Raw genomic sequence first — 114,104 nt, 5'->3', positions numbered from 1 at the left:
GTGGGCCGGGTGTCCGCGTTCTCGCAGCGGCTGCGCAGGGCCTGGCAGGTGGAACGGCTGCCGAAACTACTGCTGCCGCAGGCCGGTCCTTACCCCCTGCGCATCGGCCGCGACCCGCTGAACGGGCTGCGGCTCAGCCATGACACGGTCTCGCGGCTGCATGCCGAACTGAGCACGCAAGGCGGGCTGTGGGTGCTGCGCGACCTCGGCTCGACCAATGGCACGACCGTCAACGGACGGCGGGTGACCACGACGGTCGTGGTGCGGGACGGGGACATGGTGAGCTTCGGTCAGATGAGTTTCCGGCTCGCCTCCCACTGACGCGGACGCCCGCGACGGCCGCGCGGCTATCCGCGTCGATGCCGGCGTGGACGCCCGGGTGGACGCGGCTCGTCAGTCCCGGCGGCTGAGCAGCGCGACGGGACGCTCCGCGAACAGCACCGCCAGATCCAGCGGAGCGCCGCCCTCGAACTCCCGCCCGGGCGAGGCGAGCAGATCCGCCCACCGGCCCGCCGGCAGCACCAGTTCCGTCCCCTGCCAGCCGCCCGCCTTCGCCAGCCGCAGCGGCAGCCGGGTGACGGCCGTGACCACCTCGCCCGAGCGGCAGAAGGACAGACAGTGCTCGGCGGCCGGTCCCGTCGCGTGCAGCGGGGCGTACGTCCCCGACTCGCCGAACACCTCAGGCCGGTCCCGGCGCAGCCGCAGCGCCGCCGTCGTGACCACCGTCTTCTCGTCGGGCGGCCCCGTCCTGAACGGCCGCCGGTTGTCCGGGTCCACCAGCGCGAAGTACGCACGCTCCGTGCCCTGATAGAGGTCGGGCACCCCCGGCATGGTCAGCTGCACCAGCGCCGCGCCCAGCGCACTGGCCCGTACGAACGGGGCGAGGGCGCGGTTGAAGCCCGCGACCGTCCGGCGCGCGGGTCCGGCGGGGCCCGCCTCGACGAAGTCGGTCAGCGCCCGCTCGTACAGCGGATCGGGCTCCGTCCAGCTGGTGTGCAGCCCCGCTTCCCGTACGGACTTCAGCAGCGCGGGCAGCATCCGCGCGCCCTCGGGAAGCGCCCCCTCGCCCCCCTCGCCCGCGGGCGTGAACCCCACCGCCGTCTGCCAGGCCTGCCACGCCACCTGCGGGTCCGGCGCCGGCGCGCCCGCCACTCGCTCCAGCAGCTCGTCCCAGCGCTCGGGGCACTCGGACAGCACGGCGATGCCGGCCCGCACATCCGCGCTGCGCTTGGTGTCGTGCGTGGTCAGTACGGTGCCGGTGGCCGGCCAGTCGCGCGCCAGCCGGGCGCAGTACGCGTGGAACCGCTCCGGGCTCACCGCGGGCCGCCCGGGATCACCGCCCACCTCGTTCGCGGAGATCAGCGGCACATAGCGGTAGAAGGCGGTGTCCTCCACGGACTTGGCCCGCAGCGCGGAGGCGGTCTGCGCGAAGCGCGCGCAGAACGCGGTGTGGTCGGGGCCCGTACCGAGCCTGCCGAGCGCCAGCTCGCGCACCACGTCGACGGCCGCCGCCTCCTGCTCCACCACGAAGGCGGCCTTCGCCTGCCGGACCGCCTCCTCGGAGACCGCCGCCTCCGCCGCCTCGGGGCTCGGCCCGCCCGCCGTTGTGTACGGGCGGTAGACGGGAACCCGTACCAGCAGCTCACGGATCGCCGTACGCAGCGCCCAGGGCGCGTGATCGCGCAGGGCGGGATCGGCGGCGCAGACGCGCTCTGCCGTGCGGCTCAGGAAGGCGGTCTCGGCGGCCAGTTCATGGATGACCACCTTGTACGCGGCCCGGCGCACCGTCCCCTCCCAGTAGCCGCCGCGGTCGCCGGCGGGCCCCGCGACGTCGCGGTACCGCTCCTCCAGCGCCCCGGCGCCCGCCGGGTCCGTGAACAGCCCGTCGATATGGCGCAGGGCGTCATAGCCGGTGGTGCCCGCGACCGGCCAGCCGGCGGGCAGCGGTTCGTCGTCGGTGAGGATCTTCTCCACGACCGTCCAGCAGCCTCCGCCCGTGGCCTCGTTCAGCCGGCGCAGATACTCCTCCGGGTCGGCGAGCCCGTCCGGGTGGTCGATGCGCAGTCCCTCGACGACTCCGTCCCGTACCAGCTCAAGGATCTTGGCGTGGGTGGCGGCGAAGACCTCCGGGTCCTCCACCCGCACCCCGATCAGCTCGGAGATGGTGAAGAAGCGCCGGTAGTTGAGTTCGGTACGGGCCAGCCGCCACCAGGCGAGCCGGTAGTGCTGGGCGTCGAGCAGCTCGGGCAGCCCAAGCCCCTCGGTGCCTGCCGAGAGGGGGAACCGCTGGTCGCCGTGGTGCAGCAGGCCGTCCTCGGCGCGCAGCGCACCCAGCTCGTCCCCGAGGGGCCCCGGCAGTACGGGCAGCAGCAGCTTGCCGTCGCCCGCGTCCCAGTCGATGTCGAACCAGCGGGCGTACGGCGAGTCCCGCCCCTCGCGCAGCACCTCCCAGAGGGCTTTGTTGTGCCGGGGCTCGGCGGCCATGTGGTTGGGCACGATGTCCAGGACGAGCCCGAGACCGTGCTCACGGGCCTTACGGGCCAGCCGCCGCAGACCCTCCTCACCCCCCAGCTCGGCCCGCACGGACGCGTGGTCGACGACGTCATAGCCGTGTCGCGAGCCCGGTACGGCCTCCAGCACCGGCGACAGATGCAGATGCGAGACCCCGAGCGCGGCGAGATACGGCACCGCCCTCTCGGCGGCCGAGAAGGGGAAGTCCGGCTGGAGCTGGAGCCGGTAGGTCGCGGTGGGCGTCATACGGTCGTACGTACCCCGCTTGGCGCCATGTGTGTCATCGGCTCCTGCGTACGCGCACCCGACGGCGCCGCCGTCACGGCCGGTACACGTACGGCGTGGTCGTACTCAGAGCGGCGAACCCCAGGCGCTGAAGGATCGGCCGGCTCCGGTCCTGGGCGTCGACCTGCAGATAGCGGTAGCCGCGGGCGGCGGCGATCCCGGCCCGGTAGGCGATCAGGGCCCGGTAGATGCCCTTGCCGCGCCACGCCTCCACGGTGCCGCCGCCCCACAGGCCGGCGAACTGCCGGCCCGGCGGCAGCTCCATCCGCGCGGCGGACACCGGCACCTCGCCGGCCATCGCCACGACAGCAGAGAGGGTGTCAGGGGCCTCGGCGAGCCGGTCCCGCAGCCGCTGCCTGAACGAGGCGTCGGCCCTGCCGAACGCCTGTTCGTGGACGTCCGCCAGGAGATCCATACCGGCCGCGTCGGTCACGGGGCGCAGCCGTACGCCCTCGGGCAGCTCGATCTCCGTCGACAGGTCCCCGGTCTCCGCGACCATGAGCGTCTCCGTGGGTTCAGGGGTGAACCCGGCCGCCCGCAGCCGCCCCGCGAGGTCGCCGGGCCGGTCATGAGCGTAGAGCTTCCATTCGAACTCACGCCCGAGTGAGGTGAAATGCTCGACCTGGGCCCTGATCGCCGCGTCCGCGGTGTCCTCGTCCAGGCCCGACCACAGGACGCCGTTCCAGTCGTGCTCGGCGCCGGTCTGCCGTACGACATCCCCGACCCGTTCGACCCGGGCCCCGGGGCCGTCGGGAGGTGAGTCCTGGCGCATCCGCCGGTCGAACAGGGTCAGTACCGCGTCGTGATCCATCCGGCCACCGCACCATCCGGCGGGGCGGCGCGGCAAGCGGATATTGGGCGCCGCGCCGCCGGTAGGCAGCCGCCGGGGTCAGCATGAGGGCTACGCCGGACGCATCAGTACCGTCATACTGCGGCCGATCATCGTGATCCGTTCGCCCCCGTCGACCTTCTCTCCCTGGCCCGGAGCCACTCCTTCCGGGCGGGCCGTGTCCACCATGATCTGCCACTGCCGGCCGTGGTTCACGGGGACCACGAAATCCAGCTCGTCGGCGCTCGCGTTGAACATCAGCAGGAACGAGTCGTCCGAGATCCGCTCACCGCGCGGCCCCGGCTCGGAGATGGCGTGGCCGTTCAGGAAGACCGTCATGGCCTGGGCGTGTGCGGCCTGCCAGTCCCGCTGTGTCATCTCCTCGCCCTCGGGGGTGAACCACGAGATGTCCGAGAGGTCGTCGTGCGTCCCTTCCACCGGACGTCCGTGGAAGAAGCGCCGGCGCCTGAGCACCGGATGGTCGCGGCGCAGCCAGACCATGGCCTGGGTGAAGTCCAGCAGGGTGGTGTCGGTCTCCGCGCCCGGCTCGGGCCAGCGGACCCAGGAGACCTCGTTGTCCTGGCAGTACGCGTTGTTGTTGCCGCCCTGCGTGCGGCCGAACTCGTCGCCGTGGCTGAGCATCGGCACACCCTGGGAGAGCATCAGCGTCGCGATGAAGTTCCGCATCTGACGATTCCGCAGTTCCTGGATCTCCGGATCGTCGGTTTCGCCCTCCGCCCCGCAGTTCCAGGACCGGTTGTGGCTCTCGCCGTCCCGGTTGCCCTCGCAGTTGGCCTCATTGTGCTTGTCGTTGTAGGCGACCAGATCGTGCAGGGTGAAGCCGTCATGACAGGTGGTGAAGTTGATGGAGGCCAGCGGCCGGCGCCCGTCGTCCTGGTACAGATCGGACGAGCCGGTCAGCCGGGACGCGAACTCCGCCAGCGTTCTGGGCTCACCCCGCCAGAGGTCCCGTACGGTGTCGCGGTACTTCCCGTTCCACTCGGTCCACAGCGGCGGGAAGTTCCCCACCTGGTAGCCGCCCTCGCCCACGTCCCAGGGCTCGGCGATCAGCTTCACCTGGCTGACCACCGGATCCTGCTGCACCAGATCGAAGAAGGACGACAGCCGGTCCACCTCGTGGAACTGGCGGGCCAGCGTCGCCGCGAGGTCGAAGCGGAAGCCGTCGACATGCATCTCGGTCACCCAGTACCGCAGCGAGTCCATGATCAGCTGGAGTACGTGCGGGCTGCGCATCAGCAGCGAGTTCCCGGTCCCCGTCGTATCCGTGTAGTAGCGCGGATTCTCGCCGAGCCGGTAGTACTGCGCGTTGTCGAGGCCCCGGAAGGAGAGCGTCGGGCCGAGATGGTTGCCCTCCGCCGTGTGGTTGTAGACGACATCGAGGATCACCTCGATCCCCGCCCGGTGCAGCGCCCGTACGGCCTGCTTGAACTCCAGGACCTGTTCGCCCCGGTCGCCCCACGACGCGTAGGTGTTGTGCGGCGCGAAGAATCCGATGGTGTTGTAACCCCAGTAATTACTGAGGCCCGCGTCCACCAGCCGGTGGTCGTTGACGAACTGGTGCACCGGCATCAGTTCCAGCGCGGTGACGCCCAGTTCCGTCAGGTGTTCGATCACCGCCGGATGGGCGAGTCCCGCGTAGGTGCCGCGCAGCTCCTCGGGCAGCTCCGGATGGAGCATGGTCAGGCCCTTCACATGGGCCTCGTAGAGCACCGTACGGTGATAGTCCGTACGCGGCAGCCGGTCGTCGCCCCAGTCGAAGTACGGATTGACGACCACCGCGGACATCGTGTGGGGCGCTGAGTCCATGTCGTTGCGCGAGTCGGGCTTGCCGAAGTGGTAGCCGTACACCGACTCGCCCCAGTCGATACTGCCGCTGACCGCACGCGCGTACGGATCGAGGAGCAGTTTGGCGGAGTTGCAGCGCTGCCCCCGCTCCGGTTCGTACGGGCCGTGGACCCGGAAGCCGTAGCGCTGACCGGGCATGATGCCCGGCAGATAGGCGTGCCGTACGAAGGCGTCGGTTTCGCGCAGTTCCACCGCCGTTTCTGAACCGTCGTCGTGCAGCAGGCACAACTCGATCCGGTTGGCGGCCTCTGAGTAGACCGCGAAGTTGGTACCGGCGCCGTCGTACGTGGCGCCGAGGGGATACGCCTGTCCCGGCCAGACCTGCATAGATATGACTCTTCCATTTCTGATCCGGGTGCTGCGGGGCTCTTGAGCCAGATCTTCCCCGAAAGTGCCGCCTCCACCTAGGAACCCGGTGGGTTCTTGCCTCTTCTTGCCGGGGCCGGCGCCGGCGGGTCAACTTCGCGTTCCGCGCTGTCGCCCCGGCGCCGGCCCCGGCCGGCGGGCCCCGCGCGTGGCGTGGCGCCCCGTCACCGACCGGGCGTAATCACTATGAATCAGCTCACTCCGGCCGAACTCGCCGCAGAGAACCGGCCTTCCGAATAGGGGAGTTGCGCAAGGAGCCTGTGCATCGGGCTGCACCGCGTCCGGTCGGCGGAGTACCCTTCCTTGATCGTTGAAGGGGGAGGGAAGGCGGTGCGCGGGTGAGCTCGGGAGGGTTGGAGCTACCCCCCGGTGACGCAGGTCACGAGGGGAACTCCGGCGACATCCCGCCCGGAGCGGTCTCCCTCGCGCGACCGATGGAGATCGGGGCGGAACTGGACTGGGGCGCGGACGCCTGGACTGAAGTCCGCACGCGCGCGCAACGGGCCGGGCGGGCCTACATCTGGCTGAATCTGGTGGAACAGCGGCTGCGCGCCGTGGTCGCCGCGGTCCTGCGACCCATCTACGAACCCGTGCACGGCGAGGAGTGGGTGGTCGCCGCGGCCGGACCCGCCGGGCAGGAGTGGGTGCAGCGCGCCGTCGCCGTCCGGGAGGTCTCGCGCCGCAAGGGCTACCTCCTCGACCCGGCCGACGACAATGTCCTGAGCTTTCTCACCCTCCCGCAGCTGCGCGAGCTGATGGTCCAGCACTGGCCGTGCTTCGAGCCCTATTTCGACGACCGCCGCGATGTGGAACTGGCGCTGGACGAGCTGGAGGTCGCGCGGAACGTCGTGTCCCGCAACCGCGCGCTCTCCGAGACGGTCCTCGCCCAGGCGGAGCGGGCCTCGGCCCGGCTGCTGGAGATCCTGGGCGGCGGCAGCGGCGTGCCGTCCGCGGCGCGGCTCCGGGTCGACGCCGTCGAGGACCTGGTCGGCGACCGGTACGCGGACGTGGTCTCCGTCCACCCCGACCGGGTCAGGCTGCAACGGCAGATCCCGGCGGAGGATCTCTTCGGCGGCGCCCGGCGTGTCGACGCCATCGGCATCGGTCTGAACCTGCTGGTGCAGAACTTCTCCGGCCGGCGGCTGATCCGGCTCGCCGAATCGGGCTGCCGGATACGCCTGGTCTTCCTCAACCCGGCGAGCAGCGCGGTCAAGCGGCGTGAACGTGAGCTGGCGCTCAAGAAGGGCGAACTGAGCCGTTCGGTGGAGATGAACATCCTCCATATGCGGCGGGTCCGCTCCAGACTGCGCGACCCGGGCGCGTTCGAGATCCATGTCTTCGACGAGACGCCGCGCTTCACCGCCTATCTCGTCGACGGTGACGGCCCCGACGGTCTCGCCGTCGTCCAGTCCTATCTGCGCCGGGCGCGTGGCATGGAGGCGCCGGTGCTGGTGCTGCGGGGCGGCGGGCGTGAGGTGGTGCGCTCGGGCCAGGAGACGGAGCACGGCCTCTTCCAGACCTACCGCGAGGAGTTCGAGTCGGTCTGGACGGACTCCCGGCCGGTCTCCTGAAGGGGCTCTGTCCGGCCCCGGGCCGCACTGTCAGTGGTGCGTGGCAGGGTGACTGTCCAACGGGGAAAGCACCACCGCAGCATGAGGGAGGGCCACGATGACTTGGTATGGAGAGCCGCTGGTCGGTTTCGACCTGGAGACGACCGGCACGGAGCCGCTGGAAGCGCGGATCGTGACGGCGGCGGTCGTCGAGGTCCAGGGCGGCGAGGTGATACGGCAGCGGAGCTGGCTCGCCGACCCGGGCATCCGTATCCCCGCCCAGGCGTCCGCCGTCCACGGCATCAGCAGCGAGCGGGCGGCGGCGGAGGGGCGCCCGGCGCCCGACGTGGCCGCCGAGATCGCCCACGTCCTGTCGGAGTACTGGGCCCGCGGCGTGCCCGTCGTGGCGTACAACGCGCCGTTCGATCTGACGCTGCTCTCCGCGGAGCTGCGCCGGCACGGCCTGCCGCCGCTCGGTCCGATCGGGCCGGTGATCGACCCGTACACGATCGACCGCGCCGTCGACCGCTACCGCCGTGGCAAGCGCACGCTGGAGGCGGTCTGTGAGGAGTACGGCGTGGTGCTCGGCACCGCCCACGACGCGGGGGCCGACGCGCTGGGGGCGGTCCGGGTGGCCACCGCGATAGCGAACCGCCATGGATCGGTCGCCGCACTGACCCCGGCCCAGCTGCATGAGCGTCAGATCCGGTGGTACGCCGACTGGGCGACGGACTTCCAGCAGTTCCTGCGGAAGAAGGGCAACGCGGACGCGGTGGTCGACCCGGTGTGGCCGCTGCGCGAGCCGGTGGCGTCGACGCGCTGAGCCGACGCCCTCAGGACACGCCGCCAGCAGGACACGCCGTCAGAACGGGTACCAGCGGACCTCGGGGTCGTCGTCGCGCAGGGAGGCGACCCGGCGGCGGAATTCGGCGTGGGCCTTGGGGTTGGCCGGGGCGTGCTGGGCCACCCAGGCGCAGCTGGCCGTCTCGCGGGCACCGCGCAGGACCGGACAGCCGGGCCACTCCCGGACATCCCAGCCGTAGGCCGAGGTGAAGGCGGAGTACGCCTCGGCGGGCAGGCCGTACCGGTCCCGGGACAGGGCCATGACCACCAGGTCGTGTTCGCGCAGGTCCATGGAGAAGGTCTCCAGGTCGACCAGGACGGGACCGTCCGGGCCGACATGGACATTGCGGGGCAGCGCGTCACCGTGGATCGGGCCCGGCGGCAGGTGCGGTGTGAGCGCCGCCGCGGCCTCGGCGAAGCCGTCCCGGCGCTCGCGCAGATAGTCGGCGTCGTCCGGGTCGATCGCATCGCCCGCGATCCGTAGCCAGCGCTCGACTCCGCCGAGCAGTTCGCGCCTGGGGAGTGCGAAGGAGGGCGCGGGCAGTGCGTGGACCTGCCGCAGCAGGGACGCCAGATCCGCGGGCCCGGCCGGCCGTACGGCATCCGGCAGCCGGTGCCAGAGGGTCACCGGATGGCCGTCCACCGACCGGGCCCCGGGCTCCGCCGCCCGTACGGCCGGAATGCCGCACTCCGCGAGCCAGGACGCGAGGGAGACCTCACGCCGCGCCCGGTCCAGCAGTTCGCTGTGCTCCGTGGCGTCCCGGCCGACCTTGACGACCAGCCCGCCCGTCCCGAACACCGCGTTCTCACCCAGCGCCAACAACTCCGCGTCCCGCGGCAGTCCCGTCGCGGCCAGAATCTCCCGCGCCCGCGCCTCGTCCATCGAGTGCTCACTTACTCCTGGTCGTTGTACGAATCCGCCAAAGTCTCGCATCCACGCGGGTTCGCTTGACGAACCGAGGGCACGTCAGCACGATAACGAGGGCCGCCGGGGCGGCCGGACCCCCCACAAGCCGCCCGAAGGAGTCCCCTCCGTGATATCGGTGACCGCGACGGCGCGGTCCGGAAGAGACCGGCCCGGCGAAGAGCCGGACCGAGACGAGCGGGCCGGAAAAGGACGAGCCGGAAAAGGGCGGCGCGGACCAGGGCGGCGCGGCAGGCCCGTGGATCACGGCGCCTGGTTCCTCGTACTGCCCGCGCTGATCCCGATCCTGGTACTGAGCGTCGGACCACTGCTCTACGGCATCGTGCTCGCCTTCACCGACGCCCAGTCCGGCCGCACCGCGCCCACCGAGTGGGTCGGGACGCTGAACTTCCAGGACCTGGTCCACGACACCCTCTTCTGGGACTCGTTCAGGATCGGTCTGCTGTGGGCGGTCGGTGTGACGGCGCCGCAGTTCGTGCTCGCGCTCGGTCTCGCCCTGCTGCTCAGCCAGAACCTCCGCTTCCGCTGGCTGGCCCGCGCCCTCGCGATCATCCCCTGGGCCATGCCCGAGGTGGTCGTCGGCATCATGTGGCGGCTCGTCTACAACGCCGACGCCGGCATCCTCAACGAGACCATCCGCGATCTGGGGCTGGGCGAAGGACGGGACTGGCTGACCGGACTGGCCACCGCGCTGCCCGCGGTGATCGTGGTCGGAATCTGGGCCGGGATGCCGCAGACCACGGTCGCGCTGCTGGCCGGCCTGCAGAACACCCCGGACGAACTGCACGAGGCGGCCGCGCTGGACGGCGCGGGCGCCTGGCGCCGCTTCCGTACCGTCACCTGGCCCGCCATCCGGCCGGTCGCGCTGGCCATCACCGCGCTCAACTTCATCTGGAATTTCAATTCCTTCGCCCTGGTGTATGTACTGACCAACGGCGGACCCGGCGGCCGCACCCGGCTGCCGATGCTCTTCGCGTACGAGGAGGCGTTCGGCTACGGCCAGTTCGGCTACGCCGCCGCCATGGGCTGTGTCATGGTCGCGGTGATCTCGGTGCTGCTCGCGCTCCATCTCGTCGGCCGGCTCAGGGAGGGGGAGGAGACATGAGCCTGCGCACCAGGCGGTCCGCGCGCGCCGGGCAGTACCTCGCGCTCCTGTGCTATCTCGTCTTTCTCGCCCTCCCGTTCCTCTGGTTGATCTCCACGGCCTTCAAGCCGGCCAGGGAGCTGGGCAGCCTCCACCCCACCTGGATCCCGGACCACCCGACCCTCGACAACTTCCGGCAGGCCTTCGAAGAACAGCCGCTGCTGCGGGCCGCGGGCAACAGCCTGACCGCCGCCCTCGCGGCCGCCCTGATCGCCGTCGTCATCGCGACCCCGATGGCCTATGTGATGGCCCGCCGGCGGAGCAAGCTCTCGGCCGCGGCGACGAGCTGGGTCGTGGTCAGCCAGGCGTTCCCCTTCGTGCTGGTGATCATCCCGCTCTTCCTGGTCCTCAAGAACCTCCACCTCATCAACTCGCTGACCGGGCTGATCCTGGTCTATGTCGTATGGGCGCTGCCCTTCGCGCTCTGGATGCTGGTCGGCTATGTCAGGGCCGTACCGGCCGAGCTGGAGGAGGCCGCCGCCGTGGACGGCGCCGGCCGGCTCCGTACGCTCGTCTCGGTCACCGCCCCGCTGCTGGCGCCCGGCATCGTCGCCACGGCGCTCTTCGCCTTCATCACCGCGTGGAACGAGTTCTTCTTCGCGCTCGTCCTGCTCAAGACTCCGGAGAAACAGACCTTGCCGGTCGTCCTCACTCATTTCCTGGGCGCGGAGGGTGTCGCCGATCTCGGGCCGCTCGCCGCCGCCGCGTTCCTCGCGACGCTCCCCTCACTCGTCATCTTCGCGCTCATCCAGCGCCGCATCACGGGCGGAATGCTGGCCGGGGCGGTGAAGAGCTGATGCGCAAGCTCATGCTCGTGGTGGCCGCGGTCGCCCTGCTGCTCAGCGGCTGCTCCGGCGGCGGCGATTCCCACGACGGCCGGATCACGCTGCGCTTCCAGTCGCTGGCCTGGCAGGACGACTCCGTCCAGGCCAACAAGCAACTGGTGAAGGAGTGGAACGAGGCCCATCCCGACATCCGGGTCGAGTACGTCCAGGGCAGCTGGGACAGCGTCCACGACCAGCTGCTCACCTCCTTCGAGGGCGGTGAGGCGCCCGACATCATCCATGACGCCTCCGACGACCTCGCCGACTTCGCGTACGGCGGCTATCTCGCCGAGCTGAGCGGACTGCTGCCGGACCGGCTGAAGCGGGACATCCCGGAGCGCAGCTGGGGGACCGCCACCTTCGGCGACGGCGTCTACGGTGTGCCGTTCCTTCAGGAGCCGCGGGTCCTGATCGCCAACAAGAAGATCCTCGACGCCTCCGGGGTCCGTGTCCCGACCGTCGAAAACCCCTGGAGCTGGCCGGAGTTCCGGCAGGTCAGCGAGGAACTGACCGCGCGGATGGGCGAGGGGAAGTACGGCGTCGCCTGGCCGCTCAAGGAGCCGGTCTCCGCCACGCTCAATCTGGGGCTGTCCGCCGGCGGGCAGCTCTTCCACCGCGGCGCCGACGGCAAGGTGACGATCCGGTTCAGCGACGCCGACGCGGTGGTCCCCGGCACCATCCGCGATCAGGTCAACAGCGACAGGAGCGCGTCGGGCGCCACCCTCGGCATGGGCGGTTCCGATGCGCTGCCGGGCTTTTTCGGCGGCAAGTACGCGATGGTCCCGCTGGGCTTCTCGTACCGTCAGCAGATCATCCAGCAGGCGCCGGAGGACTTCGAATGGACCGTGCTGCCGGCGCCCGCCGGTGACGCGGAGGGCCTGGCCCAGGGGGTGAGCCCGCAGACCCTCTCCATCGCCGAGGACAGTCCGTACAAGCAGGAGGCCGCGCGGTTCATCGACTTCCTCCTCCAGCCGCCCAACATGGTGCGGCTGGCCAAGGGCGACTGGATGCTGCCCACGGGTACGGAGGCGCTCAAGGACCCGTCCCTGCACACCGCGGAATACGGCTGGGCGACGGGCGCCGCGCTCGCGCGGGAACTGCGGCCGGCCCCCGCCCAGTCGGTGCGCGGCTATCCCGAGTGGAAGGACAAGGTGGCGACCCCGGCGCTGCAGGAGTACTACAGCGGTGCGATCGACCGCGCCGAGCTGGAGAAACGCCTGGTCACGGACGGCAATCTGGTCCTGGCCCGCTATCAGCGCTGAGGCACACCGGCCGATATTCAATTGTACGAGACGTCTCGTCTTGTTTACGGTGCGCCCATGACCGCATCGAAGCGTGCCCATATCGCCATGTTCTCCATCGCCGCCCACGGGCATGTGAATCCGAGCCTCGACGTCATCCGTGAGCTGGTGGCCCGGGGGCATCGCGTCACGTACGCGATCCCCGGCCTGTTCGCGGAGAAGGTCGCCGCGACGGGCGCCGAGCCGGTGGTCTATACCTCTATCCTGCCGACCCCCGACGACGATCCCGACGACTGGGGCACGGAGCTGATCGACAACGTGGAGCCGTTCCTGACGGATGCCCGCCAGGCGCTCCCGCAGCTGGTGGCGGCCTACGAGGGCGATGAGCCCGACCTCGTCCTGTATGACATCACGTCCTATCCGGCCCGCGTCCTCGCCCACCGCTGGGGTGTTCCGATCGTCCAGCTCTCGCCCAACCTCGTGGCCTGGGAGGGGTACGAGGAGGAGATCGGCAGGCCGATGTTCGAGCCCCTGAAGCGGACCCCGCGGGGCAGGGCCTACTACGACACCTTCGTCGGCTGGATCGCCGAGAACGGCATGACCATGGACGTCGACCACTTCTCGGGCCGGCCCGACCGCTGCCTCGTCCTGATCCCCAAGGCGCTGCAGCCGAACGCCGAGCGGGTGGACGAGTCGGTGTACACCTTCGTCGGCGCCTGCCAGGGCGACCGCGCGGACCAGGGCGGGTGGCAGCGGCCCGCCGCGGCGGAAAAGGTGCTGCTGGTCTCGCTCGGTTCCTCGTTCACCAAGCAGCCCGGCTTCTACCGGGAGTGCGTCAAGGCGTTCGGGGACCTGCCCGGCTGGCATGTCGTGCTCCAGATCGGCGCGAACGTCGAGGCGTCGGAGCTGGGCGAGATTCCGGCCAACATCGAGGTGCGCGGCTGGGTACCGCAGCTCGCGATCCTCCAGCAGGCCGACGCCTTCATCACCCACGCGGGGGCCGGCGGCAGTCAGGAGGGCCTCGCGACGGCCACCCCGATGGTCGCGGTCCCGCAGGCCGTGGACCAGTTCGGCAACGCCGACATGCTGGTCTCCCTGGGCGTCGCCCGCCGGCTCGACACGGAGCAGGCGACCGCCGAGGCGCTGCGCGAGGCGGTCCTCGCCGTGGCCTCGGACCCCGAAGTGGCCCGCAGGCTGGGGGAGATCGGGCGCGAGATGGCGACGGAGGGCGGTACGCGGCGAGCGGCCGACCTGATTGAGACGGAGCTGCCGGGGGGCGCCGCCCGAGCGCGTGGCTGACCGGGAGCGGCGTCCGACTTGTTCCGCGCCGACCGGATCCTTATGGCAGAAGCCTGGTGAGTTTGTGATGGATGTATGAAGCACTTGATATGTGCGCGTCAATCAGCGAGGGTTTTGAGCCAGTCCGCCGGAGATCCTCCGGCCGGCGGGCCATCCCCCCACAGATGACGACCAGGAGATCCCTCTTCATGGCAACTCGCAAGCGTGTGAGCCGGATCAAGCTCACTGCCGCCATCACCGCCGTGGCCGCCGCGGCCGGAATCACCGCGTTCACCTCCCCCACAGCGGGCGCGGCACCGGCGCAGGGTGTGGTGTACGGAGCCGACGCCAAGGGCGCGGTCGCCGGCAGCTACATCGTGATGCTGGACCAGAAGGCCTTCAAGAAGACCGACAAGCAGGACCTGGCCAAGGAGTACGGAGGCCAGCTGAAGCGCAACTACAGCACGGCCATCAACGGCTTCTCGGCCAGCGGCCTCACCGCGACGGAGGCCAAGCGCCTGGCGGCCGACCCGGCCGTCGCCAAGGTCGTCCAGAACAAGACGTTCACCGTCGACGCCACCCAGGCCAACCCGCCGTCCTGGGGCCTCGACCGGGTCGACCAGACCGCGACCGCCGGTGACGGCGCCTACACCTACCCGGACAGCGCCGGCGAGGGTGTGACGGCGTACGTCATCGACACCGGGGTCCGCATCACCCACCAGGACTTCGAGGGCCGCGCCAGCTACGGCTACGACGCCATCGACGGCGACAACTCGGCCGACGACGGCTACGGCCACGGCACGCATGTCGCCGGCACCATCGCCGGCGCCGCGCACGGTGTCGCCAAGAAGGCGAAGATCGTCTCCGTCCGGGTGCTGGACGACAGCGGCTCGGGCACCACCGAGCAGGTCGTCGCCGGTATCGACTGGGTCGCCGCGAACCACGTGGGCCCGTCCGTCGCCAACATGAGCCTCGGCGGCGGCGCCGACCCCGCCCTCGACGAGGCCGTCCGCAGCGCCATCGCCACCGGCGTCACCTTCGGGGTCGCGGCCGGCAACGACAGCAGCGACGCGAGCCTCAGCTCCCCGGCCCGCGTCGGGGAGGCCATTACGGTCGCCTCGTCCACCGTGGACGACCAGGAGTCGAGCTTCTCCAACTACGGCTCGATCGTGGACATCTACGCGCCGGGCTCCAACATCACCTCCGCCTGGAACGACAGCGACACCGGCACCAACATCATCTCGGGCACCTCGATGGCGACGCCCCATGTCATCGGCGCGGCCGCCGTCTACCTCGCCGGTCACCCGGCCGCCACGCCGGACGAGGTCGCCGCGGCCCTGGTCGGCGGCGCCACCTCGGACGTGATCTCCAACGCGACCGCGGGCACCCCGAACAAGCTGCTGAAGATCGTCGAGTAGTCAGCAGCGGACAGTCAGGCGAAACCGGCGGCCGTCGCGCTCTCCCCCACGGGGCGCGGCGGCCGCCTCGCGCGTGTCCTCCCGTACCCCGCACCGAGCAGGCCCTCCGTCCTATCGTGGGTCCATGACCACGACGTACGCGGCCCTGTTGCGCGGAATCAATGTGAGCGGCCACAAACGGATCCCGATGGCAGACCTCCGTGAGCTGCTCTCCGAGCTGGGCCACGACGAGGTCCGTACCTATCTGCAGAGCGGCAACGCCGTGTTCACCAGTGGGTCGGACGACGAGAGCGCCCTCGCCGCCGCGCTGGAGCGCGCCATCGACCAGCGCTTCGGGTTCACCGTCGACTGTCTGGTACGCGACGCCGCGTATCTGCGGGAGGTGGCCGAAGCCTGTCCGTTCCCCGCGGCGACCCTGGAGGGCAAGCAGCTCCATGTCACGTTCTTCTCCGAGCACGTGGACCCCGGGCGTCTCGCCTCGCTCGACCAGGACACCTATCTCCCCGAGGAGTTCCGGCTGGGCGACCGCGCGCTGTATCTGTACGTACCCAACGGCCTCGGCCGTTCCAAGCTCGCCGAAGCACTGGCGAAACCCGCCCTGTTCAAGGGCGTCACCGCCACCAGCCGCAACTGGAACACCGTCCGCAAGCTGGTGGAGCTGACCCGTGGCTGACCGTACGCACCCGGTCTCCGCGGTCTCCGCCGCCATCGAGGCCGAACTGCGCCTCCTCGACCCGGCGGTCCGCTCCTCCACGGCCCTCCTCGCGGAGCTGTTTCACCCCGAGTTCAGGGAGTTCGGCTCCTCCGGCCGGAAATGGGACCGCGATTCGATCATCGGCGCGCTCACGGCGGAGGACGCTCCCGCGCCCCGGCCCATCACGACCTCCGAGATGAGAGGCGTCCAGCTCGCGTCCGACGTCGTGCATCTGACCTTCGACACCGAGCTCAACGGCCGCCGAGCCCACCGCAGTTCACTGTGGCGGCTGACCGACGACGGCTGGCTGCTCTACTTCCACCAGGGCACACCGTTCAGTCCCGGGGAGGAACCGGGCTGACCCCCGGCCACCGTCCACGCGCACCGCGGCGCGTCACACCGTGGCGAGCGCCTCCAGGCCGCTCATGTCCTCGGCGGACAGCCGGATCTCCGCGGCGGCCAGATTCTGGTCCAGATGGGCGGGCGAGCCGGTGCCGGGGGTGGGACACAGCACCGGGGAGCGGTGCAGCAGCCAGGCCAGGGCGATCTGCCCGCCGGTCGCTCCATGGCGGGCGGCGACGGAGCCGAGCGCCGTCGCGGCGTCGCCGGCCAGCGCGCCGTTGGCCAGCGGGAACCACGGCAGGAACGCGAGACCGTGTGCCTCGCACAGGTCCAGCACCGCCGCCGACGCGCGGTCCAGGAGATTGAAGCGGTTCTGCACCGAGGCGATCCCGGTCAGGGAGAGCGCCCGCTCCAGTTGGCCGGCGGTGACGGTGTCCAGACCGATATGGCGGATCTTGCCCTCCCGCCGCAGCTCGTCCAGGGCGCCCAGCTGCTCGTCCATCGGCACCCCGGGATCCAGCCGGTGCAGCTGGTACAGGTCGATCGTGTCCGTACGCAGCCGGCGCAGACTCGCCTCGCACATCGCCCGCAGCTGCTCGGGGCGGCCCGCGATGTGCCAGGCGCTGTCGCTCGTACGCACCACGCCCCCCTTGGTCGCCACGACCAGGCCCGCCGGATACGGGTGCAGGGCCTCGGCGACCAGCTCCTCCGCCAGCCACGGACCGTAGTTGTCCGCCGTGTCGATGAGCGTCACTCCGCGCTCGACGGCCCGCCGGAGCACGGCGACGGCCTCCGCGCGCTCGCCACGCGGCCCCCAGTAGCCGGGCCCGGTCAGCTGCGCGGTACCGAATCCGAGACGTCGTATCCGAAGGTCTCCGCCCAGCGGAAAGGTGTTCTGGCCCATCCCGGGACCGTACCCGAGCCCGCTCAGGCGAGCCGGGCCAGTGCCGTGCGGTCTTCCGCGGCCGACGCGCGGTCGTAGCGCCGCAGCAGGAGCCGCGCCAGCTCCGGCGCCGCGCCCAGCACCCCGGCCAGCACATCGGCGCCGGCCTCCCTGGCCCCGGCCGCGATGCGGTCGGGGAGGAAGCCGGGGGCGATGACGTACGGCGCGACGGCGATCCGCCGTACGCCCTCTGCCCGCAGCTCGCGCACCGCGTCCTCGGTGCGCGGAAGGGATGCGGAGGCGAACGCAGGCCGCACGGCGCACCAGCCGGCGCACCGCCACTCCCGCGCGATTTCAGCGATCACTGCGATCGCCTCCGGGTCGGAGGTGCCCGCCGAGGCCAGTACGACCCCGGTCGAGGGCTTGTCGGCCGGCGTGAGCCCGGCCTCGTACAGCCGCCGCTCCAGCGCGTCGCTGAGCAGCGGCGACGGGCCCAGCACCTCGGCCTGCCGGATCCGCAGCAGCGGATGGCGGGAGGACGCCTCGTGCAGGACCGCCGGGATGTCGGCCTTGGCGTGGAAGGCGCGCGTCAGCAGCAGCGGCTGGGCCACCACGTCCCGTACGCCCTCCCGCGCCAGCCGGTCCAGCAGCCGCGGCACGGACGGGGCGTTGAAGTCCAGGAAGCCGGTCTCCACGCGCAGCCCCGGCCGCAGCGACCGCACGCGCCCGGTGAGGGCGTGCACGGTCGCCGCGTGCCGGGGATCACGGCTGCCGTGGGCGATGACGAGCAGTACGGGGGATTGGTGCACGGTGCATCAGCTCTTCACGAGAAGACCGCGGTTGCGCAGGACCCATCGCTCCAGCGGGCTGAAGATCAGCAGGTCGATGGCGATACCGACGATCAGGATCAGGAAGATGGCGAGGAACACCATCGGCATACTGCTGGCCGTACGGCCGTTCTCCAGCAGCTGGCCGAGCCCCACGCCGAGATCCGGCGAGGACGCGATGATCTCCGCGGCCATCAGCGAGCGCCACGAGAACGCCCAGCCCTGCTTCAGCCCCGCCAGATATCCGGGCAGCGCGGCCGGCATGACGATGTGCCAGGTGCCCCGCAGCCCGGTGGCGCCCAGGGTGCGCCCGGCCCGCAGGAACAGCGGCGGCACCTGGTCGACACCGGAGACAAGACCGTTGGCGATCGAGGGGACCGCGCCGAGCAGGATGACGGCGTACATCATCGAGTCGTTGAGACCCAGCCAGATCACGGCCGGCGGCACCCAGGCCACCGACGGCAGCGACTGGAGCCCCGACAGGATCGGGCCGATCGCGGCCCGGACGAATTTCACCCGGGCGACCAGCAGCCCCAGCGGGGTGCCGATCACCAGCGCCAGCAGGAAGCCCAGCAGACCGCGCGAGACGCTGGTCCAGATGTAGCCGAGCAGGGTGCCCTGCGCCCAGGCGTCGGACAACTCGCCCCACACCGCGGACGGCGACGGCAGCCGGTAGTCGTCGGTGACCTTCGCCCAGACGAGGATCTGCCACACCACCAGCACCAGCAGCACGGCGAGGACGGGCGGCAGGACCTTCTGGACCAGGGTCTGCCGCAGCGGCGTACGACCGGTCTGTACGGTGTCCAGCGCGTCGAGACCGGCCTCGAGACCGGCCAGGTCGTGCCGCCCTGCCACGTCCTTCGGCGCCGTGTCCTCCGGCGTCGTCGTCTCAGTGCTGGCCATGGCGGCGGATCTCCCCACGCAGTTCTTCGGTGATCTCCACAGACAGTTCCGCGACGGCGCTGTCCTCGATACGGCGCGGCTGCGGGATGTCCACGCGCCACTCACGGGCCACCCGGCCGGGCCGCGACGACAGCAGGACGACGCGCTCGGCGAGCCGTACCGCCTCCCGCACGTTGTGCGTGACGAACAGCACCGACAGGTTCGTCTCGCGCCAGATCCGGGTCAGCTCGTCGTGCAGCACATCCCGGGTGATGGCGTCGAGCGCCGCGAACGGCTCGTCCATCAGCAGCAGCCTGCTGTCCTGGGCGAGCGCGCGGGCCAGTGCGACCCGCTGGCGCATACCGCCCGACAGCTCGTGCACCCGCTTGCCGAACGCGCCGTCCAGCCGGACGAGCCCGAGCAGCCGCTCGGCCTCACCGCGCCGCTCCTGCTTGGGCACCCCGCGCAGCCGCAGTGCCAGTTCGATGTTCTTGCCCGCGGTCAGCCACGGGAACAGCGCGTGCTCCTGGAACATCAGGGACGGCCGTCCGCCGGGTGTCTCGATGGACCCGGCGGACGGGCGGTCGAGCCCCGCGACCAGATTGAGCAGCGTCGACTTGCCGCAGCCCGAGGCGCCCAGGAGGGTGACGAACTCGCCCGGGGCGACATCGAGTGTGATGTCGTCCAGCACGAGCTGCTGCCCGGCGGGCGTCGCGAAGGACTTCGAGACGTGCGCGATACGGGCGGCGTGGTCCACCGCCGGGGTGCTCTCGGCGGCCTTGGCGAGTGTCGAAGCCATGGTCGTCACCTCCTGGGACGGGGTGGATGCGGTGGTTACTTGACGCCGAGACCGGCGTCGGCGACCTCGGGCTGACCGGCGGCCTTGAGCACCTCGTTGAGGGGCTTCAGGTCGTAGATGCCGGCCAGATCGGGCTTCTCCAGCAGACCGGCCTTGACCGCGTGGTCGGCCTCCGCCTGGAGCGTGGCGGCCAGCGGGTCATTGGTGATCTGGATGGACGCCCACGCCGGGTCGAGGACCTCGGGCGGCAGCGCCTTGCCGGAGAGCGTCTTCAGCGCCTCGTTGGCGGACGCCTTCGCCTGGTCCTGGTTGGCGTTGATCCACTCGTTGGTCTTCACCGAGCCGCGCAGTACGGCCGCGACCACGTCCGGGTGCTCCTCGAGGAACTTCTGCGACACGATGATGTTCGTGATCACGAACTTCTTGTCCGGCCACAGGTCGGACTCGTTGAGCAGCTCCTTGGCGCCCTCGGCGACCAGCTTGGACGCGGTCGGCTCCGGCACCCAGGCGCCGTCGATGGAGCCGGACTTGTAGGCGTCCGGGGTGATCTTGTTGTCCGTACGGACGACGGAGACATCGCCCTTGCCGGACTGCGCGTCGACCTTCCAGCCCTTCTCGGAGACCCAGTTGAGGAACGCCACGTCCTGCGTGTTGCCCAGCTGCGGGGTGGCGATCTTCTTGCCCTTGACATCGTCCAGGGTCTTGATCTTCTTCGGGTTGACGACGAGCTTCACCCCGCCCGAGGCGGAGCCGCCGATGATGCGCAGGCTGGTGCCCTTGGTCTGGGTGTAGCCGTTGATGGCGGGGGAGGGGCCGATGAAGCCGATGTCGATACTGCCCGCGTTCAGGGCCTCGATCTCGGAGGGGCCCGCGTTGAAGGTCGACGGCGCCACCTTCGTACCGCCCAGCTCCTTCTGGAACAGGCCCTCCTGGATGCCCACCAGCGCGGTGGCGTGGGTGAGGTTCGGGAAGTAGCCGATCTTCACGGTGGAGGCCGAGAGGGCCTTGCCCGTGGCGGCGGGGGCGGCCTTGTCCTCCTCCTTGTCGGAGGCGGAGCCGTAACCGCAGGAGCTCAGCACGACGGCGAGCAGTGGAAGCGAGACCGCCGCGGTGAGGCGGTGGCGCGAAGTGGTGCGAATGGCAGGCACGGGAGGTTTTCCCCTCGTTGGCCCGGTCCCTACGCCCTTCGGGAGTACGGGGGCGCGGCCGGGAAGTCGGCAGGTCTTCGGCGGTGCGGGTACGGCGGGTGGGGGGTGCGGGCGCGCGAGCGGTGCGCGTACGTCATCGCGCACATCGCGCCACCCCGCCCGTTCCCGCGCCGAGTGCGCCGCTGCCGACGCGGCCGCCCTCCTTCGCGAAGGTCGCGTAGATGTCTATGGCCATCAGAAGTCCCAGCCCTCTTCGTTGTCGGCCGCCGGCGTCACGGGGGCCTCGGCGGCGAAGGCCTCGCCCGCCATGCCGGCGCTCAGCGTCGTGCCGTCCGCGGGGTCGATCAGCAGGAAGGAGCCCGTACGGCGGGAGTCCGCGTACGGGTCGAGCGCGAGCGGCTCCGCGGTACGGACCGTGACCCGGCCGATGTCGTTGGCGACGAGCTGCCCGGGGGCCGGGTGCTGGGACAGATCGTCCAGGGTCAGCCGGGACGGGATGTCCTTCACGATCGCCTTGACCGTACGGGTGGTGTGCTTGAGCAGCACCCGCTGGCCCACGGTGAGCGGCTGGTCGGCGACATGGCAGACGGTCGCCTCGACATCTTGGGTCGTGGCGGGGACGTCCGCGCTGGGGGCGATCAGATCGCCGCGCGAGACGTCGATGTCGTCGGTGAGCCGGACGGTCACGGACTGCGGGGCCCAGGCGATGTCCACGCTCTCGCCGAGCGCGTCGATCCCCTCGATGGTGCTCGTACGGCCCGAGGGCAGGACGGTCACCGGGTCGCCGACGCGCAGCACCCCTGAGGCGATCTGCCCCGCGTAGCCGCGGTAGTCGGGATGCTCGGCGGTCTGCGGGCGGATCACGTACTGCACCGGGAAACGGGCCGGGCAGTGCGCCAGGTCATGGCTGACCGGCACGGTCTCCAGATGCTCCAGCACGGTCGGGCCGCCGTACCAGTCCATGTGCGCGGACGGCTCCACGACATTGTCGCCGGCCAGCGCCGAGATCGGGATCGCGGTGATCTCGGGGACGCCGAGGGAGGCCGCGTACGCCGTGAACTCCTCGGCGATGGCGGCGAATACGGGCTCCGCGTACGCGACCAGGTCCATCTTGTTGACGGCGAGGACCACGTGCGGGACACGCAGCAGGGCGGCCACCGCGGCATGCCGGCGGGTCTGCTCGACCACGCCGTTACGGGCGTCCACGAGGACCACGGCCAGCTCGGCGGTGGACGCGCCGGTCACCATGTTCCGGGTGTACTGCACATGCCCGGGGGTGTCCGCGAGGATGAACCGCCGCCGGGGCGTGGCGAAGTACCGGTAGGCGACGTCGATCGTGATGCCCTGCTCGCGCTCGGCCCGCAGGCCGTCGGTGAGCAGCGCCAGGTCGGGCGCCTCCTGGCCGCGGCTGCGGGAGGCGTGCGCGACGGCCTCCAGCTGGTCGGTCAGCACCGACTTGGAGTCGTGCAGCAGCCGGCCCACCAGGGTGGACTTGCCGTCGTCGACGGAGCCCGCGGTGGCGAAGCGCAGCAGTGTGGTGGCCGACAGCCGCTCGGTGGTGCTCGTCATGGCTAGAAGTACCCTTCGCGCTTGCGGTCTTCCATCGCTGCCTCGGACATCTTGTCGTCGGCGCGGGTCGCGCCGCGCTCGGTGAGCCGGGAGGCGGCGATCTCGGCGATCACCGCGTCGAGCGTGGTGGCGTCGGAGTCGACGGCACCCGTGCAGGACATGTCGCCGACCGTGCGGTAGCGCACGAGGCGCTTCTCGACGCTCTCGCCGTCCTTGGCGCCACCCCAGTCACCGGCGGTCAGCCACATCCCGCCGCGCCGGAAGACCTCGCGCTCGTGGGCGAAGTAGATCTGCGGAAGCTCGATCTCCTCCCGGGCGATGTACTGCCAGACGTCCAGCTCGGTCCAGTTGGAGAGCGGGAAGACGCGGACATGCTCGCCGGGGGCGTGCCGGCCGTTGTAGAGCTGCCACAGCTCGGGCCGCTGACGGCGCGGATCCCACTGCGAGAACTCGTCACGCAGCGAGAACACCCGCTCCTTGGCGCGGGCCTTCTCCTCGTCGCGCCGGCCGCCGCCGAAGACCGCGTCGAACCGCTCGGCCTGGATCTTCTCGGTGAGCGGCACGGTCTGCAGCGGATTACGGGTGCCGTCGGGGCGCTCGCGCAGCTTTCCCGCGTCGATGTACTCCTGTACGGACGCGACATGCAGCCGCAGTCCGTGCCGGTCCACCGTGCGGTCGCGGTACTCCAGCACCTCGGGGAAGTTGTGCCCGGTGTCCACGTGCAGCAGCGAGAACGGCACCGGCGCGGGCGCGAACGCCTTCAGCGCCAGATGCAGCATGACGATCGAGTCCTTGCCGCCGGAGAAGAGGATCACCGGCCGCTCGAACTCGCCCGCCACCTCGCGGAAGATGTGCACCGCCTCGGACTCCAGGGCGTCCAGGTGGCTCAGGGCGTACGGGGCGTCCGTGCCCTCGCTGACGGTCGCGACGGTGGTCACGCGAGACCCCTCTCGGTGAGCAGCGCGTGGAGCGCGGCGGCGGACTCCTGCACGGACTGGGTGTGCGACTCGATCCGCAGGTCCGGCGATTCCGGGGCCTCGTAGGGGTCGTCGACCCCGGTGAGCCCGGAGATCTCGCCGGCCGCCTGCTTGGCGTACAGCCCCTTCACATCGCGCACGGAGCACACCTCGACCGGCGTGGCCACATGCACCTCCAGATAGCCGGTGCCCGCGGTCTGATGACGCTTGCGCACCGCCTCACGGCTGTCCGCGTACGGCGCGATCACCGGGACCAGCGCCTTGACGCCGTTCGCCGCCAGCAGCTGGGCGACGAAGCCGATGCGCTGCACATTGGTGTGCCGGTCCTCGCGGCTGAAGCCGAGGCCCGCCGAGAGGAACTCCCTGATCTCGTCGCCGTCGAGCACCTCGACGCGGTGGCCCCCGGCGCGGAGCCGGCCCGCCAGTTCGTACGCGACAGTGGTTTTGCCCGCGCTCGGCAGACCGGTGAGCCAGATCGTCGCGCCCTGCTCCGTCACGCTCAACCGCTCCTCCTGAAGCTCCTGACCGGCCGTCATCCGTGCAGCCCGCATTCGGTCTTGGACCGGCCCGCCCAGCGGCCGGCGCGCGCGTCCTCGCCCGCCAGGACCCTGCGGGTGCAGGGGGCGCAGCCCACCGAGGCGTAACCGTCCGTCAGCAGCGGGTTGGTGAGGACGCCGTGCTCGGTGACGTACGCGTCGACGTCGTCCTGGGTCCAGCGGGCGATCGGGGAGACCTTGATCTTGCGGCGCTTCTCGTCCCAGCCGACGACCGGGGTGCCGGCCCGGGTCGGGGACTCGTCGCGGCGCAGTCCGGTGGCCCAGGCGTCGTAGCCGGTCAGGCCCTCTTCGAGGGGCTTGACCTTGCGCAGGGCGCAGCACAGGTCGGGATCGCGGTCATGCAGCTTCGGGCCGTGCTCGGCGTCCTGTTCCGCGACGGTCCTGCGCGGGGTGAGGGTGATGACGTTGACGTCCATGACGGCGTCCACGGCGTCGCGGGTGCCGATCGTCTCGGGGAAGTGATAGCCGGTGTCGAGGAAGACCACATCGACGCCGGGCCTGACCCGGGAGGCGAGATGCGCGACCACCGCGTCCTCCATCGAGGACGTCACGCAGAAGCGTTCGCCGAAGGTGTCCACGGCCCAGCTGAGGATCTCCAGGGCCGAGGCGTCTTCGAGGTCGCGGCCCGCCCGCTCGGCGAGGCCCTTCGGATCGTCCGTCTCCGCCTGTGTCGTCATATCTCTTCGCCTCCGTCGCTCCGCTGAAGTCCACGGGAGAGCAGCCCGAGGAACTTCAGCTGGAAGGCGCGGTTGCATGCCGCGCATTCCCAGGCGCCATGACCCTGCTCGTTGGGACGCAGATCCTCGTCGCCGCAGTAGGGGCAGTAGAAGGGGGCGGCGCGCTCACTCATGCGTCCTCCTCCGTCGCAGGCTGGTGGGCATCGTTCACGACAGCGCCTCCGCGTCGGCCCGCGCCGCCCAGGTGGCGAAGCGCTCGCCCTCCTCGCGCTCCTTCTGGAAGCGGCCGAGCACCCGCTCGACATAGTCGGGCAGCTCGTCGGAGGTGACCTTCAGACCGCGGACCTTGCGGCCGAAGCCGGGCTCCAGGCCCAGCGCGCCGCCCAGGTGCACCTGGAAGCCCTCGACCTGGTTGCCGTCCTTGTCGAGCATCAACTGGCCCTTGAGACCGATGTCCGCCGTCTGGATACGGGCGCAGGCGTTGGGGCAGCCGTTGATGTTGATGGTGATCGGCTCGTCGAACTCCGGGATCCGGCGCTCCAGTTCGTCGATCAGCGTGGCGCCGCGCTTCTTGGTCTCCACGATCGCCAGCTTGCAGAACTCGATGCCGGTGCAGGCCATGGTGCCGCGGCGGAACGGCGAGGGACTGACCCGCAGGTCCAGCGCTTCGAGGCCGGCCACCAGGGAGTCGATCCGGTCCTCGGTCACATCGAGGACGATCATCTTCTGCTCGACGGTGGTACGCAGCCGGCCGGAGCCGTGCGCCGCGGCCAGCTCGGCGATCCTCGTCAGCGTGGCGCCGTCCACCCGGCCGACGCGCGGTGCGAACCCCACGTAGAAGCGGCCGTCCCGCTGGCGGTGCACCCCGACGTGGTCGCGCCACGTGTGCACCGGCTGCGCCGGAGCGGGGCCGTCGACCAGCGGGCGCTTGAGGTACTCCTCCTCCAGGATCCGGCGGAACTTCTCCGTACCCCAGTCGGCGACGAGGAACTTCAGCCGGGCGCGGGTGCGCAGCCGGCGGTAGCCGTAGTCGCGGAAGATCGAGATGACCCCGGTGTAGACGTCGGCGACCTCCTCCAGCGGTACCCAGGCGCCGAGCCGCTGGCCGATCTTGGGGTTGGTGGAGAGCCCGCCGCCCACCCACAGGTCGAAGCCGGGGCCGTGCTCCGGGTGGACCACGCCGACGAACGCGATGTCGTTGATCTCGTGTGCCACGTCCAGCAGCGGCGATCCGGAGACCGCCGACTTGAACTTGCGCGGCAGATTGGAGAAGTCGGGGTTGCCGATGATCCGGCGGTGGATCTCCTCGATCGCGGGGGTGCCGTCGATGATCTCGTCCTCGGCGATTCCGGCGACCGGGGAGCCGAGGATCACCCGGGGGGTGTCACCGCAGGCCTCGGTCGTGGAGAGTCCCACCGCTTCGAGGCGGTTCCAGATCTCCGGTACGTCCTCGATCCGGATCCAGTGGAACTGCACGTTCTGCCGGTCGGTGAGGTCGGCGGTGCCCCGCGCGAACTCCTGCGAGATCTCCCCGATGACCCGCAGCTGCTCGGTGGTCAGCCGGCCGCCGTCGATCCGTACCCGCAGCATGAAGTACTCGTCGTCCAGCTCCTCCGGCTCCAGGATCGCGGTCTTGCCGCCGTCGATCCCGGGCTTGCGCTGGGTGTACAGACCCCACCAGCGCATCCGGCCGCGCAGATCGTTGGGGTCGATCGAGTCGAAACCGGCCTTGGAGTAGATGGTCTCGATGCGTGTCCGCACGTTGAGACCGTCGTCGTCCTTCTTGAACTGCTCATTGCCGTTGAGCGGAGTGAAGTGACCCACGGCCCACTGACCCTCGCCGCGGTGACGGCTCACCTTGCGGCGGGGTGTGGGTGCGGACGGCTTTTCCGGGGTGGCGGCCATGGCGGGTACGTCCTTCGAGGCTGCAGGAGGGCGGCTTTGAGCCGCACACTCGCGCGCGGAGGCGCGGAAGTGCGCGGCGGTGCGCAGCAGGGGCGGCTAAAAGGGATCGCGGGCGGTGCTCGGGCTCTCAGCTCGCGCGACAGATGGCGCTGGACACGCGGCCGAGGTCGACGTGCCGCCGACTCACCAAGGCAATTCCAGCTCGAGACATGACGGAAGCGTGTCACGGGGGTCTCGGGGCAGTCCACCACTATCCACGATGTGGACCGGACTGTCCCGTTCTGTGGGATGATGTGGCGCCCGTCACGGTCCGCGACGGGTGGCCGGTTTCCGTTCAGGCACCCGGCCAGGGGCCGGGAGCCGCTGTCTCGGGCTCCTCCTCGACCTTCGTGTCGAACAGCGTGAAGCCGCGGCGCAGATAGTTGTCCATCGCGTGCGGGCCGTCCTTGGAGCAGGTGTGCAGCCAGACCCGCTTGGTCGGCGCCAGCCCCGGCCACCGCTCGGCCAGGTCCCAGGCGCGCGCCACCCCGTACGACAGCAGATGGCCGCCTATCCGCCGGCCGCGGAAGGCCGGGATCAGCCCGAAGTACGCGATCTCGACCGTGCCGGCGTCCTGCGCCGCCAGCTCGATATAGCCGGCCGGGGTTCCCCTCTCGTACGCGGCCCAGGTCTCCACGCCGGGCCGCGCCAGGGCGTCCTGCCACTGCGCGTACGTCAGGGAGAGCCGGTCGGTCCACCGGACGTCCCCGCCGACGGCCGTGTACAGGAACCGGCTGAACTCCGGCGAGGGCACCTCGGCCCGTACGATCCGCACCTCGCCGGAGGGCTCTGCGGCAGGCCGCAGATCGGCGGGCGAGGTCTGTTCCAGGGACCAGGTGGTCACAGTGATGCTCATATGCGCCAGAAAACCACGCGCCGGGGCCCGGAGCCGAACGTGCCCCTGACCGGCGCTCTACGAGCCCGGCGGGCGGCGCGCGCTCAGCACCGCGGGGGCCGTCGAGTGCGGCAGCAGATCCGCCCGCTCGTCCGGCCGGACCACCCGGACGTCGATCTCGTCGCCGAAGCGGTAGGGACGGTGCGCCAGCACGCCCGACAGATGGCGCCGCACCCGCGACATCTCGGCCCGTACGGTCCCGGCGCGGCCGGGGTCGCCGAAGACGTCGGCGGCCAGCTGCGCCGCGCTCCGGCCGTCCCGGTGCACGGCCAGGACGTACAGCAGCTCGGCATGGCGCGGGGTCAGCTCCTGGGTCCAGCTGCCCGCGGACCCGGACACGGCGACCGACCAGCGCCGGGGGCGGCTCAGATCCAGCACCACCCGGCTCGGCGTCTCCGTCGGCGGCCGCTCCTCGTCCACCTGTATCAGCCAGCCGCCGGGCAGCGGCTCGACCGTGCACATGCCCAGTGAGGGCTGCCAGACCCGGCCGGCCCCGAACGACTTCGGCAGCGGCAGCCGGTCCACCGGCGGCATGCCCGTGACCCCCGCCGTCCAGCCGTTCGTGTCGACCGCCAGCGCACGCCCGCCGAGCCGGCACAGGAGCGGCGCCGCCACCGAGCGGAGCCGCTCCACGGCCCGCCCGTGCCGCTCGCGCATCTCGCTCTCGGCGAGCCGGGCGACCGAGCTGACCAGCGCCAGGGTCGTCGGATGGAAGCCGGTGGCCGGGCCGCTCACATCCACCACACCCAGCAGCCGCCCGTCCCGCGGATCGTGCACCGGAGCCGCCGCACAGGTCCAGGCGTGCAGGGAACGCGCGAAGTGCTCGGCCGAGTGGACCCGCACCGGCCGGCGCACGGCCAGGGCCGTACCGACGGCATTGGTTCCCGTGGCGTGCTCGGCCCAGGCCGCGCCTTCTTCGAGACGGATCCCGTTCGCCTGGCGCAGCACGGTGAGGCAGCCTTCCCGCCACAGCACGCGCCCCTCGTCGTCGGTGACCACGATGATCTGCCGGGAGGCGTCGGCGACAGCGCCGAGCGACCCGGTGAGCGTGCGCATCGCCTCACCCAGCGCGGGGGCCCGCCGGCGGTGCTCCAGCTCGTCCCGGTCCAGCAGTTCCCCGCCGGTGGACCGGTCGGGATCCAGCCCCATCCGGAACATCCGCTGCCAGGACGCCCCGATCACCGGCCGGGGAGCCACCGGCGGCCGCTCGCCGGCGAGGGCGGCGTCCCGTACCTGGTGCAGCAGCCGAGTGGCCTGCGCGCCGTCCATGGCCATGAGCCTCGTCAGGTCAAGCCCTCTGTCCTGCGGCCGTACGTCCTTCAGTGGTATGCCCTTCAGCGGTATGTCTTTCATCTGGGTCCTTCGGATATCCACTGCAACTGCTTGCAACTCTGGCAAACCACGGGCAGGCGTATGAAAGTGACAATAAGTCAGGGGTGGTGCCGTGTCGGCGCAGCACCACCCCTGGCTCCCGTGCGTGTTCCGTCAGCCGAGCGTGTCCGGCCGGCCGACGGGCCGTCAGCCGACGGGCCGCGCCCGGTCCACGACCGACGCCAGATCGAGCGTGTGCGGCAGCGTGCCGAAGGCCGCACCCCAGTCCCCGCCGAGCCGTGACGCGCAGAACGCGTCCGACACCTCCGGCGGCGCCCACCGCACCAGCAGTGAGCCCTGGAGCACCAGCGCCATCCGCTCCACCAGCCGGCGGGCCCGCGCCTCGATCCCGTCCAGATCGGCCAGCTCGGTCAGCAGATCCTTGATCGCGCCGTCCAGCCGGTGATCGGCGCCGCGCGCCGTGCCCACCTCCTGGAGGAAGCCGTTCAGCGCCTCCGGCTCCCGCTGGAGCGCCCGCAGCACATCCAGCGCCTGCACATTCCCCGAGCCCTCCCAGATCGAGTTGAGCGGCGACTCACGCAGCAGCCGCGGCATGCCGGACTCCTCCACGTAGCCGTTGCCGCCCAGACATTCCAGGGCCTCGGCGGCGACCGGCGTACACCGCTTGGTCACCCAGTACTTGGCGGCCGGGACCGCGAGCCGCAGAAAGGCCCGCTCCCGCTCCGCGCCGTCGCCGCCGCCCTGGACGGTGTCGTACGCCGACGCCAGCCGCAGCGCGAGCGTCGTCGCCGCCTCCGACTCCAGCGCCAGATCCGCCAGCACGTTCCGCATCAGCGGCTTGTCGATCAGCTCGCCGCCGAACGCGCTGCGATACGTGGCGTGGTGGACCGCCTGCGCCACGGACTGCCGCATCAGCGCGGCCGAGCCCACCACACAGTCGAGCCGGGTCGCCGCCACCATCTCGATGATGGTGCGCACCCCACGGCCCTCCTCACCGACCCGGCGGGCCCAGGTGGAGTCGAACTCCACCTCGCTCGACGCGTTGGAGCGGTTGCCCAGCTTCTCCTTGAGGCGCTGGAGACGGAACACATTGCGCGTCCCGTCCGCCAGGACCCGGGGCACGAGGAAACAGGTGAGTCCGCCGGGCGCCTGCGCCAGCACCAGAAAGCCGTCGCACATCGGCGCGGAACAGAACCACTTGTGCCCGGTGAGCAGATACTCGCCCGCGGCGTCCAGCGGCCGCGCGCTCGTCGTATTGGCGCGCACATCGCTGCCGCCCTGCTTCTCCGTCATGCCCATCCCGAAGAGCGCGCCGGCCTTCTCGGCGGCGGGCCGCAGCCCCGGCTCGTACCGGTGGGAGGTCAGCCTCGGCTCCCACTCGGCGGCGAGCGCCGGATCGGTGCGCAGCGCGGGCACCGCGGCATGTGTCATGGACAGCGGACAGCCGTTTCCGGCCTCCGCCTGCGTCCACACCAGAAAGCCGGCCGCGCGGCGCAGATGTCCGCCGGGCCTGCCCCAGGCGTCGGTCAGTCCCGCGGAGACCGCCGTCCCGAGCAGTTGATGCCAGGCGGGATGGAAGTCGACTTCGTCGATCCGGTTGCCGTAGCGGTCGTGGGTGCGCAGCGCCGGTGGGTTCTCGTTGGCCTGCGCACCCCACTCCTGGGCTTCGGCGGATCCGGCGGTGCGGCCGAGCGCCGACAGCTCCGTGCGGGTCTCGTCGAGAAGGCCGGGCGCGCTGTGCCGCTCGACGCCCTCCGTGAGGACCCGGTCGGCGCTGAAGACGTCGTACCCCACCAGGGGCGGGACCTGGTTGGTCACTGTGTGGGTGGTGGCTGCCATGCCGCTACGGTAAGGAGGTGCAGGCAGCAAATGAAACACCCGAGCGGCCAGCGGGTCGACTCCACCGGGCCCGAGTCCTCTACCGCGACGTCTCCAAGCGGAAGATGGCCTGGTTGCTGCTGAAGGACACCGTCAACTCGTGCATCGAGTACCGCATCCTCGGCCTCGCGGCCGAGGCGGCGTTCTTCACGCTGCTCTCGCTGCCGCCCCTGCTGCTCGGCCTGATCGGTCTGCTCGGGTACGTGGACGACTGGACGAGCACCACCACGGTCGCGTCCATCGAGAAGAACATCCTCGCGGCGGCCGGCACGGTGCTCTCGCCCCGCGGTGTCGACGAGATCGCCAAACCCCTGCTGGCGGACATCACCCACGGCGGGCGGCCGGATGTCATCTCCCTCGGCTTCGCCATCGCGCTCTGGTCGGGCTCCCGGGCGGTGAATGTCTTTGTCGACACCATCACCGTGATGTACGGGCTCGACGGCCGCCGCGGCATCGTGGCGACGCGGCTGCTCGCCTTCCTGCTCTACATCGTGGCGCTGCTGATCGGCGCGGTGGTGCTGCCGCTGGCGGTCGTCGGGCCCGACCGCGTCGTGGAGTTGATCCCCTGGGGCACGGAGGTCGTCTCCGTCCTCTACTGGCCGGTGGTGATCCTGCTCTCGATCGCCTTCCTCACCACGCTCTACCACGTGTCCGTACCGGCGCGGTCCCGGTGGATCGAGGACGTACCCGGCGCGCTGGTCGCCCTCGGTATGTGGGTGCTGGGCAGCTTCCTGCTCCGGATCTATCTCACCAGCACGGTCGAGGGCCCCACCATCTACGGCTCCCTCGCCGCGCCCATCGCCGTACTGCTCTGGATCGGTATCTCCGCGTTCGCGGTGCTGGTGGGCGCGGCCGTCAACGCCGCGATCGACCGGGTCTGGCCGTCCGTCGCCACGGCCGCGGCCCGGGCCGCCCAGGAACGTCTGCGCTCCGCCCAGGCGGCGGAGCTGATGGCCCGCGCGGTCGCCTCGGCGGACGCACAGGACGACGACGTGACCGATCCCGACATGCCCTCGGAATTCCCGGAGCGATGGTCCACGTTCCTGCCGCCCGACGATGTGAGGTCCCGGGTGAGGCGCCGGCTGCGCCGGGGCCGCGACAAGGGCGAGAGCAAGAAGGCCCAGGACAGCAAGGTCCAGGACAGCAAGGTCCAGGACAGCAAGGCCCAGGGCGACGGCCAGGACCGGGGCGACGACAAGGACCCGGGAACGTAGCCGGGAGCCGTACGGGCGGGAGGGGTCTAGCCTCGTCCCCATGTACGAGGAACGGGCGTCGCGGCTCGACGGCGCGGTGGTCTGGACGCGGACCGTGACGGCCGACGAAGGATCCACTCCCTATCCCGTGCTGCCCGACGGCTGTATGGACCTGCTGTGGACCGGCGGCAGGCTGCTGGTCGCGGGACCTGACACCCATGCGTACGCCCCCGAGGGCATCACCGGGCTGCACTGCGCCGGAGTGCGCTTCGCACCCGGGTCCGCGCCCGCGCTCCTCGGCGTTCCGGCGCACGAGCTGCGCGACCGGCGGGTGGAGCTGGCCGATCTCTGGTCCCCGGCCGAGGTGCGCGCACTCACCGGCCGGCTCGCGGCCGCTGCCGACCCCGTGGCCGCGCTGGAAGCCGTGGCGCTGCGGCGGGCCGCCGCGGCCGGTCCGCCCGACCCGCTGCCGCGGGCCGTCGTCGACGGGCTGAACGCGGGCCGTACGGTCGCAGCGACGGCGGACGCGGTCGGCCTCGGCGCCCGGCAGCTGTACCGGCGCTCCCTGGACGCCTTCGGCTACGGGCCCAAGACCCTCGCCCGGGTGCTGCGGCTCCAGCGCGCCCTGACGCTCGTACGGGCCGGGACGCCGTACGCCGAGGCGGCGCTCGCCGCGGGCTGCGCCGACCAGGCGCATCTCGCGCGGGAGACACGCGATCTGGCCGGGCTCACGCTCGGCGCCTACACGGCGTTGGCGAACAGCGAGACCGCACAGCCGTCCGGGTCGAGGACCACCGCGTAACGCTGCCCCCAGAACGCGTCCCAGGGCTTGAGATGCCCCCGGTAACCGGCCCCGGCCAGCGCCTCGTACGTGGCGTCCACCTCGGCGGGGCTGTCGCAGAGGAAGGCGAGCCCGATCCGCTCGCCGCCCGAGGGCCGGGTCCAGCCGGGGTCGTAGGAGCGGACGGTCTCCTCGGTGTCCCACAGGATGCGCAGGCCGCTGGGCAGGGACGCCTCCGCGTGGGGCGCGGCGTCGGCGTCGGCGGGCAGATCCAGGCCCAGCCGGCGGTAGAAGGCGAGAGAGGCGGCCATGTCGGAGACGACCAGGCCGATCGCGTCGAGTCGTGGAGTCATGTGCCCACCGTAGGAGCGGCGGCCCGCGCGGGTCTTGAACGAATCGGACGTCATGGGGTCGTAAGAGCCCAGGGCGGCACACCGGGTCGCCCGCCCGAGGAGACTGGCGCTGTGCACACCATCCTGGTCGTCGACGACGATCCGACCGTCGCCGAGGTCGTCACCGGCTATCTGGAACGGGCCGGCTTCGCCGTGGACCGCGCGGCCGACGGGCCCGAGGCCCTGCGGCTCGCCGCCGGCTCCCCGCCCGCCCTGGTGGTACTCGATCTGATGCTGCCCGGTATGGACGGCCTGGAGGTGTTCCGGAGACTGCGGGACAGCGGCCCGGTGCCGGTGATCATGCTGACCGCGCGCGGAGACGAGTGACGGGCGGCTGCCGCTTCGAGGTCACCCTCCCGGCGGCGGCCACGGGTTAGGGGGTGTCCGGCAGTCTGCCCGGCGGAACGGACACGGTGGAACGGACACGGCGGGCCGCGCGTGTGCGCGGCCCGCCGGTTGTCCAAGAGAGGATCAAGCAGATGAAGCGTGTTGGAGCTTAGATGATGGTGGCGCCGTAGACGCTGAGGGGCTCAGTGACCGGCTGGAAGAACGTGGTGCCACCGGAGGAGCAGTTGCCGCTGCCGCCCGAGGTCAGACCGATCGCGGTGTTGCCGGAGAAGAGCGCGCCACCGCTGTCGCCGGGCTCGGCGCAGACGTTGGTCTGGATCATGCCGTAGACGACCTGGCCGCCACCGTAGTTGACGGTCGCGTTGAGGCCGGTGACCGTACCGGAGTGGACGCCCGTGGTGGAGCCACTGCGCGTCACGCCCAGGCCGACGGACGCGTTGGCGGCACCGGTGATCTCACGGTACGTGCCGTTGTACAGGTAGACCCGGCCGTCGGCCGCGCCCTGGTTGGAGTGGCGGATGATGCCGTAGTCGTTGGTCGGGAAGCTCGTACCGGCCGTGGTGCCGATGTTCCAGCTGCTGCCGATGTTGGTGCAGTGTCCGGCGGTCAGGGCGTAGTTCGTGGCGCCGACCCTGACGTTGAAGCCGAGGGAACAGCGGCTGCCGCCGGTGGTGATGGCCTCGCCGCCCGCGATGAGCTTGCTGAACTTGCCGGTGGTGTGCTGGATCCTGATGCCCGCGGCGGTGTCGGCCACGGAGTTCTTGATCTTGTTGATCTCAGCAGCGGAGACGGTGCTGTCGACGGTGACGACGACCTTGCCGGAGGCCTTGTCGGTGTACCAGGCGGTACCGGCGACGTCCGCACCGCGGACGGCGGAGCTGGCGTCGGCGAGCTGGGCCGCGGAGGCCACGGGGGCCGGCGCGGGGGCCGCGATGGCAGACGGGGCCGCAAGCGCGACGGCGGTCACCAGGCCGGAGGCGACGGCGAGAAGCCGAGCTCGACTGGGCACCGCGCTGAGGGGGGAAAGGCGCTTGAAGGTCACAACATCCTCCATAGGGGGGAACTCGCGGCCCGTTGGGTAAGCGTGCCGCTGCCGTGCGATCGTCCACCGCCATTCGGTTTTGGCCGTGGACCTGTCAACCGCACGTCTGAATCGTTGACTCCGTTTGGTTCCGCGACAAGGCCGACTTCTGGACCGGCGGCGCAGATCCGCCGTCGCCGTGCGAAGTCCTTCCGCAGGTCGGCGTGTTACCGGCGCCCGATGGAGCCGCCGGTGGCCGGTCAGTGAATTGCTGCAAAGCCCGCGCCGACGGCAAAGTGACCGGTCGGCGAACGCCGACACCCCTGCGGAGCACGGCGATTGGGCGGCGAAGTCATTCGGCCACCCGGCGGGGCGTCACAAACACACATGGTTCACCGTGGGTACTGGATGTATGACGCAGCGAATCCGCGCGGCCGGTCCGCGACGGCCGGACGCCCCGTATCTCTGGTCGCCCGCCGCCCGTTTGTGCGAAGTACCACCGAATTGCCCTCGTGTTGATCATGGCTGAATCTGATCGGTCCGTGGGGGTGGCGGCGGCAAGCGGTTCACGGATTCGACCGACAGGACGGTCTTGCGGAGCCCTGTGACGTGTGCTGCCGGTGGTGCGACCGTGGCGCGGCCGACGGGCCGGCCGACGCACACCGGGGAGCTCGCGTGTCTACAGGGCGCTGTACACCGCGTCGATCAGCGTCATTTTCCGTGGATCGTCCGCGATGTGAGGGCCCATCCGATTCATGACGTATCCCAGGCTCACACCCGCCTCCGGGTCGGCGAGTCCGCAGGAGCCGCCGAAGCCGTCGTGCCCGAACGCCCTCGGGTTGGGGCCGTACGAGCCGTTCGGCCCGCTCAGCCACAGCCCGAGGCCGACCTCCGTCTCGTGAGCGAAGCCCGCGCCCAGCACCAGGTCCCGGCAGCTGCCCTGCCCCTCGCGGACCCGCTCGGCGGCCTCCGGGGAGAGCACGCGGCGGTCACCGGAGCGTCCCTGGGCGGCGAAGATCCCGTACAGCGCGGCGACCGCGCGGGCCGTGCCATGACCGTTCGCGGCCGGGATCTCGGCCGCGCGCCACGCCGCGGTGTTGGCATGGGCGGCGCCGGCCGCGGGGTTGCCCAGGGCCGCCAGGGCGACCGGACCCAGCTGCCCGAAGACGGTGGCCTGTTCACCGGTGAGCGCGGCCTGCGGATGCACCAGCTCGGCGGCGCGGCCCGCCTCCCGCGCCGGCAGCCCGATGGTGAAGTCGATCCCGAGCGGCCCGGTCACCTCCTGCCGCAGGAAGGCCCCCGGCAGCAGGCCCGTGAGACGCCGGACCACCTCGCCCACCAGGAAGCCGTACGTCAGCGCGTGATAGCCGGACCGGGTGCCCGGCTCCCACCAGGGCTCCGTCGCCGCCAGCCGGGAGGTGGTCAACTCCCAGTCGTAGAGCTGCTCGATGGTGTGCGGCTCGCGCAGCCCCGCCAGTCCCGCGCGGTGCGAGAGCAGATGCCGTACGAGCACGGACTCCTTGCCGGCCGCGGCGAACTCCGGCCAGTACGTGGCGACCGGCGCGTCCGGGTCGAGCACTCCGCGGTCGATCAGCAGATGCGCGCACAGGGACGTCGGCCCCTTGGTCGTCGACCACACATTGACCAGGGTCTCCCGCTCCCAGGGCCGTTCCCGCGCGCCGTCGGCCCAGCCGCCCCACAGGTCGACCACGGTCTCCCCGTCGGCCAGCACGGTGACGGCGGCGCCCAGTTCGTCGCGCTCGTGGAAGTTCCGCTCGAACGCGGCACGCACCGCGGCGAACCGTTCGTCGCAGTGCCCCTCTATCCGTACTGATCCCTCCGGCATGTGACCCCTCCGTCGCTCCGGGCGGGCCGGTCGCCCGCTGAGATTCGGCCGTCAGGAACATACCGACTGGTCGGACCAGAGGGAACGCCCCGGGCGGCCGCTTCGGGCGGCGGCATCAAGTTGCCGGGCCCGTACGGGGGTAGGAGGGTGAGTCAAGAACGTCAGCGGCCCGTCGAGAGGAGTGATCAGAATGCCCCGAGGCTCCAGCCCCAAGCGCGAGCGTCAGTACGAGCACATCAAGGACAGCGCGCGTCAGCGCGGGGAAAGCACCGAGCGCGCCGAGGAGATCGCCGCACGGACGGTGAACAAGGAACGGGCCCGCTCCGGCGAGTCCCGTACCGCGAGCAAGGTCTCGACCGACGACATGTCGTCCGCCAAGCGCGGCGGACAGCGCTCGCACAGCGGCTCCGAGGGCCCTACGTACGACCAGCTGTACGCTGAGGCGCAGCGGCGCAACATCCACGGGCGCTCGTCCATGAACAAGGCCGAGCTGCGACGCGAACTGGGCCGCTGACCACGGAGCCGTCATGAGCAGCGAAGTCCAGATCCTTGTCGCCGTGGCCGCCCTCCTCGTGGCACTCACCCTCGGGGTCGCGATCACCCTGGCCGTCCGGCTGGTGCGGGCCCGGCGCACCCTGCGCGCGGCGGGCGTGCCCGTCCGGAACCGCTGGGTGTTCTGGGGAGCCATGGTCTATCTCGTACTCCCCACGGACCTGATGCCGGATCCGGTGTTCCTCGACGACATCGGCGTGCTGCTGCTGGCGCTGCGCTCCCTGCGCTCGGCCGGGGCGAAGGTGCCGTACGCCCCCCGGCTCGGGCGGGTGGAGGACGCTCCCCGCTGAGAGCCGGTCGGATGACAGGCTCGGAGCCGGGCGCCCGCGCCCGTACGCGGTCAAGGGATGATCGCACCGCATCCTTTCATCCCAGCACGTGAGGTATCAGTGACTCAGCACGCGTTCCCGGACGGCAACGGAAGCGGCCACGGCGGCCATCGCGACTGGTGGCGGGAGTCCGTCGTCTACCAGGTCTACGTCCCCAGCTTCGCGGACGCCGACGGTGACGGCATGGGCGATCTCCGGGGGATCGCCGACCGGCTCGGCCATGTCGCGGAACTCGGCGCGGACGCCGTCTGGCTCACGCCGTTCTACCGCTCCCCGCTGGCCGACGGCGGCTACGACGTCGCCGACTACCGGGACGTCGACCCACGCCACGGCACCCTGGACGACTTCCGCGCGCTCCTCGGCCGGGCCAGGGCGCTCGGCCTGCGCACCATCGTCGACATCGTGCCCAACCACTGCTCCGACCAGCACCCGTGGTTCGTCGAGGCCCTGGCGGCCGCCCCCGGCTCGGCCGCGCGCGACCGGTTCGTCTTCCGGGACGGCAGTGGCCCCGACGGCGGTGAGCCGCCCGCCGACTGGCAGTCCAAGTTCGGTGGCGCCGCCTGGACGCGTGTCCCCGACGGCCAGTGGTACATGCATATATTCGCCGCCGAACAGCCCGACCTGAACTGGGAGAACCCCGAGGTCGTCGCCGATTTCGAGCGCACCCTGCGGTTCTGGCTGGACCTGGGGGTCGACGGCTTCCGTATCGATGTCGCCCACGGACTGCGCAAGGACCTCACGCCGCCGCTGCGCGACACCCGGGGCGGCGACACCGCGCCTCTCAACTCCCCGCCCAGCGGCGAGAACCACCCCTTCTGGGACCGTGACGAGGTGCATGAGATCTACCGCTCCTGGCGGAAGATCACCGACTCCTACGCGCCGCCCCGGATCATGGTCGCGGAGGCGGGGGTCAGCGCCGGCAGGCTCCCGCTCTACACCCGGCCCGACGAGCTCCACCAGGCCTTCAACTTCTTCCATCTGCGCTGTCCCTGGGACGCCGGCTCCTTCCGGAGTGTCATCGACGCCTCCCTCGCCGGCGCGGCACCCACCGGGGCGCTGCCGACCTGGGTGCTGTCCAATCACGACGTCGTACGCCACCGCTCCCGCTACGGGCTGCCCGAGGGCACCGACCTCCGCGCCTGGCTGCTGACCGACGGCCGCGAACCCGCCGTCGACGAAGCCCGGGGACGCCGCCGTGCCCGCGCCGCCGCGCTGCTGACCCTGGCGCTGCCCGGCACGACGTACCTCTACCAGGGCGAGGAACTGGGCCTGCCGGAGGTGGCCGACCTGCCCGCGGACGCGCTGCGCGACCCGATGTGGGAGCGGACCGGACACGGGGTGAAGGGCCGGGACGGCTGCCGGGTGCCGCTGCCGTGGACCAGGACCGGATCCTCGTACGGCTTCGGTCCCGGCGGCAGCTGGCTGCCGCAGCCCGACGGCTGGGGCGAGTGGTCGGTCGAGGCGCAGACCGGCCGGCCGGACTCCTTCCTGGAGCTGTACCGTACGGCGCTGACCCTGCGCCGCCGCTACGTCGGCGACGAGAGTTTCGCCTGGCTGCCGTCGGCCCCGGGCGAGCTGGCCTTCCGCAAGGGCGCGGGGCTGGTGTGCCGGGTCAACCTCTCCGACGAGCCGCTGCCGCTGCCCGCCGGGGCGGAACCGCTGCTGGCCAGCGGCGAATTGGTCAGGGCCGAACCGGCCGGGGTGCTGCTGCCGCCGGACACGGCCGTCTGGCTGGACACCGACGACACCGGCGGCAGCAGAGACACCAGGGACGCCAGGGACGCCTGACCGGAGCGCGCCGCAGGAGCGGCGGCCGGTACGAGACGACACATGCCCGTCAGCCGAGTGCTGACGGGCATGCGTGGTACAGCGGGGTTACGGCTGCGGGTACGCCTGAACCTGCTTGGGGTTCTGGCCGTACGCGTTCGGGTTCTGGTCGCCCTCGCTGGCGAGGAAGACGATCAGGATGATCGCTCCGACGAGGGGGATCGCGCCTATCAGGATCCACCAACCGGTCTTGCCGGTGTCGTGCAGCCGGCGCACGAATACGGCGAGGCTGGGAATGAGCACGGCGAGGATGTAGAGCAGGATGAGGATGCTGCTCAGCCCGACCACAGCGTCGATGATCCCCACGACGATGGCGATGGCGGAATTGATGAGGAAGAACATCCAGTATTCCTGGCGACGCGCCCGCCCGCTGAATCCCGCGTAGTTCTTCAGAACATCGACGTACCAGTTCACTGCGTCCCCCAAGGCCCGCGAAAGATGACCTGCCCTCATGGATCAAGCCAGGAGGCAGAACATATGTGGCTTGAACTGCACGGGTCAAATCCAAACCGTGACAGTGGCCACAAAGATAGGGGACGTGGGGTGTCATGAGCCAGGCCGTGAGGAACCGGGCGAAAGTACGCGGACGCCCGGCGGACGCCATCACGGGGGCAGCCAGGGGGAGTTCAGACGTCGTGACCGGGTGCGGCGGGGACGCCGGCCGCCCCCGGGGCGCGCTTGCCGCGGCCGGTCAGCCGCCCGTCACCGGGAGGGTCTGCTCGGCCCAGATGGTCTTGCCGCCCGTGCCCTGACGGGTGCCCCAGCTCTGGGTGAGCTGGGCCACCAGGAGGAGGCCGCGGCCGCCTTCGTCGAAGACGCGCGCCCGGCGCAGATGCGGGGCGGTGTTACTGCCGTCGGAGACTTCGCAGATGAGGCTGCGGTCGTGGATCAGGCGCAGCTGAACAGGTGCCTCCGCGTGCCGGATGGCGTTCGTGACCAGCTCACTGACCACCAGTTCCGTGGTGAAGATGGCGTCTTCCAGCCCCCAGGCGGTCAGCTGGGCGGAGGCGATCTTGCGTGCCTCGCCCACGACGGTGGGATCGCAGTCCAGCTGCCAGGTGGCCACCTGGCTCGCGTCGAGCGCCCGGGTGCGGGCGAGGAGCAGGGCGACGTCGTCGGCGGGGTGGGTGGGGAGCAGTGTCTTGAGCACCGTGTCGCAGGTGTCCTCAAGGGGAGCGGACGGATGAGACAGGGCCGTGCGCAGCGCGTCCAGCGTCTGGTCGAGGTCCCGCTCGCGCGACTGGATGAGTCCGTTGGTGTAGAGGGCGAGCAGGCTGCCCTCCGGCAGCTCCACCTCGGCGGTCTCGAAGGGCAGGTTGCCCAGGCCGAGTGGCGGTCCTGCGGGCAGGTCGAGGAATTCGACGGTCCCGTCGGGGCTGACCATCGCGGGCTGGGGGTGCCCGGCGCGGGCCAGCGAACAGCGGCGGGAGACCGGGTCGTAGACCGCGTACAGGCAGGTGGCGCCCACGTCGCCGGTAATCTCCGCCACCATGCCCGCGCTCTGACCGCTGCCCGCTTCCGCCGACAGATGGTTGACGAGGTCGTCGAGGTGGGTGAGCAGCTCATCGGGGGGAAGGTCGACATCGGCCAGGGTGCGCACCGCCGTACGCAGGCGTCCCATCGTGGCCGACGCCTGGACTCCGTGTCCGACCACATCGCCCACGACCAGGGCGACCCGTGCGCTGGACAGCGGGATCACATCGAACCAGTCGCCTCCCACCCCCACCCCGGAGTCGGCGGGGAGGTAGCGGACGGCGACCTCGACCGCCGTGTGCTCCGGGAGCGCCCGGGGCAGCAGGCTGCGCTGCAGGGTCAGCGCGGTCTCGCGTTCGCGGGTGTAGCGGCGGGCGTTGTCGATACAGACGGCCGCCCTGGCCGTGATCTCCTCGGCGAGGAGCAGGTCGTCCCGTTCGAAGGACTCTTGGCGCCGGTGGCGGGAGAAGGCGGCCACGCCGAGGGTGGTGCCGCGGGCGCGCAACGGGACGGCCATGGTCGAGTGGATGCCGAACTCACGGAGCTTGGCGGCCCGTTCGGGATCCCCCTGCGCCCACCGGACGGTGGCGGGGTCCGTCATATTGCTGATCAGTCCCTGCCCGGTGGCCAGGCACTCGGCCGTGGGCGAGTGCTCCGGGTAGGCGCCCGTCTCGCCGATCTCGACCACGGCTTCGGGGCACCCCTCGAAGATCGACCGGCAGGCGACGCGTCGCAGCATGACGCGGCCGCCCGGCGCCCCGGCGGCCGGCTCCTTGTCGTTGCCGACGGTGGGGAGCAGATCCACGCTGACGAGGTCGGCGAGATCAGGCACCGCCACATCCGCCAGCTCCTGCGCCGTGCGGACGATGTCCAGGGTGGTGCCGATACGGACGCTGGCCTCGTTGAGCAGGAGCAGCCGCCGCTGGGCCGTCTGCTGCGTGGTCATGTCGTGCGCCGCCAGGATCACGCCTCGTGTCCTGCCGCCCCGGTCCCGCAGCGGGGCGAGCGAGATCGACCAGGCGAGCTCGCGCTGACGGCCGGCCAGACGCATGGAGAATTCGAGGTGCTGCGGCTCGCCGGTCTCCAGCACCAGCCGCATGTGCCGCTCGGCGTTGTCGCCCTCGGGCCCCGGCACCATCTCCGGCACCCGCAGCCCGCGCATCTCGTCCTCCGGGAGACCCAGTACGCGTTCCATGTCGTCGTTCATACGGCGCAGCCGCAGACGCGTGTCGTAGACCGCCATCGCACACGGGGACTGGACGAAGGACTGCTCGATCAGCTTCTCGGCCTCGGGGTCCTGCGCCGGGGCCCGGGGAGAGACGAGAAACCACTCGGTGGTTCCGTCGTCCGTGGTGCGCCGATGGGCCAGCAGAGGCACGTCCAGACGGACGCCGTCGCGGCGCAGCAGCGTCGCCTTCCCGTGCCACCTGTTCAGATTGTCCAGGTGGAGAGGGGGCTCCGGGCTCGTCCCGTCGGCCAGCAGCTCGGCGGCGGGCCGTCCCACGATCTCCGAGGGCCGGTGGCCGAGCAGCTCGCGGGCCCCTTCGCTCCACGCGGTCACGATGCCCCGCGAGTCGAGGGTGGCCGTCGCGGCGGACGCCTCGTCGACATGGTCGTTCGACCGGACGGGCGGGTTGTTCCGCGCGGAGCCCGGTCGTCTCATCGTCGCTCATCTCGCTCTGCCTGGACCTGGCCGCCGGAGACGAGGCCGCCCCGGCGGCGCCAGTAAATACCGACCTCTCAAGTATGTCATTAGCGACACGTAAGGATATGTCTGGAAAACGCGACAAGCGCTCGGCGGCGCAGGTCTTTTGGCGAATCATAGGAAAGTTCCATCGGTTCGTACCGAACCTCTGGACAGCCCCCACGCCGCGCTCTAATGTCTCGGCCCACCGGATGAATGTTTCGTCGCGGTAACACCGCATTCGCTCGGCGCTCGCTCGAACGCCGTTCATCTCACGAGTCTTTCCACGTCTCTCCCCCCACGGCCGGGCCACCGCCCGTCCCGAGGCGCTGCGCGATCGTCCGTCGTGGCGGTCGCAGCTCACGCACTGTGCAGCACCCCCGTCGAAGCACGGGGACTCCGGCCGGGTCACCGACACGGCCGTGACCGCAGCGGAAGGGAAGCGACATGAAGATCCGTACGTTCATCGCCACAGCCTCACTGCTGGCCTCCGGGGGCCTGATGGCTTTCTCCGGCTCCGCCCAGGCGGCTCTCTACACCACCTGTGTCGGTGACGGCGGGGCCGTGACCGTCAACAACGACCTGGTCGTACCAGCCGGGAAGTCGTGCAACCTGACGGGCACGAAGGTCAAGGGGACGGTGACGGTCGAGGCCGGAGCCGACCTCGTGGCCGCGGGCGCCACCTTCAACGGCGCGGTCAACGTCGAGGGGAACGCCTATCTGGACCTCACCGACACCACGGTGAAGGGCGCGCTGACCACCCGGGCCGCCTTCGGCGCGCATCTGGAGAACAGCAGCGTGAAGGGCGGCGTCACCGCCACCCAGGGGTTCGTCTACGCGGTCGACTCCGCGTTCAGCGGGAGCGTCAGAGCCGAGTCCGGTGAGCTGTACGTCTCGGGAAGCACCCTCGGCGGCTCGCTGACCGGCGTCGGGAACCAGTACACCGATGTGTACGACAGCACCGTCAAGGGGGCGCTCACCGTGAGCGGGAACACCCTCGGCGGGGTCCTCTGCGCCAGTGAGGTGTACGGCTCCGCGGAGTACCGGGGCAACTCCGACACGCTTCAGCTCGGCGGCGAGGGCCTGCTCGGATCCTGCGCAGGCGCCACCTACTTCGGCGGCGACGTCTCGGTGACCGACAACACCGCGAACGCCGTCCTGGACAACGCGATCGTCCGCGGCGGGCTCACCGCCACCGGGAACACCCCGGTACTCGTGGTGGGTGACCTGGCGCGCATCCGTGGCGCGGTCACCGGAGAGACCGCCGCCGCCGGCGCGTCGGCCGCCCGCTCGGCCAAGAAGGCAGCGCCGCAGGACCGCGGGAACGACCTCGCGGGGAAGGCCGCGCAGCGCGCCGCCGAGGCACGGGCCGACGCCCACGAGGCGGGCACGTCCCGCCTCTGACGCCGGACTGAACCGGCCCGCGACGGCGGCCGGTTCCCCCCTCCGCCGTTCGTCGCACCCTCCTCCACCCCCTCCTCCACCGTCCCCCGACGGCACCATCGCGGCGCGCGCCGCCCGGGCAGTCCCAGCCGTGCGCCCCGGCCTTCCCCCTCTTCGCCTCATTCCCCAGGAGTGACCGTGAGCCATCTCCGCAAATCCTTCGACCGCAGGGATTTCCTGCGCGCCACCGTGGGCACCACCGTGGCGCTCGCCGCCGCCTCCGTCACCGGAGCCGCGGCGACCTCCGCCGCCGCCGCGCCGAGCGGTCTGTCCATTCCCAAGGACCGCATCGGCATCCAGCTCTACAGCATCCGCGACAAGGTCAGCTCGCTCGGCTTCGCCGTCGTCCTCGCCGAACTGGCCAGGATCGGCTACCGCGAGATCGAGTTCGCCGGCTACACCCAGTCCACCTCCATCCTCGGCCGGCAGATCACCGTCCAGGAGATCCGGCGACTGCTCGACGACCACGGGCTGCGCGCGGTCGGCAGCCATGTCGGCATCGGCAACCTGCGCACCAACCTCCAGGCCGAGCTGGACGCCGCGGAGATCCTCGGCATGCCCCATCTGGGCACCGCCAACGCGCCGTCGAACAGCAACACCGTCGCGGGCTATCTGGCCGCCGCCGAGGAGTTCAACACCTGGGGCGCCGCGGCGACCGCGCGCGGCCTCAAGCTCTACCAGCACAACCACGCGGGCGAGTTCGCGTTCGCCACCGACCAGCCCTCGGTCCGGCTGTACGACGTCTTCCTCAAGAACACCGATCCCCGCCATGTCTACCTGGAGCTGGACATCTACTGGGCGTACGTGGGCCAGTACCGCTGGCCCGGATTCGACCCGGCCGCCTATGTGCGCAACCAGCCCTACCGCTACCCGCTGTTCCACATGAAGGACGGCGACGCCAACGCGTCGAACGCCAACGGCTTCGACATCGTCGAGTTCGGTGCCGGGGACCTGCCGTACGAGAAGTTCATCCGCGACATCGGTCCCCGCGCCGCGCACATCGGCATCTGGGAGCAGGACACCGCTCCCAACACCCTGCCCAACCCGCCGGGTTCGCTCGGCGCGGCGGAGCGCAGCTTCGTGGCGCTCAAGGGACTCCTCGGCTGAGCGAGCCCCACCAGGCTGAGTGAGCCCCACCAGGCCCCGCCCCTCGGAGGCCCCGCGGGCAGGTTCCCCCCGATGTCCGGCACCGGCCGCCGGTGCCGGACACCGGGGCCCGCCCCGCCCCCTCCGCGCCCGCTCCTGACCGCCAGCGACCGAGGAGACGCATCACCGTGAACCGCACCCTGAGACGCCTGATCGCAGGTGTCCTGCTCGCGGCACTGCCCGCGCTGGGAGGCGTGGCCGTCGCGCCCGCCGCCCAGGCGCACGAAGACCACGAACACGCCCTGGACTGGTCGAACTACGAGAAGGTCACCCTGACGAAGGACACCGGCGAGCCGATCGACCTCGCCGTGCTGCCCGACAGCCGGGTGCTGCACACCGCCCGCAACGGCGACGTACGGCTCACCGACCCCGGCACCGGCGTCACCAAGGTCGTCAACCACGTCGATGTGTACCAGAACTCCGAAATGGGGTTGCAGACGGTCACACTGGACCCGGACTTCGCCACCAACCAGTGGGTCTACCTCTACTACTCACCGCCGCTCAACACCCCGGCCGGCTCCGCCCCGCTCCAGCTTCCCGCCGGGCAGGACGACTCGTACTGGAAGCAGTGGGAGGGGTACGACACCCTCACCCGTTTCAAGTGGACCGGCGACAAGCTCGACCTCTCCACCGCTCAGGAGATCATCCGGGTCGACGTCAACCGCGGCCAGTGCTGCCATGTCGCCGGGGACGTGGACTTCGACGCGGAGGGCAGGCTCTACCTCGCCACCGGGGGCAACACCCCGGCGTCGGGCCCGAACGTCAGCGGCTACACACCGATCAACGACGCGGCAGGCTACAACCCCGGCCTCGACGAGCGCCGCGGCTCCGGCAGCACCAACGACCTGCGGGGCAAGATTCTGCGGATCGACGTCCAGGAGGACGGCAGTTACACCGTCCCGGACGGAAACCTCTTCGCCCCGGGCACGGCCAAGACCCGTCCCGAGATCTTCGTGATGGGCCTGCGCAACCCCTTCCGGCTGGCGGTGGACCGGGCGACCGGCGCCGTGATGTGGGGCGACTACGGCCCCGACGCCGGAACCGCCGACCCGAACCGCGGGCCGATGGGGTACGTCGAATGGCAGACCACCACCAAGGCCATGAACAGCGGCTGGCCGTTCTGCACGGGTGACAACAGCAAGCCCTACCGGGACTTCGACTTCGCCACCCTCACCCCGGGCCCCGCCTTCGACTGCGCCGCGCCGGTCAACGACTCCCGCTGGAACACCGGCCTGTCCGCGCTGCCCGCCGCCACCGCGGCCACGCTCTGGTACGGGGACCGGGACACCGACCAGCCGTGGCCCGAACTGACCGCGTTCCGCGGTCCCGGCGGCCCGGGCGGCCAGGCCCCGATGGGCGGACCGGTCTACCACTACGACGCGGACAACCCGTCCCCGGGCAAGTTCCCCGAGTACTGGGACGGCAAGGCGTTCATGGCGGAGTTCTCCCAGGACTACGTCGCCGCCCTCACCCTCGAAGGACCCAACGGCCCCGTCAGCAAACTGGAGAACGTCCTCCCCAACAGCGAGCGGTCCCAGAACGGCATACCGCCCTGGGACAACCCGATGGACCTGGAGTTCGGCCCCGACGGCGCGCTCTACGTCCTGGACTACGGCGACGGCTTCTTCCGCCAGAACCCCGACGCGGGGCTCTACCGGATCGACTACGCCGAGGGCAACAAGGCGCCCACCGCTGTGGTCAAGGCCGACCCGACCTCGGGCCAGGCCCCGCTCACGGTCTCCTTCAGCGCCACCGGCTCCAGCGACCCGGAGGACGGCGCCCTCACCTATCAGTGGGACCTCGACGGTGACGGCACCTTCGACGCCACCGGCCCCACGGCCACCCGTACCTATCCGGAGAACGGTCAGTTCCAGGCCCGGCTGAAGGTCTCCGATCCCCAGGGCAAGTCGGGGCTGGCGAGCCGTCAGATCACCGTGGGCAACACGGCGCCGACCATACGGATCACCTCGCCGCCCGACGGCGGGTTCTTCCAGTGGGGCGACGCCGTTCCGTACGGGATCGCCGTCGAGGATCCGGAGGACGGCTCCACGATCGACTGCGCCAAGGTCGCCTGGACCTTCGGCCTCGGGCACAACCAGCACGGCCACCCGGTCAACAGCGGCACCGGCTGCTCCGGCGCCGTACTGACCCCGACCGACGCGGGACACGGAGACACCGAGAACGTCTTCGGAGTCCTCGGCATCACCTACACCGACAAGGGCGCGAACGGTGTCCCGCCGGCGACCGGTGACGCCCAAGTGGTGCTCAACCCGGCCCTGATGCAGGCCGAGCACTACGACGTCGCGGAGGGAGTCACGATCGCGGACGACACCACCGCGTCCGGACAGCGCAAGCTGACCTCCTTCGACGCGGGCGACTGGATCGCCTACGACCCGGTGTCGTTCGCCGGCATCACCGGAGTGCGGACCCGCGCCACCGGCGCCGGCACCCTGGCCCTGCGCTGGAACTCCACCGACGCGGAGCCGTTCGCCACCGTGCCCGTTCCGGCGGGGGAGGGCTGGCAGACCGTCACCACCGCGCTGCCGTCGCCTCCTTCGGGCACCGGCCGGGTGTACGTCACCACCTCGGGCGGCGTCGAACTGGACTCCCTGACGTTCCAGGGCGCGGGCGTGGCGGACAAGACCGCGCCCAAGGTGACCGCCACCCTCAACCCGCCCCGGCCGAACGGGGACGACGGCTGGTACACCAGCACCGTGTCGCTGGCCGTCGCGGCCACCGACAACGGGACGGTCGCCGGCCGCCAGTACTCGGTCGACGGCGGCACGACCTGGCTGTCGGCGAACTCCGCCGTCACCCTGTCGACGGAGGGCGCCACCACCGTCCGCTACCGGGCGACCGACAACGGCGGCAATGTCTCCGAGGTGGGCACGCTCACCGTACGGATCGACCGCACCGGACCCACGGTGACGGTCACCGGCCTGGACGCCGACGGCGCGTACGGGGACTCCCAGCGTCCGACGCCGGTCGTCACGGCCGCCGACACGGTCTCCGGCCGGGCCACCGCGACCGTCGCGCTGGACGGGACGGCGATCACCTCGGGGCGGGCGCTGGAGCTGTGGCGGCTGCCGCTGGGAGGCCATGACCTCACGGTCACGGCCCGGGACGCGGCCGGCAACACCACCACGAAGACCGTGCGCTTCACCACGCGTACGTCCTTCGAGGACCTCGGCACACTGATCACACGGCTGCGGGCCGACGGCCTGATCACGGCGCAGGGCGAGCAGCGGCTGACCGTCCGGCTCGACCAGGCACGCGCGCACGCCTCGGCGGGCCGCACCAGCCAGGCCGCGGCCGTCCTGGAGTCGTTCGCCGGCTCCGCGGGCGACACCGCGCTGGTACCGGACGGGGCGGCGGGCGCCGCCCTGGCCCGGGACGCGCGGGCGCTGAAGGGAGGCCGGGCCGGCTGACCCCGGACGAACGGAACTGCCCCGCTCTCACCGGCGGGGCAGTCCTGTTCCCGGATCCCGGCGCTCATATGAAGCCGAGTTGCGTCGTCCAGCGCGCAACTTTTGGCGTTCTGTGGAAAAGTTGCCGGAAGTTACCGGCGGCCGCGCGGGCAAGGGCCCACGGGGCGGTGCCGTGCCGCGCTCCGGCTCCCCGCGGTGACGGCCGAAGGTGCCCCAGAGGAAGTGAGTCTGTGAACATCCAGTACCACGTACTGAGCCTGCTGCGGGACAACGGCCCACTGTCCCGCGCCCAGCTCTCGGACCGGCTGGAGGTGCCGCGCCCGCGGCTGCTCGCCGAACTCGACCGGATGATCGCCGCCGGACGGGTCCGGGAGGCGGGTCCGGCCGCCTCGCGCGGCGGCCGGCGCTCCACCCTCGTGGAGCTCGACCCCGGGGTCCGGTTCGCCGCCGTCGACCTGGGCGCCAGCTCCATCGACATCGAGATCACCGACGGCGGGCTCGTGCCCGTGGCCTCCTGCTCGGAGGCCGCCGACATCCGCTCGGGGCCGGTCGCCGTACTGGGCCGGGTCAGCGAACTCCTGCACGCGATGGCCGCCGAGGGCCACTGCGAGCGGCTCGACGCCATCGGCATCGGCCTCCCGGGGCCGGTCAGCTTCCGCGAGGGCGTGCCCGTCTCGCCGCCGATCATGGTGGGCTGGAACCGCTACCCGGTACGCGACACCCTCGCCCGCGAGCACGGCTGCCCCGTGGTGGTCGACAACGACGTCAATGTGATGTCCCTCGGGGAGCAGCACAGCGGGGTCGCGAGGACCGTCGATCATCTGCTCTTCGTGAAGATCGGCACCGGTATCGGCTCCGGCATGCAGCACCACGGCCGGATCTACCGCGGCGCGGAGGGATGCGCCGGCGACATCGGGCATGTCCAGGTCGAGGCCGAGGCCGACGGGCCGATCTGTTCCTGCGGGAACACCGGCTGCCTGGAGGCGTACTTCGGCGGGGTGGCGCTGGCCAGGGACGCCACGGAAGCCGCACGGTCCGGCCAGTCACCCGCCCTCGCCGAACGGCTCGAAGCCCGCGGAACACTGACCGCCCTGGACGTCGCCGAGTGCGCCGTCGGCGGCGACAACGCGAGCGTCAACCTCGTCAGAGCCGGCGGCCACCGGGTCGGGCAGGTCCTCGCCACGCTCGTCAGTTTCATGAACCCGTCGATGATCGTGATCGGCGGCGGACTGTCGGGACTCGGCTATCCCCTGCTCGCCGAGATCCGCAGCGTCGTATACAAACGCTCACTCCCACTCGCCACCGGAAATCTGCCGATCGTCATGTCCGAACTCGGCTCCCGCGCGGGAGTCGTGGGCGCGGCACTCCTGGCCAGCGAACTCGCCTACGGCGAGGAGACCTGACCGGGACCGCTTGAGGCCCTGGAAGAACGACTCGGCCAGAGCATTGACAGTCGTAGCTCGATCCGACGCGTCCCATGCTGCGGCGGATGCCGTGCCATCGGCAGGCGGCGGCCCGCACCCCCGAGCTACAAGGAGGCCCTGTCCTCATGCGCGTACCGCGATGGCCCGGGCGGCGCCGGGGACCAGCCGGCTGGCGGCGGTGCATACCTTGACCCGGCGGATCTTGCCCCGGCCGTGCGGTTCCGGAGTGGGATCTGCTTCCAGGGAAGGGACTTCATCTGCTTGCGGAGCTCTTCTGGTCGCTCTTGACGATCACGATGTAGTGGGCGCCCCGTGCGGTGAGGTACTGAGCGTGCTCACGTTGTGTGCGCATCGTGCTATTTCTGGTCGGCGGCGCAGAGTTCCTGGTCCATCAGGGTGCGTTGTGCTTGCTCGGTGGAGAGGTCGGCCGCGCCGTCGCCGGTTGTCTCCAGTACGACGATGTGCCGGCCGTCGGCGCTGATGCCGTCGCGGGTGGTGTAGCCGGGGAGATCGCCTCCGTGACCGTAATAGGCGCCGCCGCAGGACAGCGAGATCCTCGTCAGGCCCAGTCCGTAGCTCGCGCCAGGCCCCAGGACGTCCAGGGCCGGGGCCCGTACGGTCGTCTTCATCTCGGCCAGCTGCGCCGGGCGCAACAGCTTGCCGCCCAGGAGCGCGGAGTAGAACCTGGCCAGGTCGGCGGTTGTGCTGATCATGCCGCCGGCAGCGTCGGCGGCGGAGGGATTGAGGTCGGTGACATCGATGGTGGGGCCGGTTTCGTAGAAGTTGGAGTAGCCGTGCAGGTGGTCGCCAGGGATGTGGGGGTCGGTGGTCGGGGCGAGGGTGCGGCGCAGGTGGAGGGGCCGGAGGATGCGTCGGGTTACCTCTTGCTGCCAGCTGTGTCCGGTGGCCTTCTCGATGATCATGCCCGCGAGGATGTAGTTGGTGTTGGAGTACTCCCAGGTAGCGCCTGATGCGAAGTCCGGCTCGTGGCGCATCGCTATCGCGACGAGTTGCTCCGGTGTCCAGGTGGTGTAGCGGTCGGCCTGGTATCCGTCCACACTGCTGACCTCGGGGAAGTCGTTGACGTAGTCGAACAGTCCGCTGGTGTGCTGCAGCAGCTGTCGTACGGTGATCTTGGTGCCGTCGTTGCCGTTTCCGGAGACCACTGCGGGCAGCCAGTGGTCGACGGTGTCGTCCAGTGACAGGCGGCCCTCGCCGACGAGTTGCAGTATCACGGTGGCGACGTAGGTCTTGGTGGCGCTGCCGATCCGGAAACCGTCGTTGGGGTTCACGGCGCGTCCGGTGGTTTTGTTGGCTTTACCGGCGGTGGCGTAGCGGGTTCCGTGCGGGCCCGTCGACTGGGCCAGGACTCCGACCGACCCGGTCCGCAGGATGGTGTTCACGTTGTCCTGCAGCCTGTTGTGACTCGGCTTCGAGGCGATCGTGGTTCGGTTCGAGGCATCTCCCCGTGCCTGCTGCGTGGTGCCGGCAGCGTGCGCCGTAAGTCCTACGCCGGTCAGTGTGGCCGCGAGTGTCGCTGCGGCAATGCGGGAGATGGTCCTGGTGCTGGGCATCATGGGTGGCACGCTCCTTGAGGAGTGGGGTATTTCGGGGTTTGGAACCGCTGCTGCGGTGTGTTGATCACGTTAGGAGCAAGGGATCGCGGCAGGCCATGAGGCTTACGGGTCGATGCTGTGGGGTGCTACCCCCCGGGTGTGCGTGCGGCAGTCCCCACGACCGGGCTCGGACCTCGGCAGGAGGCTCGGCGTGCGGAGGGGCAGGCGTTCCGCCGTGTCCAATGTGCCGATCGCCTGCTTGCTCCGCTCTGTGCGGTCGGGGCGAGCGCGGCGATGTGAACACAAGCCGCCTGTGGCTGGGCGGAGACGGCGGCGCTCTACGCGGTCGTACTCAGTGATGTGCCCTTGACCTGGCCGCTGGGGTACAGGATGAGCGTGGCGACGGCGCCGAGCGCGAACACGGCGGCTGCCCACCCGTAGGCGGTGGCGTAGCCGTGGACGCCGGCTTCGGCGGGGACCTGCGGCGTGTGCCGTGGGTGATCGGTCAGGTAGGTGGTGACGGCGGTGGTTGCCATGGTGCTGAACAGGGCGGTCCCGACCGAGCCGCCGATTTGCTGCATGACGTTGACCGCTGCGGATGCCACTCCGGCATCGCGCTCGTTGACTCCGTAGGTGGGCAGGCTGATGGCGGGGGCGATGGCCGGACCGGTGCCGAGTCCGGCCAGCAGCAGGGGAGGCAGGACGTTGGCGGCGTAGGTGCTGTGGAGCCCGAGGGCGGTCATCCAGATCAGGCTCGGGCGTTGAGCCTTCACGAACGGAGCACCTGGCACGGGGCACTGGGTCGTCGGGTCCAAAAATGGCTCGCGGTGCGTCGTGAAGCGGGGCTATCGTGTGGCTCGTTCGGAGCGGGGCGGCAACGCGCCCGCGCCGAGACGTTGTTGGACCGTTGAGGAAGCGGGAGGTGAGGACATTGATGACTGTCGTGGTGCTGGGCGCTGCCCGGACTCAGAAGTTCATCGTTCCCACCCCTGTGGTCTCCGGCTGACGTTTCTCCGTATTTCCGCGCCTGTGTGCGTGTGCCGGGGCCGCCCTTGTGAAGGGTTCCCCCTTGTCTTTCTCTTCCGCCTCTTCTGAGGTTTCGTCCGCGTCGCATCCGCTCGTCCCGTACGGCTGGGACGAAGGCTGGGACGCGGAGTTCGCTCCGTACGCCGCGCGGGGACTGCTGCCCGGCCGTGTCGTGCGGGTGGACCGCGGGCAGTGCGATGTCGTTACCGCCGGCGGGGTCGTGCGCGCCGATACGGCGTTCGTGACGCCGCACGATCCGCTGCGGGTGATCTGCACCGGCGACTGGGCGGCCGTCGACCCCGGCGGCGATCCGCGGTTCGTCCGGGAGTATCTGCCGCGGCGTACCGCCTTCGTACGGTCCACCTCCTCCACCCGGTCCGAGGGGCAGATCCTCGCGGCCAATGCCGACCACGCGCTCATCGCGGTCTCGCTCGCCGTCGAACTCGACCTGGGCCGGATCGAGCGCTTTCTCGCTCTCGGCTGGGAGAGCGGCGCCCTGCCGCTCATCGTGCTCACCAAGAGCGATCTGGTGGGCGACCCCGCCGTACTCGCCCATCTCGTCGAGGACGTCAGGACCACCGCGCCCGGCGTGCAGGTGCTGGCCGTCAGCGCGGCGACGGGGGAGGGGATCGAGGTGCTCTCCGCTGTTCTGTCGGGCGGTACGAGCGTGCTGCTCGGCGTCTCCGGTGCGGGGAAGTCGACCCTCGCCAACGCGCTGCTCGGGGATGACGTGATGGAGGTGCAGGCCATCCGTGATGTCGACGGCAAGGGGCGGCACACCACCACGACCCGCAATCTCCTCGCCATGCCGGGCGGTGGCGTGCTCATCGACACCCCCGGGCTGCGGGGCGTCGGGCTGTGGGACGCGGAGGTGGGTGTCGGGCAGGTGTTCTCGGAGATCGCGGGGCTTGCCGAGGGGTGCCGCTTCCACGACTGCGCCCATGTGGCGGAGCCGGGCTGCGCCGTGCTCGCCGCGGTGGAGGACGGCGCGCTTCCCGTGCGCCGGCTGGAGAGCTACCGCAAACTGCTGCGGGAGAACCAGCGCATCGTCGCCAAGACCGACGCCCGGCTGCGGGGCGAGATCCGGCGTGACTGGAAGCGCAAGGGCGCGGAGGGCCGTGCGGCCATGGAGGCCAAGCGGGGCCGGATCCGGTAGCGGCCCCGGAAGGCGACGTCCGAAACCCGCGAGTGCGGCCGGCCCGGCGGCCGCACACTGGGTCGTGTGATGGATGAGGAGACCCGGTACGAAGCGGTCACCAGCCGCGACGCGCGGTTCGACGGCGCGTTCTTCTTCGCTGTCGAGACCACCGGCATCTACTGCCGGCCGAGCTGTCCCGCGGTGACCCCGAAGCGGAAGAACGTACGGTTCTACCCGACCGCGGCCGCCGCCCAGGGCAACGGCTTCCGCGCCTGCCGACGGTGCAGGCCGGACGCCGTCCCCGGGTCGGCCGAGTGGAACGTACGCGCCGATGTCGTCGGCCGCGCGATGCGGATGATCGGCGACGGGATCGTGGACCGGGAGGGGGTGCCGGGGCTGGCCGTACGGCTCGGCTACAGCACCCGCCAGGTGCAGCGCCAGCTCAACGCCGAGCTGGGCGCCGGGCCCGTCGCCCTCGCCCGTGCCCAGCGGGCGCACACGGCCCGGGTGCTGCTCCAGACCACCGGGCTGCCGGTCACGGAGATCGCGTTCGCGGCGGGGTTCGCGAGCGTGCGCCAGTTCAACGACACGATCCGCCAGATCTACGCCCGTACGCCGAGCGAGCTGCGGAGCGAGCCGGGCAGCGGGGTGAGCGTGCCGGCCACGGCGTCCGCCACGGACCCGGCGTCCGCCGCCGGGGCGCCGGCCCTCGCCGGGATCCCGCTGCGCCTCGCCTACCGCGGACCGTACGCGGCCGGCGATGTCTTCGACCTCCTCGCCAGGGAAGCGGTCCCGCGGGTCGAGGAGGTGACCGGCGGATCCGGCGACCGCACCTACCGGCGTACGCTGCGGTTGCCGCACGGCCCCGGCGTCGTCGCGGTCGACGAGGCACGTCCGGCCGGCGTCGCCCCGGCCCGGAGCGGCTGGCTGGAGGCGCGGATCCATCTCACCGATCTGCGCGACCTCACCACCGCCGTACAGCGGCTGCGCCGCCTCTTCGACCTCGACGCCGACCCGTACGCCGTCGACGAACGGCTGGGCGCCGATCCACGGCTCGCCCCGCTCGTCGCGGCCCGCCCGGGACTGCGGTCGCCGGGCGCCGCGGATCCTGAGGAGTACGCGCTGCGGGCGCTCGTCGGGTACGAGGCGGCCGGCCGGCTCGTCGAGCGGTACGGGGAGCCGGTGACGTACCCGGGCGGCGGGCTCACGCGGCTGTTCCCCGCGCCGGCGGCGCTGCGTGCCGATCCGGTCGCGGGCCCGCTCGCGGCCGCGCTCGCCGACGGCGCCGTACGGCTCGATCCCGGAGCCGACCGGGACGAGGCCGGACACGCGCTCCTGGCCGTGCCCGGCATCACGCCCGGGACCGCCGCGCTGATCCGGATGCGGGCGCTCGGCGATCCCGATGTGGCGCCGGAGGATGCGGGGGACGAGGAGGCGTGGCGGCCCTGGCGGTCGTACGCGACGAACCACCTGCGGGCGGAGCGAGCCGCTGCCGGACGAGTCTCCGCCGGACGCGTCACCGCCGTGTGAAGCCGTCGCCGCGTGAAGCCCCGACGTAACCGCCGCGGTACCGCGCCCGTACCGCCGCCGCACCGCGCCCGTACCGCCGTCGGACCGTGCGCCGGCCGGGCCGTACGCTCAGCTCCAGATCGCCGCTCCCAGCCAGGTGCCGACCACCAGCAGGCACGCGAACAGCTCCACCAGCAGCGAGCAGCCCGCCGTGCGCATGACCGTACGGGTCGAGGCCCAGCCGGCCCGGTGGCCGCCGAGCCGTTCCCGCTCGGCGCCGTAGATCCCCCCGACGAATCCCACGATCCCGCCCACCACCGGAAGCACGAAGAACCCCACGATCCCGGACACCCCGCCCACCAGCAGGGTGCGTCGCGTGGCCCCGGTCCTGCTCGTGCGGCGGGACGGCAGCAGCGGTCTGAGCGCCTGGTTCAGCAGCAGCAGGACCGTCGCGCCGATCAGTACGCCCCAGGCCAGGTGGGTGGTGTCCGACAGCGCCCACCACAGCACGCCGGCCCAGACGATCGCCTGACCCGGCACCCCCGGGACCAGCACGCCGAACAGACCGAGCAGGAGGACAAGGCCCACCAGCACGAGCTGCCACACGTCCATCTGCCCAGCGTGCAGGATTCGGCTCATTCCCGCAGGTCGCGAGCCACCCAGCCCCTTTCGTAGGCATGCCAGCCGAGCTGCAGCCGGGTCGTCACCCCGCTCAGCTCCATCAGCCCCTTCACCCGCCGCTGTACGGTCCGCAGCCCCAGGTCCAGCTGTTTGGCGACGCTCGCGTCGGTCATCCCGGCGAGCAGCAGCGACAGGACCTCCAGGTCGGTGGGGTCAGGGCCGGGCAGCCGCTCCTCCGCGACCGCGCCGCTCGTACCGAGCCGCAGCGGCAGCCCCTCCCGCCACACCGCCTCGAAGAGCCCCATCAGTGACTCCAGCAGCCCGCTGGCGTGCACGACGAGCACCGCGGGCTCGGCCCCGATGCCCGTCAGCGGCACCATCGCCAGAGCGCGGTCCGCGACCACCAGCTTCGTCGGCACCCGCTCGATCACGCGGACATGCTCGCCCCGGCCGAGCGCCGTGGACAGCTCGACGATCCCGGCGGGCAGCGAGAGCACCTCGCGCTCTATCACCACCCGGTAGGTGACTCCGCGCGCCGCCGCGCGTTCCTCCGCCTCGTTGTCGACGCCCGTGACCGCGACGGGCTTCCCGGTGACCAGGGCGCAGACCTCCTCGGTCGCGCCCAGCTGGAGCTGGTGGAAGCGGTGGGCGACCGCGCTCGCGCCCGTCACCACCTCGACCAGGTCGTGCACGGCCGGCTCGGCGGCCTCCGCGCGGTACTCCTCGGCGAGCAGCACCGCAGCCAGCTCGGCCTGTTCCAGTTCATGACGGTGCTGGGTGAGCAGCGCGCCCAGCGCGACGGCGGGCGGAGCGGCGACCCACCGCCCGGTACGGGACGAGGACTGCGCGGCCAGGCCCTGCCGCTCCAGCCGGCGCAGGGCCCGTTCGGTGTCCGACTCCGGAATCGCCAGCCGGTGGGCCAGATCCGCGACCTCCGCGGCGCCGATCGCCACCAGCGCGCGATACGCGGACTCCTGTCTCGCGTCGAGACCTATCGCTCCCAGCACCCCTGAACCCCTCCCTGGACGCCTTGCGCGCCCTCCCCGGACGCACAGATTCCGCCGCGGCCCGTGGCGGAAACAAGCCACGGCGTAAACCCGCCGCTTACATCATCCCTGCACAACCCGTCCCTCTGCCAAGGTGGCGCCATCACAGCAGCGACACACCCCGGTCATATGCCCCCTGAGTATCCAGGGCCTGGTGGTGCCCGGGAGAGTGGTGCGGCCGGCTTCACGCCGGCGTATCCGGCCCGCGCTGAACCTGTGAACGTTCGCCGGGCGTCCTTCCCGTGGGGGGTGGGGCCGCCCGGCGGACTCACCCCCCACCGGCGATCGGGGTGCCGCGGTCCCACGTTTTCCGGACGACCCGTTTTCGCACCCCCGGCGCGGTCGACAATAGAGGCATGAGTCAGCAGGGGGAGCGGCCGACCGCCGACGACTGGTGGAACCGGCTGTACGACGAGTCCGCGCCGGACACCGGTCCGGCCGCGGCGGCGGGGGACACGCTCGACGACCGCTTCGATTCGGCGGCGGACGCGGTGGGGACGCCGGACGCGGAGGGGGCGGCCGCGGCGGGCGGTGTGCCCATGGGCCCGGAGTCCGCGCCCCCGGCGCAGCGGCCGCGCGCCTGGTGGGAGCAGGCGCCACCGGCCGAGGCGCCTCCCGTACCGCCGCGTCAGCGGGCGCCCTGGGAGCCGCCGGGTCCTTACGCCCCGAGTGACGCGAGACCCCTGCCGGGGTCCGTGCCCACGCCCCTGTCGGAACGTCAGGATCCGCGCCAGGCACAGCCGAAGCCCGAGCCGGCCGCACCGCCGAGCCCGACGGCACCGACGTCACCGATGGCAGCGACGTCACCGATGGAACCGCCGAGCCCGGCCGCACCGACGGCACCGGCCGTACCGAGCGCGCCGGACGTCCCGCCCCCCGGTCGCTCCCGGCACAGTCCGCCGCGACCCACGACCACCCCACGGCCCGGCGACACCCGGCCGCAGCCGACCGCACCACCCCGCTCCGAGGGGTCTCCCGAGAACGCCCCCGCCACGCGGCCCTCGCCCCCCGATCCCCGCCGCCACGAGCCGGCGTCATCGCCCGCGCGGCCGGCGCCGCCGGTCCGTGAGCCCGGCCGGCACCGCAGTCCGGGGCCACCGGTCCCGCCCGTATCCCCGGCCGCTCCGGGTCCGTGGCGCGCGGAGCCGTTCTCCATACCCGCGCCCCCCATATCCCCGTCCCGCGCCGCTGTCAGCCACCTCGGGGCCGAGCCGCCCCCTTACGATCCCGAGCCCACCGCACTGCCTCCCGCCCACGCCGACCGCCTGGACGAGGTCGTCGCCGACACCGTTCTCGACGGGGCGCGCTACGGGACGTACTCGCTGCGGGCCGTGTCCGTACGGGGGGACTCCGCGCGGTATCGCGGTGAGCCCCGGCGCGACGCCCTGCTCACCGCCCGGTTCGGGCACGGCGCCGGGGCCCTCGTGCTCGTCGCCGTCGCCAGTGGGGCGCCCGCCGCCGACGGGGCTCACCGCGCCGCGGCCGACGCCTGTCACTGGATCGGCGGCGCGGTCGGGCGCCATCACAGCCGGCTCTCCGAGGACATCAGGGCCGGCCGCAGGGACGACCTCAAGTCCGGTCTGCACCGGCTCACCGACCGCGGTTTCGGCAGGCTCCGCGCCCGCGCCGCCGAGCTCGGGAGGCAGCCGGAGCAGTACACCGCGAGCCTGCGCTGTCTGCTGCTCTCCGCCGACCCGGAGTGCCGCAACCGGGTGTTCTTCGGGGTCGGCGGCGGTGGCCTCTTCCGGCTCAGGGACGGCACCTGGGAGGACCTGGAGCCGAGCGTCCGCCCGCCCGGCGCCCTGACGGGCGAGCCCCTCGCCGGCCTCGGATCCCAGCCCGCCGAGACCGTCGGGGGCGACCGGCTCACCATGGATCTGGGGATCACGACGGCCCACTCCCCGTACGGGGAGAGCCCGCTTCCGCCGCCGCCCGAGCCGTTCCGGTTCCGGGCCTCGATGGCCCGGCCGGGTGACACGCTGCTGCTGTGCAGCACCGGTCTCGCCGAGCCGATGCGCGGCGAGGCGGCCCTCGCCAAGGAGCTGGCCGAGCGCTGGGGGACCATGGATCCGCCGGGTTTGGCCGAGTATTTCGCGGACACCCAGCTCAGGGTGAAGGGGTACGCCGACGACCGTACGGCGGTCGGCGTCTGGGAGGCGTAACCGTGCCCGGCATGGGTTGATGGACACCGGAGACCCGACCCGGCCGGGTCACGACAGGCCACGGCCCGTCGCCCGGGGCCCCACCCATGACCAGAAAGGGTGCTCTTCCATGGCCAAGCAGAACGTGGCGGAACAGTTCGTCGACCTCCTCGCCAGGGCCGGAGTCAAGCGGCTGTACGGAGTCGTCGGTGACAGCCTCAACCCCGTCGTCGACGCCATCCGCCGCAATGCCGCCATCGACTGGGTCCAGGTCAGGCACGAGGAGACCGCCGCCTTCGCGGCCGGCGCCGAGGCCCAGATCACCGGCAAGCTCGCCGCCTGCGCGGGCTCCTGCGGCCCGGGCAATCTGCACCTGATCAACGGCCTGTACGACGCCCACCGCTCCATGGCCCCCGTCCTCGCCCTCGCCTCCCACATTCCGTCCAGCGAGATCGGCCTCGGCTACTTCCAGGAGACCCACCCCGAGCAGCTGTTCCGCGAGTGCAGCCACTACTGCGAGATGATCTCCAACCCCCAGCAGATGCCCCGGCTGGTCCAGACGGCGATCCAGCACGCCGTCGGCCAGGGCGGGGTCAGCGTGGTCACCCTGCCCGGGGACATCGCCTCCGCGCCGGCCCCCGAGAAGGCGGAGGAGCACGCACTCGTCACCTCCCGGCCGTCCGTACGCCCCGCTGACGCGGAGATCGACAAGCTCGCCCGCATGATCGACGAGGCGGAACGGGTCACCCTGTTCTGCGGCAGCGGCACGGCCGGTGCGCACACCGAGGTGATGGAGTTCGCCGAACGGATCAAGTCTCCGATCGGGCATGCCCTGCGCGGCAAGGAATGGATCCAGTACGACAACCCGTACGACGTCGGCATGAGCGGGCTCCTCGGGTACGGCGCCGCCTACGAGGCCACCCACGAGTGCGATCTGCTGATCCTGCTCGGCACGGACTTCCCGTACAACGCCTTCCTCCCCGACGACGTGCGGATCGTCCAGGTGGACATCAGGCCGGAGCGCCTCGGCCGCCGCTCCAAGCTGGACCTCGCCATCTGGGGCGATGTCCGCGAGACCCTGACCTGTCTGACGCCACGGGTACGGGCCAAGACGGACCGCCGCTTCCTCGACAAGATGCTCAAGAAGCACGCCGACGCGCTGGAGGGCGTGGTCAAGGCGTACACCCGCAAGGTCGAGAAGCACACGCCGATCCACCCCGAGTACGTCGCCTCCGTCATGGACGAACTCGCCGACGACGACGCCGTGTTCACCGTCGACACCGGCATGTGCAATGTCTGGGCGGCCCGTTATCTCTCGCCGAACGGACGCCGTCGTGTCATCGGCTCGTTCAGCCACGGCTCGATGGCCAACGCGCTGCCGCAGGCCATCGGGGCCCAGTTCGTCGACCGGAACCGCCAGGTCATCTCGATGTCGGGCGACGGCGGATTCTCCATGCTGATGGGCGACTTCCTCACCCTCGTGCAGCACGACCTGCCGGTGAAGATCGTCCTTTTCAACAACTCCTCGCTGGGCATGGTCGAGCTGGAGATGATGGTGGCCGGGCTGCCGGCGTACGGCACGACCAACCACAACCCCGACTTCGCCGCCATCGCCCGCGCGGCCGGCGCCTACGGGGTACGGGTGGAGAAGCCCAGGGATCTCGCGGGCGCGCTCAAGGACGCCTTCAAGCACAAGGGCCCCGCCCTGGTGGATGTGGTCACCGACCCGAACGCGCTCTCCATCCCGCCGAAGATCAAGGCCGACATGGTGACAGGGTTCGCGCTCTCGGCCAGCAAGATCGTGCTGGACGGCGGGGTGGGCCGCATGGTGCAGATGGCACGCTCCAACCTGCGGAACATGCCCCGGCCCTGACCCCGCCCGAACCCCGCCGCCCTCGCTCATCCCCTCACGCCGGGCCGCTCACACCGGGCCGCTCACGCGGGGGTGAGCCGCAGCGTCAGGATCTGGAACGGCCGCAGCCGCAGCCGCAGCCCCTTCTCGCCCGGCTCGGCGTCGTGCAGCGGCCGTTCCAGCAGATCGGTCACGCGCGCGCCGGTCACCGGGAAGCCGATGCGCAGCGTCGCCTCCGCCCGGCCGCCGGCCGACTCGTAGAGCCGTACGACGACATCGCCGCTGCGGTCCTCCGCGAGCTTGACCGCCTCCACGGTCACCGCCGGGTTATCGACATCGACCAGCGGCGGCTGCTCCGGAGCCGCCGCCACGCGCAACGGCAGATTGAGCGCCAGACCCTCCTGGACGGTCTCCTCCTGCGTACCGCCGGGCAGCAGCGCGTAGCGGAAGCGGTGCGTGCCGAGGTCGGTCTCCGGGTCGGGGCTGTGCGGGGCGCGCAGCAGCGTCAGCCGTACGGTCGTGCCGAGCCCGTCCGGATGCGCCGCCCGGGTCACCTCGTGCCCGTACGTCGAGTCGTTGAGCACCGCGACCCCGTAGCCGGGCTCGGCGACCCGCAGCCAGCGATGGGCGCAGATCTCGAACCGGGCCGCGTCCCAGCCGGTGTTGTCGTGCGTCGCCCGGTGCACATGGCCGAACTGGACCTCGGAGGTGGACCGTTCGGCGTGGACATCGAGCGGGAAGGCGGCCTTGAGGACCTTCTCCGACTCCTGCCAGTCGACATCGGTGACGACATCGATACGAGAGCTGTCGGCGGTGAGCCGGATCTCCTGCACGATCCGCGACGCCCCGAACGTACGCACCACCCGCACCGCCGCCCGCAGCGGTCCCTCCTCGATCAGTTCGACGGACTCGGCCGCGGTGAGATCGGTGTGCTTGCGCCGGTAGTGCCGGTCGATGTCCCAGGCGTCCCACTGATTGGGATGGTCGGGGTGCAGTTGCAGCAGATTGCCCCGGCTGCCGGGTGCCAGCACCTCACGGTCGGCCATGAGATCGCGTACGGAGGCCAGCAGCCCGTCCGCGTCGATCACGACCTTCAGCCGCTGATTGCGCAGGGTGATGGTCCCGTCGTCCGAGGACGCCGACACGGGGGACGGGGCGAGCGAGGTGAACGTGCCCGGCGCCAGCGCCCGGACCAGGGCCGGAGCCAGTACGCTGCCGTCGGCCAGCGGCTGCACCCCGACCCCCTCCGCCACGTCCGAGGCGTCGGCCGCGACGACATCACGACGGGCGAACGGGGCCGCGTTCCACACCCCCACGGCGGCGCCGCCGAGCACCGCCACCGCGTCCGCGATGATGCCCTCCAGCTCCTCGCGCACCGCCTCGTAGGTGGCGCGGGCCTCGCGGTGCACCCAGGCGATCGACGAGCCGGGCAGGATGTCATGGAACTGGTGCAGCAGCACCGTCTTCCAGATCCGGTCCAGCTCCTCGTACGGATACGCGTAGGAAGCCGACCGCAGCGCCGCGGCCGTCGCCCACAACTCGGCCTCCCGCAGCAGATGTTCACTGCGCCGGTTGCCCTGCTTGGTCTTCGCCTGGGTGGTGTACGTCGCCCGGTGCAGCTCCAGATACAGCTCACCGGACCAGACCGGGGCCTTGTCGCCGTACTCCGCCTCGGCCGCGGCGAAGAAGGCGGAGGGCTTCTCGATCTCGACCGTGGGCGAGCCTTCCAGGGACTTCAGCCGCCGTGCCTTCTCCAGCATCTCCCGGGTGGGGCCGCCGCCGCCGTCGCCCCAGCCGAACGGCACCAGTGAAGTCGACGCCCGCCCCTTCTCGGCGAAGTTCTTTTCGGCGTGCGCGAGTTCGGAGGCGAGGAACTGGGCGTTGTACGTGTCGACCGGCGGGAAGTGGGTGAAGACCCGGGTGCCGTCGATGCCCTCCCACCAGAAGGTGTGGTGCGGCATCTTGTTGGTCTGGTTCCAGGAGAGCTTCTGTGTGAGGAACCACTTCACCCCGGCGAGCTTCGCCAGCTGCGGGAAGGCCGCCGTATAACCGAAGGAGTCCGGCAGCCAGATCTCCTCCGTCTCGATGCCCAGCTCCTCCAGGAAGAAGCGCTTTCCGTGCACGATCTGCCGGGCCAGCGCCTCACCGCCGGGCATATTGGCGTCCGACTCCACCCACATCGAGCCGACCGGCGCCCAGTTGCCGTCCGCCACGGCCTTCTTGATCCGCTCCCAGATGTGCGGCTGGTGGTCCCTGACCCAGGCGTACTGCTGGGCCTGTGAGCAGGCGAAGACCAGCTCCGGGTAGTCCGCGGCGAGCGCCGTGACATTGGCGAAGGTCCGGGACGCCTTCCGTACGGTCTCGCGCAGCGGCCACAGCCAGGCCGAGTCGATATGGGCGTGGCCGGCCGCCGAGATCCGGTGCGCGCTCGGGGACGCGGGCCGGGACAGCACCTCGGCCAGCTCACCCCGGGCGGCGGCCGCCGTGCCCGCCACATCGTGCAGATCGAGCGCGTCCAGCATGCTCTCCAGGGCGCGCAGGATCTCGTGGCGCCGGGAGCGGTCCGCCGGCAGCTCGCGCATCAGCTCCGAGAGCACCTCGATGTCCAGGACGAGATGCCAGACCTCCTCGTCCAGGACGGCCAGGTCGGCGGCGGCGAAGCGGTACAGCGGGCTGTCTCCCGCGGTCAGTACGTCCCCGAGGAAGGTCGGCACGAAGTCGTGCGCGACGGCGGGGTTGGCGGCCGCCTCCAGCAGCAGGTGGACCGGCTCGCCGCCGGCCGCGGGCGCGCCCACCGGGATGTGCCGGTTGCGCGGGTGGATGCCCTTGATCGGGATGCCCGCCGCGTCGTACACCAGCCCTTCGGCCTGGAAGCCGGGCCCGTCGCCGGTGAATCCGGGGTCGATGACCGCTTCGACCCGGCGGCCCGCCCACGCGTCGGGGACGACGCCCTCCAGCCGGAACCAGCTGGTGGACCAGGGCGCGCCCCATTCCGTACCGGTCACGAACGGTTCGTAAGTGCCCTGCAGTGCCTGCCCGACCGGCACCGGCTCGCCCGGTGCGTGCCAGACGGAGAGCGTGAGCGGCTCCCGGGCCGCGTACTGCGCGGGACGGATGAACTGGCGCAGAGCGCGCTCCAGGCGCCCTTCCACCAGGGTGCGGTCGTCGTGCATCGGGACTCCTCGGGATCGGCTCGCCCGCCACCCCTGACGCGGCGGTCAGCATTTCGCTCCCCCCTCACTTCCCCGGACGGGCCTCGCGCACCCCCGCTCATGTGGTGATGAGGTGACGAACGGCATGCGTGGCGTATCCGGGGTGGGGCATGCATCTTGTGTACGCGTTCGAGAACAGGAGTCGTGACCGGTACGGGCGGGGGCAAAGGTGATGACAGGGCTACGGCGCAGAGTGGGCGGCACCGATCTGGCGGCGGTCCCGGAAGTGCGGCACGCCTTGCGGGAGATGCTGCGGCACTGGCAGGAGCGGGACTCCGCGGAAGTGGCGGAGCTGCTCATGAGCGAGCTGGTCACCAACGCGCTGGTCCACACGGAGAGCGGCGCGGTGGTCACGGCGACCGTCGCGGACTCCCGGCTGCGCGTGGAGGTACGGGACTTCGTCAGCGCGCTGCCCGCGCCGCCCGAGCCGCACCGGCCGGTCCCGGACGAGGCCACGCACGGCAGGGGACTGGCGCTGGTGCGAAGTCTCGCGGACGACTGGGGGATCCGGGCGCGGCCGCTGGGCAAGCTGGTCTGGTTCGAGCTGGACGGCGCTGTGGCGTAACCGGCCTGACGGCGGGTCGGGCGCCGGCGCGACGGGCCTCACATACGCCGGACCGGTGTGACGGTCTTCCGTCACACCGGTCCGATGTGTTCTGTGTACTGGGGTCGGACTCAGCCGAACTGACGCTCCAGATCGGTGAGTTTCTTCTCCAGGGAGTCGAGTCGTGGCAGTGCCTGCGTGTCGTCCTCCGCGGTGAGGTCCACCGTGCGGGCCTCACCGCCGACGGGCTGAAGGGAGAGCCGGGACCGATGAGTCAGCTGTGCCTGCTCTGGAGCAGGCTCCGCTGCGGCCTCGACGGCCGCCGGAGAGCTCCCCGCACCGCTCATGGCGGGCAGGGCGACCTGGCGGCCACCACGGCCCCGGCCCCAGGCGCGGTGCTGGCGGTTGAGCGCCTTGATCTGCGCCCGGTCCAGCTTCTCCTGGTCCCGCCTGCGGTGGCGGGCCTGCTCCTTCTGCCGCCGGTCGTCGCGCACCTCGTCGACCGCCTCGTCCAGCGTCCTGACACCTTCGAGCAGCATCAGGGACCAGGCGGCGAAGGTCTCGCGGGGTGCGCGCAGCCACCGTACGATCCGGATCTGCGGCAGCGGACGCGGCACCAGACCCTGCTCGCGCAGCGCCGCCCTGCGGGTCTGCTTCAGCGCGCGGTCGAACAGGACCGCGGCCGAGAGGGACATGCCCGCGAAGAAGTGCGGAGCGCCGTCGTGGCCGAGACCCCTGGGCGCGTGCACCCAGTTGAACCAGGCGGCGGCACCGGCGAACGTCCACACCAGCAGGCGCGAACCGAGGGCCGCGTCGCCGTGGCTGGCCTCGCGTACGGCGAGCACCGAGCAGAACATCGCCGCGCCGTCGAGACCGAACGGGACGAGATACTCCCAGCCACCACTGAGGCTGAGGTTTTCCTGGCCGAAGCCGACCAGGCCTTTGAACGAGAGCGCGGCGGCGACCGCGGCACAGCAGAAGAGAAGTGCGTAGGAGGCGGCGCCGTAGATCGTTTCCTTACGTCTGCGGCGCTCCTCGCTGCGTTCCCAGGAATCTTCGGCCGCGGCCTTGTCACCTGCGCGCTTGCCGCGCGCGAGTACTGCCACCGCCACCAGGATTCCGACGAGCAGCACGCCGACGGGAAGCAACCAATTCAACGATATATCGGTCAGTCGCATGCGGTGTTCCTTGCATCGCAGTAGGGCGTTTTGGGCGCCATATTGGCGGAAGTGCAGTGCCCCTCAAGGGGTTTCGAGACATGACAACGCCAACGAGGCGTAGAGGCACGCAAATAGGCGCGGTCGGTTAGAACTGCCGCGCGCCAAGCGGCTGTCATGTTCGATTAATACCACCCTAGCGGGTGGCGTGGGATCCTTGATGACGCGGGGTCAGGTGCCCGCGCTCAGCTTCCGGACCCGGTCGGCGTCGCACGTACGCGGGCAGGTGACACACGTGTCCTCGGGGCGCAGCGTGTAGTAGAGACAGCAGCTGGCCCGGTCCCTGGTCGACAGCGTTTCGCCGGCCGGGCCGGTCAGCTCGCGGAAGCCCGCCGTACCGACATACGGCTTGGCCGTGCCCGGCAGCAGCCGCTCCAGCTCCGCCATCCCGCGCCGCTCCTCGCCCAGCAGATGCGCGACGTACCAGAGTCCCTCGACGATCTCGTCGGTCGCCATGCCCCACAGCGCCCGCCGGCCGCGCCGCATCCGCGGCGCGAAGCCTTCGAGGACCGGTCCGAGATGCTCGGCGACGGCCGTCCGCACCTCGGCGCGCAGGGCCTCCTCGTCCGGTACGACCCGGGCGCCCGGCAGCGTCGCGGCGGGGTCGGCCGGCAGACAGGCGAAGTCCGTGGCGCGGACGGTCATCCGGCCCAGCTCCCGCTGGAAGGAGACGTCCTCGACGGGTACGCGGGGCACCCGGCGGTGCAGGAACCAGGGCACGGTGATCAGCAGACAGGCCGGCCAGGCATAGCGGTGCAGCGCGAAGCTGGCGACCACGTCCGGGCGGGCCTGCTGTCCGTGGTCCCGCCGCACCTGGGCTTCGTCCCAGGCGAGGAACGCGTCGAGGTCCGGGCCGCCCGCCGCAAGGCCGGCCGCGCTCACCCAGCCGCCGCCGACCGGAGCCCGCTCACCGTCGGTGAGCAGATCGACGCGTAGCGCGGGAAACACCTCGGCCAGACGGGCGTACGCGGCCGTCACGGGCGAGGTGAGGAGGCTGGGCAGCACTGCGGGCAGGGTCATGCGGGACCACCGAATCGCGATCGTTTGGAGGTAAGCCTTACCTTACCCGATATGAACGATGTTTGAACTGCGGCGCCCTCGGCCTATCGTGCACATGAGGATCCGGCCGCGCGGGCCGGGCGACCCGACCGGACGGCGGAGGTGGACCGAGGTGGAGCAGGGCAGAGCGCGTGAATCCGCCGCGCGGTGGCCGTACGCGCCCGGGCCGCCGGCGGCAGGACCGTACAGGGCCGCGCCGCCCGCTTCCGAACTGCCCGAGCAGGCGCGTGGAGAGCACACCCACGGAGAGGGGCCCGGGCCCCGGCCCGTACGCCGTCATTCCGTGCGCGGGCAGATCCTCGACGCCCTGCGCCACGCGCTCGTCAGCGGGGACCTGGTCCCCGGCGAGGTCTACTCGGCCCCCGCGCTCGGCGAACGCTTCGGGGTCTCCGCCACTCCGGTACGCGAGGCCATGCAGCGGCTCACGCAGGAGGGCGCGGTGGAGGTCGTCCCGAACCGCGGCTTCCGCGTCACCGCGCGCAGCGCCCACGAACTGGCCGAACTGGCCGAGGTGCGGGCCCTGATCGAGGTGCCGGTGATGCTGCGGCTGGCCCGTACCGTCCCGGCGCAACGCTGGGCGGAACTTCGCCTGTTGGCGGACGCGACAGCCGCGGCCGCCGTGGTCGGGGACCGCGCCGGATACGCGGACTGCGACCGTGCCTTCCACCGGGCGGTGCTCTCCCTCTCCGGCAACCAGCAACTGGTCATGGTCGCCGACGAGTTGCACCGCCGGTCCCAGTGGCCGCTGGTCAGCGCCCCGGCGCCGCGCCGCGCCGACCTGGTCGCGGACGCGGCGGAACACTCGGCGCTGCTGGACGCCCTGATCGCGCGGGACCTGCCGGTGGTGCAGTCGCTGGTGCGGGAACACTTCACGGGAGCGGCCGGCTGAGGCCCCGGCCCCGGCCGGCCACGCGCCGACGGAGCCGAGAGCCTCAACCGGCCAGGACCTCAACCGGTCAGGACCTCAGCGGGCCCGTGCGGCCTCGGCTGCGGCCACCGCGGCCGTCAGCAGTTCCGCGTCGAGCAGGGTGGCGTCCGCGAGGCGGTTGGCGCCGGAGTACGCGTTCATCATGGCCTTGGCGGTCCGCAGCGCCGCGGGGGACCTGCGCACCAGCGGCCTGGTCCACTGGGTGATCGCGCTGTCCAACTCCTCCTCGGGGACCACCTTGTGAAGGATGGACAGCTCGACCGCCTTCGCGGCGTCGAAGTTGTTGGCGGTCAGTATCAGCTCGCGGATCCTGGCGGCGCCCGTCTCGTTGATCAGCCGCGGCAGGATCCCTCCCCACGCGGGAGGCACGCCGAGACCGAGCTCCGGCAGCCGGAAGCGGCAGTTGTCCGCCCCGGCCCGCAGATCACAGAGGACCGCGAGCCCCAGACCCGCCCCGACCACCCCGCCGTGCAGCCGCGCGATGGTGACCGCGTCGGTGGTCGCGAGGGCGTCGCACACCCGCCGCGCCTTGTTACCGAGGGCCCGGAGGCTCGCCCCGCCGGGGTCCGCGGCGAGCAGGGGAGCGAATTCCCCGCGGTCTCCGCCCAGACAGAAGTCGGCCCCCGCGCCGGAGAGGATCAGCACCCGGACCCCGGATTCGTCCAGGGCGTCGAGTACGGACAGGAGTTCATCAAGAAGCAGCCCGGAGATGGCATTTCCCGTCTCAGGACTGCTCAACTGCACCTTCAGTACGGCCCCTTCCTGTATGACGCGAAGGGCCTTGAAGTCTTCCACCATGCTGATCCTTGAATGTGTGTGCTGTGCTTCCCGGTTCATACGTCGGGCCTCGTGCCGGGCCGGAGCGTCAGGAATTGACTACCTGGAGTGTCATGAGGCGCCGGAAAGCGACGCGAGGCGCCCAGATCGGCGCACTGCTGACACGCAGTTCGGGCAGCCGCCGCAGCAGCGAGGTCAAGAGGGACGTGGCTTCCAGCCGGGCCAGTGGCGCGCCGAGGCAGTAGTGGATTCCGCCGCCGAAGCTGAGAGGCGCGGCCTTGCGGCGAATGTCGAAGATATCGGGATCGGCGTGCCGCTCCGGGTCGTGATGCGCGGCGCCGACCATGAGCTGCACCATCTGGCCCTGCTGCACGCGTACTCCGGCGAGGTCGGTGTCCTCGGCGGCGATCCGGCTGATCATGTGGATCGGGGTGTCGTAGCGCAGTACTTCCTCGATGGCACCGGGTATGTGCTGGGGGTGCGTGCGCAGCCACTCCCGCTGGCGCGGGTGCTCCAGGATCAGCCAGGCCATGGTGGCCAGCAGGGTCGCCGTGGTCTCCAGCGCGGCCAGGACCACGAAGAGCGCGAGGGAGTAGACGGCCTCGTCGGCCACGTCCTGGTCGGGTTCGAGTTCGTCCCAGGTCCGGATCCAGGCCGAGACCGGGTCGTCTCCGGGCGCCCGGCGGCGCTCCCGTACGAGTTCGGTGAAGTACTCGTTCAGCCGGTGGGCCGCGGCGTCGGACAGCGCCAGCTGGCTCGGAGAGGGGAACAACTCCTGCGTGAATACCTGGTCGTGGGTGAGCGACCGGAGCAGAGGATAATCGGCGGGCGGCACTCCGAGCCACTCGCCGATCGTAATCACGGGCAATTCTTCGCTGACCAGCGAGGCGAAATCAGCCTCGCCGTCACGCAATTCTTCGGTGAGTCGGTCAAGTAGCCGCTCGGTTGTTCTGTCGACCGAATTCCTCATTTTATCCAGAGATTTTCGGTCGAACATATTCCCTACTGACCGCCGCATTCGCGTATGGTGCGGCGGATTGAGCATGGGCAAGGTTCTGCCCATTTCAAGTGAGGCGGGGGCGCTCCAGCGTGTTTCATCGTCCTGCTGGGTACGCCACTCGCTGCTGGGCACCTGCCAGGACCGGTTCCTCAGTACCTGGTCGCACAGGCTGTAGGAGTTCACCAGGTGCCCACCCCACGGAGCCGGAATGATATCCCCCATCGCCCTGAGCTCTGTGTAGTAAGGCAATGGATTCGACTGACCGCCCGATGTACGCAGGCGAGAGAATAGCGAAACCACAGAGCGTCGGTCGACGGATGGGGTAGCCAGGGTTGGCTCCACAGCGATTCCTTCTTTCGGGAGATCACATAGATTCGCTAACCCTGTCTACCCTTACGGTTGAACGTTCATTCGACCGTAAAACATCCCTAATTGTTGCGCATGTCACACCTTCCACCAGGTCAGGAATCCACTCCACCAGCTACCCTTCTGCGATCCGCCCTGGTGGCCCTGGACCGGGGCATTTCCGACAGGACGGCCACTCGTCGGATAGGGCGTGGATTCCCGGTTTTCCTTGCGTACCGGGGTGAACCGGGCGGGCAGCGAGTTGAGCGCCCGGTGGAACGGTCCTGGCCGCCAGGTCAGACTGTCGGCGGGTACACCCAGCTCGATGTCCGGCAGGCTGTTGAGAAGCTTCTCGATGGCCAGGACGGAGATCAGCAGGGCGGGATCCTTGGCCGGGCAGGCGTGCGGCCCCGCGCCCCAGGCGAGATGGGCCCGCTTGCTGAGCGTCTGACGGCTCATGGACAGACCCGGGTCGGTGTTGGCCGCCGCGAAGCTGATGACGACGGGATCGCCGGCGTCCAGCTTGCTGCCGGAGAGGTCCACGTCGTACACGGGGTAGTGCACGGCGTAGTTGGCGATCGGCGGGCTGTTCCACAGCACGTCGTTGATGGCGTCCTCGACCAGCAGACCGGCCGAGTGCTGGCCCCCCGCGTACTTGTCGTCGGACAGCAGCAGCCGCAGCGCGCTGGCGATGACGTTCTGCATGGGCTCGGTGCCCGCGCCGATGAGGGTGACCAGCTGGTGGATCATCTCCTCGTCGGACAGCCGCGCCTGATGCTGCATCAGCCACGAGGTGATGTCCTCGCCGGGCTTGGCGCGCTTCAGCGCGACCAGTTCGAGCAGCGCCTCGGTCAGGACCTCGTTCGCCTTCTCCGCGTCGACGCCGTCGAAGAGGCTGGAGATGCCGAAGACCAGCCGGTCGCCGATCTCGGCGGGGCAGCCCATGAGGTCGTTGAAGACCAGCAGCGGCACCAACTGGGCGTAGTCGGAAACCAGGTCGGCCTTGCCGCGGCCGCTGAACTGGTTGATGAGGTACGCGGAGACGCGGTCGGTGTGCCGGCTCACCCGGTGCGTGTCGATCCGGGACAGGGACTCCGTCACCGCCTGACGCAGCCTCAGGTGGTCCGCGCCGTCCGAGAACAGCGTGTTCGGCCGGTACGCCATCATCGGCACGACCGGGCTGTCCATGGGCACCCGGCCCTCGTTCAGGGCACGCCAGCGGCGCGAGTCGCGCGCGAAGGTGTCGGGGTTCTGCAGCACATGGAGCGCCGCCGCGTAGTCGGTGACCAGCGAGGCTTCCACACCGGGAGCCAGCTCGACGGGCGCGGCGGGGCCGTACTGCCGCAGGTGCTCGTAGAAGGCCTCCGGGTTGGCGGCGAAGTCGAGCCCGTGCAGGGGGACGCTCTTGCCGCTGTTGTGAGCAGGGCAGCCGGGTGGCGGAGCCTGGAATTCCGAGTGAGATTGCATACCAAACTCCTAGTTGAGACGCGACTGGAGATAACGGACAAGAGCGATGAGTGCGTTCGCCGACGAACGCTGGTCACGTGCGTCGCAGATGACGAGGGGCGTCTCGGGAAGCAGGTCGAGAGCCTCCCGAATCTCATCGTCCGAGTGGTTCGGCATCCCGTCGAATCTATTGACGGCTATGGTGTAGGGAATCCCGTAGTGCTCGACCAGGTCCATCACGGGGAAGGACTCCTCGAGGCGCTGCGGGTCGACCAGCACCAACGCGCCGAGCGCTCCCCGGGACATGTCCTCCCACACCTGAACGAAGCGCTGCTGCCCGGGTGTTCCGAAGAGGTAGAGGACCAGCTGCTCACTGAGCGTGAGACGGCCGAAGTCCATGGCCACCGTCGTCGTGGTCTTTCCGGTGGTGTTCTTGAGGTCGTCGATTCCCTCGCCCGCCTGCGTCATTACCTCTTCGGTACGCAGCGGCGGGATTTCGGACATAGTCCCGATGAACGTCGTCTTGCCCACGGCGAAATGCCCGACCACAAGGATCTTCGCCGCGGTCTGCACCGAATTGCGCAGATAGACGCCGTCATCCAAAGCGGGCTTGAAGGCCATTCAGCACCTCCTCGAGTATTTGCCTGTCGACAAGCTTCGCGGGAGGTATGGGCGCGCGCGTGAAGAGATACCCGGCCTCCGTGAGATCGGACAGGAGGATCTTGATGATGCCCACGGGCAGACCCGTGTGCCCGGCTATCTCGGCAACCGCAAGATAACCGCCGCCACACAGCTCCAGAACGCGGCGCTTCTCAGGATCGAGATGTTCCGTTTTCGGACCGTCGGTGGACGCTGTGACCAGCGTGATCAGTGAGAAGTCGTTGTCATTCAGCAGGCTGCGACCGTTCGTTATGACGTACGGTCGCACTAATGGGGCGGTTTCCTGCTCCGGCTCTGGCTCGTCTGATGTCGTCATGCCTTGGTATCAGCAATCTCGCGAGGGGGACTGGTCAGGGCTTTTCCGAGCTGGCCGACGAGCTGCTGCATACGGAAGGTGATCTCTGCCATGTCGACGTCGGGCGTCGCCGAAACGGCGAGGTAGGCCCCTTCGCCGGCGGAGATGAGGAAAACCCATCCGTGGTCGAACTCGACCAGCGTTTGACGCCACTGCGGCCGGCCGTTCGGCCCGCCGCAGAAGTCGGCCACCGTGCGGCTCAGCGACTGCATACCGCTCATCGCGGCGGCGACGGTGTCGGCGTGGTCCTTGCCGACGTCTTTCGAGCGGGCCATGAGGAGACCGTCGGCGGAGACGAGAATCGCGTGACGTGCTTCGGGCACTTCCAGAGCACTGTCAAGCATCCATGACAGATCGTAATTCACTGAGTCTCATGCCCTTCGCTGCGTGCATTGGTGGAACGACGGCCCGATTGCGTCCCCCGCTGGAACGCGCCCATGACGGAAGCGGCCTGTTCGCTGGAACGAGCCGGGGGCTCCGCGTTTTCGGCCGCGGGCACGATGGAGATCGCGCCGCGCCGGCGCCGCTTCGGCAGACCACCGAACGTGGTCGAGGGAGCCGCCGCGTTCTCTGAACCACCGAACGTGGTCGAGGGAGCCGCCGCGTTCTCTTCGGGCGGCATCGGGGAGGACGCGGCCACAGTGGGAATCTCCTCGGGCTCGGGCTCGGGCGCGGGCATGGTGGTGAGGAGCTCCTCGGGAAGGAGCACGACGGCACGCACGCCACCGTAGGGAGAAGTGGAGTCCACGGAGACGGTGAAGCCGTAGCGGGCGGCGAGCACACCGATCACGGTGAATCCGAACTGCGGCGGATTGCCGAGCCCCGAGACGCCGGGCGAACGCTCGCTCGACAGGAGCTTGGCGGCCCGGGCCTTCTCTTCCTCGTTCATGCCCACACCGGCGTCGTCGACGATGATGCAGACGCCCTTGGGCACGGGCCGGATGTTGATCTCGATCACGGTTTCCGGCGCCGAGTAACTGGTGGCGTTGTCCAGCAGTTCGGCGAGCGTGAGCGCGACCGGTTCGACAGCACGGCTGACGATGGCGAAGTTGCTCTGCGCCCGGATCTCGACGCGCGTGAAGTGGCGGATACGGCCCTTCGCGCTGCGGACCACGTCGTAGAGCGAGGCGGCGGCGCGCTGGCGGCCGAGCCATCCGTCGCAGAGCACGGCGATGGACTGGGCGCGCCGCGCGAACTGCGAATTCATGTGGTCGATGTCCAGGAGGTCCTGGAGAATCTGGAGTTCTCCGTACTTGTCCTGAATCTTGGTAATGGCCAGCTGCTGCTCGCTCGCGAGACCCTGGAGCGTACGCATGGCGGCCTTCAGGGCGTTTTTGGTATCTTCTTCCGCCCTGTCCTTGGCCTCTTCCACGGCCTCCGCGTAATGGTCTTCCAGTCTGGCGTAGTGAGCCTTGAGCTCTTCCTTCTCCTTCCGCAGCTCGGCGATCGACTTTCTACCGCGAATGATCGCGGTTGCGGCGACAGGAGTACCAGCGATCAAACCCCAAAGCGCTGGGTCCTGAAAGTATTGAGTCATAAGGCTCTCTTCGGGCGACTGGGCCACCAGGTACTGAATGTCTGGAGGGTGCGTTCGGGTGCGTTCGCGATCACAGACATACGGGATCGGCCGCGCACGCTCGCCTGCCGGACTGCCTTCATAGGCCCGGCTAATGGCATAGTTCTCCCCGGGGTGGCGGATTTCTGGGCCGATGCGCTGACTTTCCCTTTATGCCATAGCGGGTTTAGCACCGCTTGGCAAGCGTGGCGATCTTATCATCACGCCAAGGGCGGGTGTCCGGGTCGGTCTGTTCCGTTTCTGGCATCTGACGGAAATTCAGCAAGGCTCCCCATTTGGGGTTGTTGGAGACCGGCGCGGGCCGGTCGGGGACCGCCCCGCGCCGGAGCTTTTGCCCGAATTCAGGATTGATCGTCCCTTCTGGTCCGACGGCGATTGCTCACCCCCTGTGAGTCCACGGGTACGGGCGTCGGATCCTTGGTGAACGGCACGGGAACCGCCGGTGCGTCCGTTGGCCCGATCCGTAACTGACACGTGACCTGATCCGTGGACTGAACCGTGAACCGTGAGGTAACGGGCCGTCACGCTCGGTGCGGTACCTGTCCACTTGGTCCCGGGGAGGCCCCATAGGGTGCGGGGATGGGTGACTCGTACATGGATCCGGGGACTCCGGATCGGCGTGGTGCCGGGCGGTACTTGTGGTGGCTGGTGACGAGCCAGCGGGGGCGGGTGGCCGCCGGGGCGGCGCTGGGCAGTGTCTGGATGGTCGGCCTGACAGTTCAGCCGTATGTGCTGTCACGTGCCATCGACGACGGGCTGGAGCCGGGGCACCGGGCGGCGCTCCTCGGCTGGGCCGGGGCGCTGTTCGCGGTCGGGGTGGCCAACGCCTGGCTGGGGATCATGCGGCACCGCACCATGACCAGGGTCCGGATGGACGCCGCCTTCCGCACCGTACGGGTCGTGGTCCTGCAGGCGACCCGGCTGGGCGCCACGCTGCCCCGCCGGGTCACGGCCGGGGAAGTCGTCACGATCGGCATCGCCGATGTCACGACGATCAGCTGGGCGCTGACCGTCACGGGCCCCGGGGTCGGCGCGGTGCTGGCGTATCTCGTCGTGGCCGGGCTCCTGCTGTCCGTCTCACCGCTCCTCGCCGCCGTCGTGCTGCTGGGCGTACCGCTGCTCGCGGTCCTGGTCGGCCCGCTGCTGGGGCGGTTGCAGGGGGTGGAGACGACGTACCGCGAGCGGCAGGGCGCGCTCGCCGCGCGCTTCGCGGACATCGTCGGGGGACTGCGGGTGCTGAGCGGGCTCGGTGGCAAGGACGTGTACGCGGCGCGCTACCGGCGCGATTCGGGGACGGTCAAGGACGAGGGGTACCGGGTCGGGGCGGTGACCAGCTGGATCGAGGCCCTCGGGCTCGGCCTGCCGGCGCTGTTCCTCGCCGCCGTGACCTGGCTGGCCGCCCGGCTGGCCGCCCAAGGGGCCATAACGGTGGGCGAACTGGTGGCCGTCTACGGGTATGTGGCGGTCCTCGTCGTCCCCGTGTCGTTCTTCATCGAGGGGGGCCACGACGTCAGCCGTGGCCTGGTCTGCGCCCGGCGGGTCCTGCGGTTCCTGGATCTGGAGCCCGAATCCGCGGACGCTTCGCCTCAGGCGGCGGGGGAGGGGCCCGGGCCCGGCTCCGTCCTGCGCGATCCGGCGTCCGGCGTCGAGGTCGCGCCGGGAAAGCTGACCGCGCTCGTCAGCGGCCGTCCTTCGGATGCCTCGGACGTGGTGGACCGCCTCGGCCGGTTCGCCGCTTCACCGGCGACCTGGGGCGGGGTACGTCTCGACGAGATCGCCCTGTCCCGGATCCGCGAACGCGTACTCGTCGCGGACAACGAGGCCGACCTCTTCGCCGGGACGCTGCGCGAGGTGGTCGCGGGCCGGCGGGACCGGGACGAGGAGGCCATCACCCGGGCGGTGCACGCGGCCGTGGCCGAGGACATCGTGCGCGGCCTGCCGGACGGCCTCGACTCGCCCGTCGAGGCCCAGGGCCGTAACCTCTCCGGCGGTCAGCGTCAACGCGTCCGGCTGGTACGGGCGTTGCTCGCCGACCCCGAAGTGCTGCTGGCCGCCGAGCCCACCTCGGCGGTGGACGCGCACACCGAGGCCGCCGTCGCCGCCCGGCTGCGCGCCGCCAGGAGCGGCCGTACCACCCTCGTCACCAGCACTTCACCGCTGATGCTGGACCACGCGGACACCGTCTACTACCTGGTCGACGGCCGGGTGGCCGCGGTCGGTACGCACCGCGAGCTGCTGAGCGGGCAGGCCGGCTACCGCGCCCTGGTCTCCCGTGGTGCGGGGGACGAGGCGGGTACGGCCGCGCACGGCACGTACGGTGAGCGGGCCGATGACGCGCCCGGCGTTCCGGCCGACGTTCCGGCCTCTGTACCGGCCGATATTCCGGCCGCCGTTCTTGCCGACGAAGGGGCCGTCAGATGACCGTCGCGTCCGAGACTCCGGCCTCCGCCCGGCTTCCGGTGGCCGACCCGCCCCAGGTCCGGCGCGCGGCGCTGCGGTTGATCCGGCAGGACCGACGCGCCTTCGCCGCCATGATCGTCCTGACCGGGCTGGCGGCGGCCGCCGGTCTGGTCGGCCCCTGGCTGCTCGGCCGCGTCATCAACACGGTCAGGGCCGGTGGCGCGGCGGACGCCGTGGACCGGTACGCGCTCACCATCCTGGTGTGCGCGCTGGCGCAGCTGCTGCTCGCGCGGTACGCCCGCCTCGTCGGCCACCGCTTCGGCGAGCGGACCTCGGCCCGGATCCGCGAACAGCTGGTGGACCGGGCGCTCGCCCTGCCCGCCTCGGTCGTGGAGCGCGCGGGCACGGGCGATCTGACGGCGCGCGGCACCACCGATGTCACCGCGGTCGGCAGGACCTTGCGGGACGCCGGTCCTGAGGTGTTCATCGCGACGGTCCAGGTGCTGTTCATCCTCGGCGCGGTCTTCGTCCTCGACCCGCTGCTCGGCGCCTGCGGAGTGCTCGGCCTGCTCGGTATCTGGTTCGCGACCCGCTGGTATCTGCGCCGTGCGCACACCGCGTATCTGGCGGAGGGGGAGGCCACCTCGGCGCTCGCGGAGGTCCTCGCCGCCACCGCGTCCGGTGCCCGTACGGTCGAGGCGTTCTCACTTCAGCGGCGCCGCGTCGCCGCCTGCCAGGAAGCGATCGAGCACAGCCGGCGCACCCGCACCCGGACGCTGTTCCTGCGCAGTGTGCTCTTCCCGTCCGTGGACGTGTCGTACGTCATCCCGGTGGTCGCCGTCCTGCTGATCGGCGGCGCGCTGTACGACGCCGGTGCGGTGAGCCTGGGCACGGTGGTCGCCTGCGCGCTGTATCTGCGCCAGTTGTCCCAGCCACTGGGCGCGATCCTGTTGTGGGTGGAGCAACTGCAGAGCAGCGGAGCCTCTTTCGCCCGGGTGGAGGGTCTGGCCGACGGACCGCGCGCACCGGCGCTGACCGGACGGGCCCCGGCCGACGAGCGGATCGAGGTCGCCGGCGTGCGGTACGCCTACGACGACGGGCGCGATGTCCTGCACGGAGTCGACCTGACGGTACGGCCCGGCGAACGGCTGGCCGTCGTGGGCCCGTCGGGCGCGGGCAAGTCCACCCTCGGCAGGCTGCTCGCGGGTATCGACCGGCCGCGTACCGGAACGGTGACGGTGGGTCAGGTGCCGATCGCCCGGCTGGACCCGGACGAGCTGCGCCGGCAGGTCGTGCTGGTGACCCAGGAACACCACATCTTCGTCGACACCGTCCGGGACAACCTGCTGATCGCCGCGCCCGCCGCCACGGACGAGGAGTTGCGCGCGGCGCTCGACGCCGTCGGCGCGGACTGGATCGACGAGCTGCCGGACGGTCTGGACACCGCGCTGGGCGCGGACGGACTCCGTATCGACGGCGCGCGCTCCCAGCAACTGGCTCTGGCGCGCGTGGTGCTGGCCGATCCGCACACCCTCATCCTGGACGAGGCGACCGCGCTTCTCGACCCGGCGACCGCGCGCCACGCGGAGCGGGCCCTGGCCGCCGTCCTCGAAGGCCGGACGGTCATCGCCATCGCGCACCGACTGCATACGGCGCGCGACGCGGACCGGGTGGCGGTGATGGCCGACGGCCGTCTGACGGAACTCGGCACACATGACGAGCTGGTCGCCCGGGGCGGTGCGTACGCCGCGCTGTGGCACTCCTGGCACGGCGAGCCACCGCCGTCTCCCCGCTGACCCCCGAGCCCGGACCGGGCCGGGCCCGGGGCCCGGGCCCGGGGTGAGTGTCAGACGGGGGCGGGCGGGGTGAGTTGGGCGGCGAGCCAGGTGGGGACGCCGCCCAGCAGGCGGAACAGGCGGCCGGCCTCGGCGCGGAGCCGGGCCGCTTCCGGTTCGGGTTCTGCGTCCGCGAGGGCGGCGAGGGCCGGGGCCGTGCCGACGAGGTAGCCCAGCTCCTCCCGGATACGGAGGGACTCGCCGAAGCCGTGCCGTGCCTCCGCCAACTCGCCCTCCCGCAGGGCGAGGCCGGCCAGATGGCGCCAGGTGAAGGAGAGCAGCAGCGTCTCACCGTGCGCCGTGGCGGCGGCGTGGGCGCGGCGGTACGCGGCGCGGGCCGACTGCGGGGAGTCGGAGAGATGCTCGGCGATCAGTCCGCGGCGGAAGTCGAGCAGCGCGCGGCCGGGAGCCGTGGGGTCGAGCAGGGCCGCCGCCCGGCCCAGGGCGGCGCGTGCCTCGTCCGCGCGGTCGCGTACGCCGAGGACGGTCGAGGCGTAGGCGAGGTGCCCGCGTTCGCAGGCGGCGGCGCCGCGTTCGTGGTCCTCACGGGCCGTGGCCTCCGCGACGCGCAGGGCGTCCTCGGCCTCCGGCCAGCCGCCGCCGGTGAACAGACAGCGCTCGACGAGCAGCGAGGCCCGCTGAAGCGCCGGGGCGGGGGCGGAGGCGTGCGGGGTGAGCAGGGCCGCTGCGTCGGTCCAACAGCCGCGCGAGCGCAGCCGCCATACCGCGGTCTGGAGAGGGTCTTCACCGGCAGTGGTTCCGGAACCAGACATGGCGGTATGCGCCACATTGCCCTCCCCGAGCGCGCCATTGTGCTGTTGAGTGTGGACGCATCTCAGCACGGATCCACAGCCGGGCCAAGAGGGCAGGTGAAAAATTTCACAATCCCTTGGTCATCGGCGGTGCTCCGGCGGCCCGCGCGGGACGGGAATTCGCGGGGGCGGGCGGCCGGCGGGGCGGGTGCGGCAGGGGCGCCGGAAGGGCTGTCACCTGGGACGACCGCCGCGAGACAGCGGGCTTCGGGGGACGCCGGGTGCCGCCGGGGGCCGGTCGCCGACAAGGAGTTGGATCTCTTCCTCACCCTTCCGGGTGATGTCAGTCAACGGAAGTCGACGCCGGTCGACCCGGCACCCGATGACGCGGCGTGGAGCGCGGGCGGCCGCGGGTCCGCCGTCAGCTCATGCGCAGCGCGAGGAAGAAGTCCAGCTTGTCCTCCAGGCGCGACAGATCACGGCCCGTCAGCTGTTCGATCCTGCCGACCCGGTAGCGCAGGGTGTTCACATGCAGATGCAGCCGGGCCGCGCAGCGCGTCCATGACCCGTCGCAGTCCAGGAAGGCCTCCAGCGTGGAGATCAGCTCCGCGCGATGGCGGCGGTCGTAGTCCCGCAGCGGGTCGAGCAGGCGGGCCGTGAAGGCCCGGCGTACATCGTCGGGGACGAACGGCAGCAGCAGCACGTGGGAGGCCAGCTCATGGTGTCCCGCCGCGCAGACGCGGCCGGGACGGGCGGCCGCCACGCGGCGGGCGTGGCGGGCCTCTTCCAGGGCGCCGCGCAGGCCCTCCGCCGAGTGCACCGCCGCGCTCACACCCAGCGTCAGCCGGCCGTCGTCGGCGAGCCCCGACGTCAGCGGGTCACGGACGGCGGCCAGGAGGGCGTCGGCGTGCAGGCCGGGGTCCTTCGGCGCCTCGTCGTACGCGTCGCCGCCCTCGGCGTCGTCGGCCGGATCCGGGGCGGCCGTCATCGGCAGCGGCACCAGCGCGACGGCCTCCTCACCCGTATGGGCGACCGCGATCCGGTCGGCCCGGTCCGCCCCCGCCCTCGCCGGGTCGACCAGGATCTCTTCCAGCAGCGACTGCGCCACCGGACCGCCCTCGACCGCCACGCCCGCGCCGTCCTGGTCCCACTCCACCCGCGCCACCACGACCTGCCAGTGCGGCGCCGTGCCCAGTCCGGGCAGCAGCACCGGAGCGGCCACCCGCAGCCGTGCGGCGATCTCGGCGGGGGCCGCGCCCGTCTGGACCAGTTCCAGGATCTCCTGGGCGAGCCGGCGCCGTACCGTACGGGCCGCGTCGCGCCGGTCGCGCTCCACCGCGATCAGCTGGGTCACTCCCTGGAGCAGATCCAGCCGGGCCGCCGGCCAGTCGCCCGCGTCCGCCTCGACCGCCAGCAGCCAGTCGGAGAGCACGGTCTCGCGCGCGTCCCGGAAGGCGGCGGGCGCCGCCCCGTGCCCCGGGTCGCGGACCGGGAAGAGGGAGTACGCCGTGGACCCCACGTTCACCCGGTACGGGCTCCGGCGGCCGGCGCGGGTGGCGGCCAGATGCTCCCCGGCGAGCGCGGCGGCCCGCGCCGCGGGCAGCGGCTCCCCGGCGCCCGCGATCTGCCGGCCGGTGGGGGAGAGCACCCAGGCCCGCAGGTCGAGGTCGGAGCCCAGGAGATCGAGGACGACATCGGGGCCGCCGCCCGCCGGGCCCGAGGTCATCAGCCTGCGGTGCCGGTCGACGACCGCCGCCAGGTCCCCGGCGCGCTCCCCGGAGACTTGACGGACCACGTATTCGGTGATGGCCGCGAACGCCACGTCCTCGTTCACCGCGAAGAGCGGCAGCCGGTGCCGCACGCAGGCCGTGACCAGGTCCTCGGGGATGTTGCCGAGCTCCGCCTCGCCCGCCGCGAGCCCGGCGACCCCGGCATCCGTGAGGATCCGTACGAACGGCTCGGAGTCCTCGGCGGAACGCCGCCAGGCGAGCCCGGTCAGGACCAGCTCGCCGCCCGAGAGATAGCGGCTCGGATCCCGCAGATCGGTGGTCATCACGCCGCGTACGGTCCGGTCCAGCTCCTCGCCGCCACCGAGCAGCCGCAGGCCCAGCGCCTCGGTCTCCAGCAGTGCGCGCAGCCGCATCTCGTCGCCGCCGATCTGGACAGGGGTGCCCCACGTTTCGGAAGGGAGACCATTCGGTTACCGTGCCTCGCCTTTCGTTCGAATCTACAAGACTCGGGAGGCGACCAGCCAATTCCTTCATGGTTTTGGTGACTACACCGGACCGGGTACTGCTTGTGTACTTGTGTCACACAGCGTCAATAGGTCACATGTAGCCATTCGAGGACCGGCCGTCCCCGGGCCCCCAGCGAACGATCCGATCGCGAACGATCAAGAAACGATCCAGAACGATCGAGAAGAGAGCCACTCATGGACTTCCTTCGCCCTTCCAGCTGGGAGGAAGCGCTCGCCGCCAAGGCCGAGCACCCCACGGCTGTGCCCATCGCGGGCGGCACGGACATCATGGTCGAGATCAACTTCGATCACCGGCGGCCGGACCACCTGCTGGACCTGAACCGCATCGGCGAGCTGCGCGAATGGGTGGTCGGCGAGGACCACGTCCAGCTGGGCGCCTCCGTCCCGTACACCCACATCATGGAGCACCTCCGAGCCGAGCTGCCGGGCCTCGCGCTCGCCTCCCACACCGTCGCCTCGCCCCAGATCCGCAACCGCGGCGGCGTCGGGGGCAATCTCGGCACCGCGTCCCCGGCCGGTGACGCGCATCCCGCCCTGCTGGCCGCCGGCGCCGAGGTCGAGGTCGAGTCGGTGCGCGGCACGCGCCTCATCCCGATCGACGCGTTCTACACCGGGGTGAAGCGCAACGCGCTCGCCGCCGACGAGCTGATCAAGACGGTGCGCATCAAGAAGGCGGACGGACCGCAGCAGTACTCGAAGGTCGGCACCCGCAACGCGATGGTCATCGCCGTCTGCGCCTTCGGACTCGCGCTGCACCCCGAGACCCGCACGGTGCGGACCGGCATCGGCTCCGCGGCCCCCACCCCGGTGCGGGCCCGCGAGGCGGAGGAGTTCCTGAACGCGGCGCTCGACGAGGGCGGCTTCTGGGACAACGGAAAGATCATCACACCGTCGGTCGCCAAGCAGTTCGCGGACCTCGTCTCCGGTGCCTGCAACCCCATCGACGATGTGCGCGGCACCGCGAAGTACCGCCGCCACGCGGTCGGCATCATGGCTCGCCGTCAGCTCGGCTGGACCTGGGAGCAGTACCGCGGCACCGGCCGCACCCTGGAAGGAGCTGCATAGCCATGCGCGTACATTTCACGGTCAACGGCCGCGAGCAGGAAGCCGACGACGTCTGGGAGGGCGAGAGCCTGCTCTACGTCCTGCGTGAGCGCATGGGCTTTCCCGGCTCCAAGAACGCCTGTGAGCAGGGCGAATGCGGCTCCTGTACGGTACGGCTCGACGGCGTCCCGGTCTGTTCCTGCCTGGTGGCGGCCGGTCAGGCCGAGGGCCGCGAGGTGGTTACCGTCGAGGGCCTGGCGGCGGACGGCGAACTCTCCCCGGTGCAGCAGGCCTTCATCGACGCGGGCGCCGTGCAGTGCGGTTTCTGCACCCCCGGGCTGCTGGTCGCGGCCGACGAGATGCTGGAGCGCAACCCCTCACCGAGCGACGCGGACATCCGCGAGGCCCTCTCGGGCAACCTCTGCCGTTGCACCGGTTACGAGAAGATCCTCGACGCGGTCCGCCTCGCGGCCGCCCGTCAGGAAGAGGCGGTCTGACTGCCATGGCGCAGAATCCACGGGCCGCTGCCGTTCCCGGCCGCTCCCCCTACCCCACCGGCCTCACCCAGGGCACGCCCACCAAGGGCGGCATCGGTGAGTCGACGCTCCGCCCCGACGGCACCCTCAAGGTCACCGGTGAGTTCGCGTACTCCTCCGACATGTGGCACGAAGACATGGTGTGGGGACACACCCTGCGCTCCACCGTGGCGCACGCCGAGATCAGGTCCATCGACACCGCCGAGGCGCTCGCGACGCCCGGGGTCTACGCCGTACTGACCTACGACGATCTGCCGACCGAGGTGAAGAACTACGGTCTGGAGATCCAGGACACCCCGGTCCTCGCCCATGGAAAGGTCCGCCACCACGGCGAGCCGGTGGCCCTGATCGCCGCCGACCACCCGGAGACCGCGCGCCGCGCCGCCGCCAAGATCCGGATCGAGTACGCCGAACTGCCCGTCATCACCGACGAGGCCTCGGCGACCGCCCCCGGCGCGCCGCTGGTCCACGAGGGGCGCGAGGACCACTACATCGGCCATGTCCCGCACCCCAACATCCTCCACCGCCAGCCCATCGTGCGCGGCGACGCGGACCGGGCCGCCGAGCGCGCCGATGTGATCGTCTCCGGCGACTATGTCTTCGGCATGCAGGATCAGGCGTTCCTCGGCCCGGAGTCCGGCCTCGCGGTACCCGCCGAGGACGGCGGCGTCGACCTGTACGTCGCCACCCAGTGGCTGCACTCCGACCTCCGCCAGATCGCCCCCGTCCTCGGCCTGCCCGAGGACAAGGTCCGGATGACGCTCTCGGGCGTCGGCGGAGCCTTCGGCGGCCGGGAGGACCTGTCGATGCAGATCCACGCCTGTCTGCTGGCGCTGCGCACCGGCAAGCCGGTCAAAATCGTCTACAACCGGTTCGAGTCCTTCTTCGGCCATGTCCACCGCCACCCCGCGAAGCTCTGGTACGAGCACGGCGCGACCCGCGACGGCAAGATCACGCACATGAGGTGCCGGATCGTGCTGGACGGCGGCGCGTACGCCTCCGCCTCCCCGGCCGTCGTCGGCAACGCCTCGTCCCTCTCGGTGGGCCCCTATGTCGTCGAGGACGTCGACATCGAGGCCATCGCGCTCTACACCAACAACCCGCCCTGCGGGGCGATGCGCGGCTTCGGCGCGGTCCAGGCGTGCTTCGCCTACGAGGCGCAGATGGACAAGCTGGCGGCGGAGCTGGGTATGGACCCGGTGGAGTTCCGTCAGCTCAACGCCATGGAGCAGGGCACGCTCCTGCCGACGGGACAGCGGGTCGACTCCCCGGCCCCCGTCGCCGAACTGCTGCGCCGCGTCAAGGCCAGGCCGCTCCCGCCCGAGCAGCAGTGGCTCGCGGCCGGCGAGGCGGCGGACGTACGGGAGCTGCCCGGCGGCCTCTCCAACACCACACACGGCGAGGGTGTCGTCCGGGGCGTGGGCTACGCGGTCGGCATCAAGAACGTCGGTTTCTCCGAGGGCTTCGACGACTACTCCACCGCGCGGGTCCGTCTCGAAGTGATCGGCGCGGAGCCGGTCGCCGTCGTGCACACCGCGATGGCCGAGGTCGGCCAGGGCGGGGTCACCGTCCACGCGCAGATCGCCCGTACGGAACTCGGCGTCACACAGGTCACCATCCAGCCGGCGGACACCCAGGTCGGCTCGGCGGGATCCACCTCCGCCTCCCGTCAGACGTATGTCACGGGCGGCGCGGTGAAGCACGCCTGCGAGAACGTCCGGGAAAAGGTCCTGGAGATGGGCCGGCGCAAGTTCGGTACGTACCACCCCGCCTGGGCCACCGCCGAGCTGCTGCTCGAAGGCGGCAAGGTCGTCACCGACGGCGGCGAGGTCCTCGCGAGTCTGGCGGACGTACTCGAAGGCGAGGTGGTGGACGTGGAGCTGGAGTGGCGCCACCGTCCGACCGAGCCCTTCGACCTCCGTACGGGACAGGGCAACGGCCATGTCCAGTACTCGTTCGCCGCGCACCGCGCGGTGGTCGAGGTCGACACCGAACTCGGACTGGTCAAGGTCGTCGAACTGGCCGTCGCCCAGGACGTCGGCAAGGCACTCAACCCCCTGTCCGTCGTCGGCCAGATCCAGGGGGGCACCACCCAGGGGCTGGGCATGGCGGTCATGGAGGAGATCATCGTCGATCCCGTGACCGCGAAGGTGCGCAACCCGTCCTTCACGGACTATCTGATCCCGACCATCCTCGACACGCCGACCATCCCCGTCGACGTACTCGAACTGGCCGACGACCACGCGCCGTACGGACTGCGCGGTGTCGGTGAGGCACCGACCCTGTCGTCCACCCCCGCGGTCCTCGCGGCCATCAGGAACGCGACGGGTCTCGAACTGAACAGGACGCCGGTACGGCCCGAGCACCTCACCGGCACTTGACCCCCGGCGTCCTCGACGGGACAACGGAGAACGCGGCACCTCCGCGGGTGCCCCACGTCGCGATCAGGTCAGTCCTCCGCGCCACCGCACCAGACCCTTGAGGAGACCGGCATGCTGGACATCGCCGAAGAGCTGCACCGGTGGGTCGAGCAGGGACGGGACGTCGCCGTCGCCACGGTCGTGGCGGTCGGCGGCAGCGCGCCCCGCCGGCCGGGAGCCGCGCTCGCCGTCGACAGCGCGGGCACGGCGATCGGCTCGGTCTCCGGCGGATGCGTGGAGGGGGCCGTGTACGACCTGTGCCAACAGGCCCTCAAAGACGGCGAGACCGTCCTCGAACGCTTCGGCTACAGCGACGAGGACGCCTTCGCCGTGGGGCTGAGCTGCGGCGGCGTCATCGACATCCTGGTGACACCAATACGCGCGGACTCCGCCGTCAGACCGGTGTTCGCGGCGGCGCTGGCCGCCGCGGCCCGGGGGGAGGCGGCGGCGCTCGCGCGCATCACCGCGGGGCCGGCCGGACTGCTCGGCCGCGCCCTGCTGGTGCGCCCCGGCGGATCGTACGAGGGCGGCCTCGGCGGCCACCCCGAGCTGGACCGCACGGCGGCGGGCGAGGCCCGCGCCATGCTGGACGGCGGCCGCACCGGCACGCTCGAGATCGGCGAGCGGGGAGCGCGCTGCGGACGGCCGCTGACGCTGCTCGTCGAGTCGAGCGTCCCGCCCCCGCGCATGATTGTCTTCGGGGCCATCGACTTCGCCTCGGCGCTGGTCAGGGCCGGAAAATTCCTCGGCTATCACGTGACGGTGTGCGACGCGCGCCCCGTCTTCACCACGGCGGCCCGCTTTCCCGACGCCGACGAGATCGTCGTCGCGTGGCCGCACCGCTATCTGGAGTCGACCGAGGTCGACGGCCGTACGGTGCTCTGCGTGCTCACCCATGACGCCAAGTTCGATGTGCCCCTGCTCGAACGGGCCCTGCGGCTTCCGGTCGCCTTCGTCGGCGCGATGGGCTCCCGGCGTACCCACGAGGACCGCGCCGAGCGGCTGCGCGAGATCGGTGTCACCGAACTGGAACTGGCCCGGCTGCACTCGCCGATCGGGCTGGACCTCGGAGCCCGTACCCCCGAGGAGACCGCGCTGTCGATCGCGGCGGAGATCGTCGCGGTCAGGCGGGGCGGCAGCGGTGTCTCACTCACGGGCGCGCACACCCCGATCCACCACGACAGCCGGTCCGCGCCGGCGGGACGGATCGGATCCGTCGCCTGACGCGGACCGGCGCCGGGGTTTTCAGCCCTAGAGCGGCAGGGTGCAGACCGCCACCGGGGACATGAACGGTGCGCCCGCCGAGCGCAGTTCACCGGTGTCCTGGTCGACATGGAAGACCGTCACCGAGTTCGACCGCTGGTTCGCGGCGAACAGCAGGTTCCCGGCGGGGGAGAGGGCGAGCTGCCGGGGGTAGTCGCCGCCGACCGGGACGGTGTCCAGCAGCCGCAGCTCCGCGCCGTCCGCCTCGATGGCGTACCGGGTCAGGCTGTTGGGGCCACGGTTGGCCAGATAGGCGAAGGCGCCGTTGCCGGTGACCACCAGCTGGGACGGGAAGCCGCTGCCCGATCCGGTGGACTGCGGCTCCCCGGGCGTGAGTTCACCGGTCCCGGGGTCGTACGCGCAGACGGTGACGGCGTTGGCCAGCTCGTCGGCCAGATAGGCGAACAGGCCCGACGGGTGGAAGGCGAGATGGCGGGGCCCCGCGCCGGGCGGCAGGGTCGCGTGCGAGACCTGGGTGAGCGTGCCGGCCGATGTGTCGAGGCGGTAGGTGTAGACGGTGTCGTTGCCCAGATCGACGGCGACGACATGGCCGCCGTCCGGGGTGGTGACGATCTGGTGGGCGTGCGGGCCGTTCTGGCCGGGGCCGGGCGGCGGAGCGGAGTGCGTGACCAGATCCGTACGCTCACCGAGCGCGCCGGAGGCCCCGATGGGGTGTACGGCCACGCTGCCGGAGGTGTAGTTGGCGCTCAGCAGCCACTGGCCGCCCGGGTGCACCGACAGATGGGTGGGCCCGGCCCCGCCCGTGGAGCGGGTGCCCAGGACCGTGGGGCCGCCGTCCCCGGACAGCGAGATCGCCGTGACACCGCCGTCCTGCTGCTCGTTGACGGTGTAGAGCGTGGAGCCGTCGGGGTGCACGGCGAAATACGAGGGGTTGTCGACGCCCGCGAGCGTGCCGGTGCCCGAGATCGCGCCCGTCTCGGAGTCGTACGTCGCGAGGCCGACCCCGGTGCCGCCTCCCGGGGTGGAGGTGTACGTCCCGAGGAACAGCGGCCGGGTCGCGGCGCGCGTGCGGGAAGGCGCGGCCACGGCGCCGGTGGGCACGGGGACCGCCACGACGGCCGAGGTCGCGGCGAGCACCCCCATGAAGCGGCGGCGGCTCAGGCCGCCCGTGGACGCTCTGGATATTCCGGCTGCCGTGGTCGCTCCGGTCGGTGTGGAGGCCGTTGATCGCGCTGCCGGTTCCGTGTTGCTGCTCATTCCGGTCACCTCGGATGTCGGTGGTGGGGGGTGTGACATGTGGGGTTCGAGCGACACATACAGTGGCCCCGATCCGCCGACGGCGACAAGAGGACCTCTCCTCCCACACGCACCGAGAAGAGAGTTGACGGTGCGTCAGTTCTCGTTTGGTTCCGTGCCCGATTCTCACTATCATCCGGCGATGATCATAAGTAGACGGTCGGCAGCCGCCGTGTGCGGACTGGTGGCCACCCTGGCCGTCGGGCTCTTCCCTCCCGCTGCCGCAGCCGACGAACCCACCGGAAAACCGGCCGCGAAGGTCGATCTCGTCCTCGATGTCAGCGGCTCGATGCGGGCCCGCGACATCGACGGCCAGTCCCGGATGGCGGCGGCCAAGCAAGCGTTCAACGAGGTGCTGGACGCGGTGCCTGAGGGGGTGGAGCTGGGCATCCGCACCCTCGGAGCCAACTACCCCGGCAAGGACACCAAGGTCGGCTGCAAGGACACCCGGCAGCTGTACCCGGTCGGCCCGCTGGACCGCACCGAGGCGAAGACCGCCGTCGCCACGCTCGCCCCCACGGGGTGGACACCGATCGGCCCCGCCCTCCTCGGCGCGGCCGAGGACCTCGAAGGCGGTGACGGCACCCGCCGGATCGTCCTCATCACCGACGGCGAGGACACCTGCGCCCCGCTCGACCCCTGCGAGGTCGCGCGCGACATCGCGGCCAAGGGCATCCACCTCGTCATCGACACCCTGGGTCTCGTGCCCGACGCCAAGACCCAGCGGCAGCTGACCTGTATCGCCGAGGCCACCGGCGGCACTTACACCTCGGTGCGGCACACCGATGAACTCTCCGGCCGTGTCTCCCAGTTGGTGGACCGGGCCGCCGACCCGGTCGTCACCCCGGTCGCGACCGAAGGCGCCGGGCGCTGCGCCGACGCCCCCCAGCTCCAGCCCGGTCTGTACAGCGACCGCGAGAAGTTCTCCGAGCACCGCTGGTACCGCGTCGACGTCCTGCCCGGGCAGGAACTGCGCGCCTCGGTGAGCGTCGGCGCCGACCGCGCCGTCGACAACGACTACGGCGTACTCCTGCGCGCCGTGACCGTGCACGGCAGGGAAATAGTCCGCGGCTCGGAAGCGGGCGACGGACGCACCGATGTGATCTCGGCCGGCCTGCGCTATCCGAAGCCGCAGATCGACGACGCCGACGACGTGAAGCCGGCGGCCGAGACGGTCTGTCTCCAGGTCAGCAACGCCTTCTCGGCGCCCGACTCCGTGAAGACCACCCCCGGCCTGCCCATCGAACTGACCGTCGACCTGGTGGACTCGCCCGACGAGCCCTCCGACGTCGCCGCGTTCGGTCTCGGCCGCGGCTGGTGGCTGCTCGGCCTGCTGGTCCTCACCGGCCTCGTCGCCGGACTGCTCTGGGGCTGGATCTCCCGCCTGCGTGTCGTCCGGAGGACCAACTGATGCGTATCACCGGCATGTTCACCGGATCCCTGCTGGCCGGCGTGCTGCTTCTCGGCACGGCGGGCTGCACCATGGCCGACGAGTCCCCGACGCCTTCTTCCGACTCGACGGACTCGACGCCTACCTCGGACTCCTCGGACGGTTCGGAGGGCTCCGACAGCGCGACGGGGCCGACCGAGGCCGGCACGTCCTTCCGTACGGCCGCCGCCTTCCGGCCGGGCCAGCGGGCCACGGCCGACGCCTCCACGGGTGACTACCTCTACTGGGTGTTCCCCGCCGACGCGGGGCAGCGCCCGACCGTGACCGCCAAGGTCACGCTTCCCGAATCCGCCGCCAGGAAGGGCGCGGCCGCCTGGCAGGTGGATGTCTACGACGGACTGCGCCGCCGCCAGCCGTGCGTGTACGGAGCCCAGACCAGGGCGGTCGCGGCCGACGCGGCCACGGTCGAGCTGCGCTGCACGCTGCGTACGGTACGGGCCTGGGCCGAGCCGTGGGCCAACGAGCCGCTGCCCGGCAGCTACTACGTACGCCTGACGGTCGTCAACGCGCAGGAGGCGGACCTCGGTCTGCCGGTGCGGGCGGAGATCGAGGCCGACGCGGCGGACGCGGGCGGAGCCCACGCGGTCGACGGCCAACTGGCCGTTCCGCTGACGCCGGGCCGTACCACCGTCTCCCGGAACGGGGACGGCGGCGGGTCGGCCGACGGGGCCCAGCTGGCCGCGTCCGGCGTCGAGCCGGCGGACGGCTGGTCCTCCGGCTGGTGGTCGGACCGCTGGATCTGGACCGCGGCCGGGGGCGTGCTCGGCGCGCTCGCGGCCATCGCCGGCTACACCCTCGCGCGCCCCTCCCGCCGTCCGGCGGGGGTGTGACCCGCGCGCGATGACGCGACCTGTGTGACCTGAGAGGGCGGCGGCCCGGGGAAACCCGGGCCGCCGCTGCCGGAAATGGCGACCGCAGATGAGGACAGAAGCTGTCCCGCAATGAGGACAGAAGCTGTCCGCAATGCTCGGTAGCGTGCGGACATGGCCTCGAAGACGACGAAGCACCCGGCGACGCACCCCGTGCTCACCACCCGCGCCCTCAACCGGGCCACCCTGGAGCGCCAGCTCCTGCTGCGCCGCTCCGCCCTGTCCGCCAAGGACGCCGTCACGCATCTCCTCGGACTCCAGGCCCAGAACGTCACACCGCCGTACTTCCAGCTCGCCGCCCGGCTGGCGGGCTTCGTCCCCGAGGAGCTGTCCGGCCTGATGGCCTCCCGCGCGGTCGGCCGGCTGGTCACGATGCGCTCCACCATCCACACGCACACCGCCGACGACTGCCTGACCCTGCGCCCGCTCGTCCAGGCCGCCCGTGAGCGGGAGCTGAGGGCGTTCCGTTCCGGGCTGACCGGCGTGGACCTGGAACGGCTCGCCGCCGTCAGCCGGGAACTGGTCGAGGAGCGGCCCCGGCCGCTGAAGGAGCTGCGGGAAGCCCTGGTGAACGAGTGGCCCGACGCCGAGCCGTTCGCCCTCACCGTCGCCGCCCGCTGTCTGCTGCCGCTCGTACAGACCACCCCGCGCGGGCTGTGGGGCCGCAGCGGGCAGGTCACGCTGACCACCGCCGAGCACTGGTTCGGCCGGCCCGCGGAGCCCGCGCCCGCGCCGGACGCGACCGTCGCGCGCTATCTCGCGGCCTTCGGCCCGGCCTCCGTCAAGGACATGCAGATGTGGTCGGGGCTCACCCGGCTGACGGACGCCTTCGAGCGGCTGCGGCCCGGGCTCCTGACCTTCCAGGACGAGAACGGCGTCGAGCTGTTCGATCTGCCGGACGCGCCGCGCCCCGACGAGGACACCCCGGCGCCGCCGCGCTTCCTGCCCGAGTTCGACAATCTGCTGCTGTCGCACGCCGACCGCACCCGGGTCGTTCCGCCCGCCCACCGGGGACGCGCGTCGCACGGCAATACGGCGCACCGCACGCTGCTGGTCGACGGGTTCCTGGCCGGGATCTGGCAGCTGGCACAGACGGCCGGTACCGCGACGCTGACCGTCCAGCCGTTCGCCACGCTCACGCGCGAGCAGCGACGGGAGGTGGCCGGGGAGGGGGAGCGGATGCTCACCACCATGACCCCGGCCACCTCGTACGACATCCGGTTCGGGGACCTCGCGGACCTCCCGCGCTGACCGCGCGGGCGCCGGCCGCTCAGAGCCCGACGTCCCGGCCGCGCAGATCCTCGAAATTCTCCCGCCGGACCAGCAGCCGCGATCTCCCCCCGGAGACCGCCACCACCGGCGGGCGGCCCGTCATGTTGTACCCCGACGCCATCGACACCTGGTACGCCCCGGCGGCCGGCACCGCCAGTATGTCGCCGGGCCGGATGTCCTCGGGCAGCTCCACCGACTCCGCGAGCACATCGCCCGCCTCGCAGTGCCGGCCGACGACCGTCGCCGCCCGCATCGGAGCCGTGGACGCGCGGCCCACCCTGCGGACCGTGTAGCGCGCGCCGTACAGCGCGGGCCTCGGATTGTCGCTCATCCCGCCGTCGACGGCGACGAAGACCCGGCCGCCGGTGCGCTTCACCGACAGCACCCGGTAGAGCGCGATCCCGGCCGGCGCCACGACCGAGCGGCCCGGCTCCACGGTCAGCCGGGGGACCGGCAGAGCGTGCTCCGCGCAGGCCCGCGCCAGGGCGCCGGTGATCAGCTGTCCGTACACCGCCGGCGCCGGCGCCGGATCACCCGGCAGATACGCCACCGCGAAACCGCCGCCGAGGTCCAGCTCGGGCAGCGTCACGCCGTACCGGTCCCTGATGCGCGCCAGGAAGGCGACGACGCGCCGTACGGCTTCGGCGTACGGCTCCGCCTCGGTGATCTGCGAGCCCAGATGGCAGTGCAGGCCGGCCAGTTCGAGCCGGGGCTGACCGAGGATCCGGGCGACGGCCTCCTCCGCGTCGCCGTCCGCGAGGGACAGACCGAACTTCTGCCCCTCCGCTCCCGTACGGATCTTGCGGTGCGCGCCCGCCTCGATCCCGGGCAGCACCCGGACCAGCACCCGCTGGGAGCCGGGCCCCGGCACCTGCGCCGCGAGCCGCGCTATCTCGCAGCCCGAGTCGATGACGATCCTGCCGACACCGAGGCGCAGCGCCGTCCGCAGATCCTGCGGGGACTTGGCGTTGCCGTGCAGCACGATGCGCTCGGGCGGGAAGCCGCGGGTGGCGGCCAGCTCCAGTTCACCGGCGGAGCAGACATCGAGGCCGAGGCCCTCCTCCTCCATCCAGTCGACGACGGCCCGGCACAGGAACGCCTTGGCGGCGTAGACGACCTCGGCCCCGGGCAGGGCCTGCCGCCACGCCCTGGCGCGGGCCCGCACCTCGCCCTCGTCGAGGACGTACGCCGGGGTGCCGTAGCGCTCGGCCAGTTCGGCGAGGGACACCCCGGCCACCGCGATATCACCGCCCGGCGCGACGACGGCGGACGCGGGCCAGACCGTCGGGATGTCCAACTCGCTGATCCGCAGCCGCGGTTCTGTGGTCATACGGGCATCGCCTCCGGCAGATCCTGGGCGCGGCGCGCACAAGGCTGGCTTGTCGCGGGCCGGGGGCCGACGGCGGGAGCCGACAGCTGCGGGTCCACCGTGACCAGGGCCGCGCCGAGCGGCTCGGCGAGCGCACGCAGCGCGGGCTCCGCGAGCCTGATCCACCGCTGCTGCTCACCGAGGACGGCGGCCAGCCGCCGGCGGCTGGTGAAGCCGATCGCGGTCCGCGCGCCGAGCGGGGTGCGCGCGAACCGCAGCTGGTGTCCTCCGGCCGAGCAGAGCCGTACGGGTACGTACAGCGGCCCGGCCGCGTGAGGTCGGTCGGGATCGGGGTCCGAACCCTCGTCCGCGTCCTCGGATGTGAGGCGCTCCATGGTGTCCTCCCAGGGGAGTCGATCGCTGTCTGACTCCTGGAAGCTATGCCCGCCGGGATACGGATCGCCGGGACCATGACGCGGCGTTGATCAGGCAAGGCCGCATTTTGACGCACTTCTGGCGCCGGCCCTGTTCCCCGGTCCTGTTCCCCGGCCCTGTTCCCCGGCCGGGAGATCCCCGGGGTGGGGGATCCACGGTGGGGGATTCCCGTGGCGCGGGATCTCTACGGCAGCAGACCCGCCCGCCGCGCCGCCACCACCGCCTCCAGACGGGTGTGCGCGCCCAGTTTGCGCATCGCCGCGCGCAGATAGCCCTTCACCGTCTCCGGGCGCAGGCCCAGCAGTTCGGCGGCCGTCGCGTTGGTCGAGCCCGCGGCGACGCAGCCCAGGACGTCCAGCTCACGCGGTGCCAGGGTCACGGGCATCCCGCGTGGCGGCACGCCCGGCACGCCCGTCGCCCCCGCCAGCCGGCCGCAGACGGTGAGCAGCTCGTCGCGCAGGTCCGGGTCGACGATCCGGGGTGCCAGCGCCCGCAGCTCGCTGTGGGCCGCGCGGACCTCCTCCCAGGCCCCCGGGCCCGGCTCGGGATCGCGGGTCACCGAGAGCAGCCGCCGCACCTCGTCCCGTACGACCAGGGCCTGTTCCACGTCCCGCGCCGCCGCGACCGCCGCGTCGAAGGTGCGCTCGCCTATCGGCAGGGCGCTGCGCAGCGCGCCGTACAGCACCCCGCGCACCGTGCGGCGCACGACCACGGGCACCGCGAGCACCGAGCGCAGGCCCTCCGCCGCCACCGCCGCGTCGTACTCATGACTGATCTGCCGCGCCACGCGGTAGTCGGTCACCGCGCACGGCCGCGACAGGGCGATCGACTTGCCGCCCAGACCGTTGCCCGACGAGATCGCGAGGCCGCGCAGCGCGCCCGTCGCCGCGCCGTTCAGCTCGGCGATACGCAGCCGCCCCACGTCGTGCAGCAGCCCGCCGAAGGCCACCGGCAGCCCGGTCGCCGCGCGCAGCCGTTGAAGCGCCGCCCGCATCTCCACCGCCTCGACCGCTTCGGCCATGCCCGCTTCCTCCCGCCGTGTCCGCCGCCACCCCCGTCCGGGGGTGGTGAGACCCACGTCACTGATTACACGATGGCGGCGAGGGGTCCGGCAATGAGGAGGACATATGACGGCGAGGACGGCGCGGACGGAAAGCAGTCCGACCGAGCAGTTCCGGGCGGCCCGGGACTTCCTCCTGGCGCACCGGGAGGACTACGCGACGGCGTACGAGGGCTTCGCCTGGCCGCGTCCCGAGCGCTTCAACTGGGCGCTGGACTGGTTCGACCGGATCGCCGAGGACAATGACCGTATCGCCCTGCACATCGTCGAGGAGGACGGGCGCAGCTCCCGTTTCACCTTCGCCGAGATGTCCGCCCGCTCCAACCGGACCGCGAACTGGCTGCGTGAGCAGGGCGTACGGGCGGAGGACCGGATCGTCGTCATGCTCGGCAACCAGGCCGAGCTGTGGGAGACCGCGCTCGCCGCGATGAAGCTGCGGGCCGTCGTCATCCCCGCGACGCCGCTGCTCGGCCCCGCCGATCTGCGCGACCGTATCGAGCGCGGCCGGGCCGGCCATGTGATCGTCCGCTCCGAGGACACCGCGAAGTTCGCGGAGGTCCCGGGCGACTTCACCCGGATCGCGGTGGGCGGCGGCGCCGACGAGAGCTGGCTGCCGTACGAGGACGTATACGACCGGCCGGACACCTTCGAGCCCGACGGCGTCACCCATGCGGACGATCCGCTGATGCTCTACTTCACCTCCGGCACGACCGACCGTCCCAAGCTGGTCGAGCACACCCATGTCTCGTATCCGGTCGGCCATCTGGCCACGATGTACTGGATCGGGCTCAAGCCGGGCGATGTCCATCTGAACATCGCCTCACCCGGCTGGGCCAAGCACGCCTGGTCGAACCTCTTCGCCCCCTGGAACGCCGAGGCGACCGTCTTCATCCACAACTACACCCGCTTCGACCCGGCCAGGCTGATGGCGGAGATGGACCGCGCCGGGGTCACCAGCTTCTGCGCCCCGCCCACCGTGTGGCGGATGCTGATCCAGGCCGATCTGTCCCAGCTGCGCACCCGCCCGCGTGAGGCGGTCGCGGCGGGCGAACCGCTCAACCCCGAGGTGATCGAGACGGTCCGCCGCGAGTGGGGCGTGCTGATCAGGGACGGCTTCGGCCAGACCGAGACCGCCGTCCAGGTCGCCAATTCGCCGGGTCAGCCGGTCAAGGCCGGGTCCATGGGCCGGCCGACCCCCGGCTTCAAGGTGGAGCTGCTCGACCCGGTCACCGGGGCTCCGGGCGTGGACGAGGGCGAGATCTCCCTCGATCTCGCCGTCCATCCTGCCGGGGTGATGACGGGCTACCACGGCGACCCGGAGCGGACCGCCGAGGCGATGGCCGGCGGCTACTACCGGACCGGCGACATCGGCTCGCGCGACGCCGACGGCTACATCACCTACATCGGCCGGTCCGACGATGTCTTCAAGGCCTCCGACTACAAGATCTCGCCGTTCGAACTGGAGAGCGCGCTGCTGGAGCACGAGGCGGTGGCGGAGGCGGCGGTCGTCCCCGCGCCCGATCCGCTGCGGCTGGCCGTACCCAAGGCGTATGTCGTCCTCACCGAGGGCTGGGAGCCGGGCCCCGACACGGCGAAGGTGCTCTTCGCCCACTCGCGCGCGGTCCTCGCCCCGTACAAGCGCATCCGCCGCCTGGAGTTCGCCGAGCTGCCCAAGACCGTGTCCGGGAAGATCCGCCGGATCGAGCTGCGCGAGCGGACGGCCGAGGGCTCGGCCGCCGAGTACGACGAGGGGGACCTGCGATGACGGTTCAGGTCACCGCGCCCTCGTACACGCACGGCACAGGCGCGACCGCGCTCCTCGGTGACACGATCGGCGCCAATCTCGGGCGGGCGGCAGCCGCCTTCCCCGACCGGGAGGCGCTGGTCGACGTACCGTCAGGACGACGCTGGACATACCGGGAGTTCGGCGCGGCGGTCGACGAGCTGGCGCGGGCGCTGCTCGGGCGCGGGGTCGCGAAGGGCGACCGGGTCGGGATATGGGCCGTCAACTGCCCCGAATGGGTCCTCGTGCAGTACGCCACGGCCCGGGTCGGCGCCATCATGGTGAATATCAACCCGGCCTACCGGGCCCACGAGTTGGAGTTCGTCCTCAACCAGTCGGGGATCTCGGTGCTGGCCGCCTCCCTCGCCCACCGGAGCAGCGACTACCGCGCCCTGGTCGAGCAGGTGCGCGGCCGCTGCCCCGGGCTGCGCGCCGTGCACTACATCGGAGACTCGAGCTGGGACGAACTGCTGTCCGCCGCCGAGGGGGTGACGGCCGATCAGCTGACGGCGCGTGAGGCCGCGCTGTCCTGCGACGACCCGATCAATATCCAGTACACCTCGGGCACCACCGGCTTCCCCAAGGGCGCCACCCTCTCCCACCACAACATCCTCAACAACGGCTACTTCGTGGGGGAGACGGTCGGCTACACCGAGCAGGACCGGGTCTGTCTGCCCGTTCCGTTCTACCACTGCTTCGGCATGGTCATGGGAAACATCGGTGCCACCTCGCACGCCGCGTGCATCGTCATACCGGCGCCCTCCTTCGAGGCCGGGGCGACGCTGCACGCGGTCCAGCAGGAGCGCTGCACCTCGCTGTACGGCGTCCCGACGATGTTCATCGCCGAGCTGAACCTCGCCGGATTCGCGTCGTACGACCTCTCCTCGCTGCGCACCGGGATCATGGCGGGCTCACCCTGCCCGGTCGAGGTGATGAAGCGGGTCGTCGCCGAGATGAACATGGCCGAGGTGTCGATCTGTTACGGCATGACCGAGACCTCCCCGGTCTCCACCCAGACCCGCCGCGACGACGACCTCGAACGCCGCACGGGCACCGTCGGCCGGGCCCTGCCGCACATCGAGGTCAAGGTGATCGACCCGGTGACCGGGGTGACGCTGCCGCGCGGGGAGACGGGCGAGCTGTGCACCCGCGGCTACAGCGTGATGCTCGGCTACTGGGACGAACCTGAGCGGACGGCCGAGGTCATCGACGCGGGCCGCTGGATGCACACCGGCGATCTCGCGGTGATCCGGGCGGACGGCTACGCCCAGATCGTCGGCCGTATCAAGGACATGATCATCAGAGGCGGTGAGAACGTCTATCCACGGGAGATCGAGGAGTTCCTCTACGGTCACCCGAAGGTCGCGGACGTACAGGTGGTGGGCGTCCCCGACGAGACGTACGGCGAAGAGATCCTGGCCTGTGTCGTCCCGCGCGACCCGGCGCAGCCGCCGTCGCTGGACGACCTCGTGGCGTACTGCCGGGAGCGGCTCGCCCACTACAAGATCCCGCGCAGGATGGAGATCGTGGACGCCTTTCCGATGACGGTCAGCGGGAAGGTCAGGAAGATCGAGCTGCGGGAGCGGTTCTCCGGCCGGGTGTATTGACCGGCTCAGGCCACAGGTGAGGGGCGAATAGTAATGGTATGAGCCTCCTGGCCCCTTCCGTCCCGGCGGTTTCCGGAGTTGCATGGGAGGGGGGCGACGCGGCCTCGCCGCCGCGGGAGAGGACGCGGCCATGCTCTTCGCCGATCGTACGGACGCCGGAAAACAACTCGCCGAACAGCTGGAACAGCTGCGTCTCGACGCTCCTGTGGTGCTGGGGCTGCCGCGCGGCGGGATCCCGGTGGCGTACGAGGCCGCCAGGGCCCTGGCGGCGCCGCTGGACGTCATCACCGTACGCAAACTGGGCGTGCCGGTCCGCCCCGAGCTGGGTTTCGGCGCGATCGGTGAGGACGGGGTGCTCATCCTGAACGACGAGGTGGTCCGGGCCGCCCGGCTCGGACCACGCGACTGCGCGGCGGTGGAGCAGGCCGAGCGGACGGCGCTGCGGGCGAGCCTTCGCCGCTACCGGGGCGAGCGCCCCCCGGCCGGGCTCGCCGGCCGGACGGCCGTGATCGTCGACGACGGCGTCGCCACCGGATCCACCGCGTCGGCCGCCTGCCGGGTGGCGCGGGCCCGTGGAGCGGCCCGGGTGGTGCTGGCCGTGCCGGTGGCCTCGCCCAGGGCCCTGGAGTGGCTGCGCGGCGAGGCCGACGACGTGGTGTGCCTGTACGCGCCGGCGGGCTTCGGCTCGGTCGGCCAGTGGTACGCGGACTTCGCCCAGACGACGGACGGCGAGGTCGCCGGACTGCTGGCCAGTGGCGCCTCCGCCGGGTCCTCCACGGATCGTGCCGCCGAGGAGCACCGGCCCGTGGAATCGGATGTGGTGGTCCGTGCCGGCCGCACCCGGCTGCCAGGGAACCTGAACCTGCCGGAGGGTGCCCGGGGCGTCGTGGTCTTCGCGCACGGCAGCGGAAGCAGCCGCCACAGTCCGCGCAACCGTGCCGTGGCGACGGCCCTGAACCGGGCGGGGCTGGGAACCCTGCTGTTCGACCTCCTCACTCCCGAGGAGGCCCGCGACCGCGCCAATGTCTTCGACATCCCGCTGCTGGCCCGCCGGCTCACGCTGGCGACCGGGTGGCTGCGTGACGAACTCGGCGGTCCTGTCTGCTACTTCGGCGCCAGCACCGGCGCCGCGGCGGCTCTCACCTCCGCGGCCGAGCCGGACGCGGACATCGCGGCGGTGGTCTCCCGCGGCGGCCGTCCCGACCTCGCGGCGGACCGGCTCACCGCGGTACGCGCGCCCACCCTGCTCGTCGTGGGCGGCGCCGACGCCCAGGTGCTCCACCTCAACGAGCAGGCGGCCGACCTGATGCGCTGCGAGCACCAGGTCGCCGTGGTGCCGGGGGCCACCCACCTCTTCGAGGAACCGGGCGCCCTCGAGGCCGTGGCGGACCTCTCCCAGGACTGGTTCACCCGGCATCTGTCGCCGGCGGCGCGCTCGGTGCGCTGAACCTGCCTTGTCGGGCCTGCCTTGTTGAGCTGCCTTCTTCAGCCTGCCTCGGGGAGGGCCTCGGCCCGCGCCCTGGGCGCTCCCTTGACGCCGCACCGGGGCGCCCTTAGATTGCTTCCGTATAGCAGAACTAAACTTCCGTATTACGGAATCGACTCTCAGGTGGCGCGACAGAGCCCGAATCCGCCGGCCGAAGCAGGAGCACTCCATGCCTCGAATGACCGCTGCCCGAGCGGCAGTTGAGATCCTCAAGCGCGAAGGCGTGACAAACGCGTTCGGTGTGCCTGGCGCCGCGATCAACCCCTTCTACGCAGCCCTCAAGGCTTCCGGCGGCGTCCATCACACGCTCGCCCGCCATGTCGAAGGCGCCTCGCACATGGCCGAGGGCTACACCCGCACCCACCCGGGCAACATCGGTGTCTGCGTCGGTACGTCGGGCCCCGCGGGCACCGACATGATCACCGGGCTGTACTCCGCGCTCGGTGACTCGATTCCGATCCTCTGCATCACCGGCCAGGCGCCCACCGCGGTGATCCACAAGGAGGACTTCCAGGCCGTCGACATCGCCTCGATCGCCGCGCCGGTCACCAAGGCCGCGACCACCGTCCTGGAGGCCGCGCAGGTCCCCGGCGTCTTCCAGCAGGCCTTCCATCTGATGCGCTCGGGCCGTCCCGGCCCGGTTCTCGTCGACCTGCCGATCGATGTCCAGCTGACCGAGATCGAGTTCGACCCGGAGACGTACGAGCCGCTGCCGGTCTACCGGCCGGTCGCGAGCCGCGCCCAGATCGAGAAGGCCGTCCGGCTGCTGAACGAGTCCGAGCGCCCGCTGATCGTCGCCGGCGGCGGCGTCATCAACGCCGACGCCGCCGCTCTGCTGGCCGAGTTCGCCGAACTGACCGGCGTGCCGGTCGTCCCGACCCTGATGGGCTGGGGCGCCCTCGCCGACGACCACCCGCTGAACGCCGGCATGGTGGGTCTGCAGACCTCGCACCGCTACGGCAACGCGACATTCCTGGAGTCGGACTTCGTCCTCGGCATCGGCAATCGCTGGGCCAACCGCCACACCGGCAAGCTCGATGTCTACACGCGAGGGCGGACGTTCGTCCATGTCGACATCGAGCCCACCCAGATCGGCAAGATCTTCGCGCCGGACTACGGCATCGCCTCGGACGCCAAGGCCGCGCTGACGCTCTTCGTCGAGGTGGCGAAGGAGCTCAGGGCCGCGGGCGGACTGCCCGACCGCGGCGCGTGGGCCGCCGCCGCGCGGGAGCGCAAGGCCACGCTGCACCGCCGTACGCACTTCGACCAGGTGCCGTTGAAGCCGCAGCGCGTGTACGAGGAGATGAACCGCGCCTTCGGTCCCGAGACCCGGTACGTCACCACCATCGGCCTCTCCCAGATCGCCGGCGCGCAGATGCTCCATGTCTACAAGCCGCGCCACTGGATCAACTGCGGCCAGGCGGGACCGCTCGGCTGGACCATCCCGGCCGCGCTGGGGGTCGCCGTCGCCGACCCCGAGGCGATGGTCGTCGCGCTCTCCGGCGACTACGACTTCCAGTTCATGCTGGAAGAGCTGGCGGTCGGCGCCCAGCACCACATCCCGTACGTCCATGTGCTGGTGAACAACTCGTATCTGGGCCTGATCCGCCAGGCCCAGCGGAACTTCGACATCGACTTCCAGGTCAACCTGGAGTTCGAGAACATCAACTCGCCCGAGCTGGGCGTCTACGGCGTCGACCATGTCAAGGTCGTCGAGGGCCTGGGCTGCAAGGCGATCCGGGTCACCGAACCGGATCAGCTGCTGCCGGCCTTCGAGGAGGCCAAGAAGCTGGCCGCCGAGCACCGTGTCCCGGTCGTCGTGGAAGCGATCCTGGAGCGCGTCACGAACATCTCCATGAGCGGGACCGACATCGCGAGCGTGCACGAGTTCGAGGACATCGCCACGGAGCCGTGGCACGCGCCCACGGAGATCCTGCCACTGGCCTGACCCCCGGCATCCCCGGCCACCGAGGGGGAAGGGGCGGCCCCCGCACCGGAGCGATCCGGCGCGGGGGCCGTTGTCGTGCGCGGTCCACGGCCGTGCGCGGTCCACGGCCCGGTTGTCGCGGCCCGGGCAGGCGAAGAGCGCGGAGTACGGGACCGTCCGTACTCCGCGCGGGCGGAGGCTGCCGGGAACACCGGCGGAAAATAACGCGCGATGCGGCTGTACGTACGGCCGTTCGCGGGTGGTTCCGGGCGGCGGCGGCGCCTGGGCGCGACAGGACAGGTGTCAGCGCCGCAGCCGCCCGGGTTCGGGGTCCGGTGCCGGGTCCGGTGTCAGACCTGCTCGCCGGAGAGGCGCTCGACGGAGCGCAGCAGCGCGGAGTGGTCCAGTCCGCCGTCGCCCTGCGCGCGCAGCGAGGCGACCAGCTGGGCGACCACGGCGCCGACAGGAAGCGCGGCACCGACATCGCGGGCGGCGTCCGTGACGATGCCCATGTCCTTGTGGTGCAGATCGATCCGGAAGCCGGGCTTGAAGTCGCGGTTGAGGAAGTTGTCCCTCTTGCGGGTCAGCACGGTCGAGCCGGCCAGACCGCCGTTGAGGACGTCCAGGGCGGCGGCCAGGTCCACGCCGGACTTCTCCAGGAAGACCACGGCCTCGGCGCAGGCCTGGATGTTGACCGCGACGATCAGCTGGTTGGCGGCCTTCACCGTCTGGCCGGAGCCGTGCGGACCGCACAGCACGATGGTCTTGCCGAGGGCCTCCAGCAGCGGCCTGGCCTCGTCGAAGTCGGCCCGCTCACCGCCCGCCATGATGGAGAGGACCGCCTCGACGGCGCCGGCCTCGCCGCCGGAGACCGGGGCGTCCAGGACGCGGATGCCCTTGTCGGCGGCGTTCTTGGCCAGGTCCACGGAGGTCTGCGGGGTGATCGAGGACATGTCGATCAGCAGGGCGCCGCGCCTGGCGTTGTCCAGGATGCCGTTCTCGCCGTACGCGACGGCCTCGACCTGCGGGGAGGCGGGCACCATCGTGACGATCACGTCCGCGTCCCGTACCGCCTCGGCGATCGAGCCGGCGGCTGTACCGCCGGCGGCCGAGAGGCGGTCCAGCTTGTCCTGTTCCAGCGTGAAGCCGGTCACCGGGTAGCCGGCCTTGATCAGGTTCTCGGACATGGGGGAGCCCATGATGCCGAGACCTATCCATGCGACCTTGGGAAGACTGCTCATGGGTGCCTCTTTCCACACACGCGTGACAACGGTCAGTTGGTGAGCCAGCCGAAGGCCTCGGCGCTCGGCCGGTCGCCCGGCTTGTACTCCAGGCCGACCCAGCCGTCGTAACCGGCTTTCCGCAGCCGGCCGAGGAGGTCCTCCAGCGGCAGCGATCCGGTGCCGGGCGCGCCACGGCCCGGGTTGTCCGCGATCTGTACGTGGCCGGTCTGGTGGGCGTACCGGTCGATGACCCCGTTCAGGTCCTCGCCGTTCATCGACAGGTGGTAGAGATCCAGCAGGAACGAGGCATTGCCAAGACCCGTGGCCGCGTTGACCCGGTCCACGACCTCGATCGCGGACTCCGCGCTCACCAGCGGACAGAGCGGGGACTCCGGCTTGTTGAGCGCCTCGACCAGCAGGACCGCCCCGATCCGGTCGGCCGCGCGGGCGGCCAGCACGAGGTTCTCCAGGGCGAGGGCGTCCTGCACGCGCGGGTCGACGCCCTCGACGCGGTTGCCGTACAGCGCGTTGAGCGCCGTGCAGCCCACGGAGGCGGCGAACCCGGTCACGACATCGATATTGGCGCGGAAGCGGTCGGACTCCTCGCCGGGTACGGAGAGCGCGCCCCGGTCGGGGCCCGGCAGTTGCCCGGCGTAGAAGTTCAGCCCCACCAGCCGGGTGCCGGCGTCGTCGAGCGCCTTCTTGAGCGCGTCGAGCTCGGCCCGCGGCGGCGTGGGGGTGTCGGTCCAGGGCCACCACAGCTCCACGGCGGTGAACCCCGCCGCGGCGGCGGCCGCGGGTCGCTCCAGAAGCGGGAGCTCGGTGAAGAGGATGGACAGGTTCACATCGAAGCGCTGGTCCGAGTAGCCCATGAAATGCGCCCCTTCCGTATTGCGGAAGTCATATTCTGCTTGATGGAAGCCTGCCCGGGAGGCTCCTGGGCTGTCAAGTGGGGCTCCCGGTTTTCCTCACCCACGCAGTGGGTTGAGCCCGTGCGATTGAGAGTGAAGTCCTGCTGCGTGTGCCCTGGATGTGCCCGCTGGCCGGGCGGGTCAGGGGCGTCTTGCAGTGATGAGTCCGCACAGTCGGCGAGATCCGTGTGAGAGCGTGTGGGAGGACGACGAAGCCCCGCCGGATTGCCTGGGTTCCAGTGATCGTCAGGCCGGCGCGAACGACCGAGGCCGCAGCCACCTCCGCCGCCGGGTTCCATCCTTGCTGGAGCTCAGGTTGCGCTCCCTGGTGTCCTCGACCGTGAGCGCCGGCGACCTGTCCGAGCCGGTCGCCGAGCGCCCTTCGTCCTCCTCCGCGCCCGGTGCCCCCCCGGGCTCGTCGGCACGGCAGGCGGCCCCCGCCGGGCGGTGGTGATTGACAGGGGCATGACCATTGTCTAGGTTCCCCTGCGGCAGCGGTGTCACACAGACCCCCGCCCTCCCCGGGAGGATGCACATGGTCGCATCGTTCGTCACTCATCGCGCCCTCGATGGCGGGACGTATCACCTGGAGGGCGACCTCGACCTCGAGTCGCCGTCTACTTCGGCCGTCGAGGTGGTGGTCGGTGGCCGACTGGTCGAGTTCACCGCCGGGCCGGCCTCTTTGGGGGACGATGTCGCCGCTTCCCTGGGCATCGCGTCACCCGACTCCGAGCTCACCTTCCAGAAGGGCACGCTGCGCATCTTCCAGTCGATCGAGCGCGAGCCGCGCTCAGGGCTCGTGGAGCGGCCATCGCTTGTCGTGTGGCGCGGCCGGCACCACGCACTCGTGACCCGGCTGTATGGCCTGAGCGTGGCCGAGGTGCTCGGGCTGCTCCGGTCGGTGCGTATCGCGGAGAGCGAGTACGGGCTCACCCTCCAGCCGGATCCGTCGGCCGGAAGCGCCTTCGCGCGGCCCGCGACGGTGATCAAGGAGGTGCCCGGCCTCGGGCTGCTGGAGCTGTCCCGGCGGACGAAGGAGCACACCGCCCAGCTTCCGCCCTGGAAGGGGGTGACGGTCGCGTCCGGTGAACTGTTCCGCGACACGCTCTCCGACGGCAGCCCGTTCTTCGTGCTCTCCTCCACCGAGATCTGGGCCACGCTGGTGCCGCTGGCGTCGACTCGCGTCGAGCGGGTGCCCGAGCTCGTCGGGCGGCTCGCGCTGCGGCACACCGGATGAGCCGGCGGTGATCGGCTTCTACGGCGGGCTGACCGCCTCGATCGTCATACTGAGCCTGTTCATGGGTGCGGGCTCTCACGCCGCCCGTCCGGCTGCCCTGGGTGAGGCGCTGCGGGTGCACGGCGTGCTGGGCCCGCGGTTCCGCCGGTTCGCGGCCGCCGTCCTGCCCTTCGCGGAGGGCGCCCTGGGGGCGGTCGGCGCGGCCGCGCTGCTGACAGGTCACCAGCGGGGGCTGCAGGCCGTACTCGCCGTGGGGACCGCCCTCTTCGGGCTCTACGCCGGCTACACGCGGCACGTCCTCGCCCTCGGCCGCGGGGGGCCGTGCGGCTGTTCACGCCAGGATGTGCCCCTGAGCCGCTGGGTGACGCGGCGGGCCGTGGCCCTCGCCGGGCTCGCGCTGGCCGGCGCGGTCATCGCCGGGGCCGGCCCCGTACGGCTCTCCGCGGCGGAGCTGATCACACTGATGCTCGCAGCTTCTGCCTGCACCGTGCTGCTGTGGTCCCTGCCCGCTGCCATGCACGAGCCGACCGCAGCATCCGTTCACCTGCCGACCAGGGCCACTGTTCACCAGCCGACCGAGACCACCGTGCACCGGACTGCCGAAGGAGTGTCGACGCGATGGACTTCACCACCAGCGCTGTGATCGCCTCGTGGGCGGCGATCGCGCTGCTCGCGCTGGTCGTCTCGGGATTGATCAGGCAGGTGCACCAGCTGTCACAAACGCAGCCGCACCACCCCGGGCGGGTGGGCATCGCACCCGGCGCATCGGCGCCCGGGCTCGATCCGGCCGGGCTCGACGGCCTCCTGACGCCGGGCCGCGCCGCGCTGCTGCTCTTCCTTGACGCCGACTGCCGCACCTGCGGCCAGGTGCTCGCCGAGGCCGGCGCCTGGACGATCCGCCAGGGCCCTGCCGCCGCCCCGCAGGTGCTCGGGTTCTACGCGGGCGCCGGGCCGCAGGCCGACGAAGGCGCCGTCCCGGTCAGGGATCACCGTCCGGAGCTGTTCACGGCCTACGACATCCCCGCCACCCCCTATGCGGTGGCCATCGATCCGGAGGGCCGGATCGCGCGTTCGGAGCCGCTCGGTTCACCCACCGCGCTGTTGCGGTTGCTCGACGACATCCAACCCGCAACGCCGAGGAGCCTGCCGTGACTTCACTGGACGACGTGCCCACTCTGCGCCGCTCCGGGAGCGGTGGCCGCCGATCCTGGACCGGGCGCGGGGCTCTTCCATCCTTCGCGCCGTCCAGGCGCACAGTGCTGCAGGCGGCGACCGCCGCGGGCTTTGCCGCGCTGGGGGTGTTCACCGCCGCCCGGCAGGCATATGCCGACGGCTACGACATCTGGACCGGTGCGTGCCCGAGTTACGCCGAGGACCACAACTGCTCCCCGGGCTGCGGGCCCAGCACCATCTATGCCGACGCGTGCGTGACATCGGGGACGAACACCGGCTTCCACCGGTCGGACGGTGTCACCTGGACGCTGCGGCCCAACCAGTGCTACGCCGGTACCTACGACGGCTGGCTGTGGCGCTACAGCGCGGCCTGCGGCAGCTGCGGCTGCGGTATCGAGCGGCGCTGCCACGACGGGTACCGCAACACCGGCTCCGGCTGGGTGAAGTCCATCTGCCGCTGGACCACCGACTGCGACTGCCCTGGCTCCATCAGCTGGCCGACCCTCGGTCGCGGCGCCACCGGGCCCGACGTCCACACCATCCAGCACCTGCTCACCCACCACGGTCATCCGGCGGCTGCCGACGGCATCTTCGGGCCGGACACCGAGGCGCAGGTCGACGAGTTCCAGTCGGCGAATGGACTCAGCCCCACGGGCAGCGTCAGCCCGGCCACCTGGCCGGTACTGGTCGTCACCGTGCGCCAAGGAGACGTGAACGATGCCGTACGCGGCGCGCAGCGGCAGCTCAACAAGCACGGCTCCGCACTGACGGTCGACGGCAATTTCGGTTCGCTCACAGGGCAGGCCGTCGTCTCGTTCCAGTCGCTGCACGGCCTGACCGCCGACGGCGTGGTCGGTCAGAACACCTGGCTCACGCTGACCGGGACCGTCTAGATGAGCGAGTCCGGCCGTCCTGCGGCCTGGCCGAGCGGCGCCCGTACCGTACGGGCGCTGCTCACCGATCCCGCCCTGCCCCTGGCGGCCCTGGGGATTGCGGTGATCGCCGCCGCCCTCTACGCCCCCATGCTGACCTGGGCGATCACCGGCGGTCTGGCCGGCTACTCGCTCTCCGGCTCCGTTTGAACGCGCAACAGCGCGTTCGCGCTGGCCTCGCCAGGTTGGCGGGCAACGTACAGACAGGCGCTGGTCCTCGGCGTGTTCACCGTCGGCCTGCTGGTCGGCGGGGTGCTGACGGCCGGGGTGTTGTGGCTCCTGTCCGGTCTCTTCACACCGCTCCCGGCCGACGTGCGGAAAGGGCTGATCGTGGCCGTCGCGCTGCTCGCCGCGCTGCGCGACGCGGGCAAGCTGCCGCTACGGATGCCGCAGAACGCCCGGCAGATACCGCAGGACGTACTGCGCCGCCATCTGGCGCGCGGCGCCCTGCAGTTCGGCTTCGAGCTCGGTACGGGCGTGCGTACCTATGTCTCGGCGAGCGCGCCGTACGCGATGGCGGTCGCGGTGCTGCTGTCCGGGGGCTCCTACGCGCCCGCCCTGGCGGCCGGACTCGGCTTCGGAGCGGGCCGGGCACTCACCCCGGCTCTGCGCAGGCTTTCCGGAAACGGGGAGCGCTGGGACGGCCTGCTCGCGCGGCGGCTGAGCGGCATGACCGTCCTGTGCTCCGTGCTGATCGCCGCTGCCGCCTGCGCGATCTTCCGATAGCGTCGTCGCCCGACGTCGTGACAGGGCACGGAGGTTGTACTCGCAACGACCGTGGCCTGCAGGCCGGTTGTGCCGGAGGTCTGGTCCTGTGGCAGATGGTGGCGGTGTGGACACGCAACGGTCATGGAGGTCAAACTCGCCTCGGCCTTCTCGCCGGGAATCGGGAAGGACTCATAACGGAGGCGCGATGTTGAGGCGTACGACGCAACTCGTTCTTGCTGTTGTCATGACCGCGACAGCAACTGTGGGTCGCATGCTGGCCACGGCCGTCCCCGACCACAACGACCACACCCACGTGGACGGACGCACCAGCCGCTCCTGGTCCGCGCCCAATTGCGGCGTCTGACCGGCAAGTCCCCACGCGCACAGCAGTCCACTTTCCCCGGGTCGGCCTCCGGCCCGGGGAAGCGGCCCGCCCTGGCCGCGCCGATCCCCCCCACACTTTCTCCCCCACTTTCGAGTAGGAGTGCCCTGATGTCGTCCCGCACCCCCTGGCGCGCCCGCGCCGGAACGGCCCTGCTGGCGGTGCTCGCCGGTATCGGCGCGTTCGCCGTACCCGGCCACGCCCTGGCCGATTCCCCGCCCGAGAGCCGGCAGACCGTCACCTACCACGGCTACCGCATCGAGGTGCCCGCCGAATGGCAGGTGGTCGATCTGGCCGAGAACCCGCGCGCCTGCCTCCGGTTCGACAGACCCGCCGTCTACCTGGGCGAGCCCGCCGACCAGAACGACTGCCCCGCCGGAGTCGTCGGCCGTGCGGCGGGCATCGTCGTGGAGCCCATCACCGCCCGCTCCGCCGGCCAGGCGACGGCGGCGACCGCGCGGACCCAGCGCGGCAAGGCCACCGCCCCGACCGCCGCGTCCAGCAACGACACCATCCAGATCGCGGTCGAGGACGCCGGCGTGCTCGTGACCGCCGCCCACACCCCGCAAACCGAGAGCCTGGTGCGCGGCGTTCTCGCCTCGGCCGACCTCACCGAGGACGCCGAGCGCACCGAGCTGCCCCGCGCGGCTCAGCGGTCCGACGCCACCCCCCTGGCCGCGGCCGGGCCGCAACCGGGCAGCTACCTGGGCAAGGGCTTCGACGCCTGTACCGCGCCCTCGCAAGCCGCTATGAACGCCTGGCAGGCGAGCTCGCCGTACAGCGCGGTCGGCGTCTACATCAGCGGCTCCTTCCGGGGCTGCGCCCAGCCGAATCTGACGGCGAGCTGGGTGACCAGCCAGACCAACAACGGATGGCGTCTGTTCCCCATCGACGTTGGCCGCCAGGCACCGTGCACCAGCTACTCGCTGACGATTTCCACCGATCCGGCCACGGCCAAGTCCCAGGGTGTCTCCGCCGCGGCCGGCGCCGTCACCGCCGCGTCGAACCTCGGTATCCCGGCGGGCAGCGCCCTCTACAGCGACATCGAGGCGTACAGCTCCACGGCCTCCTGCAAGGCGGCCGTGCTGTCGTACCTGTCCGGCTGGACCGAGCGGCTGCACAGCAGCGGCTATCTGTCGGGCCTCTACTCCAGCGCCGCCTCCGGCATCAAGGACGCCGCCAGCGAGTACAACAACAGCGCCTACACGCGGGTCGACCACCTTTTCTACGCGTGGTGGAACGGCGCCGCCGACACCAACACCGGTTCCTACGTGCCGTCCACCTACTGGTCCAACCACCAGCGGATCCACCAGTACGCGGGTGAGGTCACGGAGTCCTACGGCGGCTACTCGATCACCATCGACCGCGACTACCTGGACGTGGGCAACGGCACCCCGCCCCCGTCCACCTGCACCGGGGCGAACTTCAGCTTCACCGCGTACACCACCGTCCAGAGCGGCTCGTCCGGAGACCAGGTCAAGGCGGCCCAGTGCCTGCTCAAGGCCGCCGGCTTCGACCCGGGCACCCCGGACGGGATCTTCGGGTCCGCCACCGCCACCGCCGCCCGGAACTTCCAGGCCGGCAAGGGGCTCACGGCGGACGGTGTGGTCGGCGCGAAGACCTGGACGGCTCTGCTGTCCCGCGGATCCACCACGACCATCCAGAACGGCTCGACGGGAGAGGCCGTCACCCGGCTGCAGCGCGCCCTGACCGCCGCGCTCGGGCGGACCGTGGCCATCGACGGCGCCTTCGGCTCGGGCACCGGCCAGGCCGTACGCGACTACCAGTCCTCGCGCGGGCTGGGCGCCGACGGCATCGTCGGCCCAGCCACCTGGAGCGCCCTTCAGTCGGGGAAGTGAGCAGGACAGTGAGCGATAAGCGAACAGGAAAGTGAGGCAGGTAATCGTGAGACGACTCGCACGCATCATCACGCTGTTCACCGCGATGGCGGGCCTGCTCTTCGGACTGGGCGTCCCCGCACAGGCATTCCCGCAGGCCGCGTTCCCGCTGACGAGCAGCGGCAACCGGGGCTCCGACGTCGTCGCGCTGCAGCACCTGCTCGCCGCGCACGGCCGTGCCGTGGCGGTGGACGGCGTCTTCAGCTCGGGCACGCAGAGCGCCGTGGTGGGCTTCCAGCAGTCCAAGGGCCTGGCCGCGGACGGCATCGTCGGGCCCGCCACCTGGGGCGCGCTCGCCGTCACCGTACGACAGGGCGACAACGGGCCGGCGGTGAAGGCCGTCCAGTCGCTGCTCAATGCCAAGCGGGGCGCCGGCCTCTCGGTCGACGGGGCCTTCGGACCCGCCAGCAACTCCGCCGTCCGCACCTTCCAGTCCCATGCGGGAATCGGCGCGGACGGCGTCGTCGGGCCGGCCACCTGGCAGAACCTGCTGTGGCACTACGAGAACATCGGCTTCGGCGGCGGCTCGATGTGCGCACAGAGTCCCGACGGCAACGCGGGCGCCCACTGGGCGACAGCCGGCGCGGTCGGTCAGCTGGAGGCCGCCGCCGCCACGTTCGCCACCACCGGGAACGGCAGACTTCCGGTCGGCGACGCGGGCTTCGAGCACAGTGGGGACATACCCGGCCACGGCAGCCACGATGTCGGGATGGACATCGACGTGTGGCCGGCCCGCACCGACTCGGCGCAGTGCACCGCGGGGCGTATCACCTGGCAGTCGAGCACCTACGACCGCGCGGCCACCCGCAGGCTCGTGCAGGAGATCCGGGCGAAGGCCCCCGGCCACGTCCAGCTGATCTTCTTCAACGATCCGCAGCTGATCTCGGAAGGACTGACCACGAGCTACCCGAACCACGACAACCACCTGCACATCCGCTACCGGTAGCGGGCCGGCCGCGGGCCCGGGGCCTCGCCCGCGGACCTGCGGCCGTCCGCAGCGCTCAGCGGATCACCAGCGTGGTGCCGGCCACGGCGGGCACCAGTTCCCCGATGACCGGATGTCCGGGTATCTCCCCGGCGACCAGCAGTCCGCCGGAGGTCTGCGCGTCGGCAAGCAGGTGCAACTGGTCGTCGCTCGCCCGTCCCGCGTCCAGGTGCGGACGCACCCAGTCGAGATTGCGCCGGGTGCCTCCGCTGACGTACCCGGCCCGCAGGGACTCCCAGGCGCTGTCGAGCACGGGGACGGCGGCGGCGTCCACCACGGCCGTGACGCCGCTGGCCCTGGCCAGTTTGTGCAGATGGCCGAGCAGACCGAATCCGGTCACATCGGTAGCGCACACGGCGCCGGCCTCCAGGGCAGCGGCACTGGCCTTGTCGTTGAGCGCCGCCATGACGGCGACGGCGTGCGCAAAGACCTCGCCCGTCCGCTTGTGGCGGTTGTTGAGTATTCCGACACCCAGCGGTTTGGTCAGCGTCAGCGGCACACCCGGCCGGCCGGCGTCGTTGCGCAGCAGCCGGTCCGGATCCACCAGGCCGGTCACGGCCATTCCGTAGAGCGGTTCCGGGCTGTCGATGCTGTGGCCGCCGCCGACGAGGCAGCCGGCGCTGCGGGCGACGTCGAGCGCTCCCGCCAGGACCTCCCGGGCCAGCTCCGCGGGGAGTACGTCACGGGGCCAGCCCAGCAGGTTGAGCCCGACGAGGGGCCGGCCGCCCATCGCGTAGACGTCGGACAGGGCGTTGGCCGCGGCGATTCGGCCCCAGTCGCGGGCGTCGTCGACGACGGGCGTGAAGAAGTCGGCCGTCGACACCAGGGCGGTGCCGTCACCGGTGCGCACCACCGCGGCGTCGTCGCCGTCGTCGAGTCCGACCAGCAGCCGGTCCTCGTCGCCGCGCAGGGCCTGTCCGGGGTTCCGGGGCTGCCGCAGTCCCGCGACCATCGCCTCCAGCTCCCCCGGAGGGATCTTGCAGGCGCAGCCGCCGCCGCGTGCGTACTGGGTCAGCCGTACGGGCGCGGCGGATCCGGCGGCGGGGCCAACAGTCGTCATACGACGATCATTTCACCCCTTGCCCCAGCAGCGTGCGGGGATCACAATCTTGCTCCGGAGGCGTTGGGCGGGCTGGTGCCCCTCCCGATCTTCAAAATCGGTGTGGTCCGGAAACCGGGCCAGGCGGGTTCGATTCCCGTCCGCCTCCGCTGACTTCGATCGGAGTGGCGCGAGTGGCTGACAAGATGCGGCAGCCGCCGACGGACACCCGGCGGCAGGTGCCGAGCGCCACGGTGCTGCTCGGCGATCCCCGGCTGAGCGAGGCGTCCGCACGGCTGGGCAGGCCCATCGTCAAGGCCGCGGTCGCCATCGCCCAGCAGGCCGTACGCGACGGACGGATCGGCCCGGGTGACGCGGTCCATGCCGCTCTTGCCGCGCTCCCCGCACGCGCGGCCGGGCTGAGCCCCGTGCACAACGCCACCGGTGTGGTGCTGCACACCAATCTGGGACGGGCCCCGCTGTCGCGGTCCGCGCTGGAGGCGATGGCGGCAGCCGGCGGATACACGGACGTCGAGCTGGACCTGAGAACCGGCAGACGGGCGTCGCGCGGCCGCAGCGCCATGGCGGCCCTTCGGGAAGCGGTGCCGGCCGCAGAGGCCGTGCACGTGGTCAACAACGGAGCCGCCGCCCTGGCCCTGGCGGCGGTGACGCTGGCCCCGGGGCGCGACATTCTGCTCAGCCGGGGCGAGTTCGTGGAGATCGGCGACGGCTTCCGGATACCCGAACTGCTGGCCTCCTGCGGCGCCCGGATACGCGAGGTCGGCACCACCAACCGGACCCGTCTCGGCGACTACGCGGACGCCGTCGGCCCGGACACCGGCTTCATCCTCAAGGTCCACCCGTCGAACTTCACGGTGAGCGGCTTCACCCGGGAAGTGGACGCCGGGGAACTGGCGTCGCTGGGCCTGCCCGTGGTGGTCGACATCGGCTCCGGCCTCCTCACGCCTGACCCGGTGCTACCGGACGAGCCGGACGCGGCCACGGCCCTGCGCGCCGGCGCCACGCTGGTCACCGCCAGTGGGGACAAGCTGCTCGGCGGCCCGCAGGCGGGGCTGATCCTCGGCAGGGCCGCCGTCGTGGAGCGGATGCGCCGCCATCCGCTGGCCCGCGCCCTGCGCGTGGACAAGTTCACCCTGGCCGCGCTGGAAGCGACACTGCGCGGTCCCGAGCCACCCGTGCACGCAGCCGTGCACATGCCGCTGCCGCAGCTGCGCATCCGCACGCTGCGCCTGGCCGAGGACGTGGCGCGCCGAGGTCTGGACGCGCGCGTCGTGCCCTGCGAGGCGGTGGTGGGAGGAGGCGGCGCCCCCGGGACCGCCCTGCCGTCCTGTGCGCTCAGCCTCCCCGACGACTTGGCGACGCCGCTGCGCACCGGTGAACCGGCCGTGCTCGGCCGGGTGGTGCGCGGCCGGCTGCTGCTGGACCTGCGGTGCGTACCGCAGGCGTGCGACGGCGACATCCTTGCCGCGGTGCTGCGCGCGGCAGGGCGGTGATCATGCGGGTCATCGCGACGGCGGGGCATGTCGACCACGGCAAGAGCACACTGATCCACGCGCTGACCGGCAACCACCCCGACCGGCTGGCAGAGGAGCGGCGCCGTGGTCTGACCATCGACCTGGGCTTTGCTTGGACGGATCTGCCATCGGGCGAACGGCTCGCGTTCGTCGACGTCCCGGGACACGAGAGGTTCGTCCCCACCATGCTGGCCGGCGTGGGGCCCGTGCCCGCCGTGCTGTTCGTCGTCGCCGCCGACGAAGGCTGGAAGCCGCAGTCCGCCGAGCACCTCGCCGCCGTGGACGCCCTGGGTGTACGGCATGGACTGCTCGCCGTCACCCGCTGCGATCTGGCCGACCCCGGCCCCGCCACGGCGCAGGCACGGGACCGGATCCGGTCCAGCACCCTCGGCGGCGTCGAGGCCGTGGCCGTCAGCGCCCGCACCGGCGCGGGCCTCGCGGAGTTGCGCGCCGCCCTCGGCCGGCTGGCCGCGCGGCTGCCGGACGGGGACGCCGACTCCCCGGTGCGGCTGTGGATCGACCGGTCCTTCACCGTGCGCGGCAGCGGGCTGGTGGTCACCGGCACGCTCGGTGCGGGGCGGATCCGCCGGGGCGACGTCCTGGTGACCGCCCGGACCGGCCGTCCCGTGCGCGTCAGGGGTTTGCAGGCCCTCGGCGAGAAGACCGATCTGGTGCGGGCCACCGCCCGGGTCGCCGTCAACCTCAGGGACCTCGACAAGGAGTCGACGGGCCGCGGCGACGCCCTGCTCACCCCCGACAGCTTCCTCCCCTGCCTCCGCTGCGACGTGCGCGTACATGGCGGAACACCGGCCGCGGCGCTGCCCCGCACCGCTGTGGCCCACATCGGCTCGGCGGCCGTGCCCGTACGCGTACGGCCGCTCGGTGGGGATATCGTCCGGCTGACCCTGCCGGCGCCACTGCCGCTCCGTATCGGTGACCGCGCGGTGCTGCGCGATCCCGGTCTGCGGCGTGTGCTGGCCGGCCTGAAGGTGCTCGACCCTCAGCCACCGGAACTGCGGCTCCGCGGCTCCGCGGCACGGCGCGCGGCAGACCTCGGCGACGCTCGCGGCACTCCGGGCGAGGCGGCCGAGCTACGGCGTCGGCTGCTGGTCAGGCGCGGGGAGCTGACCGCGATGGGGGTGGCCGTCCACACCACGCCGGTCGCGGGCGACTGGCTCGCGGACCCCGCCCACTGGGCCGCGCTGAGCGCCCGGCTGGCCGAACTGGTCACGGCGTACCGCTCCCAGCGGCCCACCGAGGAGGGCATGCCGGTGGAGGCCGCTCGGCACCGTCTGGGGCTGCCGGCTGTCTCCCTGGTGGAGGCACTGGTCACGCCGCCCTTGCGGATGAGCCGCGGGCGCGTGACCGTCGGGCCTGCGGCACTGCCCGCCGCTGTGGCGGACGCGGTGCACCGTCTCACCACGGAGCTCGCCCGTCGGCCCTTCGCCGCGCCCCATGCCCAGCAGCTCGCGGAACTCGGCTTCGGCCGCCGCGAGCTCGCCACGGCGGTCCGCCACGGAGCGGTACTGCGACTCGCGGAGCACGTGGTGCTGCTACCGGACGCCCCCCGGCTGGCGGCCGACCGGTTGAGCGAACTCGACCAGCCGTTCACCGTGGGAACGGCGAGCCGCGCCCTGGACACCACCCGACGCGTCACCGTTCCCCTGCTGGAGCACTGCGACGGTCAGGGCATCACCCAGCTGCTTCCCGACAAGCGCCGCCGGTGCGCGTCCCGCAGTC

The 114,104-nt window shown here is 71.3% G+C and carries 95 protein-coding genes, 1 tRNA gene and 1 pseudogene (2 of these 97 only partly in view); 50 read left to right on the top strand and 47 right to left on the bottom strand.

The window, feature by feature from the left end; translation table 11 throughout:
* Nucleotides 1-321 carry the 3' portion of an FHA domain-containing protein gene (locus ACFVWW_RS06970; RefSeq protein ID WP_384188965.1) on the top strand. The gene continues 228 nt to the left of window position 1, outside the view, so the window shows 321 of its 549 coding nt (coding positions 229-549); the start codon falls outside the window, past its left edge; its stop codon occupies nt 319-321.
* A 72-nt stretch (nt 322-393) separates the two neighbouring features.
* Here ACFVWW_RS06970 and treY read toward each other — a convergent pair whose 3' ends face one another.
* From treY to glgX, 3 genes are all read right to left on the bottom strand, one after another.
* A complete protein-coding gene (gene treY, locus ACFVWW_RS06965; protein ID WP_386876345.1) occupies nt 394-2,757 on the bottom strand; it encodes a malto-oligosyltrehalose synthase in 2,364 nt (787 codons plus the stop codon).
* Between the two features lie 73 nt (nt 2,758-2,830).
* Nucleotides 2,831-3,607, bottom strand: a complete 777-nt coding sequence (locus tag ACFVWW_RS06960) for a GNAT family N-acetyltransferase (protein ID WP_386876343.1) — start codon at nt 3,605-3,607, stop codon at nt 2,831-2,833.
* Nucleotides 3,608-3,697: 90 nt separating this feature from the next.
* Entirely contained in the window at nt 3,698-5,818 is a 2,121-nt protein-coding gene (glgX, locus tag ACFVWW_RS06955) for a glycogen debranching protein GlgX (RefSeq protein WP_384188961.1), read from the bottom strand.
* A gap of 377 nt (nt 5,819-6,195) precedes the next feature.
* On the opposite strand from glgX, the gene ACFVWW_RS06950 reads away from it, so the two are divergent.
* Nucleotides 6,196-7,428: an SAV2148 family HEPN domain-containing protein gene (locus ACFVWW_RS06950; protein ID WP_384188959.1), complete on the top strand. Its 1,233-nt coding sequence runs from the start codon at nt 6,196-6,198 to the stop codon at nt 7,426-7,428.
* A gap of 97 nt (nt 7,429-7,525) precedes the next feature.
* Nucleotides 7,526-8,230: a 3'-5' exonuclease gene (locus ACFVWW_RS06945; RefSeq protein WP_386876341.1), complete on the top strand. Its 705-nt coding sequence runs from the start codon at nt 7,526-7,528 to the stop codon at nt 8,228-8,230.
* A 39-nt stretch (nt 8,231-8,269) separates the two neighbouring features.
* Here the strand turns inward: ACFVWW_RS06945 and ACFVWW_RS06940 are convergent, their stop codons facing one another.
* Nucleotides 8,270-9,133 carry a phosphotransferase enzyme family protein gene (locus tag ACFVWW_RS06940; protein ID WP_386876339.1) on the bottom strand — a complete coding sequence of 288 codons (864 nt, stop codon included), beginning with the start codon at nt 9,131-9,133 and terminating at the stop codon, nt 8,270-8,272.
* Between the two features lie 160 nt (nt 9,134-9,293).
* Here ACFVWW_RS06940 and ACFVWW_RS06935 point away from each other — a divergent pair, with 160 nt between their 5' ends.
* From ACFVWW_RS06935 to ACFVWW_RS06905, 7 genes are all read left to right on the top strand, one after another.
* A complete protein-coding gene (locus ACFVWW_RS06935; RefSeq protein ID WP_386876785.1) occupies nt 9,294-10,280 on the top strand; it encodes a carbohydrate ABC transporter permease in 987 nt (328 codons plus the stop codon).
* Nucleotides 10,277-11,116 carry a carbohydrate ABC transporter permease gene (locus tag ACFVWW_RS06930; RefSeq protein WP_384188951.1) on the top strand — a complete coding sequence of 280 codons (840 nt, stop codon included), beginning with the start codon at nt 10,277-10,279 and terminating at the stop codon, nt 11,114-11,116. The genes ACFVWW_RS06935 and ACFVWW_RS06930 overlap by 4 nt, the downstream gene beginning before the upstream one ends.
* The gene (locus tag ACFVWW_RS06925; protein WP_384188950.1) at nt 11,116-12,405 is read left to right on the top strand and encodes an ABC transporter substrate-binding protein; all 1,290 of its coding nucleotides are present in this window, start codon (nt 11,116-11,118) and stop codon (nt 12,403-12,405) included. Before ACFVWW_RS06930 ends, ACFVWW_RS06925 begins: the two co-directional genes overlap by 1 nt.
* A gap of 57 nt (nt 12,406-12,462) precedes the next feature.
* Nucleotides 12,463-13,683: a macrolide-inactivating glycosyltransferase gene (mgt, locus tag ACFVWW_RS06920; protein ID WP_386876336.1), complete on the top strand. Its 1,221-nt coding sequence runs from the start codon at nt 12,463-12,465 to the stop codon at nt 13,681-13,683.
* Nucleotides 13,684-13,871: 188 nt separating this feature from the next.
* A complete protein-coding gene (locus ACFVWW_RS06915; RefSeq protein ID WP_384329306.1) occupies nt 13,872-15,080 on the top strand; it encodes a S8 family peptidase in 1,209 nt (402 codons plus the stop codon).
* 124 nt (nt 15,081-15,204) lie between these two features.
* The gene (locus tag ACFVWW_RS06910) at nt 15,205-15,753 is read left to right on the top strand and encodes a DUF1697 domain-containing protein (protein WP_386876333.1); all 549 of its coding nucleotides are present in this window, start codon (nt 15,205-15,207) and stop codon (nt 15,751-15,753) included.
* Nucleotides 15,746-16,135, top strand: coding sequence for a DUF4440 domain-containing protein (locus tag ACFVWW_RS06905; RefSeq protein WP_384188942.1), 390 nt, complete (start codon nt 15,746-15,748; stop codon nt 16,133-16,135). Before ACFVWW_RS06910 ends, ACFVWW_RS06905 begins: the two co-directional genes overlap by 8 nt.
* Before the next feature lie 33 nt (nt 16,136-16,168).
* Here the strand turns inward: ACFVWW_RS06905 and ACFVWW_RS06900 are convergent, their stop codons facing one another.
* The 15 genes from ACFVWW_RS06900 to ACFVWW_RS06830 form a co-directional block, all read right to left on the bottom strand.
* Nucleotides 16,169-17,020, bottom strand: coding sequence for an aldo/keto reductase (locus tag ACFVWW_RS06900; protein WP_386876331.1), 852 nt, complete (start codon nt 17,018-17,020; stop codon nt 16,169-16,171).
* A gap of 23 nt (nt 17,021-17,043) precedes the next feature.
* Nucleotides 17,044-17,808 carry a sirohydrochlorin chelatase gene (locus ACFVWW_RS06895; protein ID WP_386876329.1) on the bottom strand — a complete coding sequence of 255 codons (765 nt, stop codon included), beginning with the start codon at nt 17,806-17,808 and terminating at the stop codon, nt 17,044-17,046.
* Between the two features lie 6 nt (nt 17,809-17,814).
* Entirely contained in the window at nt 17,815-18,729 is a 915-nt protein-coding gene (locus ACFVWW_RS06890) for an ABC transporter permease (RefSeq protein WP_386876327.1), read from the bottom strand.
* Entirely contained in the window at nt 18,716-19,507 is a 792-nt protein-coding gene (locus ACFVWW_RS06885; RefSeq protein ID WP_384188934.1) for an ABC transporter ATP-binding protein, read from the bottom strand. The genes ACFVWW_RS06890 and ACFVWW_RS06885 overlap by 14 nt, the downstream gene beginning before the upstream one ends.
* Before the next feature lie 35 nt (nt 19,508-19,542).
* The gene (locus ACFVWW_RS06880) at nt 19,543-20,655 is read right to left on the bottom strand and encodes an aliphatic sulfonate ABC transporter substrate-binding protein (RefSeq protein ID WP_386876325.1); all 1,113 of its coding nucleotides are present in this window, start codon (nt 20,653-20,655) and stop codon (nt 19,543-19,545) included.
* A 234-nt stretch (nt 20,656-20,889) separates the two neighbouring features.
* Nucleotides 20,890-22,224 carry a sulfate adenylyltransferase subunit 1 gene (locus tag ACFVWW_RS06875; protein ID WP_386876323.1) on the bottom strand — a complete coding sequence of 445 codons (1,335 nt, stop codon included), beginning with the start codon at nt 22,222-22,224 and terminating at the stop codon, nt 20,890-20,892.
* A 2-nt stretch (nt 22,225-22,226) separates the two neighbouring features.
* Nucleotides 22,227-23,162, bottom strand: a complete 936-nt coding sequence (cysD, locus tag ACFVWW_RS06870) for a sulfate adenylyltransferase subunit CysD (RefSeq protein ID WP_384188929.1) — start codon at nt 23,160-23,162, stop codon at nt 22,227-22,229.
* Complete coding sequence (gene cysC / locus ACFVWW_RS06865) at nt 23,159-23,704, bottom strand: adenylyl-sulfate kinase (RefSeq protein WP_384188927.1); 546 nt, start codon at nt 23,702-23,704, stop codon at nt 23,159-23,161. The genes cysD and cysC overlap by 4 nt, the downstream gene beginning before the upstream one ends.
* Nucleotides 23,705-23,733: 29 nt before the next feature.
* Nucleotides 23,734-24,435 (bottom strand): phosphoadenylyl-sulfate reductase, encoded by a 702-nt coding sequence (locus tag ACFVWW_RS06860; RefSeq protein WP_384188925.1) that lies wholly within the window; start codon nt 24,433-24,435, stop codon nt 23,734-23,736.
* Nucleotides 24,432-24,608 (bottom strand): hypothetical protein, encoded by a 177-nt coding sequence (locus tag ACFVWW_RS06855; protein WP_165371890.1) that lies wholly within the window; start codon nt 24,606-24,608, stop codon nt 24,432-24,434. Before ACFVWW_RS06855 ends, ACFVWW_RS06860 begins: the two co-directional genes overlap by 4 nt.
* A gap of 34 nt (nt 24,609-24,642) precedes the next feature.
* The gene (locus ACFVWW_RS06850) at nt 24,643-26,340 is read right to left on the bottom strand and encodes a nitrite/sulfite reductase (protein ID WP_386876320.1); all 1,698 of its coding nucleotides are present in this window, start codon (nt 26,338-26,340) and stop codon (nt 24,643-24,645) included.
* 127 nt (nt 26,341-26,467) lie between these two features.
* Nucleotides 26,468-26,551 (bottom strand): putative leader peptide, encoded by an 84-nt coding sequence (locus ACFVWW_RS06845; RefSeq protein ID WP_384189026.1) that lies wholly within the window; start codon nt 26,549-26,551, stop codon nt 26,468-26,470.
* A gap of 123 nt (nt 26,552-26,674) precedes the next feature.
* Nucleotides 26,675-27,235: a GNAT family N-acetyltransferase gene (locus tag ACFVWW_RS06840; RefSeq protein ID WP_386876318.1), complete on the bottom strand. Its 561-nt coding sequence runs from the start codon at nt 27,233-27,235 to the stop codon at nt 26,675-26,677.
* A 57-nt stretch (nt 27,236-27,292) separates the two neighbouring features.
* Nucleotides 27,293-28,627 carry a GAF domain-containing protein gene (locus tag ACFVWW_RS06835; RefSeq protein ID WP_384188920.1) on the bottom strand — a complete coding sequence of 445 codons (1,335 nt, stop codon included), beginning with the start codon at nt 28,625-28,627 and terminating at the stop codon, nt 27,293-27,295.
* A gap of 165 nt (nt 28,628-28,792) precedes the next feature.
* Nucleotides 28,793-30,445 carry an acyl-CoA dehydrogenase family protein gene (locus tag ACFVWW_RS06830; RefSeq protein ID WP_384188918.1) on the bottom strand — a complete coding sequence of 551 codons (1,653 nt, stop codon included), beginning with the start codon at nt 30,443-30,445 and terminating at the stop codon, nt 28,793-28,795.
* Nucleotides 30,446-30,462: 17 nt separating this feature from the next.
* On the opposite strand from ACFVWW_RS06830, the gene ACFVWW_RS06825 reads away from it, so the two are divergent.
* Both ACFVWW_RS06825 and ACFVWW_RS06820 read left to right on the top strand, forming a co-directional pair.
* Nucleotides 30,463-31,698 carry a YihY/virulence factor BrkB family protein gene (locus ACFVWW_RS06825; protein WP_386876315.1) on the top strand — a complete coding sequence of 412 codons (1,236 nt, stop codon included), beginning with the start codon at nt 30,463-30,465 and terminating at the stop codon, nt 31,696-31,698.
* Between the two features lie 40 nt (nt 31,699-31,738).
* The gene (locus ACFVWW_RS06820) at nt 31,739-32,479 is read left to right on the top strand and encodes a DUF6597 domain-containing transcriptional factor (protein ID WP_384329276.1); all 741 of its coding nucleotides are present in this window, start codon (nt 31,739-31,741) and stop codon (nt 32,477-32,479) included.
* Here ACFVWW_RS06820 and ACFVWW_RS06815 read toward each other — a convergent pair.
* A complete protein-coding gene (locus ACFVWW_RS06815; RefSeq protein WP_386876313.1) occupies nt 32,419-32,811 on the bottom strand; it encodes a VOC family protein in 393 nt (130 codons plus the stop codon). The genes ACFVWW_RS06820 and ACFVWW_RS06815 overlap by 61 nt on opposite strands.
* 111 nt (nt 32,812-32,922) lie before the next feature.
* Between ACFVWW_RS06815 and ACFVWW_RS06810 the strand changes: the two are divergent.
* Nucleotides 32,923-33,174: pseudogene (locus tag ACFVWW_RS06810) on the top strand (response regulator); the annotation flags it as partial.
* Between the two features lie 172 nt (nt 33,175-33,346).
* Here the strand turns inward: ACFVWW_RS06810 and ACFVWW_RS06805 are convergent.
* Together ACFVWW_RS06805 and ACFVWW_RS06800 are read right to left on the bottom strand one after the other, a co-directional pair.
* Nucleotides 33,347-34,240: a S1 family peptidase gene (locus tag ACFVWW_RS06805; RefSeq protein ID WP_384187080.1), complete on the bottom strand. Its 894-nt coding sequence runs from the start codon at nt 34,238-34,240 to the stop codon at nt 33,347-33,349.
* Nucleotides 34,241-34,898: 658 nt separating this feature from the next.
* On the bottom strand, nt 34,899-36,065 hold the full coding sequence (locus tag ACFVWW_RS06800; RefSeq protein ID WP_386876310.1) for a serine hydrolase domain-containing protein: 1,167 nt from the start codon (nt 36,063-36,065) through the stop codon (nt 34,899-34,901).
* A gap of 190 nt (nt 36,066-36,255) precedes the next feature.
* On the opposite strand from ACFVWW_RS06800, the gene ACFVWW_RS06795 reads away from it, so the two are divergent.
* From ACFVWW_RS06795 to ACFVWW_RS06785, 3 genes are read left to right on the top strand one after another with little or no spacing between them, the layout of a single operon-like run.
* Nucleotides 36,256-36,579, top strand: a complete 324-nt coding sequence (locus tag ACFVWW_RS06795; RefSeq protein ID WP_384329270.1) for a plasmid stabilization protein — start codon at nt 36,256-36,258, stop codon at nt 36,577-36,579.
* A gap of 13 nt (nt 36,580-36,592) precedes the next feature.
* Complete coding sequence (locus tag ACFVWW_RS06790; protein ID WP_384329267.1) at nt 36,593-36,907, top strand: DUF1232 domain-containing protein; 315 nt, start codon at nt 36,593-36,595, stop codon at nt 36,905-36,907.
* Between the two features lie 57 nt (nt 36,908-36,964).
* A complete protein-coding gene (locus tag ACFVWW_RS06785) occupies nt 36,965-38,734 on the top strand; it encodes a glycoside hydrolase family 13 protein (RefSeq protein ID WP_386876308.1) in 1,770 nt (589 codons plus the stop codon).
* Nucleotides 38,735-38,821: 87 nt separating this feature from the next.
* On the opposite strand, the gene ACFVWW_RS06780 is transcribed toward ACFVWW_RS06785, so the two are convergent.
* Both ACFVWW_RS06780 and ACFVWW_RS06775 read right to left on the bottom strand, forming a co-directional pair.
* Complete coding sequence (locus ACFVWW_RS06780; protein ID WP_384187090.1) at nt 38,822-39,187, bottom strand: DUF805 domain-containing protein; 366 nt, start codon at nt 39,185-39,187, stop codon at nt 38,822-38,824.
* A 277-nt stretch (nt 39,188-39,464) separates the two neighbouring features.
* Complete coding sequence (locus ACFVWW_RS06775) at nt 39,465-41,909, bottom strand: SpoIIE family protein phosphatase (RefSeq protein ID WP_384329262.1); 2,445 nt, start codon at nt 41,907-41,909, stop codon at nt 39,465-39,467.
* Between the two features lie 468 nt (nt 41,910-42,377).
* Here ACFVWW_RS06775 and ACFVWW_RS06770 point away from each other — a divergent pair, with 468 nt between their 5' ends.
* The 4 genes from ACFVWW_RS06770 to ACFVWW_RS06755 all read left to right on the top strand — a co-directional run bounded on the left by ACFVWW_RS06770 (nt 42,378) and on the right by ACFVWW_RS06755 (nt 49,350).
* Complete coding sequence (locus ACFVWW_RS06770) at nt 42,378-43,334, top strand: hypothetical protein (protein ID WP_386876306.1); 957 nt, start codon at nt 42,378-42,380, stop codon at nt 43,332-43,334.
* A gap of 177 nt (nt 43,335-43,511) precedes the next feature.
* Nucleotides 43,512-44,480, top strand: coding sequence for a sugar phosphate isomerase/epimerase family protein (locus ACFVWW_RS06765; RefSeq protein ID WP_384329256.1), 969 nt, complete (start codon nt 43,512-43,514; stop codon nt 44,478-44,480).
* Nucleotides 44,481-44,647: 167 nt separating this feature from the next.
* Nucleotides 44,648-47,947 (top strand): PQQ-dependent sugar dehydrogenase, encoded by a 3,300-nt coding sequence (locus tag ACFVWW_RS06760; RefSeq protein ID WP_386876304.1) that lies wholly within the window; start codon nt 44,648-44,650, stop codon nt 47,945-47,947.
* Between the two features lie 230 nt (nt 47,948-48,177).
* Complete coding sequence (locus ACFVWW_RS06755) at nt 48,178-49,350, top strand: ROK family protein (RefSeq protein ID WP_384187060.1); 1,173 nt, start codon at nt 48,178-48,180, stop codon at nt 49,348-49,350.
* Between the two features lie 377 nt (nt 49,351-49,727).
* On the opposite strand, the gene ACFVWW_RS06750 is transcribed toward ACFVWW_RS06755, so the two are convergent.
* Together ACFVWW_RS06750 and ACFVWW_RS06745 are read right to left on the bottom strand one after the other, a co-directional pair.
* Nucleotides 49,728-50,948 (bottom strand): serine hydrolase domain-containing protein, encoded by a 1,221-nt coding sequence (locus ACFVWW_RS06750; protein ID WP_384329250.1) that lies wholly within the window; start codon nt 50,946-50,948, stop codon nt 49,728-49,730.
* Nucleotides 50,949-51,265: 317 nt separating this feature from the next.
* Entirely contained in the window at nt 51,266-51,670 is a 405-nt protein-coding gene (locus ACFVWW_RS06745) for a hypothetical protein (RefSeq protein WP_386876301.1), read from the bottom strand.
* Between the two features lie 326 nt (nt 51,671-51,996).
* Here ACFVWW_RS06745 and rsgA point away from each other — a divergent pair, with 326 nt between their 5' ends.
* Nucleotides 51,997-53,109: a ribosome small subunit-dependent GTPase A gene (gene rsgA / locus ACFVWW_RS06740; protein ID WP_386876299.1), complete on the top strand. Its 1,113-nt coding sequence runs from the start codon at nt 51,997-51,999 to the stop codon at nt 53,107-53,109.
* A 69-nt stretch (nt 53,110-53,178) separates the two neighbouring features.
* Nucleotides 53,179-54,621 carry a bifunctional transcriptional activator/DNA repair enzyme AdaA gene (locus ACFVWW_RS06735; protein ID WP_386876297.1) on the top strand — a complete coding sequence of 481 codons (1,443 nt, stop codon included), beginning with the start codon at nt 53,179-53,181 and terminating at the stop codon, nt 54,619-54,621.
* 108 nt (nt 54,622-54,729) lie between these two features.
* On the opposite strand, the gene ACFVWW_RS06730 is transcribed toward ACFVWW_RS06735, so the two are convergent.
* Both ACFVWW_RS06730 and ACFVWW_RS06725 read right to left on the bottom strand, forming a co-directional pair.
* A complete protein-coding gene (locus tag ACFVWW_RS06730; RefSeq protein WP_384329239.1) occupies nt 54,730-55,212 on the bottom strand; it encodes a DUF456 domain-containing protein in 483 nt (160 codons plus the stop codon).
* A gap of 23 nt (nt 55,213-55,235) precedes the next feature.
* Nucleotides 55,236-56,228 carry a helix-turn-helix domain-containing protein gene (locus tag ACFVWW_RS06725; RefSeq protein ID WP_384329236.1) on the bottom strand — a complete coding sequence of 331 codons (993 nt, stop codon included), beginning with the start codon at nt 56,226-56,228 and terminating at the stop codon, nt 55,236-55,238.
* A gap of 395 nt (nt 56,229-56,623) precedes the next feature.
* Here ACFVWW_RS06725 and ACFVWW_RS06720 point away from each other — a divergent pair, with 395 nt between their 5' ends.
* Nucleotides 56,624-58,429, top strand: a complete 1,806-nt coding sequence (locus ACFVWW_RS06720) for a protein phosphatase 2C domain-containing protein (protein WP_386876295.1) — start codon at nt 56,624-56,626, stop codon at nt 58,427-58,429.
* 109 nt (nt 58,430-58,538) lie between these two features.
* Nucleotides 58,539-60,281 carry a pyruvate dehydrogenase gene (locus tag ACFVWW_RS06715; RefSeq protein WP_384329230.1) on the top strand — a complete coding sequence of 581 codons (1,743 nt, stop codon included), beginning with the start codon at nt 58,539-58,541 and terminating at the stop codon, nt 60,279-60,281.
* Between the two features lie 62 nt (nt 60,282-60,343).
* On the opposite strand, the gene ACFVWW_RS06710 is transcribed toward ACFVWW_RS06715, so the two are convergent.
* Complete coding sequence (locus ACFVWW_RS06710) at nt 60,344-63,433, bottom strand: alpha-mannosidase (protein ID WP_386876292.1); 3,090 nt, start codon at nt 63,431-63,433, stop codon at nt 60,344-60,346.
* A gap of 211 nt (nt 63,434-63,644) precedes the next feature.
* Here ACFVWW_RS06710 and ACFVWW_RS06705 point away from each other — a divergent pair, with 211 nt between their 5' ends.
* Entirely contained in the window at nt 63,645-64,037 is a 393-nt protein-coding gene (locus ACFVWW_RS06705; RefSeq protein WP_384187036.1) for an ATP-binding protein, read from the top strand.
* A gap of 110 nt (nt 64,038-64,147) precedes the next feature.
* On the opposite strand, the gene ACFVWW_RS06700 is transcribed toward ACFVWW_RS06705, so the two are convergent.
* Nucleotides 64,148-65,194, bottom strand: coding sequence for a DUF2637 domain-containing protein (locus tag ACFVWW_RS06700; protein WP_384329224.1), 1,047 nt, complete (start codon nt 65,192-65,194; stop codon nt 64,148-64,150).
* 210 nt (nt 65,195-65,404) lie between these two features.
* A complete protein-coding gene (locus ACFVWW_RS06695; RefSeq protein ID WP_384187031.1) occupies nt 65,405-66,253 on the bottom strand; it encodes a (2Fe-2S)-binding protein in 849 nt (282 codons plus the stop codon).
* A 151-nt stretch (nt 66,254-66,404) separates the two neighbouring features.
* Between ACFVWW_RS06695 and ACFVWW_RS06690 the strand changes: the two genes are divergently transcribed.
* Nucleotides 66,405-67,181 carry a GntR family transcriptional regulator gene (locus ACFVWW_RS06690; protein WP_384187028.1) on the top strand — a complete coding sequence of 259 codons (777 nt, stop codon included), beginning with the start codon at nt 66,405-66,407 and terminating at the stop codon, nt 67,179-67,181.
* A gap of 75 nt (nt 67,182-67,256) precedes the next feature.
* On the opposite strand, the gene ACFVWW_RS06685 is transcribed toward ACFVWW_RS06690, so the two are convergent.
* The 7 genes from ACFVWW_RS06685 to ACFVWW_RS06655 form a co-directional block, all read right to left on the bottom strand.
* Complete coding sequence (locus ACFVWW_RS06685; RefSeq protein WP_384187026.1) at nt 67,257-68,018, bottom strand: enoyl-CoA hydratase/isomerase family protein; 762 nt, start codon at nt 68,016-68,018, stop codon at nt 67,257-67,259.
* Between the two features lie 67 nt (nt 68,019-68,085).
* Complete coding sequence (locus tag ACFVWW_RS06680) at nt 68,086-69,339, bottom strand: cytochrome P450 (protein WP_384187024.1); 1,254 nt, start codon at nt 69,337-69,339, stop codon at nt 68,086-68,088.
* 102 nt (nt 69,340-69,441) lie between these two features.
* The gene (locus tag ACFVWW_RS06675) at nt 69,442-70,809 is read right to left on the bottom strand and encodes a cytochrome P450 (protein WP_384187021.1); all 1,368 of its coding nucleotides are present in this window, start codon (nt 70,807-70,809) and stop codon (nt 69,442-69,444) included.
* A 9-nt stretch (nt 70,810-70,818) separates the two neighbouring features.
* The gene (locus ACFVWW_RS06670; RefSeq protein WP_384187018.1) at nt 70,819-71,409 is read right to left on the bottom strand and encodes an ATP/GTP-binding protein; all 591 of its coding nucleotides are present in this window, start codon (nt 71,407-71,409) and stop codon (nt 70,819-70,821) included.
* Nucleotides 71,384-71,764 carry a DUF742 domain-containing protein gene (locus ACFVWW_RS06665; RefSeq protein WP_384187015.1) on the bottom strand — a complete coding sequence of 127 codons (381 nt, stop codon included), beginning with the start codon at nt 71,762-71,764 and terminating at the stop codon, nt 71,384-71,386. The genes ACFVWW_RS06670 and ACFVWW_RS06665 overlap by 26 nt, the downstream gene beginning before the upstream one ends.
* Nucleotides 71,761-72,168: a roadblock/LC7 domain-containing protein gene (locus ACFVWW_RS06660; RefSeq protein WP_384187012.1), complete on the bottom strand. Its 408-nt coding sequence runs from the start codon at nt 72,166-72,168 to the stop codon at nt 71,761-71,763. The genes ACFVWW_RS06665 and ACFVWW_RS06660 overlap by 4 nt, the downstream gene beginning before the upstream one ends.
* Nucleotides 72,165-73,340, bottom strand: coding sequence for an ATP-binding protein (locus ACFVWW_RS06655; RefSeq protein ID WP_384187009.1), 1,176 nt, complete (start codon nt 73,338-73,340; stop codon nt 72,165-72,167). Before ACFVWW_RS06655 ends, ACFVWW_RS06660 begins: the two co-directional genes overlap by 4 nt.
* Nucleotides 73,341-73,958: 618 nt before the next feature.
* Between ACFVWW_RS06655 and ACFVWW_RS06650 the strand changes: the two genes are divergently transcribed.
* A complete protein-coding gene (locus ACFVWW_RS06650) occupies nt 73,959-75,800 on the top strand; it encodes an ABC transporter ATP-binding protein (protein WP_384187005.1) in 1,842 nt (613 codons plus the stop codon).
* Nucleotides 75,797-77,575, top strand: a complete 1,779-nt coding sequence (locus ACFVWW_RS06645) for an ABC transporter ATP-binding protein (RefSeq protein ID WP_384187003.1) — start codon at nt 75,797-75,799, stop codon at nt 77,573-77,575. The genes ACFVWW_RS06650 and ACFVWW_RS06645 overlap by 4 nt, the downstream gene beginning before the upstream one ends.
* A 50-nt stretch (nt 77,576-77,625) precedes the next feature.
* On the opposite strand, the gene ACFVWW_RS06640 is transcribed toward ACFVWW_RS06645, so the two are convergent.
* The gene (locus ACFVWW_RS06640) at nt 77,626-78,387 is read right to left on the bottom strand and encodes a hypothetical protein (RefSeq protein WP_384187001.1); all 762 of its coding nucleotides are present in this window, start codon (nt 78,385-78,387) and stop codon (nt 77,626-77,628) included.
* Nucleotides 78,388-78,787: 400 nt separating this feature from the next.
* Entirely contained in the window at nt 78,788-80,509 is a 1,722-nt protein-coding gene (locus ACFVWW_RS06635; protein ID WP_384186998.1) for a PucR family transcriptional regulator, read from the bottom strand.
* A 288-nt stretch (nt 80,510-80,797) separates the two neighbouring features.
* Between ACFVWW_RS06635 and ACFVWW_RS06630 the strand changes: the two genes are divergently transcribed.
* From ACFVWW_RS06630 to ACFVWW_RS06615, 4 genes are all read left to right on the top strand, one after another.
* Nucleotides 80,798-81,688 carry an FAD binding domain-containing protein gene (locus tag ACFVWW_RS06630; RefSeq protein WP_384186995.1) on the top strand — a complete coding sequence of 297 codons (891 nt, stop codon included), beginning with the start codon at nt 80,798-80,800 and terminating at the stop codon, nt 81,686-81,688.
* A 2-nt stretch (nt 81,689-81,690) separates the two neighbouring features.
* Entirely contained in the window at nt 81,691-82,164 is a 474-nt protein-coding gene (locus ACFVWW_RS06625; RefSeq protein ID WP_384186992.1) for a (2Fe-2S)-binding protein, read from the top strand.
* Nucleotides 82,165-82,169: 5 nt separating this feature from the next.
* Nucleotides 82,170-84,584, top strand: coding sequence for a xanthine dehydrogenase family protein molybdopterin-binding subunit (locus ACFVWW_RS06620; RefSeq protein WP_386876285.1), 2,415 nt, complete (start codon nt 82,170-82,172; stop codon nt 84,582-84,584).
* 111 nt (nt 84,585-84,695) lie between these two features.
* Nucleotides 84,696-85,847 carry an XdhC family protein gene (locus ACFVWW_RS06615; protein ID WP_384186986.1) on the top strand — a complete coding sequence of 384 codons (1,152 nt, stop codon included), beginning with the start codon at nt 84,696-84,698 and terminating at the stop codon, nt 85,845-85,847.
* A gap of 27 nt (nt 85,848-85,874) precedes the next feature.
* Here the strand turns inward: ACFVWW_RS06615 and ACFVWW_RS06610 are convergent, their stop codons facing one another.
* Nucleotides 85,875-86,990 carry a lactonase family protein gene (locus ACFVWW_RS06610; protein ID WP_386876783.1) on the bottom strand — a complete coding sequence of 372 codons (1,116 nt, stop codon included), beginning with the start codon at nt 86,988-86,990 and terminating at the stop codon, nt 85,875-85,877.
* Between the two features lie 295 nt (nt 86,991-87,285).
* Between ACFVWW_RS06610 and ACFVWW_RS06605 the strand changes: the two genes are divergently transcribed.
* From ACFVWW_RS06605 to ACFVWW_RS06595, 3 genes are all read left to right on the top strand, one after another.
* Nucleotides 87,286-88,554 carry a VWA domain-containing protein gene (locus ACFVWW_RS06605; protein WP_384329202.1) on the top strand — a complete coding sequence of 423 codons (1,269 nt, stop codon included), beginning with the start codon at nt 87,286-87,288 and terminating at the stop codon, nt 88,552-88,554.
* Entirely contained in the window at nt 88,554-89,423 is an 870-nt protein-coding gene (locus tag ACFVWW_RS06600; protein WP_384329199.1) for a hypothetical protein, read from the top strand. The genes ACFVWW_RS06605 and ACFVWW_RS06600 overlap by 1 nt, the downstream gene beginning before the upstream one ends.
* 153 nt (nt 89,424-89,576) lie before the next feature.
* Nucleotides 89,577-90,713: a winged helix DNA-binding domain-containing protein gene (locus tag ACFVWW_RS06595; RefSeq protein ID WP_386876283.1), complete on the top strand. Its 1,137-nt coding sequence runs from the start codon at nt 89,577-89,579 to the stop codon at nt 90,711-90,713.
* Between the two features lie 19 nt (nt 90,714-90,732).
* Here ACFVWW_RS06595 and lysA read toward each other — a convergent pair whose 3' ends face one another.
* The 3 genes from lysA to ACFVWW_RS06580 all read right to left on the bottom strand — a co-directional run bounded on the left by lysA (nt 90,733) and on the right by ACFVWW_RS06580 (nt 93,499).
* Nucleotides 90,733-92,064: a diaminopimelate decarboxylase gene (gene lysA / locus ACFVWW_RS06590; protein WP_386876282.1), complete on the bottom strand. Its 1,332-nt coding sequence runs from the start codon at nt 92,062-92,064 to the stop codon at nt 90,733-90,735.
* The gene (locus ACFVWW_RS06585) at nt 92,061-92,438 is read right to left on the bottom strand and encodes an SAV_915 family protein (RefSeq protein WP_386876280.1); all 378 of its coding nucleotides are present in this window, start codon (nt 92,436-92,438) and stop codon (nt 92,061-92,063) included. The genes lysA and ACFVWW_RS06585 overlap by 4 nt, the downstream gene beginning before the upstream one ends.
* Nucleotides 92,439-92,662: 224 nt before the next feature.
* On the bottom strand, nt 92,663-93,499 hold the full coding sequence (locus ACFVWW_RS06580) for a response regulator transcription factor (protein ID WP_386876278.1): 837 nt from the start codon (nt 93,497-93,499) through the stop codon (nt 92,663-92,665).
* Between the two features lie 106 nt (nt 93,500-93,605).
* On the opposite strand from ACFVWW_RS06580, the gene ACFVWW_RS06575 reads away from it, so the two are divergent.
* From ACFVWW_RS06575 to gcl, 4 genes are all read left to right on the top strand, one after another.
* Nucleotides 93,606-95,303 (top strand): AMP-binding protein, encoded by a 1,698-nt coding sequence (locus ACFVWW_RS06575; protein ID WP_386876276.1) that lies wholly within the window; start codon nt 93,606-93,608, stop codon nt 95,301-95,303.
* Nucleotides 95,300-96,928 (top strand): AMP-binding protein, encoded by a 1,629-nt coding sequence (locus ACFVWW_RS06570; RefSeq protein WP_386876274.1) that lies wholly within the window; start codon nt 95,300-95,302, stop codon nt 96,926-96,928. Before ACFVWW_RS06575 ends, ACFVWW_RS06570 begins: the two co-directional genes overlap by 4 nt.
* 130 nt (nt 96,929-97,058) lie before the next feature.
* Entirely contained in the window at nt 97,059-98,375 is a 1,317-nt protein-coding gene (locus ACFVWW_RS06565; protein ID WP_386876272.1) for a phosphoribosyltransferase family protein, read from the top strand.
* 208 nt (nt 98,376-98,583) lie between these two features.
* Nucleotides 98,584-100,362: a glyoxylate carboligase gene (gene gcl / locus ACFVWW_RS06560; protein ID WP_384329183.1), complete on the top strand. Its 1,779-nt coding sequence runs from the start codon at nt 98,584-98,586 to the stop codon at nt 100,360-100,362.
* Between the two features lie 329 nt (nt 100,363-100,691).
* Here gcl and ACFVWW_RS06555 read toward each other — a convergent pair whose 3' ends face one another.
* Together ACFVWW_RS06555 and ACFVWW_RS06550 are read right to left on the bottom strand one after the other, a co-directional pair.
* On the bottom strand, nt 100,692-101,582 hold the full coding sequence (locus tag ACFVWW_RS06555; protein ID WP_384186952.1) for a 2-hydroxy-3-oxopropionate reductase: 891 nt from the start codon (nt 101,580-101,582) through the stop codon (nt 100,692-100,694).
* 32 nt (nt 101,583-101,614) lie between these two features.
* Entirely contained in the window at nt 101,615-102,436 is an 822-nt protein-coding gene (locus ACFVWW_RS06550; protein ID WP_384186949.1) for a TIM barrel protein, read from the bottom strand.
* A 574-nt stretch (nt 102,437-103,010) separates the two neighbouring features.
* Here ACFVWW_RS06550 and ACFVWW_RS06545 point away from each other — a divergent pair.
* The 8 genes from ACFVWW_RS06545 to ACFVWW_RS06510 all read left to right on the top strand — a co-directional run bounded on the left by ACFVWW_RS06545 (nt 103,011) and on the right by ACFVWW_RS06510 (nt 109,751).
* Nucleotides 103,011-103,712 (top strand): hypothetical protein, encoded by a 702-nt coding sequence (locus ACFVWW_RS06545; RefSeq protein WP_386876269.1) that lies wholly within the window; start codon nt 103,011-103,013, stop codon nt 103,710-103,712.
* 7 nt (nt 103,713-103,719) lie between these two features.
* Nucleotides 103,720-104,355 (top strand): MauE/DoxX family redox-associated membrane protein, encoded by a 636-nt coding sequence (locus ACFVWW_RS06540; protein WP_384186943.1) that lies wholly within the window; start codon nt 103,720-103,722, stop codon nt 104,353-104,355.
* A complete protein-coding gene (locus ACFVWW_RS06535) occupies nt 104,331-104,864 on the top strand; it encodes a hypothetical protein (RefSeq protein WP_386876267.1) in 534 nt (177 codons plus the stop codon). Before ACFVWW_RS06540 ends, ACFVWW_RS06535 begins: the two co-directional genes overlap by 25 nt.
* Nucleotides 104,861-105,778, top strand: coding sequence for a peptidoglycan-binding protein (locus ACFVWW_RS06530; RefSeq protein WP_384186937.1), 918 nt, complete (start codon nt 104,861-104,863; stop codon nt 105,776-105,778). Before ACFVWW_RS06535 ends, ACFVWW_RS06530 begins: the two co-directional genes overlap by 4 nt.
* Nucleotides 105,779-105,967, top strand: coding sequence for a hypothetical protein (locus tag ACFVWW_RS06525; RefSeq protein WP_384186934.1), 189 nt, complete (start codon nt 105,779-105,781; stop codon nt 105,965-105,967). It abuts the gene before it with no gap.
* Between the two features lie 72 nt (nt 105,968-106,039).
* Nucleotides 106,040-106,543: a hypothetical protein gene (locus tag ACFVWW_RS06520; protein WP_384186931.1), complete on the top strand. Its 504-nt coding sequence runs from the start codon at nt 106,040-106,042 to the stop codon at nt 106,541-106,543.
* A gap of 474 nt (nt 106,544-107,017) precedes the next feature.
* Nucleotides 107,018-108,766 (top strand): glycoside hydrolase domain-containing protein, encoded by a 1,749-nt coding sequence (locus ACFVWW_RS06515; protein ID WP_386876264.1) that lies wholly within the window; start codon nt 107,018-107,020, stop codon nt 108,764-108,766.
* A 46-nt stretch (nt 108,767-108,812) separates the two neighbouring features.
* The gene (locus ACFVWW_RS06510) at nt 108,813-109,751 is read left to right on the top strand and encodes a penicillin-insensitive murein endopeptidase (protein ID WP_386876262.1); all 939 of its coding nucleotides are present in this window, start codon (nt 108,813-108,815) and stop codon (nt 109,749-109,751) included.
* Between the two features lie 55 nt (nt 109,752-109,806).
* On the opposite strand, the gene selD is transcribed toward ACFVWW_RS06510, so the two are convergent.
* Nucleotides 109,807-110,850, bottom strand: coding sequence for a selenide, water dikinase SelD (selD, locus tag ACFVWW_RS06505; RefSeq protein WP_384186922.1), 1,044 nt, complete (start codon nt 110,848-110,850; stop codon nt 109,807-109,809).
* A gap of 56 nt (nt 110,851-110,906) precedes the next feature.
* Between selD and ACFVWW_RS06500 the strand changes: the two genes are divergently transcribed.
* From ACFVWW_RS06500 to selB, 3 genes are all read left to right on the top strand, one after another.
* A tRNA-Sec gene (locus tag ACFVWW_RS06500) sits at nt 110,907-111,000 on the top strand.
* 35 nt (nt 111,001-111,035) lie between these two features.
* Nucleotides 111,036-112,343, top strand: a complete 1,308-nt coding sequence (gene selA, locus ACFVWW_RS06495; protein ID WP_384187085.1) for an L-seryl-tRNA(Sec) selenium transferase — start codon at nt 111,036-111,038, stop codon at nt 112,341-112,343.
* A 2-nt stretch (nt 112,344-112,345) separates the two neighbouring features.
* Nucleotides 112,346-114,104, top strand: partial view of a selenocysteine-specific translation elongation factor gene (selB, locus tag ACFVWW_RS06490; protein WP_384186919.1) — the 5' portion only. It continues 29 nt past the right edge of the window; only the first 1,759 of its 1,788 coding nucleotides appear in the window; it begins with the start codon at nt 112,346-112,348; its stop codon lies off the right edge, out of view.

This window comes from Streptomyces sp. NPDC058198 (assembly GCF_042882605.1).
Lineage (GTDB): Bacteria > Actinomycetota > Actinomycetes > Streptomycetales > Streptomycetaceae > Streptomyces.
Note: the sequence above shows the minus strand (reverse complement) of the source record. Positions and strands in the feature narration are given on the sequence as shown.

What these genes read in the sequence shown, in the direction of transcription:
- treY (WP_386876345.1), bottom strand. Translation starts at nt 2,757, where the DNA reads ATGACGCCCACCGCGACCTACCGGCTCCAGCTCCAGCCGGACTTCCCC.
- ACFVWW_RS06960 (WP_386876343.1), bottom strand. Translation starts at nt 3,607, where the DNA reads ATGGATCACGACGCGGTACTGACCCTGTTCGACCGGCGGATGCGCCAG.
- glgX (WP_384188961.1), bottom strand. Translation starts at nt 5,818, where the DNA reads ATGCAGGTCTGGCCGGGACAGGCGTATCCCCTCGGCGCCACGTACGAC.
- ACFVWW_RS06945 (WP_386876341.1), top strand. Translation starts at nt 7,526, where the DNA reads ATGACTTGGTATGGAGAGCCGCTGGTCGGTTTCGACCTGGAGACGACC.
- ACFVWW_RS06940 (WP_386876339.1), bottom strand. Translation starts at nt 9,133, where the DNA reads ATGGACGAGGCGCGGGCGCGGGAGATTCTGGCCGCGACGGGACTGCCG.
- ACFVWW_RS06930 (WP_384188951.1), top strand. Translation starts at nt 10,277, where the DNA reads ATGAGCCTGCGCACCAGGCGGTCCGCGCGCGCCGGGCAGTACCTCGCG.
- ACFVWW_RS06925 (WP_384188950.1), top strand. Translation starts at nt 11,116, where the DNA reads ATGCGCAAGCTCATGCTCGTGGTGGCCGCGGTCGCCCTGCTGCTCAGC.
- mgt (WP_386876336.1), top strand. Translation starts at nt 12,463, where the DNA reads ATGACCGCATCGAAGCGTGCCCATATCGCCATGTTCTCCATCGCCGCC.
- ACFVWW_RS06915 (WP_384329306.1), top strand. Translation starts at nt 13,872, where the DNA reads ATGGCAACTCGCAAGCGTGTGAGCCGGATCAAGCTCACTGCCGCCATC.
- ACFVWW_RS06910 (WP_386876333.1), top strand. Translation starts at nt 15,205, where the DNA reads ATGACCACGACGTACGCGGCCCTGTTGCGCGGAATCAATGTGAGCGGC.
- ACFVWW_RS06900 (WP_386876331.1), bottom strand. Translation starts at nt 17,020, where the DNA reads ATGGGCCAGAACACCTTTCCGCTGGGCGGAGACCTTCGGATACGACGT.
- ACFVWW_RS06890 (WP_386876327.1), bottom strand. Translation starts at nt 18,729, where the DNA reads ATGGCCAGCACTGAGACGACGACGCCGGAGGACACGGCGCCGAAGGAC.
- ACFVWW_RS06885 (WP_384188934.1), bottom strand. Translation starts at nt 19,507, where the DNA reads ATGGCTTCGACACTCGCCAAGGCCGCCGAGAGCACCCCGGCGGTGGAC.
- ACFVWW_RS06875 (WP_386876323.1), bottom strand. Translation starts at nt 22,224, where the DNA reads ATGACGAGCACCACCGAGCGGCTGTCGGCCACCACACTGCTGCGCTTC.
- ACFVWW_RS06860 (WP_384188925.1), bottom strand. Translation starts at nt 24,435, where the DNA reads ATGACGACACAGGCGGAGACGGACGATCCGAAGGGCCTCGCCGAGCGG.
- ACFVWW_RS06855 (WP_165371890.1), bottom strand. Translation starts at nt 24,608, where the DNA reads ATGAGTGAGCGCGCCGCCCCCTTCTACTGCCCCTACTGCGGCGACGAG.
- ACFVWW_RS06850 (WP_386876320.1), bottom strand. Translation starts at nt 26,340, where the DNA reads ATGGCCGCCACCCCGGAAAAGCCGTCCGCACCCACACCCCGCCGCAAG.
- ACFVWW_RS06845 (WP_384189026.1), bottom strand. Translation starts at nt 26,551, where the DNA reads ATGTCTCGAGCTGGAATTGCCTTGGTGAGTCGGCGGCACGTCGACCTC.
- ACFVWW_RS06840 (WP_386876318.1), bottom strand. Translation starts at nt 27,235, where the DNA reads ATGAGCATCACTGTGACCACCTGGTCCCTGGAACAGACCTCGCCCGCC.
- ACFVWW_RS06835 (WP_384188920.1), bottom strand. Translation starts at nt 28,627, where the DNA reads ATGAAAGACATACCGCTGAAGGGCATACCACTGAAGGACGTACGGCCG.
- ACFVWW_RS06830 (WP_384188918.1), bottom strand. Translation starts at nt 30,445, where the DNA reads ATGGCAGCCACCACCCACACAGTGACCAACCAGGTCCCGCCCCTGGTG.
- ACFVWW_RS06820 (WP_384329276.1), top strand. Translation starts at nt 31,739, where the DNA reads ATGTACGAGGAACGGGCGTCGCGGCTCGACGGCGCGGTGGTCTGGACG.
- ACFVWW_RS06815 (WP_386876313.1), bottom strand. Translation starts at nt 32,811, where the DNA reads ATGACTCCACGACTCGACGCGATCGGCCTGGTCGTCTCCGACATGGCC.
- ACFVWW_RS06800 (WP_386876310.1), bottom strand. Translation starts at nt 36,065, where the DNA reads ATGCCGGAGGGATCAGTACGGATAGAGGGGCACTGCGACGAACGGTTC.
- ACFVWW_RS06795 (WP_384329270.1), top strand. Translation starts at nt 36,256, where the DNA reads ATGCCCCGAGGCTCCAGCCCCAAGCGCGAGCGTCAGTACGAGCACATC.
- ACFVWW_RS06790 (WP_384329267.1), top strand. Translation starts at nt 36,593, where the DNA reads ATGAGCAGCGAAGTCCAGATCCTTGTCGCCGTGGCCGCCCTCCTCGTG.
- ACFVWW_RS06785 (WP_386876308.1), top strand. Translation starts at nt 36,965, where the DNA reads ATGATCGCACCGCATCCTTTCATCCCAGCACGTGAGGTATCAGTGACT.
- ACFVWW_RS06775 (WP_384329262.1), bottom strand. Translation starts at nt 41,909, where the DNA reads ATGAGACGACCGGGCTCCGCGCGGAACAACCCGCCCGTCCGGTCGAAC.
- ACFVWW_RS06770 (WP_386876306.1), top strand. Translation starts at nt 42,378, where the DNA reads ATGAAGATCCGTACGTTCATCGCCACAGCCTCACTGCTGGCCTCCGGG.
- ACFVWW_RS06750 (WP_384329250.1), bottom strand. Translation starts at nt 50,948, where the DNA reads ATGATGCCCAGCACCAGGACCATCTCCCGCATTGCCGCAGCGACACTC.
- ACFVWW_RS06745 (WP_386876301.1), bottom strand. Translation starts at nt 51,670, where the DNA reads ATGACCGCCCTCGGGCTCCACAGCACCTACGCCGCCAACGTCCTGCCT.
- ACFVWW_RS06735 (WP_386876297.1), top strand. Translation starts at nt 53,179, where the DNA reads ATGGATGAGGAGACCCGGTACGAAGCGGTCACCAGCCGCGACGCGCGG.
- ACFVWW_RS06730 (WP_384329239.1), bottom strand. Translation starts at nt 55,212, where the DNA reads ATGGACGTGTGGCAGCTCGTGCTGGTGGGCCTTGTCCTCCTGCTCGGT.
- ACFVWW_RS06720 (WP_386876295.1), top strand. Translation starts at nt 56,624, where the DNA reads ATGAGTCAGCAGGGGGAGCGGCCGACCGCCGACGACTGGTGGAACCGG.
- ACFVWW_RS06715 (WP_384329230.1), top strand. Translation starts at nt 58,539, where the DNA reads ATGGCCAAGCAGAACGTGGCGGAACAGTTCGTCGACCTCCTCGCCAGG.
- ACFVWW_RS06710 (WP_386876292.1), bottom strand. Translation starts at nt 63,433, where the DNA reads ATGCACGACGACCGCACCCTGGTGGAAGGGCGCCTGGAGCGCGCTCTG.
- ACFVWW_RS06705 (WP_384187036.1), top strand. Translation starts at nt 63,645, where the DNA reads ATGACAGGGCTACGGCGCAGAGTGGGCGGCACCGATCTGGCGGCGGTC.
- ACFVWW_RS06700 (WP_384329224.1), bottom strand. Translation starts at nt 65,194, where the DNA reads ATGCGACTGACCGATATATCGTTGAATTGGTTGCTTCCCGTCGGCGTG.
- ACFVWW_RS06695 (WP_384187031.1), bottom strand. Translation starts at nt 66,253, where the DNA reads ATGACCCTGCCCGCAGTGCTGCCCAGCCTCCTCACCTCGCCCGTGACG.
- ACFVWW_RS06685 (WP_384187026.1), bottom strand. Translation starts at nt 68,018, where the DNA reads ATGGTGGAAGACTTCAAGGCCCTTCGCGTCATACAGGAAGGGGCCGTA.
- ACFVWW_RS06675 (WP_384187021.1), bottom strand. Translation starts at nt 70,809, where the DNA reads ATGCAATCTCACTCGGAATTCCAGGCTCCGCCACCCGGCTGCCCTGCT.
- ACFVWW_RS06670 (WP_384187018.1), bottom strand. Translation starts at nt 71,409, where the DNA reads ATGGCCTTCAAGCCCGCTTTGGATGACGGCGTCTATCTGCGCAATTCG.
- ACFVWW_RS06665 (WP_384187015.1), bottom strand. Translation starts at nt 71,764, where the DNA reads ATGACGACATCAGACGAGCCAGAGCCGGAGCAGGAAACCGCCCCATTA.
- ACFVWW_RS06655 (WP_384187009.1), bottom strand. Translation starts at nt 73,340, where the DNA reads ATGACTCAATACTTTCAGGACCCAGCGCTTTGGGGTTTGATCGCTGGT.
- ACFVWW_RS06650 (WP_384187005.1), top strand. Translation starts at nt 73,959, where the DNA reads ATGGGTGACTCGTACATGGATCCGGGGACTCCGGATCGGCGTGGTGCC.
- ACFVWW_RS06645 (WP_384187003.1), top strand. Translation starts at nt 75,797, where the DNA reads ATGACCGTCGCGTCCGAGACTCCGGCCTCCGCCCGGCTTCCGGTGGCC.
- ACFVWW_RS06640 (WP_384187001.1), bottom strand. Translation starts at nt 78,387, where the DNA reads ATGTCTGGTTCCGGAACCACTGCCGGTGAAGACCCTCTCCAGACCGCG.
- ACFVWW_RS06635 (WP_384186998.1), bottom strand. Translation starts at nt 80,509, where the DNA reads ATGCGGCTGCGCGCACTGCTGGAGACCGAGGCGCTGGGCCTGCGGCTG.
- ACFVWW_RS06630 (WP_384186995.1), top strand. Translation starts at nt 80,798, where the DNA reads ATGGACTTCCTTCGCCCTTCCAGCTGGGAGGAAGCGCTCGCCGCCAAG.
- ACFVWW_RS06625 (WP_384186992.1), top strand. Translation starts at nt 81,691, where the DNA reads ATGCGCGTACATTTCACGGTCAACGGCCGCGAGCAGGAAGCCGACGAC.
- ACFVWW_RS06620 (WP_386876285.1), top strand. Translation starts at nt 82,170, where the DNA reads ATGGCGCAGAATCCACGGGCCGCTGCCGTTCCCGGCCGCTCCCCCTAC.
- ACFVWW_RS06615 (WP_384186986.1), top strand. Translation starts at nt 84,696, where the DNA reads ATGCTGGACATCGCCGAAGAGCTGCACCGGTGGGTCGAGCAGGGACGG.
- ACFVWW_RS06610 (WP_386876783.1), bottom strand. Translation starts at nt 86,990, where the DNA reads ATGGGGGTGCTCGCCGCGACCTCGGCCGTCGTGGCGGTCCCCGTGCCC.
- ACFVWW_RS06605 (WP_384329202.1), top strand. Translation starts at nt 87,286, where the DNA reads ATGATCATAAGTAGACGGTCGGCAGCCGCCGTGTGCGGACTGGTGGCC.
- ACFVWW_RS06600 (WP_384329199.1), top strand. Translation starts at nt 88,554, where the DNA reads ATGCGTATCACCGGCATGTTCACCGGATCCCTGCTGGCCGGCGTGCTG.
- ACFVWW_RS06595 (WP_386876283.1), top strand. Translation starts at nt 89,577, where the DNA reads ATGGCCTCGAAGACGACGAAGCACCCGGCGACGCACCCCGTGCTCACC.
- lysA (WP_386876282.1), bottom strand. Translation starts at nt 92,064, where the DNA reads ATGACCACAGAACCGCGGCTGCGGATCAGCGAGTTGGACATCCCGACG.
- ACFVWW_RS06585 (WP_386876280.1), bottom strand. Translation starts at nt 92,438, where the DNA reads ATGGAGCGCCTCACATCCGAGGACGCGGACGAGGGTTCGGACCCCGAT.
- ACFVWW_RS06580 (WP_386876278.1), bottom strand. Translation starts at nt 93,499, where the DNA reads ATGGCCGAAGCGGTCGAGGCGGTGGAGATGCGGGCGGCGCTTCAACGG.
- ACFVWW_RS06575 (WP_386876276.1), top strand. Translation starts at nt 93,606, where the DNA reads ATGACGGCGAGGACGGCGCGGACGGAAAGCAGTCCGACCGAGCAGTTC.
- ACFVWW_RS06570 (WP_386876274.1), top strand. Translation starts at nt 95,300, where the DNA reads ATGACGGTTCAGGTCACCGCGCCCTCGTACACGCACGGCACAGGCGCG.
- ACFVWW_RS06565 (WP_386876272.1), top strand. Translation starts at nt 97,059, where the DNA reads ATGCTCTTCGCCGATCGTACGGACGCCGGAAAACAACTCGCCGAACAG.
- gcl (WP_384329183.1), top strand. Translation starts at nt 98,584, where the DNA reads ATGCCTCGAATGACCGCTGCCCGAGCGGCAGTTGAGATCCTCAAGCGC.
- ACFVWW_RS06555 (WP_384186952.1), bottom strand. Translation starts at nt 101,582, where the DNA reads ATGAGCAGTCTTCCCAAGGTCGCATGGATAGGTCTCGGCATCATGGGC.
- ACFVWW_RS06550 (WP_384186949.1), bottom strand. Translation starts at nt 102,436, where the DNA reads ATGGGCTACTCGGACCAGCGCTTCGATGTGAACCTGTCCATCCTCTTC.
- ACFVWW_RS06545 (WP_386876269.1), top strand. Translation starts at nt 103,011, where the DNA reads ATGGTCGCATCGTTCGTCACTCATCGCGCCCTCGATGGCGGGACGTAT.
- ACFVWW_RS06535 (WP_386876267.1), top strand. Translation starts at nt 104,331, where the DNA reads ATGGACTTCACCACCAGCGCTGTGATCGCCTCGTGGGCGGCGATCGCG.
- ACFVWW_RS06525 (WP_384186934.1), top strand. Translation starts at nt 105,779, where the DNA reads ATGAGCGAGTCCGGCCGTCCTGCGGCCTGGCCGAGCGGCGCCCGTACC.
- ACFVWW_RS06515 (WP_386876264.1), top strand. Translation starts at nt 107,018, where the DNA reads ATGTCGTCCCGCACCCCCTGGCGCGCCCGCGCCGGAACGGCCCTGCTG.
- selD (WP_384186922.1), bottom strand. Translation starts at nt 110,850, where the DNA reads ATGACGACTGTTGGCCCCGCCGCCGGATCCGCCGCGCCCGTACGGCTG.
- selA (WP_384187085.1), top strand. Translation starts at nt 111,036, where the DNA reads ATGCGGCAGCCGCCGACGGACACCCGGCGGCAGGTGCCGAGCGCCACG.